The following is a 113,342-nucleotide window of genomic DNA, read 5'->3' as shown; positions in this document are numbered from 1 at the left end:
GAAAGACCGACGACAACGGAGGTAATGACATGGCGCAGAGTCAGTTCATGCTCTGCTGGGTGGTGGTGCTGTGCCTGGCGGCCGTCATGGCGTGGCGCGCGGTGCAGGAACAGCTGCCGGGCGGGCGGCGCTCCAGGCTGGTGCCGGCGGGCATCGGGCCTCCGCTGCGGGGGCCGGATCCGGAGGCCGTGGCGAGGCGCCGGGAACGGCTGCGGGGGCGGCTTCCGGAGTTCCTGGCACCCGAACTGCTGCTCCTGCCGGTCGGATTGGCCGCCGGTCAGGCCGCCAACTCGCCGGTGCCGCCGCTCGCGGCCGTGCTGGCCGTCCTGCCGCTGCGCGGGTGGCGGCTGCGGCGGCGCCTGACGGCGGAGGCCAGGCACAGAGCCGCGGCCGTGGTGGAGCTCTGCGCCGGGCTGGCGGGGGAGCTGCGCGGCGGGGTGACGCCGGAGCAGGCACTGCACCTGGTCACCGCGCGGCTCGCCGCCGACCCGGAGGGGCTGCGCCGGCTCGGTGAGGAACCGGTCGCCCGGCTCGCGGCGGGCCGCTACGGCGGGGACGTGCCCGCCGCGCTGCACCTGCTGGCCGAACTGCCGGGCGGCAGTGGGGCCGCGGCCATCGCGGCCTGCTGGCGAGTGGCCGCGGACAGCGGGGCGGGGCTGGCCGCCGCGCTGGAGCGGGTCGCGGAGGCGCTGCGCGGCGAGCGGGCGCTGGTGGAGGAGATCGCCGGGGAACTCGCCGGGCCCCGTACGACGATCGCCGTCCTGGCCGCGCTGCCGGGCATCGGACTGCTCCTCGGCGCGGCGCTCGGGGCGCGTCCGCTGAACGTCCTGCTGCACACGTCGGCCGGGCTGGGCTGCCTCGCGGCAGGGGCGGTCCTGGAGGGACTGGGCGTGCTCTGGACGGCGCGCATCGTCCGGACGGCGGCCCACGGGGGGCTGGAGGCGTCCCCGGGGCGGAGTGGGCGGCGTCGGGCGCCCGGCCGTGCGTCGCCTGCCTTGCGGCCGAGCGAGTGGAACTGCGGGCTTTCGCGGGTGCGTTCCCGGACGCTCGGTGCGGGTGCGGGTGCGGGTGCGGGTGCGGGTGCGGGGGTGAGGTGATGGGAGGCGGCGAGTGGGTGGCGGTCACCTTCCCGGTGGTTGCGGCCGCCGCTGCGTGGACGGCGGCACGTGGCCGGGCGAGGCGGCGTCGGACGCTTGCCTGGGGCAGGGGCGGAACGAGCGCAGATGGGCGAACAGGGCCGGCCGCCCCGGGTGTTGTGAGGCGACGGCGAGTGGTGACGGCGGTCGTCGCCGGGGCCGCGGCGACGGTGTTGCTCGGCGGTGGCACCGGCCTGGTCGTCGGAGTGCTGCTGGCGGTGGGCGTCCACCGGTGGTCCGCCCGGGGGCGGTCACCGGTGGACCGGCGGGCGGCCCGCGAGGAGGAGTTGCTGACCAGGCAACTCCCCCTGGGGGCTGAACTGTTGGCGGCCTGCCTCGGTTCGGCGGCGCTGCCCTCGGAGGCCGTGGCGGCGGTGGGCCGGAGCGTCGGCGCGCCGCTGGGGCCCCGGCTGGTGGTGATCGGGGCCGAACTGGCCCTGGGTGCACCGCCGGAGCTGTGCTGGAGCCGACTGGGGCGGCGACACCCGTCGCTGGAGCCGCTGGCGCGCTGTCTGGAACGGACCAGCCTCGGTGGCGTCCCCGCCGCGGGCGCGCTGGTCGGGCTGGCCCAAGGGCAGCGCACGGCGGCCGCCCGTGCGGCCCATGCCCGGGTCCGCCGGGCCGCGGTGCTCGCCACCGCGCCGCTGGGGCTCTGCTTCCTCCCGGCCTTCGTCCTGATCGGCGTGGTGCCGGTGGTCATCGGCCTCACCAGCCGTTTCGCCCAAGTGATGTGAACGGAGGCCGGTTTCGGCGGGACGGCCGCTCGCCGAACGCGGCTCGCCGCCGGCAGGGGATCTCAAGCGCCACATCAGACGGCACGTCAGACGACACATGTCAGACGGCACATCGAACGAACAGGAGAGATTCATGACCGCAACGATCGCGATCAGGACCGGTACCGGGCGTCCGCTCCGCCCGTCGGCGGTGGCCCGTCGTCGGAAGAGCCGCCGACGGGCCGGCCGGGTACGCCGGTTGGCTCGGCTGAGGGGCCGCTCGGATGCCGGGATGACCACGGCCGAGTACGCCGTCGGGACCTTGGGCGCGTGTGCCCTCGCAGCCACGCTGTACAAGGTGGTGACCAGCGAGGCCATCACGGGCGCGCTGACCGACATGCTGGTGCGGGCGCTCCATGCGACCTAGCCGGCCGGTGGAGCGCGGTGCCGGTCGGGCGTGGTCACTGCGCCCCGGGCGGCGCGGTGACGCGGGATACGTCACGGCGGAGACGGCGGTGGCGCTGCCCGCGCTCGTCCTGCTCGCGGCGATGCTGATCTGGGGCGTGCTCGCGGCGGCCGCACAGATCCGCTGCGTGGACGCCGCCCGGGTCGGCGCCAGGGCGGCCGCACGCGGGGAGGCCGACGCCGTGGAACTCGCCCGTGCGGCGGCCCCGCCGGGTGCGGAGGTCCGGGTGGCGCTGGCGGCCGACACGGTGCGGGTGGACGTGGACGCGCCCTGCGCGGGGCCGGGCCGGCTCGGCGGGCTGCTGGCCGTACGCCTCAGTGCGGCCGCCGTGGCGGCGCGGGAGGACGTCCTGGTGGCGACCGCGGCCGGAGGTGGTGGCCCATGGCCGTCCTGACCGGGGTGCGGGAAGCGGCGGCGCGGGTGGCGCGCACCCGTGCGGCCCGCGCGGTCGCGGTGGGCGGGCGAGGGCCGGACGCCGGCTCGGCGACGGTCTGGCTGCTCGCCCTGGCGATGCTGGGCACGGCGGTGTTCGCCGCGACGCTCGCGGTCGGCTCGGTGGTCGCCGCCCGGCACCGGGCCGAGTCGGCCGCCGACCTCGCGGCCCTCGCCGGGGCGGACCGGTTGCTGCTGGACCCGGACGGCGGCTGCGCCCGGGCTGCCGGGATCGCCGCCGCACAGGGTGCCGGGCTGCTGTCCTGCGCGGTGGACCGGTCGGCGGACGCGGTCGAGGTGGTGGCCGAGGTCGGGGTCCGCGGGCTTCCGGCGCGCCTACCGGTCGGCCCGGCGCGGGCGAGGGCCAGGGCCGGTCCGGTACGGGCCCCGGTCACCGACCCCGAGGACGTCCCGGCTGCCTGGCGGGGTGGCGACCCGCCGGGCGACGGGCCGGGCGGTGTCCAGGACAGGGCACGGAACGGCGAGCCGAGCAGAGAGGCAGTGGCCTCATGAACCGACCGGCGCTCCACCGTCCGGCTCCGGGGCCGCCCCCGGCCCCTCAGGTCCGCCAGGCCCGTCAGGCCCGTACGAGCGGCCCGGCTCGTCCGGCCCGTCCGTGGCCTCGGGCGCGCCGGCCAGCAGGACGTCCAGGAGCCGGACGGCCGCGGCCTTGTCCAGTGGGTCGTTCCCGTTGCCGCACTTGGGTGACTGGACGCAGGACGGGCAGCCGCGCTCGCACTCGCAGGAGGCGATCGCCGTCCGGGTGGCCGTCAGCCACTGGACCGCCCGCTGGAAGCCGCGCTCGGCGAAGCCGGCCCCGCCCGGGTGGCCGTCGTAGACGAAGACGGTCGGCAGCCCGGTGTCCGGGTGCAGCGGGACGGAGACGCCGCCGATGTCCCACCGGTCGCAGGTGGCGAACAGCGGCAGCAGGCCGATCGAGGCGTGCTCGGCGGCGTGGGCGGCGCCGGGCAGCTGGTCGGGCGGGATGTCCGCGTCGAGCAGCTGGTCCTCGGTGACGGTCCACCAGACCGCGCGGGTGCGCAGCGTGCGGGGCGGCAGGTCGAGCTTGGTCTCGCCCATGATCTCCCCGGTGGAGATCCGCTTGCGGAGGTAGCCGACCACCTGGTTGACCACCTCCACCGAGCCGAAGCTGAGCCGGCCCTCGCCCCAGTCCACGGTGGTGTCGGTGTCGAGGACGGAGATGGAGGTGATGTCACGGGCGGCCGTGGTGTACGGCGGGTCGGCCGGTTCGACCAGGGCGACGGAGTTCTCCAGGTCGAACTCCCGGACCAGGTAGGTGCGGCCCTGGTGCAGGTGGACGGCTCCGGTGTGGACGGTGGTGTGCGCGGCCGCGGCGTCCACCGTGCCCAGCAGCCGACCGGTGTCGGCCTCGACGATCTGGACCGGGTCACCGCCGCTGCCGCGCAGGTCCACCGCGTCGGCCGCCCGTTCGCGACGGGTCCAGTACCAGGAGCCGTCGCTGCGCCGGCGCAGCAGGCCCCGCCGCTCCAGGACCGGCAGCAGTGGCGCGGTGGAGGGCCCGAAGAGTTCCAGATCGTCCTCGGTGAGGGGGAGTTCGGCGGCGGCCGCGCACAGGTGCGGGGCGAGCACGTGCGGGTTGTCGGGGTCGAGCACGGTGGCCTCGACGGGGGCCGCGAACAGCGCCTCCGGATGGTGCACCAGGTAGGTGTCCAGCGGGTCGTCCCGGGCGATCAGGACGGCCAGCGCGCCCTGGGCCTCCCGGCCGGCCCGGCCCGCCTGCTGCCAGAGCGAGGCCCGGGTGCCGGGGTAGCCGGCCATCAGGACGGCGTCGAGGCCGGAGATGTCGACGCCGAGTTCGAGAGCGGAGGTGGAAGCGAGGCCGAGCAGTCGGCCGGAGTGCAAGTCGCGCTCCAGGGCCCGGCGTTCGTCGGCGAGGTAGCCGCCGCGGTAGGCGGCCACCCGTCCGGCGAGCGGGCGGCCGAGCTGGTCCTGGGTCTGGAGCGCGACGAGCTCGGCGGCACGGCGGGAGCGGACGAAGACCACCGTGCGGGTCTCCCGCTCGACCAGGTCGGTCAGCAGGTGCGCGGCCTCGGCGGTCGCGGTACGGCGCACGGGCGCGCCGTGCTCGCCGACGTTCTCGGTCAGCGGCGGCTCCCAGAGGCCGAAGACCATCGGTCCGCGCGGCGAGGCGTCCTCGGTGACGGCCACGGCGGGCAGGCCGGTCAGGCGCCGGGCGGTCGCGGCCGGGTCGGCGGTGGTCGCGGAGGCCAGCAGGAAGGCGGGTGACGAACCGTAACGGGCGCAGACGCGGCGCAGCCGTCGCAGCACCTGGGCGACGTGCGAGCCGAACACGCCCCGGTAGCTGTGGCACTCGTCGACGACCACGTAGCGCAGTGCCTTCAGGAAGGAGGACCAACGGGCGTGGCCGGGCAGGATGCCCCGGTGCAGCATGTCCGGGTTGGTGAGCACGTAGGAGGCGTACTGGCGGACCCACTCGCGCTCCTCGGGCGGGGTGTCCCCGTCGTACAGGGCGGCGCGGACCCGCGGCGGGGCGAGTTCGGCGGCCCGACGGCGCTGGTCGGCGGCGAGTGCCTTGGTCGGGGCCAGGTAGAGCGCGGTGGCGCCGCGGCCGTTGCGGGCCTCGGTGCCGTCCAGCAGATCGCTGAGCACCGGGGCCAGGTAACCCAGCGACTTGCCCGAGGCGGTGCCTGTGGCGATCACCACAGTCTGGCCGCTTTTGGCCAGGTTCATCGCTTCTGCCTGGTGCGCCCACGGCTGTTCCACACCGGCGCTGAGCGCCGCGGCCACGACCTCGGGCCGGATCGAGTCGGGCCACGGTGAATAACGTGCAGGTCGGGCGGGAAGGTGCTCCGTATGGGTGAGCCGGTCGGACCGCCCCCGGCTGGTGGCCAGGGTCGTGAGCAGTGCCTCGGGCGGGCTGTGTCGGGGCGGCATGGGGACCCAGTGTGTCACCGGCGTGACGGAGAATCGTCGTAAGCCATCGTGCGGGCATGGTCGCAGGTGGTTGAATGTGGCGGTGACGGCCGTATGGCCGTGGGTCGCAGCGCTGAGGCTTGCCACGCGTTGGCTGGGCGCGCCCGGGCTCGCGACCATGCGGTGGCGGCCGTCCGGCCGAGGATCGCACATGACGTAGCAAGGCAAGGTGCTGGAGGTTCCGTGGACCTGTCCCTGTCGACCCGTTCAGTCGGCGATCGTACGGTCGTCGAGGTTGGCGGCGAGATCGATGTGTACACCGCCCCGAAGCTGCGGGAGCAGCTGGTCGAGCTCGTCAACGACGGCAAGTACCACCTCGTCGTCGACATGGAAGGCGTTGACTTCCTCGACTCGACCGGCCTGGGTGTGCTGGTGGGCGGTCTGAAGCGGGTGCGCGCTCACGAGGGCTCGCTGCGCCTCGTCTGCAACCAGGAGCGCATCCTGAAGATCTTCCGCATCACCGGCCTGACCAAGGTCTTCCCGATTCACACTTCGGTGGACGACGCGGTCGCCGCGACCGACTGACGCGGCCGGGCCGGCCCGCGCGGTCGGCCCTGCCCGTTCCTCGCGTTCCGGGTGCCCGGGCCCGTGTGGCCCGGTGCTTCCCCGGGCGCATCAGGGCCGGTTCCGCCGGCCCGCAGGGGCCGGACCTCCGGCCCCGGTCGGAGCACCCCGAGGGGGAGAGATGGCAACCGTCGAACTTCGATTCAGCGCGCTTCCCGAGCACGTGCGGACGGCCCGGTTGGTCGCCGCGGCCGTCGCCAGACGGGCCGGGGTCGACGAGTCGGTGCTCGACGAGGTACGGCTCGCGGTCGGCGAGGCGTGCTCCCGTGCGGTCGGACTGCACCAGCGCGGTGGCATCGGCGGCACGGTCCGGGTCGCGCTGACCGACCAGGAGAAGCGTTTCCTCATCGAGGTCGAGGACGAGGCCGGCCCTGCCGCCGTCCCGGCCTCAGGCGCCGCCGAGGGCGGCGAGCCGGACGAGGACACCCTGGGCCTCGCCGTGATCACCGGCCTGGTCGAGGACCTGGAGGTCACCAACGGCGCCGACGGTGGCCTGATCCGGATGAGTTGGCCGGTTTCGGTCGCCTCCGTCGCGGTCTGAGACGCCGCTTCCACTTCCACGCACGATCGGGGGCAGGGAGTCCTGCCCCCGATCGTGCACGGGCGCATTGTTGATGCCGGCTTGTCGGCCCAGGCCCTTCGCCGCTTCCGGCGCGAGCGGTCCGACTGCCGAACAGGGCTGATTGCCGGCCGGACCGCCCGCCGATCGACCCCTCGTCGTCACAGGCGGGCGGGCACGCGGCTCCGCATCCTGCGGCCGGTCGGCCGGCCCACGGCCTGGCTATGGCCAAGCCGCCGAGCCGGGGCGGCAGTGACGCAGCACGGCGGCGGGACGGCCGGCGGGTCAGCTGTGAGGGGGCGGACGGCGGAGGCGGGAAGCGGGGAACGGGCACCGGCCGTGTAGGTTCGACGACCGATGACGACCGAAACCGAAAGGCCTCTCCCGGTGAACAAGCGACTGCTGGCCGTACCCGCCCTCGGCGTGCTGCTCGCGTTCGGTGCCGTCGGCTGCGGCGGCGACGACAACAGCAAGCAGCTGGAGTCCTGGGCGTCGACCGTCTGCGGCGCGGCCAAGGACCCGATCGCCCAGGCGCAGACCGCGCTCGCCGACACCGGCCAGGTGAAGACCGGCGAGGCTCCTGCCGACCTCCAGAAGCGGCTCTCCACGGACATCGGGCGGCTGGCCAAGACCAACCAGGACATAGCCTCCGCCATCGACGGGGCCGGGGCGCCCAAGGTGAAGGACGGCGCGACCCTCCAGAAGGACACCGTCGACGAGCTGAAGAAGGCGGCCGACGGCTACGTGGAGGTCCAGAAGAAGCTGGACGCGCTGCCCAACAACGATCAGGCGAAGTTCGCCGACGGGCTGCGCAGCGTCGCCGACCAGGTGCAGCAGCTGGCCTCGCTCTCCACCCAGGCGCAGAGCAAGCTCCAGCACGGTGACCTCGGCGCGGCGATGGCCAAGCAGGAGGGCTGCAAGCCGTCCCCGACCACCGCCCCGACCACGGCCCCGACCGGTGGCGCGACCAGCGCCCCGGCTGCCGGCGCCACCGACACCCCGGGCGCCCCGGCCTCCACACCCGCGCCCGGCGCGACCGACGGCGCGACCACCGCGCCGGCCGCCCCGCCCGCCACTCCGGAGAGCCCCGCGCCCAGCACGAGCTGAGCCGGGCGGAACGCACGAATCCGGGCGGACCGCGCGCGATCCCCGTGAGCCCGTCCCAGACGCCGCCGCCGGCCAAGACCGGTGGCGGCGCCTGGGCCGGGCCGCGCGTTGTCCGGGAAGGCCTGCCTCGGCCGGGAAGGCCCGTGAGGTACCCCGACAAGCCCTCGTCGAAGCCCTCGTCGAAGCCGTCGCCGAATGACTCGGCGCCCGCGCCCGGACGGCGCGTGGAGACGTCCGGGGGCGCGCGGGGTGGTGAAGGCTTCCGTCCGGTGAGTGCGGGGCGCAGCGGCGGCCGGGGGCCGGTCGGCGGGGGACAATGGCGGGGTGATCAGTAGCCCCGTTCTCGACCCGACCCGCCTCGCCAAGTTCCGTGAGGCGCTGCTCGCCGCCTCGTTCACCGCCGACGGGTGCCTGGACCTGCTCGGGCCCACCGGCTATTCGGCGCTGGCCCGCAGCGAGGCGGTCCCGGCCCTGCGGGCGACCCGCGGTGGCAGCCCGCTGGAGACGCTGGTGCGGCTGTTCCTGCTCCAGCAGCCGGTCCCGTACCGGGCGGCCGCCGCCGCGCTGCCGGTGGAGGACTGCCTGGCGGACGGCTGGCTGCGTTCCGACGGCGATCTGGTGCGCGCCACCGTCGACGTCCGGCCGTACGCCAACGAGGTGGCCGGGATGCCCAGTTCGGATGCCTGGGTGGTCTCCGACCTGGGCTGCGCGGTGGGTGGCGCGGGTGGCATCGGCTCGGGCGAGACCGCGCACGGGGTGGCCCGCAAGGACCTGGTGCTGGGCGTCGGCGGTGCCTCCACCACGCTGGCCAACATCACCGTGCGCCGTCCCGTCCGGGCCGCGCTGGACCTCGGTTCGGGCTCCGGAGTGCAGGCGCTGCACGCGGCTCGGCACGCCGGGTCCGTCACCGCCACCGACCTCAACCCGCGCGCGCTGCGTTTCAGCGAGCTGACGGTGGCGCTGTCCGGTTTCGACAACGTCGAGGCGTCCGCCGGAAGTCTCTTCGAGCCGGTCGGGGAGCGGAAGTTCGACCTGATCGTCTCCAACCCGCCGTTCGTCATCTCGCCGACCGGCCGCTTCACCTACCGCGACGGCGGCATGGCCGGTGACGACCTGTGCCGCAGCCTGGTCCGTTCGGCCGCCGACCACCTGGAGCCCGGCGGCTACTGCCAGTTGCTCGCCAACTGGCAGCACGTCAGGGGCGAGGACTGGCACGAGCGGCTGGCCGGCTGGGTCGCGGGCACCGGGCTGGACGCCTGGATCGTCCAGCGCGAGGTCCAGGACGTGGCCCAGTACGCGGAGTTGTGGCTGCGCGACGGCGGTGACCACCGCGGCCCCGGCGGCGACTACCAGGCCCGGTACGGCGAGTGGCTGGACGCCTTCGAGACGGGCCGGGTCGAGGGCATCGGCATGGGCTGGATCACCCTGCGGGCGAGTGGCGCCGAGCATCCGACCGTCCGGGTGGAGGAGTGGCCGCACCCGGTGGAGCAGCCGCTCGGCCCGCACATCGAGGCCTGGTTCGACCGGCAGGACTTCCTGCGTTCGAACGACGACGCGGGCCTGCTCGCGGCCCGTTACGTGCTGGCCGACGAGGTGGTCCAGGAGCAGCTCGGCGCGCCGGGGGCGGAGGACCCGGAGCACGTGGTCCTGCGCCACAACCGCGGCATGCGGCGGGCCACCAAGGTGGACACGGTGGGCGCGGGCTTCGTCGGGGTCTGCGACGGGACGCTGTCGGCGGGCGAGATCGTGGACGCCATCGCCCAACTGCTCGGCGAGGACCGGGTGGTCCTGCGGGACCGGGTGCCGGAGTCGCTGCGGCTGCTGACCGAGCAGGGGTTCATCGAGCCGGTCCGCTGAGAGCCGGTCCGCTGAGAGCCGGTCCGCTGAGAGTCGGCCTGCCGAGAACCGGCCAACCGAAGGCTGGCCAACCGCGAACCGGCCAACCGAAGGCCGGCCAACCGCGAACCGGCCAACCGAAGGCCGGCCAACCGAGAACCGGCCAGCCGAAAGCCGGCCGACCGCGAACCAGGCCGGCCCCGGCGGCCCTGGTTCATTCGCCCGTACCCCCTGATTCGTCCCACCGCCGCCGGGCGGCCGCCTCCCGTTGGCCCTCCGCTGTGAAGCTCTGTCCACAGGCTGTGGACAGAGCTGAGGAGCCGGGGGCCAGGGGTGGACACGACGACGGCGATGGTGGGCGGGCTGGTGCTCGCCCTCTTCGGTGGCGTGCTGCTGCTCTGGTGCGCCGCCGAAGTGCGCCTGCGCCTGCGAGTGCGCCGCCGCGGACTGTCGGCGGTGGCCACCGTCATCGCCGAGGACGACGTGCACGGTCGGCTGGACAGCGCGCCGCTGCTCTCCTTCTCCGTGCCGCCCGCGGTGGGCGGCACCGGCGCGTGCGGGATCGCGGGCCTCGTGGTCGCCCGCCCGCGCGGACACACCCCGCTGCGCCGTCCGGATCGTTTCGCGCCCGGCGCCTCGGTGCGGATCTGTTACGACCCCCAGCGCCCGAGCCGGGTGGTGCTGGCGGCCGGGGAGATCAGCCGGGCGGCCCTCGTCGACCTGCTGTGGAGCGTCCTGGGCGCCGGCTGTCTGGCGGCGGGCGCCGGCCTCCTGGCCGCGGCCGGCGGCTGAGCCCCACGACCCACGGCGACGTGCCGTCGGCGGAAATCGCGCCATCCTGTGCCCGCCCGTCGAATTTCCGTTGACAGATCTCGAAATCCGTCATTCCATCCTCCGGAACCTGTCGAAGGCCCCCCTCCGCGGGGCACGAACCTCCGTCATCGGGTTACCGTTCGAGTGGCGTCGGTGAGCCCGGCAAGTGAAAAAGCGGGATCCGTCCGTTTGACAAGGGTGGCCGGGGTACGGTCACACTCCGCTGGTGGGGGTGTCGTGCCGCGACAGCCCTGGGACGGTGGAGGGGTCGGGCGGAGCGCAGCCCGTGCTGCCGGCGCCGACCAGCCACATAAGGACCGGGAGAGAAGAGCGAAGGTGTCCCCGAGCAGCGAGACCGCGCACGGACAGCGACTCGTCATTGTCGAGTCGCCGGCCAAGGCGAAGACGATCAAGGGCTACCTGGGCCCCGGCTACATCGTCGAGGCGAGCGTCGGGCACATCCGCGACCTGCCCAGCACCGCGGCCGAGGTGCCGGAGAAGTACACGGGCGAGGTGCGCCGTCTCGGGGTCGACGTCGACCACGACTTCGCGCCCATCTACGTGGTCAACGCGGACAAGAAGTCTCAGGTCAGCAAGCTGAAGTCGCTGCTCGCGGAGTCCGACGAGCTCTTCCTCGCCACCGATGAGGACCGCGAGGGCGAGGCCATCGCGTGGCACCTCCAGCAGGTGCTCAAGCCCAAGGTGCCGGTGCACCGGATGGTGTTCCACGAGATCACCAAGTCGGCGATCCAGGAGGCCGTGGCCAACCCGCGCGAGCTCAACCAGCGCCTGGTCGACGCCCAGGAGACCCGCCGGATCCTCGACCGCCTCTACGGCTTCGAGGTCTCGCCGGTGCTGTGGAAGAAGGTCATGCCGAAGCTGTCGGCGGGCCGTGTGCAGTCCGTCGCCACCCGCCTGGTGGTCGAGCGCGAGCGCGAGCGGATGGCCTTCCGCACCGCCTCGTACTGGGACCTGGTCGGTACCTTCGGCACCGGCAGGACCGCGGCCGACGCCGCCAGCCCGGAGACCTTCGGCGCCCGGCTGTTCTCCGTCGACGGCAAGCGGATCGCCAGCGGCCGTGACTTCGGCTCCGACGGCCGCCTGAAGGCGGGCAGCGCCAACACCCTGCACCTGGACGAGCAGGCGGTCCGTCAGCTGGCCGCCGCCCTGGAGCAGACGGCGTTCGGCGTCCGCAGCGTCGAGTCCAAGCCCTACCGCCGCTCGCCGTACGCGCCGTTCCGCACCACCACGCTCCAGCAGGAGGCCAGCCGCAAGCTGGGCTTCGGCGCCAAGCGGACCATGCAGGTGGCTCAGAAGCTGTACGAGAACGGCTTCATCACCTATATGCGTACCGACTCCACCACCCTGTCGGACACCGCGATCACCGCCGCCCGGGCCCAGGTCACCCAGCTGTACGGCGCCGACTACCTGCCGGCCGCCCCGCGCACCTACGCGAGCAAGGTCAAGAACGCGCAGGAGGCGCACGAGGCCGTCCGCCCGTCCGGCGACCGCTTCCGCACTCCCGCCGAGACCGGTCTGACCGGCGACGACTTCAAGCTGTACGAGCTGATCTGGATGCGCACCGTCGCCTCCCAGATGAAGGACGCGGTCGGCCAGTCCGTCACCGTCAAGGTCGGCGGCGCCTCCGCCGACGGCCGGGACGTGGAGTTCTCGGCCTCCGGCAAGATCATCACCTTCCACGGCTTCCTCAAGGCCTACGTCGAGGGCGCCGACGACCCGAACGCGGAGCTCGACGACCGCGAGCGCCGGCTGCCGCAGGTCGCCCAGGGCGACCCGCTGGCCGCCGAGCGGATCACCCCGGAGGGCCACGCCACCAAGCCGCCGGCCCGCTACACCGAGGCCTCGCTGGTCAAGGAGCTGGAGGACCGGGAGATCGGCCGCCCCTCCACCTACGCGTCGATCATCGACACGATCATCCAGCGCCGCTACGTATTCAAGAAGGGGACGGCGCTCGTCCCGTCCTTCCTCTCCTTCGCCGTGGTCAACCTGCTGGAGAAGCACTTCGGCCGGCTGGTCGACTACGACTTCACCGCCAAGATGGAGGACGACCTCGACCGGATCGCCGCCGGTGAGGCGAAGTCCGTGCCGTGGCTGAAGCGCTTCTACTTCGGCGAGGGCGAGGGCCACGTCGCGGGCGGCGCCGCCGAGGCCGGCAACGGCGACGGCGACCACCTGGGCGGTCTGAAGGAACTGGTCACCGACCTCGGCGCGATCGACGCCCGGGAGATCAGCTCGTTCAAGGTCAGCGACGACATCACCCTGCGGGTCGGCCGCTACGGCCCGTACGTCGAGCGCGCCTCGACCGTCGAGGGCGAGCCCGGCCAGCGTGCCGACATCCCGGACGAGCTGCCGCCGGACGAGCTGACCGTCGAGCTGGCGGAGGAGCTGCTGGCCAAGCCCAGCGGTGACTTCGAACTCGGCCCCGACCCGGTCAGCGGCAACATGCTGGTCGCCAAGGACGGCCGCTACGGCCCGTACGTGACCGAGATCCTGCCCGAGGGCACGCCGAAGACCGGCAAGAACGCGGTCAAGCCGCGTACCGCCTCGCTGTTCAAGACCATGTCGCTGGACACCGTCACGCTGGAGGACGCGCTGCGGCTGCTCTCGCTGCCGCGGGTGGTCGGCGCCGACGCCGAGGGCGCGGAGATCACCGCGCAGAACGGCCGCTACGGCCCGTACCTCAAGCGGGGCACCGACTCCCGTTCGCTCACCAGCGAGGACCAGCTCTTCACGATCACCCTCGACGAGGCGCTGGCGATCTACGCCCAGCCCAAGCAGCGCGGCCGGGCCGCCGCCGCCCCGCCGCTCAAGGAGCTGGGCAACGACCCGGTCAGCGAGCGTCCCGTGGTGGTCAAGGACGGCCGCTTCGGCCCGTACGTGACGGACGGCGAGACCAACGCCACACTGCGCAAGGACGACGAGGTCGAGACGATCACGCCGGAGCGCGGCTACGAGCTGCTCGCCGAGAAGCGGGCGCGTGGACCGGTGAAGAAGCTGGCGAAGAAGGCCCCGGCGAAGAAGGCCGCGGCCAAGAAGACCACCACCAAGACCGCGGCGACCAAGACCGCGGCCGCGAAGAAGACCGCGGCCAAGAAGACCACCACCAAGACGGCGGCGGCCAAGAAGACGGCGGCCAAGAAGACGGCGGCCAAGAAGACGGCGGCCAAGAAGACCGCCGCGAGCAAGACGACGGCGCCCGACGAGGGCTGATCCCCGGTCATCGCCGACGGGCCCGCGTCCCCGATCCCCGGGGGCGCGGGCCCGAAGTCCGTCGGGGGTGTGCGGGGAACGTCACAACCCGGTGATGAGCGCGATCCGGAAGCCCGTTCGCCTCAATCCGGCCAACCCCAGCCCGCTACGCTGACCGTATGACGAGCGAGGAGCAGCCCACCCCCAGCGCCGCCCCGGCCGCCAGAGCCCGGGCGTCCGACCTGCCCGAGGTCTCGCCCGCCGGCACGCCGGCGGACCGGGCCAGGGCGCTGCTGCGGACACGCCCCTACCGGCGCCTGTGGACCACCCAGCTGATCGGCGGCACCGCCGACCGGCTCGGCCTGCTGGTGCTGCTCGCGCTCACCGTGATCGCCGCCGCGCAGGACGACCGGTTCGGCAGCCTGCCGCGCAGCCTCGCCTTCGCCCTCGCCGCGGTCCTCGCCGTCCGGGTGCTGGCCACCGGGCTGGTCGGGGTCGCGCTGCTCGGCCCGGTGCACCAACTGGTCGCCGGCCGGCTGGACCGGCGCTGGACGCTGTTCGGGGCCGACGTGCTGCGCGCCCTGCTGATCGGCCTCGCGCCCTGGTGGAGCGTCTGGCTGGGTTCCGCGGCGAAGCCCTCGGGGGCCGCCACCTACGCCCTGCTCGCCACCGTGTTCGTGACCGGCGCCGCCGAACGGGTCTGGGAGATCACCAAGACGGCCGCCGTTCCCGGCCTGCTGCCGTCGGCCGATCCGTACCTGCCGACCGCCGAGCAGCGTCCCGCCGCCGCCAACCTGGAGAGCGTCCGGGGCATCGACCGCTTCACCGGCTGGGTGACCGTGCCGCTCGGCGCCGTCGGCCTGGTGGTCCTCACCCTGCTCAACAACATCGGCGCGGCGCTCGGCTCCGACTGGCTGCGCTCTCACCAGCTCACCTTCGCGGCGCTCGGCGCGGCCGGGCTGTTCGCCGCCTCGGCGGTCCGCGGCTACTTCCAGCAGCTGCCCGGCGGGCCGGTGAAGGTCGCCCCGGTCTCGCCGCTCCAGGGCCTGCGCGCCCCGACCGACGCCGCCCCCGGCCCCGCGCTGAGCAAGGGCCGTACGGGCAGCGCCCCGTACTTCACCTTCGCCGTCGCGGCCGGCTACGCCGCGATGGCGGGCGTCGCCGCGCTCGCGCTGCTCACCGCCGCCGAGCACCGCGCCGGGCCGATCGGCTTCGGCCTGCTGGTGCTCGCCGCCGCCGGGGCGCCCGCCCTGGGCGCCAGGCTCACCAGGGCCACGCTGCCCTCGCTGTCCCGCCGCCGGCTGCTCGCGCTGGCGTTGCTCACCCAGGGCGTCGCGCTGATCCTGGCCGGGCTGGTGCTGGACTTCGTGCTGGTCCTGCTGCTCACCGTGCTGGCCGCGCTGGCCGCCGGGATCGTGGTCTCGGCCGGGCGTACCCTGCTCGCCCAGGAGGTCGAGGAGGCCCGGCTGCCGAAGGTCACCGAGCACCTGTTCGCGGTGCTGCGGGTCGTGGTCGCCGCCGCGCTGGTCGCCGTCCCGCTGATCGCCGCCGGGTACGGGGACGTCGAGTACGGCACCGTCGAGCCCGGTTCCTTCACGTTCATCCACGGCGGTGCGGCCCTGGCCGTGGCCACCGCAGGACTGCTCACGCTGGTGCTCGCCGCCGTCGTGCTGCTGCGCACCGACGACCGGCGCGGCACCTCGCCGTTCGTCCGGGACCTGGTCGACGCGGTGCGCGGCCCGGGCGGCCCGGTGCCGCACCGCGGCACGGGCACCGGCTTCTTCATCGCCCTGGAGGGCGGCGACGGCGCCGGCAAGTCCACCCAGGCCCAGGCGCTCGCCGAGTGGATCCGCGGCAAGGGGCACGAGGTGGTGCTCACCCGCGAGCCCGGCGGCAGCCCGGTCGGCCAGCGGCTGCGCGGCCTGGTCCTGGACGTCGGCAACACCGGCCTGTCGCACCGGGCCGAGGCACTGATCTACGCCGCCGACCGTGCCGAGCACGTCGAGAACGTCATCCGTCCCGCCCTCGCCCGCGGCGCCGTGGTGATCACCGACCGGTACATGGACTCCTCCGTCGCCTACCAGGGCGCCGGGCGCGACCTGGCCGCGACCGAGGTCGCCCGGATCTCCCGCTGGGCCACCGGCGGACTGCTGCCCGACCTGACCGTCGTCCTGGACGTCGACCCGACCAGGGCCCGGGAGCGCTTCACCGAGGCGCTGGACCGGCTGGAGTCCGAGCCGACCGAGTTCCACCAGCGGGTCCGGGCGGGCTTCCTCGCCCTCGCCGCCGCGGACCCGGAGCGCTACCTGGTCGTGGACGGCAGCCAGGCCCCCGGCTTCGTCACCACCGCCATCCGGCACCGGCTCGACCGCGAGCTGCCGCTCTCCGAGCAGGAGCGGGCCGCCCGCGCCGAGCAGGAGCGGCTGGCCAGGGAGGAGGCCGAGCGCCGCGCCGCCGAAGCGGCCCGCAAGAAGGCCGAGGAGGAGGCCGCCGAGCGCAAGCGGCAGGAGGTGCTCGCGCAGCTGCGGGCCGAGCAGGCGGAGAAGGAGCGGCTGGCCGAGGAGGAGGCTGAGCGGGCCGCCGCCGAGGCCCGGCGCAAGGCCGAGGAGGAGGCGCGCCGCCGGGCGGAGGAGGAGGCCAGGCGCCGCGCCGAGGAAGAAGCCAAGCTCCGCGCGGCGGAGGAGGCCAGGCTGGCGGCGGAGGCCGCGGAGCGCAAGCGGATCGCGGCGGAGGCGGCCGCTCAGGCGGAGCTCCAGCGGCAGCGTGAGCTGGCCCGCGAGGAGCAGCGCCGCCGGGCGGAGGAGGCTCTCCAGCGGGCCGAGGAGGCGCGGCTGGCGCAGGCCGCCGCGCTCGCGGCCGCGGCTGCCGCCGCGGAGACGGCGGAGGGCCGGGCCGAGGGGCGGCCGGGGCCGGATTCGGATTCCGGCTCGGGCTCGGGTGCCAGGGCGGCTGCGGGAGATGCCGTGACCACGGAGCTGCGGGCGATCCGGGATGTTCCGGAGGACGCTTCGCAGGATTCCTCGCGGGGTTCCTCGCAGGGGGCGCCGCAGGGCTCGGCGCAGGCCGCGTCGGGCGGGCTCGGGGACGAGGCGACGCGCGAGCTGTCGCCGCGGGACCGGCAGGCCGCGGTCCGGGCGGCGGAGGCCGTCGAGGCGCGCAAGGCCGCCGAGGCGCGCCGGGCCGCGGGCGGGGCGTTCGGTGGGGCGTCCGGTGGGGTGTCCGCTGGGGTGGACGAGACCGCCAAGCTGCCTGTGGTGCCGGCTTCGGCGGTGGACGAGACGGCCGTGCTGCCGAGGATTCCGGCGGAGGCCGACCGGACCGAGGTGCTGCTGCGGATCGAGCCGGGTCGTTCCGAGGGACGCCCCGAGGGCCGTTCCGAGGGCCGTCCCGGTGGTCGGCCGGCCCAGGGGCCGCGGCGGACGGAGCCGGTGGACGGCACCCGCGAGCTGCCGGTGGTCGGCGCGGAGCCGGCTGCCGCCCCGCAGCCGAAGCCGCAGTCGGGCGCCGAGCGGCCGAGGCCGGACTGGGCCGAGGAGACGCCGCTGGACGACCTGCCGAGCCTCACCGACACCCTGCTCGGCTCGCACGACGAGTGGTCGCGCTGGGAGCGTGGCGGCCCGGGCCAGGAGGGCCCGTACGCCGGCCCGCAGCCCGGTGCGGAGCGGCCCGAGGGCCGTGACGGGGGAGACCAGGGCAAGGACGACGGCAAGGGCAAGGGCCGTCGCTGGGGCCGTAGGGGCTGAGCCGCAGGGGCTGATCGGACACGTGTGCGCGGCGCCGTCGGGGCAGGTCCCCGGCGGCGCCGTGGCGTTCCGTCGGGCGGTGGTCGGGCGGTGGTCGGGGGAGCAGTCGGGCAGCGGGCCGCCACCCGCGGGGCCGGCCTTCCCGTCCGCCGTGACCCGGACGGAGCAGTGGGTGTCGGACCGGAGACGTATGCTCGACGGTGGGGAAGAGGCGCCATGGCGCTGCCGTACGGAGCTTGGGAGCAGCAGTGGCCGTCTGGGACGACCTGGTGGGCCAGGAGCGGGTGGTCGAGCAGCTGACCGCCGCCGCCCGGGCGGCCGGGGCGACGGTCGAGGCCGGTCGCGGAGCCGCTCCGATCGAGGGCGTGAACGCCTCCCTGATGACGCACGCCTGGCTGTTCACCGGACCGCCCGGCGCCGGGCAGGTCACCGCCGCGCGCTCCTTCGCCGCCGCCCTCCAGTGCACCAGCCCCGACCTCGCGCTCGGCGGCACGCCCGGCTGCGGGTTCTGCGACGGCTGCCACACCGTGCTGGCCGGCAGCCACGCCGACGTGAAGTACGTCCGCACCGACGGCCTCTCCATCGGCGTCGGCGACATGCGCGCCCTGGTGCTGCGCGCCTCCAGCTACCCGACCGGCGGCCGCTGGTCGGTGATCCTGGTGGACGCCGCCCACCGGCTCACCGAGGCCGCGGCGAACGCGCTGCTCAAGGGCGTGGAGGAGCCCTCCCCGCGCACCGTCTGGCTGCTCTGCGCCCCCTCCGTCCAGGACGTGCTGCCGACCATCCGCTCGCGCTGCCGCCTGCTGGTGCTGCGGACTCCCGCGGCCGAGGCGGTCGCCGACAACCTGGTCCGCCGCGACGGCGTCGACCCGGAGACCGCCAGGCTCGCCGCGCTCGCCGGGCAGGGCGACATCGAGCGCTCGCGCCGCCTAGCCGTCGACGAGCAGGCCAGGACGCGCCGGACCGACGTGCTGCGCATCCCGCTGGAGGTCGGCGACATCGGCGGCTGCCTGAGCGCCGCCCAGCGCCTGGTCGACACCGCCAAGGCCGATGCCGAGGCCCTCGCCGAGACCCAGGACGCCAAGGAGACGGACGACCTCAAGGCCGTCTACGGCGCCGCCGAGGGGACCAAGGCGCCGCGAGGCATGGCCGGGGCGGTCAAGGAACTGGAGAAGCGGCAGAAGAGCCGCGCCACCCGCACCCGCCGGGAGACCCTCGGCATCGCCCTGCTCGATCTGCTCGGCTTCTACCGGGACGTGCTGGCGATCCAGCTCGGCTCCACCGGCGCGCTCGCCAACGAGGACCAGCGGCAGGCGCTGAACCGGGTGGCCCAGGCAGGGCCGGCGGAGGGCACGCTGCGCCGGATCGAGGCGGTACTGGCCTGCCGCCGGGCGCTGGACCGCAACGTGGACCCGCTGCTCGCGGTCGAGGCGATGACGGTGGCACTGCGCGCGGGCTGAGCGGCTGGGTTGAGCGGCTGGGCCGAGGGGGTGGGCCGAGCACGCGGGCTTGGAGACTGCTCCACCGGGCGCCGCCCGTAGGCCTCCCGGAGTCCGGGCCGTCCCACCTTCGAGTGAACGAGCGACACTCACCGGGCACACCGTCGTGTGACCGTTCGCCGGTTGTGCACGCTGGGGCCGACCGCGCCCGCCGCCGGGGCGGTCGCCTCCCGCACGCGCCGGTCCAGGTTCGGCGCGGCCCCCTCCAGAGGTGGTGCGTCCCGTGGTTCGTTCGCTCCTCGTCATCCCCCTGCTGGCCGCCGCCCTCGGCGGGATCTGGCTGGCCAGGGGAGCCCGACAGCGCTGGCACGACCTGCGCGCCGCCGAGACCTACGAGCTGGCCGGCGACCGCTGGCCGATGCTGCTGCGGGCGGCCGGGGCGATGGTCTGCGGGGTGTGCGTCACCGCCCTGACGGTGCTCACCGCGCTCGGTGCCTTCGGTGGCCTCGGTAGGAGCGGCCAGGAGCCGGACCGGGCGGAGACCGTCGTGGACGCGGCGGGTACGGGGGCGGAGGCGGACGCCGGTTCGGGTACCGGGAGCGGCTCGGGGACGGCGGGCCGGCAGCAGCAGGCGGCGCCGCCCGCGGCCGCCGAGCCGCCGGCCGCCGCGGCTCCCGCTGCTGCGGCGGCTCCCGCCGTGGTCAGCCGCTTCGACAGCGTCGGCCACCCGGGCGGCGGCGAGCTGCTGCAGTCCGCCGTGTTCGGCCCCGACGGTCACCCCCGCAACGTCCGGGTCTGGCTCCCGCCGCAGTACGCCAAGGAGCCGAACGCCCGCTTCCCGGTCGTCGTGATGCAGGCGGCCGCGCCCCAGAAGACCGCCGACGCCGAGGTACCGGACGTCTTCGAGGGCATCGGCTCGGCCCTCCAGACCGGCAAGGCCCGCCCGTTCATCCTGGTCGCCCCCGAGGCGCCGAACGGCACCGGGCACCCCTGCGAGCTGGTCGCCGCCGCCCCGGCCGCCGTCGCCGACGACGCGACGCTGCGCACCACCATCGCGGCCTCCTTCCGCACCCTGCCGCCGGGCCCGGCCTCCTGGGGCACCCTCGGCGTCGAGGGCGGCGCGCCCTGCGCGGCCGCCGCCGGGCTGGCCAGGCCCGACCTGTACGGCGCGGCCGCGGCGGTCTCCGGCCGGTACGACGCCACCGCGCTCACCCAGACCGGCGCCGAGGCCCCGGCGGGCAGCTCGGCCAAGCTGCTGCTGGCCGCCGCCAGGTCCGACTCCGCGGGGCTGGACGCCGCCCGCAAGCTCCAGTCCGCCCTGAAGGCCGGCCCGGGGGCGGCGGCCAAGGCCGAGGTGCGGATCTCGGACAACGTGCAGGACTTCACCCCCGACCGGGAGCGGCTGCGGCTGGTCCGGCAGGCCGCGCAGTTCCTGGCCGAGGCGCTGGCCAGGGCGTCCTGAGCGCGGGTCCGGCGGCGCTAGGCTGCCCGGTACCCGGGGCGGGTACCGGGCAGCGGCGTTTCCTCCGGCGTGCTCGTCCGAGCCTGCTCGTCCGGCCGTGCTCGTCCGGCCGTGCTCGTCCGGTCGTGCGCGTCCGGCCTGGCTCGGAAGCGTGTCTCCCGGTGTGTTCCACGTGCTGGTCGATTGCGGAGAGGTGGCGGATGAGGGCCTTCGGGCGGGCACAGGCACTGGCTGCGGCGCTGGTCGTCCTCGGTCTGGCGGCGGGCGGATGCAGCACGGACCCGTCCGGGCCTCCGGCGGCCTCCGCCACGGACCCGGCCGGCTCCGGCAGGCCCTCGGCCCCGGCCGCCGGAGGGACCCCGTCGGCCGGATCCGCCCCGACGTCCGGGGCGACCCCGCTGGAGCCGCTGCCGGCCGCCGTCCCGGCCCCGCTCGCGCCGTACTACGCGCAGGGGCTGGCCTGGCAGCGGTGCGACAGCGGGTTCGAGTGCACGACGTTCCGGGTGCCGCTGGACTACGACCACCCCGGGGACGGCGACCTCACCCTGGCGGCCGCCCGCGCGGTGGCCGAACCGGAGGGCTCGGACGCCGGTTCCCTGTCCGGTTCCCCGTCCGCCGCCGCCTCACCGGGCGCGAAGCTCGGCTCCCTGCTGCTCAACCCGGGCGGGCCCGGCGGCTCGGCGATCGAGTACCTGGAGGCCGCGGCCCGGACGTACGACCGCGGGGTGCGCGCCCGGTACGACCTGGTCGGCCTCGACCCGCGCGGAGTCGGCCGCAGCAACCCCGTCAGCTGCCTGAGCGGCGACCGGATGGACGCCTACACCGCCGTCGACCTGAACCCGGGCGACCAGCACGGGATCGACGCGCTGATCGCCGCCGACCGGGAGTTCGCCGAGGGCTGCCGGCAGCAGGCCGGGGCGGCGCTCGGGCACCTCAGCACCGTCGAGGGCGCCCGGGACATGGACGTGCTGCGCGCCCTGCTCGGCGACGAGAAGCTGAACTTCGTCGGCAAGTCCTACGGCACCTTCCTCGGCGCCACCTACGCCGGGCTCTTCCCGAGCCGGGCCGGACGGCTGGTGCTGGACGGCGCGATGGATCCGGCGCTCGACTCCGTCACCGGCAACCGCGCCCAGGCGGGCGGCTTCGAGACCGCCTGGGCCGCCTTCGCCAAGGACTGCGCCAAGCGCGAGGACTGCCCGCTCGGCCGCACCGAACAGGAGGCCGGCGAGCAGCTCACCGCCCTGCTCGCGGGCGTCCACGCCGGCTCGCTGCCCACCACGGGCAACGGCCGCCGGCTCACCGGGGCCCAGGCGACCACCGGCGTCATCGAGGCCATGTACGCGGACTTCCTCTGGCCCCAGCTGCGCGCCGCGCTCGCCGGCGCCAAGGCCGGCGACGGCACCGGCCTGCTGAAGCTCTCCGACGACTACTACGGGCGCGAGGCCGACGGCTCGTACCCCAACCTGATGTTCGCCAACACCGCGGTGAACTGCCTCGACCTGCCGGCCCCGTTCGGCGGTCCTGAGGACGTCCAGCGGGCGGTGCCGGAGTTCGAACGGGTCTCGCCGCACTTCGGGCGCGACATGGCCTGGATGGCGCTGGCCTGCACCTACTGGCCGGTCCGTGCCACCGGCGCGGCGCACACCATCCGGGCCGCCGGCGCCGCCCCGGTCGTCGTCATCGGCACCACCCGCGACCCGGCCACCCCGTACGCCTGGGCCCAGTCGCTGGCCGGCCAGCTGGAGTCCGGCCGTCTGCTCACCTTCGACGGTGACGGCCACACCGCGTACGGCAGGCACAGCACCTGCGTGGACACCGCGGTGAACCGCTTCCTGCTGACCGGGGAGGCCCCGGAACAGGGCAAGCGCTGCGAGCGGTAGGACCCGGCCGGCGCCGGCCGTCCGACAGGTGATTTCTACTTCAACCGATCAGCGGTACGACGTTACGATGAGCGCCCCCTGCCACCCTCCCCCCGCACCGGAGCTCATCGTGCTCGGAGTCAACGACCTGGCGACGTACGTCCTCGGCGCCCTCGTCATCATCCTGCTGCCCGGCCCCAACTCCCTGTACGTGCTGTCCGTCGCGGCCCGCAAGGGCATCCGCACCGGCTACCGGGCCGCGGCCGGCGTCTTCATCGGCGACCTCACCCTGATCAGCCTCACCTCGCTGGGCGCGGCCTCCCTGCTCAAGGCCAACCCGGCCGTCTTCGCCGTGGTCAAGTTCGGCGGCGCCGCCTACCTGCTCTGGATCGGCTACGGCATGCTCCGCGCCGCCCGCCAGCTCTGGCGCGAACGCCGGGCCGTCGCCGACCCCACCGCCGAACCGGCCCCCGAGTCCACCGAGAACCCCTTCCGGCGCGCCCTGGTGATCAGCCTCCTCAACCCGAAGGCCATCCTCTTCCTCCTCTCCTTCTTCACCCAGTTCGTCGACCCCTCCTACGGACAGCCCGCCCTCTCCTTCGCCCTCCTCGGCGGCATCCTCCAGACCTTCAGCTTCCTCTACCTCTCCCTCCTGATCTTCGCGGGCACCACCCTCGCCACCGCCTTCCGCCGCCGCAAGCGCCTCTCCGCCTCCCTCACCAGCGGCGTCGCCGTCCTCTTCGCCGGCTTCGCCGCCAAGCTCGCCGTCTCCTCCGCCTGACCACCGCGGCCCCGGCATCCCGTTACGGATCACCTGCGAACCTGTGTAGACTGGCCCGCGTTGCCGGCACACACGGCAACGGTGCCGCCTTAGCTCAGTTGGCCAGAGCAACGCACTCGTAATGCGTAGGTCGCGGGTTCGAATCCCGCAGGCGGCTCTGTAGAAGCCCCAGGACTCACTCGCCGTGACCTGGGGCTTTTGCGTTTTCTTGACCCATGGGCAGGCGTCGGCGGCGCGATACAAGATCGCTTGCGTGAGCGCGGATGTTGATTTCGAGTTGCCCCTTGGCCTTTTTGGCCTCGGACTTCGCCTTCTCCGTGGCCTTCCGTGCCAGATAGGGGGGCAGGCAGGTGAACCGGATTCACGGATCAGATGTCCTTAGGACGCGGCCTTCGTGGGCCACGATCGCAGCGGCAATGCCTGGGCGTTCCTCCACAGCCTGCTGTGCCACATCTACTCCTCCAAGCACGCCATGACATCGACTGCGGATCGCTTGGCCCCACGCGTAGTGGTGGCCGACCTGGGAAACCATCGACGCATGAGCGAAGAACCGACTTCTTGGGCCAGAACGTTGGTGAGGAGCGAGCTTGCCGAGCCACTGCCCCGCCGCTGGGCGCACACCCAAGGCGTGGCAGACCGAGCCGGCCGACTCGAAGGAGTTCTCGGTCAGAAGGCCAGGCTTCTCATCTGTGCCGCTCTGCTGCACGATGTCGGCTACGCGCCGCGGCTGGCGGCAACAGGTTTCCACCCGCTCGACGGCGCCCGGTTCCTCCGTGATGTCCATGGGGCCGATGACCAGCTCACGCGGTTGGTGGCGAACCACTCGTTCGCCCTGCTCGAAGCCGAGGAACTCGGCCTCCGGGAGGTACTGGAGGCCGAGTTCCCGCTGTTGGAGGACCAGCGCCTGGTTGACGCCCTGGTGTGGTGCGACATGACGACGACGCCCGACGGTGGCCCGACCACGGCTGGGGCACGCGTGGCTGAGACCCTCGGTCGTTACGGGGCGGAGAGCGTGGTGGGGCGGTTCAATCGTCGGGCGTCGCCGCAGATCTTCGCGGCCGTTGAACGAGTGGAGGCGGCGCTGGCGGCTCAGCCCAAGTAGGGGTAGGTGCCGGCGAGGTAGTCGCCGATCTGCTGGCGCATGCTGGGGTGGATGTCGTACTGGTCGAGGTCGGCGGGCTGGATGAAGCGGACGCCGTCGGCCTCGTCGTTGATCGTGGGTTCGCCGCCGATAGGGCAGCCGATGTAGGTGTTCTCGTACTGCTGGCGGATCTCGCCGTCGGTGTAGGCGACGATGTGGTTCGGGTTGGTGTAGACGCCGAGGAAGCCGGTGATCTCGGCTTCGACGCCGGTCTCCTCCAGGCACTCGCGCACGGCGCACTCGGCGGCGGTCTCGCCGATGTCCTGGGCGCCGCCGGGAAGCGCCCACTGGCCGGTGTCGCGGCGGCGCTGGAGCAGGATGGCTCCGGAGTCGTCGACGACGAGCAGATTGCTGGCAGGGATGAGGGTGTTGGCCTTGGGGGCGTTGGGGTCGTAGTAGTACTCAGTCCTGCCCATGTGCGGTGGCCCCCTCATGGTCGGGCGTCCAGGGCCGTGCGCAGGCCCAGACTGCTTCGAAGCTCTGAGCGTAGTTGTAGAACCAGCCGGTGGCGTCCACGCGCTTGAGGTGGAGCAGGGGGTTGGCGCTGGCCGGCTGCCCGAAGATGTGCGGGTTGACCAGCAGGTTGTCGTCGTAGCGGAAGAGGGAGTTGTAGAGCGTGGTGTCGTGGAGCCTCACCTCACAGCCCTCCTCTGGGGGCAGAGGGCGGTAGTAGGTGAGGGAGGCGCGGATCTTGGCGGCGAGGGTGTCGCCGATTCCCTCCTCACGGCCTCTGACTGCGGCGGCGTGCCCGCTCGGGTCGCCGAAGCACAGTCGGACCTGGACGCCGTCGGCCGCTCGTTCGGCGAGCATCTTGGCGACGTGCGGGTTGGACTGGGCGAAGAACGTCCCGGAGAAGACGAGCACGTCGATCTGCTGCCGGGCCTCTTTCAGCAGGGCCAGCCAGGTCTCACGGGGCACGCTGGCCCGGTTCTGGTAGGTGCCGACGAGCTCGGTGCCTGACCCGCCGGTCCGTCGGCCTGTGCCGGGCTGCGGGTCCGGCCAGAGGAAGGTCTCCTCAATACGCAGGAACCGAGCAGCGCGGAAGCGGTGCCTCGGGTCGGGCATGCGCCCGCCGAGCCAGCGGCCAACGGTCTTGGGGTCCACTTCGCAGGCTGGGCTTTACCCCGAGATGTGGACACTTCTGAGAAGCGGATCTTCGGGTCCGTGGAGAGGATGTCCTCATGGGTACTGCGAGGTACTCGGGGGAGTTCAAGCGGGACGCGGTGGCGCTGGTGGAGTCCAGCGGGCGGCGCATCCCGTCGGTGGCACGCGAGCTGGGCGTCAACCCGGAGTCGCTGCGCCAGTGGATCGCACGGTCACGCGCCGAGTCGGCTTCGGGTGCGGGCGGTGAGGGCCCGTTGACGCCGGCCGAGCGCGAGGAACTGCGCCGGCTGCGCAAGCAGGTCCGTGAGCTGGAGCTGGAGAAGGAGATCCTGCGGAAGGCAGCGCAGTATTTTGCCAAGGAGATGGGCCGATGACCGGCCGCTGGCGGTTCATCTCCGACCACCGTGACCTGTACGGAGTACAGCGGCTGTGCCGGGTGCTGAGCGTGTCGGCATCAGGTTTTTACCGATGGACTGCCGCGGCGGCCGTCCGGGCGGCCCGGACGGCCGCCGACGAGGACCTCGGCGCGCGCATCGAGGAGATCCATGAGGAGTCCAACGGCGCCTACGGCGTCCCTCGGATCACCCGGGAGCTGCGGGAACGCCACGGTGTGGTGAACCACAAGCGCGTCGCCCGCCTGATGCGTGAGCGCGGGATCGCCGGCCGGCACCTGCGCCGCACGGTCCGCACGACGGTCGCGGACCGGAGCGTGCCGCCGGCACCGGACCTGGTCGGGCGCGACTTCGCGGCTGCGGCGCCTGACGTGCGCTGGTGCGGCGACATCACGTATCTGCCGGTCGGAGGGTCGTGGATGTACCTGGCGACGGTGATCGACATGCACTCGCGACGGGTCGTCGGCTGGTCGCTCGCCGAGCACATGCGCGCCGACCTGGTCGTCGACGCCGTTCAGGCCGCCGTCGACGCGAGGGGCGGCCACGTGCACGGAGTGGTCTTCCACTCCGATCGCGGAGCGCAGTACACATCCGCGGTGTTCGCCGAGGTCTGCCGGGCGCACGGGATACGGCGCTCGATGGGCCGCGTCGGCTCCAGCTACGACAACGCCCTCGCGGAGTCCTTCTTCGCCACGCTCAAGCGTGAACTGCTCTACAGCTCACGCTGGATGACCCGACCCCAGGCCCGCACCGCAGTCTTCTCCTGGATGGCCTGGTACAACCGCAGACGACGCCACTCCGCCCTCGGCTACCAAAGCCCCGTCGACTACGAACGACAACACGCCACCAGCGCGGATAACCTGGACCTGGTGGCATAGCAGGCGAGTGTCCACGAAATAGGGCAAAGCCCGCACCTACCGCCGCTTTGAACTGGAAGACGGCGTGCCCACGGACGTCTACAGCCTGGATGAGGCCGTGGCCGAGGGTTATCTGGTCGCCCCGTGCACCGTTGAAGTCCCGTTGAAGTTCCAGCGCGGCGGCATCAAGTACGACGACCTGTCCGACGAGGACAAGGAGAAGTGGGACGAGACGGAGTGGAGCGAGGACGGCGACGTCCCTGACGAGATCACGACCGACGAGCTCAACAAGTACCTCTTCAACGATGACACCGTCGACAAGGCCCTTCAGGTGCTGATGACCCACGGCCTCAAGGTCGATAGCGGTGACACTCTCGGCAAGACCATCATCTTTGCTGCCAACAACACGCACGCCGAGTTCATTGCCGAGCGCTTCGACAAGAACTACCCCCACCTCAAGGGCGCCTTCGCGCAGGTCATCACCTATCGCAAGGAGTACGCGCAGAGCCTGATCGACGACTTCTCCGACTCATCAAAGTTCCCCCAGATAGCCATCTCCGTCGACATGCTGGACACCGGCATCGACGTTCCCGAGGTGGTTAACCTGGTCTTCTTCAAGCTGGTGCGCTCCAAGACCAAGTTCTGGCAGATGATCGGCCGCGGCACCCGCCTCGCACCCGACCTCTTCGGCCCCAACAGGAGCAAGGACGGCTTCCTGGTCTTCGACCTGTGCCAGAACATCGAGTTTTTCAACCAGAACCTGATGCGCGCCGAAGGCAAGCTCTCCCCCTCGCTCAGCCAGCGGATCTTCGAACGCCGAGCCGACCTGCTCCTCGCCCTCGACGGTGCATCGGAGTCTGGCCAGGGCTCGGGCGCAGGGTCGGCCGTGCGCCCGGAGTCCGACGGCACGGTCACTGAGGTCGGCCTGCGTTGGGACCTCGCCACCCGGCTGCACGACGAGGTCACGGCAATGAACCCGGAGAACTTCCTGGTACGCCCGCAGCGCGAGGTCCTCGACACCTTTACCGACTTCGACGCGTGGCTCAGTTTCACGCCGGACGCCCATGGCCAGGTCGTCGACCACCTGGCCGGGCTCCCGACCGGCTTCCGGGACAAGGACGACGCCGGCGAGGAGGCCAAGCGCTTTGACCTGCTCGCGCTTCGCCTCCAGCTCGCCGTCGTGAACGGTGATCCGGGCTTCACCCGCCTGCGGGACCAGGTCCAGGAGATCGCCTCAACCCTTCTCAACCAGCTGACCATTCCTGCGATCAAGGTTCAGCAGCTCCTGCTCGACGAGGTCGCGGGCGACGAGTGGTGGCAGGACGTCACCCTGCCCATGCTGGAGACCATGCGGCGCCGCCTGCGTGGTCTCGTCCGCCTGATGGACAAGACCAAGCGCAACATCGTCTACACCGACTTCGAGGACGAGCTCGGCGAGTTGACCGCCGCCTCCCTGAACGGCATGGAGGTCGGGACCGACCTCACTCGCTTCGAGCAGAAGGTCCGCATCTACCTCAACACGCACCAGGAGCAGCTCGCGGTCCAGAAGATTCGCCGCAACAAGCAGATCACTGCCCTGGACCTGTCGGAACTGGAGCAGATCTTTGTTGAGGCCGGCCTCGCGACCATCGCTGACATTGACCACGTGACGGACGTGAATGGTGGCCTCGGGCTGTTCCTGCGCTCGCTGACCGGTCTGGAGCGGGACGCCGCGGCCCTGGCCTTCGACTCTTTCCAGCAGGGTAAGACCCTCACCGCCAACCAGCTCCGTTTCGTCAACGAGCTGATCGACTACCTGGCCCGCAACGGCACGATCGACGTCGCCGCGCTTTACGAGTCTCCGTTCACGATGATTGCCCCGACCGGCCCAGAATCGCTCTTCCACGGGGACGACGTGGATGCCATGGTGACCGTCCTTCACGCGATCCGTTCTACCGCCCTCGCCGCAGACAACGCGGCCTGACATTCTCGAAGGTGAGCGCAATGGCGCCGCAGCAGAAGGACCAGCAGGAAGACTGTCCCGGCACTGGGCAGCAAGGCCGCATGGACGAAAGCGCTGCGGGTGACGAGTGGTACGCCATCTGCCCGGTATGCGGGACGCGCTGGATGGGCGGCAGCGTCATCATCGAGCCGCACAAGGAGTGGCGCCCGCACTGAACCAGAACGAGCCGGGGCACCGACTTGCGTGAGCGATGCGTGAGCGGACGGGGCAGCACGTACCGGTTCAGGCAGGATCATGGATCACGATGCAACGTTCTGACCTGCGGGTTCATCACCAAGTGATCGATGGTGGCAGCGGCCGGCGTGATCACTGCCGGGCTCGTGACGCTCAGGGCGCGGGTTCGGATCCCGCAGGCGGCTCCATGGGGAAACCCCAGGTCGGGGATCCGACCTGGGGTTTCTCGTTGTGGCGGCCGTGGAGCGGGTGGGCGTGGTCAGGAGGTGGGGAGGACGGAGACGTTGCCGACGTCGGAGTGCAGGCGCAGGTGGTTGGTTGCGGAGGAGTCGTTGGTGACGCGGATGGTGCGGTCGCCGACGTCGGAGGAGGCGTCGACGGCGTAGCGGCCGTTCGGGACGCGGAGGGTGACGTCGCCCGCGGAGCTGGTGGCTTTCACGTTGCCCGGCGCCGCGGCGAAGGACAGGTTGATGTTGCCGCCGTCGGTGCTCGCCGTCAGGGCGCCCGAGACGCCGTCGGCCTTGATGTCGCCTGCCTCGCTGTGCAGGTCGCCGCCGCCCGTCGTGCCGGTCAGGGTGACGTCGCCGGCCGAGGCGCGGAGGTTGACCTTGGCGCCCTTGGGCACCTCGACGGCGTAGTCCACCGAGCAGGTCGTGTTCGCGCCCAGGACGGAACCGCAGCCGCCGGCCGACAGGGTGAGCGTGCCGCCGTTCTGGTTCCTGGTGACGGCCGGCTGCTTCGACCGGTAGCGCACCGTTTCGGTGACCTTGGTGGTGCCGCCGGCGGCGGGACGGGTGACGATGTTCCCGTGGTTGGTGGTCACCACCAGTTCGGTGACCTGCTCGGCGAAGTCGAACTCCGCCACGTGGGCGGGCCCGTCGCCGACGCCGCCCAGGTCGCCGACCCCGCAGCCGGCCATCCCGCCGAGCGTGATCACCACGACGGCGGAGGCGACGGCGGCGTTCCGGACGCGCTGCGGCCGGATCACCCCCGGCCACCCGTGGGCGTCGGCTCCGCGAGTGTCCGGCCGTAGCGGTCGGTGTCGTGGAAGAAGTCGGGCACGGTCCGGAGTTCTCCGGCGGCGTCGACCGCGTCGTAGACGTGCTTGGCGACCACCAGGTCGAGCACGCCGAGGCCGAACGGGGAGAACACCACGGGTCGGTCCGTGGGCGGAGCGATCCGTCCGCCGAGCACGTCGTCGAGTGTGCCCGCGACGAACTCCCGGTTGCCGAGGGCCTGTTCGGCCAGGTGCGGGGAGGTGCCGGCCTTGAGGCAGTGCTCGACGTCGTCGACCACGTTCCAGGCCGAGAGGATCACCTCGGTCGACAGGTCGCGCAGCGACAGGTGCAGCACCAGGGGGTTGTGGTCGAACCAGGCCGGGTCGTGCACGTGCGGCTCGCCCGCGACGGTGGCGAAGACCACCAGGTCGCTGGTCCGGATCAGGTCCTCGGCCGTGGCGTGCACCGTGACGTCCGAGGACTGCGACCGGCGGAGGTAGTCGGAGAAACCCGCGGCGTGCTCGGAGGACAGGTCGTGCACGCCGATCTCGTCGAAGTCGAACCCGGCCGCCGCGAGGTAGGTGTGCACGTAGCGGGCGATGAGCCCGGCCCCGACGAACCCGAGACGGCGCGGCGTGGTGCCGCGTGCCTCGCCGAGCGCACGGGCGGCCAGGGCGGCCGATGCGGCGGTCCTGGCCGCGCTGATGATCGAACTCTCCAGCAGGGCGAACGGGTAGCCGGTCTCGGCGTCGTTCAGCACCAGGACCGCGGAGGCGCGCGGTATGCCGGAGGCCACGTTCTCCGGGAAACTGGCGATCCACTTCAGGCCGTGCACGCCCACCTCCCCGCCCACCGAGGCCGGCAGGGCGATGATCCGGGACGACGGCCGGTCGGGGAAGCGCAGGAAGTAGGAGTCGGGGTTGACGGTCTCACCGCCGCCGTGCAGCCGGTACGCCTTCTCGACCGCCGCGATGACGGCCTGCTCCCGGCCGGCCACGGCCTGGTGCACCTGGGCGCCGGAGATCACGGCGAACGTCGGAATGCGGGACATGGTCACTTCTCCACGGGCTAAGGGTCGGGTGGTCAGCGGGTGTGTCAGAGGGAGAGGCCGCCGTGGACCTCGAACACCGAGCCGGTCACGTAGGCCGCACGGTCGGAGGCCAGGAAGCCGACCAGTTCGGCGACCTCCTCGGGACGGCCCAGCCGGCGCAGCGGCACGTTCTGCAGGATCCGTCCGATCGCGGCTTCGGAGGCACCGCCCACCATGTCGGTGTCGATCAGGCCCGGCGCGACGGCGTTGGCCCGCACGCCGCGCGGACCGAGTTCCTTCGCCAGGCTCTTGGTGAAGGCGATGATCCCGGCCTTGGAGGCGGCGTAGTTGGCCTGCCCGGCGTTGCCTGAGATTCCGGAGACCGAGGAGAGGTTGACCACGCACCCGCGGCCGCGCTTGGCCATGCCGGGCGCCACTGCCCGGCACAGGTGGTAGACCCCGTCCAGGTTGACGCTCAGCACCTGCTGCCAGTCCTCGTCGCGCATCAGCACCAGCGGACGGTCCCGGGTGATGCCGGCCGAGGTCACCACGGTGTCCACCGGCCCCAGTTCGCGTTCCGTCTCGCGCACCCAGTCGCGTACGGCGGCACCGTCCGAGGCGTCGCAGCGGGTCGCGAGGACCCGGACGCCCAGCTCCGCCGTCTCCTTCAGCAGCGACTCGGCCGCGGCCTCGTCGGACCGGTAGCAGAAGGCCACGTCGTGACCGTCCCGGGCCAGCCGCAGCACGACCGCCCGCCCGATGCCCCGCGAACCACCGCTCACCATCGCGGTCATGACGCCACCTCGAAGAGTCGCAGTACCGCGACGGCGACGGTGCCGTCCCGGTCCACCGCCGAGACCAGGGCCACCCGGCCGGCGGCGGTCGGGTCGGCCCCGGCGATCACGAGCAGCGCCGCGATCTGCAGGGTCGCGGACGCGGCGCCGGTGTCACCGAGCAGCGCCATCGACGGGACCCGGTCCAGTGCTTCCGACGGCACCAGTGAGGCCAGCGCGGCGCGCTCCGCCTCGCCCTCCGGGGTCGGCGCGGCCGTGGGGACGGCGGCCCACACCTCCTCCGGCGCGACGCCCGCCCGGTCGAGGGCGCGGCGGGCGCAGGAGGCGACGGCGGCCTGCGGGTCGTCGTCCACGTCGATGCCGGTGGAGACGGCCAGCACCGCGGCGAGCGGCGGCAGTTGGCCTGCTCCGGCCGGTTCCAGCAGCAGCAGCCCACAGCCCTCGCCGAGCAGCGGGGCGGGCTCTCCGGGAACGCCGGCGGCCTGTTCCAGCCAGGCCTGGGTGGGGGCGAACTCCTCGGCGGAGCCGACCAGGCAGTTGTCGGCGCGGCCCTGGTCGAGCAGGCGGCGCGCGTAGTTGAGGGCGAGCAGGCCGCTCACCCGTCCGCCGCCGACCGTGGCGTTGGGGCCGCGGAGGTCGTGTCGGATCGCGGCGGCCCCGGCGGAGTGGTTCATCACGCAGCCGGGGATCAGGCCGACCTCGACGTAGAAGGGCCGGGCGTTGGTCAGCGAGCCCCGGATGACCGCGGCCATGGTCTCCTTGCCGCCCATGGTGGTCCCCATGACGAGGCCGGTGCGCTCGTCGGTGTGCGGCACGGGCCCGTGGTCGGGGTCGGCCAGCAGCTGGTCCGTGGCGAGCAGGGCCATGACGGCCAGCCGGTCGAGGGTGTAGCTGTACTCCCGGCCGAGCAGGCCGGGACGGTCGAGGTCGGGCACCAGACAGGCGTCGGGGCGGGGCAGCCGCGGGCCGTCGGGCTCGGTGCGGGCCGCGGCCAGCCCCGAGCGCACGCCGTCGGCGAAGTCCCGCCGGGAGAGGCCGTGCGCGGAGACCGCCGACCAGCCGGTGATGACGAGGCCGTCGGCCGGCAGGGAGGCTGCTACCGGGGGCGCGGACATCAGACACGCTCCTTGAGGGAACCGAGGATCAGGACGGCGTTGTTGCCGCCGAAGGCGCTGGAGTTGTTCTGGACGATCTGCACATCAGCCGTGACCGCGTGGTTGGGGACGCAGTCCACCGGGCACTGCGGGTCGGTCTCCTGGTGGTTGATGGTCGGCGGGATGAACCCGTTGCGGATCGACAGGGCGCAGGCGGCGGCGGCCAGCGCGCTCGCGGCGCCCATCGAGTGGCCCAGCATCGACTTCAACCCGACGGTGCGGGGCGGGCGTTCGCCGTAGACGTCGACGATGGCGCCGGCCTCGGCGGCGTCGTTGGCGCGGGTGCCGGTGGCGTGCGCCGAGATGTAGTCCACCTCGTCCTTCTTGACGCCCGCGTCGGCCAGGGCGAGTTCCATGGCGCGGGCGACGCCGTCCCGGCTGGGCGCGGTGGGGTGCTGGGCGTCGCAGGAGAGGCCGTAGCCCAGGACCTCGGCGTAGATGCGGGCGCCACGGGCGAGGGCGGATTCCAGGGACTCCAGCACCAGGACGCCGCCGCCCTCGCCGGTGAGGATGCCCTTGCGGTTCACGTCGAACGGCCGCACCACGTCGGGGGTGATGGCGCCGAGCCGCTGGAAGGTGGCGAACGTCTTGCGGCACACGGCGTCGGCGCCCCCGCACAGCGCGAGGTCGGCCTCGCCGGACCGGATGACGTCCAGGCCGTAGCCGATGGAGTAGTTGCCGGCCGCGCAGGCGGTGGTGAGCGTGACCGCCTCCGCGTCGCGGAGCCGCAGTTCGCGGGCGACGGCGGTGGACAGCCGTCCCGAGCCCAGGCGCCGGGCCAGCACCGGGTCCAGCGCGTCGGGGCCGCCGTCCGCCAGCTCCTGCTCGACCAGGAGGCCGAGGTCGTGGGACTCGCCGTCGGTGGTGCCGATGCTGATCAGCACGTGCCGGTCCGCGAGCTCCTCGTCCGTCAGCCCGGCGTCCTCGACGGCCTGACGGGCCGCGGCGACGGCGAAGTGCCCGGCGCGACCGGTGTAGTCGAGCGGCATGTTGCGGATCCAGCGGGCCGGCTCGAAGTCCTCGACCTCGGCGGCGTTCTTCCGCAGGAATCCGGTGGTGTCGATCCGGGTGAGCGGGCGGGCTCCGGAGCGGCCCTCCCGCAGCGCCACGGCGTACTCGTCGGCACCGGTGCCGATGCTGGTGATGACGCCGATGCCGGTGACGACGACGGTGCGGCGGGCCTGGGCCGCCGGCTGCGGAGCAACGGACACGGGACTCCCTACCATCCCGCCGCGCGCGCGGTGACCCGGTGGATCGCCCCGACGTTGACCATCTCCGGCAGCTCCTCCATGTCGATGACGATGGTGAACTCCATCTCGATCGCGCTGAGGATGTCGATGAGCTTCAGCGAGTCCACGCCCAGTTCGTCGACCAGGTGCGTCGAGTCGCCGAGGGCGGAGGACTCGACACCGATCTGCTTCGCGACGATTTCCCTGATCCGGTCGTAGTGCTCTGGCGTAACGGTGGACATGGTTCTCCTTCGGGCTCGACTTCGGGCTCGACGTTCAGGCTCCGGTGGTTCCGGACGCCAACCTAGGGGGCGCCGATGATTGGCAACTGACATCCCGCTGACGCTGGTTCGCCTCCGGCGCGGCTCACCGACGGCGCCGGTTCAGCACCGCTGGCGCCGGTTCAGCACCGCCTGCGCCGGTTCACCATCGGCGGCGCCGGTTCACCACCGGCGCTCCGGTGCGCCACCGGCGCGGGATCACCGCTCGACGGCACGCCGGAAGCCGCGCAGCGCGGCGGGTACGACGGCCAGCAGCACGATCCCGAGGGAGACGGCGACCACGATCCCGGGGTGGGACGCCGGGAATCCGGCGGCCGTCGACCCGGTCGGCTGGTTGCCCCACAGGACGCGGCAGACGGTGATGACGGAACTGACGGGGTTCCACTCCGCTGCCGGACGGAGCCAGCCCGGCAGCCCGCCCACCGCGACGTAGGCGTTGGACAGGAAGGAGAGCACGACCAGGATCAGTGCCCCGGTGCCGTCGATCGCCTCCACGTTCCGCATGGTGGTGCCGAGCAGGATGCCGACCCACAGCATGACGAACGAGAAGGCGAGCAGGACCGCGAAGCCGGCCAGGATCCGGCCCGGCCCCCCGTGCGGGCGCCAGCCGAGCAGGAGACCGAGGCCGGAGACGGCCACCAGCCCGACCACCGCGGTGACCATGTCCGACAGGGCCCGGCCGACCAGCACGCTGCTGGCCGATATCGGCAGCGAGCGGTAGCGGTCGACCAGTCCGTCGCGCAGGTCGATGGCCACGCCCAGGGCGGTGGGCCCGACGCCGGCCAGGGCGACCTGGGCGGCGATCCCGGCCATGATGTAGTCCTCGTAGGAGGAGACCCCGGGAATGGCGATCGAGCCGCGGAACAGGTAGCCGATGGCGATCAGCATGACGGCCGGGGTCATGGTGATCAGCAGCAGCCTGCCCGGCGACCGGCGCAGGTGGCGAAGGTGACGGCCGGTCAGGACCGTGGTGTCGGCCAGGTAGGCTCCCAGCGCCGTCATGGCTGATCGGTTCCTTCCGTGGAGGTGGCCCCGGTCGGGGCGGCGGCGCCGGTGAGGGCGAAGAACACGTCGTCGAGCGAGGGCCTGCGGACCTGGAAGTCCGCGGCGGTGATGCCGCGGTCCCGTAGTTCGGAGGCGGCCAGCGCGACGTCGTCCAGCCCGTGTTCGAGCGGGACGGTGACCCGGCAGCCGTCCTCGTGGGTGGTCGGGGCGCGGCCGCCGAGCGCGGCGAGCGCGGCCGCCGCGGCCTGGAGCTGTCCCGGCTGGGCCACGGTCACCTCCAGGCTGTCGGTGCCGACCTTGCGCTTCAGCTCGTCGGGGCTGCCCTCGGCGACGACCCGGCCGGCGTCGATGACCACGACGCGGTCGGCCAGCTCGTCCGCCTCCTCCAGGTACTGGGTGGTCAGCAGGACGGTGACGCCGCCGGAGACCAGGTCGCGCACCACCTGCCACAGCACGTTCCGGCTGACCGGGTCGAGACCGGTGGTCGGCTCGTCCAGGAACAGCACCTCGGGCTCTCCGACGACGCAGGCCGCCAGGTCGAGACGGCGGCGCATGCCGCCGGAGTAGGTGCCCACCGTCCGGTCGGCGGCGTCCAGCAGCCCGAAGCGGTCCAGCAGTTCCTGGGCGCGCGCCGCCGCGCCGCGTCGGCCGAGCCGGAGCAGCCGGCCCAGCAGCACCAGGTTCTCCCGCCCGGTCAGCAGCGCGTCCACGGCGGCGTACTGACCGGCCAGGCCGATCCTGCGGCGCACCTCGCGGGGGTCGCGGGAGACGTCGTGGCCGGCCACCACGGCGCGGCCGCCGTCCGGCCGCAGGAGGGTGGCGAGGATCCGGACGGTGGTGGTCTTGCCGGCGCCGTTCGGGCCGAGCACGCCCAGAACCGACCCGGCCGGCACCTCCAGGTCGATGCCGTGCAGGGCGGTGTGGGTGGCGTAGCGCTTGCTCAGCCCCTCGGCGAGGATCGCCTTCTCGGCGGCCACCGGTCAGCCCCGGTTCCGCAGGCTCAGCGGCCGCATGTCGGTCCAGTGCTGCTCGATGTGGTCGACGGCGGAGGCGCGGTCGGTCTCGGCGAGCGCGACGGTCCAGCCGTCCGGCAGGTCCGCGAAGGCCGGCCACAGCGAGTGCTGGTCCTCCTCGTTGACCAGCACGAGGAAGCGGCCCTCGGGGTTGTCGAAGGGGTTGCTCATGGCATGTCTCCCAGGTCGTCGGAGGTCGTACGGGGGGCGGCTGTGGGGGAGTGCAGGGCGGCCAGCCGGTGTTCGAGCAGCCGGCCGATCGTGGCGGCCGGGCCGGGGCCCAGCATGTCCGCGTGGGCGCAGGGCACCGGGAGGACGTCGACACCGCCGGCCACGTACGGCTCCCAGGTCTTGGCGCGGACCAGCATGTCCTGCCCGTCCAGGGATCCGGTGGCGACCAGCAGGGTCATCCCGCCGTCGAAGGTCTCCGGGGTGTGGGCGCGGAACAGGTCGACGTTGCCGCGCATGACCGTGAGCAACCGGGTCAGGGCGGCTTCGTCGAAGGCCGCGAGCGGGCCGCCGGCCCCGGCGAGCAGGGCCGCGACGGCCGTGACGGTCGGCCGGGGCAGGGCGTCGGCGCCGAGGCCCGCCTCGGTGAGGAAGTCCCTGAGGAAGTCCTCGTCGGTGGGCCGCGCCCCGGGGGCGGAGTCCGGGTAGGCGTCGAGGTTGGCGAGGAACGCGACCTCCTCGCCCTCGGCGCGCAGCCGGACGGCCATCGCCTGCGCCACGATGCCGCCGTAGGACCAGCCGAGCAGGTGGTAGGGGCCGCTGGGCCGGACGGTGCGGATCCGGGCGACGTAGTCCTCGGCGACCGCGGCCAGGTCGGCCGGCGGGGTCTGCTCGCGGGCGAGGCCGGGCGCCTGGAGGGCGTGGACCGGCTGCGCCGGGTCGAGGTGACGGGCGAGTTCGGCGAAGGGCAGGCCGAAGCCCAGGCCGCCGTGCACGCAGAACAGCGGTGCCCGGGTTCCACCGGACCGGATCGGCAGCAGGGGGGCGAGCAGGTCGAGCGGGCCGTCGGCCGCGTCCGGCCGGCCCGGTGCGTCCGGCAGGCCGGACCCGTCGGGGCGGCCCGCCACGGCCAGTTCCGCCAGGGTGCGGTACTGGAAGACGGCGGCCAGGTCCAGCCGCAGCCCGGCCTGTCCGGCGGCGTTCACCAGGCGGATGGCCTTGAGGCTGTCGCCGCCGAGCGCGAAGAACCCGTCGTCGGGGCCGACCGCCTTACGGCCCAGCACCTCGGCCGCCGCCGCGCAGATCACCCGCTCGGCCGGTGTGCGGGGCAGCGCGGGGGCCGCGCCCGCCGACGCCGGGGCGGGCAGCGCCGCGGTGTCCAGCTTTCCGTTGGGCGTCAGCGGCAGCTCCGTGAGCAGCACGAACGCGCCGGGTACCGCGTGCGCGGGCAGCGTCCGGCCCAGGTCCCGCCGGAGGTCCGCCGGTTCCGGACGGGCGCCGTCGGGTGCCGGCACCAGGTAGGCGACCAGCAGCCGGTCCCCGGAGCCGTCGTCCCTGGCGGTGACCGCGGCCCGGGCGACCGACGGGTGCGCGGCCAGGGCCCGTTCGACCTCACCGGTCTCGATGCGGTAGCCGCGGACCTTCACCTGGTGGTCGCTGCGGCCGGTGAACTCCAGGCGGCCGTCCACCTCCCAGCGCACCAGGTCGCCCGTGCGGTACATCCGGGTCCCGGGCGGACCGAACGGGTCCGCGACGAAGTGCCCGGCGGTCAGCCCCGGGCGGCCGAGGTAGCCGCGGGCCAGTCCGGGACCGGCCACGTGGAGTTCACCGACGGCGCCGTACGGAACCGGCCGCAGCGCCTCGTCCAGGACGTACACGGCGGTGCCGCCGATCGGCCGCCCGATGGGGACGGACCCGGCGTCCGGCGGGAGGGTGTGCACCTGGTGGACGGTGGCGATGACGGCGGCCTCGGTCGGCCCGTAGGCGTCCACCACCGCCGTCCCCGGCAGCGCCCGGCGCAGTCTGCGCACGTGCTCCGCGGAGACGGCCTCGCCGCCGGTGAGCAGCAGCCGCAGCGGTGCGAGGCAGGCCGGGTCGAGGTCCGTGATGACGTTGACCAGCCGGGGGGTGAGCAGGGCGACGGTGACGCCGTTGTCCCGCAGCAGGGTGCCGAGCCGTTCGGGGTCGGCCGGCCCCGGCGGGTTCACCGCCAGTCCCGCGCCGTGCGCGAGGGGGGTCCACACCTCGAACACCGAGGCGTCGAAGGCCGGCGAGGCGTTCCACAGGAAGGTGTCCGTGCGGGCGAAGCCCAGGCCGGGCATGCCGTGCACCAGCCGGGCGACGGCCCGGTGGGAGACGGCGACGCCCTTGGGGGTGCCGGTCGAGCCGGACGTGTAGATGACGTAGAGCAGGTCGTCCGGATCGGGCCCGCCGTCCGGCGTGACCTCGGGGCGGCCGTCGATCTCCCGGCGGGTCCGCGGGTCGTCCAGGCAGACGGTCGCGCAGCCGCCGTCCGGGTCCGCGCCCGCCGCCGCCCCGGCCAGGGACCGCTGGGTGAGCAGCACCCGGGCGCCGCTGTCGGTGACCATGTGCCGCAGCCGGGCGGCCGGGTAGGCCGGGTCGAGCGGCAGGTAGGCGGCGCCGAGCCGGGCGGTCGCCAGCATCGCGACGACCGCGTCCCGCCCGCGTTCCAGGCAGAGCGCCACGACGTCACCCCGGCCGACGCCGTGGGCGGCGAGATGGCGGGCGGTCCGGTTGGCCGCGGCGTCGAGCCGGCGGTAGGTCAGCGCGTCGTCGAGGCGGGCCCCGGCTTCGGTGGCGAACCGCAGGGCGATCGCGTCGGGCGCGGCGGCCAGGTGCGCGTCGAACAGGGCGGTGACCGTGGTGCGGGGCGGTTCCACCGGTCCTTCGCCCAGGTCGCGCAGGTCGCGCCGGGTCTCGGGGGTGAGGACCTCCAGGCGGGAGAGCGGGCGGGTGGGCGCGTCGGTGGCCGAGGCCAGCAGTCGCAGCAGCGCGGAGGCGAGGCGCCGCACGGTGCGCTCCTCGAACAGGTCGCTCGCGTACTCGACCGCCAGGTCGATCCGGTCGGCCGCCGGGTCCGCGGTCAGCTGGACGAACAGGTCCCACTTGGCGGTGCCGCCCGCGGCCGGCACCGGCTCCATCGCCAGTTCCGTGCCGGTGTCGGGAACCGGGTCGGCGTCCCGGCAGTCCAGGATCACCTGGAACAGCGGGTTGCGGGACAGTGACCGTTCCGGCTTGAGGGCCTCCACCAGGCGCTCGAACGGCAGGTCCTGGTTCTCGTAGGCGGCCAGGTCGAACTCCCGGACTCTGGAGACGAGTTCGGAGAAGGAGGGATCGCCGGAGGTGTCGGTGCGCAGCACCAGGGTGTTGACGAACATGCCGACCAGGCCGTGCAGCCGGGCGTCGCCGCGTCCCGCCACGGGGCTGCCGACGGGGATGTCGGTGCCGGCGCCGTAACGGGTGAGCAGGGCCGCGAGCCCGGCCTGCGCCACCATGAAGAGGCTGGCCCCGGAGTCGCGGGCGAGGGCCCGCAGCGCGCGGACCAGCGGGGCGGGGACGGGCAGGTGCACCGTGCCGCCCCGGTGGCTGGCGAGGGCTCGCCGGGGCCGGTCGAAGGGCAGCTCGATCTCGACCGGCAGGTCGTCCAGTGCCCGCCTCCAGTAAGCGAGTTGACGGGACAGCTCGCTGTGCGGGTCCTGCTCCGAGCCGAGCAGCCGGCGCTGCCACAGCGTGAAGTCGGGGTACTGGACCGGCAGCGGGGCGAAGGCGGGGGCCTGTCCGGTGAGCCGGGACCGGTACGCCTCGGCCAGGTCGCTCGACAGCGGCCCGAGGGACCAGCCGTCGGCCGCGATGTGGTGCAGTACCAGGACGAACACGTGGTCGTCCGGTGCCAGGGTGAACAGCGTGGCCCGCAGCGGCGGCCGGGCGGCGAGGTCGAAGCCGCGGGCGGCCTCGGCGGCGAGCGCGTCCGGCAGTTCCTTCTCGGTGCAGTCCACCAGGGACAGCGGCGGATCGGCCGCCTCCGGGGCGAGCACGACCTGCTCGGCGCCGGTGCCGTCGCCGCCGACGGCCGGGAAGACGGTGCGCAGGGACTCGTGGCGGGTGACCAGGTCGCGCAGCGCCGCGTGCAGCGCGCCGGCGTCCAGTGCCCCGCGCATCCGCACCGCGAACGGGACGGAGTAGAGCCCGTCGGGCACCCCGAGCCGCTCCAGGAACCACAACCGCTCCTGGGCGTGGGAGAGCGGGATCGAGGCCGGCCGCTCCAGCGCGGCGAGTTCGGGGAGCTTCCGGAGCTCCTCGCCGGACGGGTCCTGGCGGGCGGCGAGCAGGGCGGCCAGGGCGGCGGCGCTGGGGGCCTCGAACACCTCCCGCACCGACAGCGCGCCGCCGAGCCTGGCCCGCACCAGGTTGGCCGCCCGCGCGGCCAGCAGTGAGTGCCCGCCCAGGGCGAAGAAGTCGTCGTCGGCGCCGACCCGGTCGAGGCCGAGCACCTCGCCGAGGATCGCGCACAGCTCCCGCTCCTCGGCGGTCTCCGGCAGCCGTCCGGCGGCGGTGTGCCCGGGGGCGGGCAGCGCCCGGACGTCCACCTTGCCGTTCGGGGTGACCGGCAGCGTCGCGAGCACGACCAGGGCGGCGGGCACCATGTGGGCCGGCAGGGCCGCGGTGGCGTGCGCCCGCAGCGCGTCCGGGTCGAGGACGGTGTCGCCGCGCGGCACCACGTAGCCGACCAGGCGGCGGTCCCCGGGCCGGTCCTCCCGGACCGTCACCGCGGTCTGCGCGACGGACGGGTGGCTCCCGAGCACGGCCTCGATCTCGCCCGGCTCGATGCGGAAGCCCCGGAGCTTGACCTGCTGGTCGGCGCGACCGACGTAGTCCAGGGCGCCGTCCTCCAGCCGGCGCACCACGTCGCCGGTGCGGTACATCCGGGTGCCGGGCGGCCCGAACGGGCAGGCGGTGAACCGGGCCGCGGTCAGGCCGGGACGGTCGTGGTAGCCGCGGGCCAGCCCGGGGCCGGCCACGTACAGCTCGCCGGCCACACCGGCCGGCACCGGCCGCAGGGCCGAGTCGAGGACGAACAGCCGGAAGGCCGAGACCGCTGTGCCGATCGGCGGCCTGCCCGCTCCGTGCAGCGGTTCGCTGACGCTCGCGCAGACCGAGGTCTCGCTCGGCCCGTAGGCGTTGCGCAGTTCGACGCGGGCCGACCAGTGTTCGGCCAGCGCGGACGGCAGCGCCTCACCGGCCGTCGACAGGCGCAGGTCGGAGGGAAGTCCGGCGTCCTCGGGCAGACCGGCCAGGACGGCGGGCGGCAGCACCGCGTGGTTGATCCGGTGCGCGACGACCAGGCGGGCCAGCGCGTCGCCCGACATCCGGCTCTCCGCGGTGGCCAGCACCAGGGCACCGCCGGTGTAGAGCGAGGCGCACAGCTCCCACACCGTGGCGTCGAAGCTGAACGACGCGAACTGCAGGGCCCTGGCTCCGGGCCCCGCACCCAGCCGCGCGGCGTGGTGGGCGGCCAGGTTGACGGCGCCCTCGTGCGGGACCACGACGCCCTTGGGGCGGCCGGTCGATCCGGAGGTGTAGACGACGTAGGCGGGGCTGCCGGGGACCGCGACGGGCGGGTGCACGGGGATCTCCGGGCCCTGAGGCAGCCGGGGGTCCAGCAGGTCGAGGTCGACCCGCGGCGCGGCGCAGTTGTCCGGCAGTCGGGTCGCGGAGGTGGTGACCACCAGGGCGGGGGCCGCGTCGTCGAGCATGTAGGCGATCCGCTCGGGCGGATAGGCCAGGTCGACGGGCAGGTACGCGGCCCCGGTCTTGAGCACCGCGAGCAGCGCGACGATCATGTCGGCGCCGCGCGGCAGGGCCAGGGCCACGAAGGTGCCGGGGCCCGCGCCGGACGCCGCCAGCTGTCCGGCCAGCCGGTCCGACGCGGTGTCGAGCTGCCGGTAGTCCAGGGTCCGCGCCGCGGCCGGGTCCTCCGGCCGGTCCTCGTCCGGGACGATCAGGGCGGGTGCCCGCGGGGCCCGGTCCGCGTGCCACCGGAACAGCTCGTGCAGGGTGGTGCCGCGGGTGCGGTCGTCGCGCAGGTCGACGCCGGCGCCGGACCCCTCCGGGGCCTCACCGCTCCCGCCGATCCTGGCCAGCAGGGTGTCGGGGGCGGCGGCCGTCCGCTCCAGGGCTTCGACGAGCAGGTCCAGCACCCGGGCGGCCGTGCGGGCGCCGTCGCCGTCGAACGCGCTGGGCGCGTGGGCGAGGGAGAAGTCGAGCCCGTCGCCCGGCGTCACGGTCAGGCCCAGCGCGAAGTGCGTGGCGGTGCGCACCCGGATGTCGGCGAGTACGAGGCCGCCGTCGGCGGACGGCACGGCCGCGGCCATGGGGTAGCTCTGGAAGGCGATCGCGGTGTCGAACAGTTCGCCGCGCAGGCCGGCCGCGGCCTGGACCTCGGCGAGCGGCAGATGGGTGTGCGGCAGCAGGTCCACCTGCTGCCGGGCCAGGGCCCGGATCAGCTCGGCGACGGTGTGGTCGGGGCGCACCTCGGCACGCACCGGCACCGTGTTGGCGAACAGCCCGATCATCGTCTCGACGCCCGGCAGTCCGGCCGGCCGGCCGGAGGTCACCGTACCGAAGACCACGTCCCGGCGGCCGGACAGGTATCCGAGCGCCACCGCCCAGCAGGCCTGCACGGCCGAGTTGAGGGTGACGCCCTCGGCCGCGCACCAGGACGAGAGCGCCCGGGTCGGCTCGGGGGAGAGGGAGGCCGAGCGGACCTCGGGCAGCGCGCCGTCGTCCTGTCCGACGGGGTGCGGCGCGAGGCGCAGCGGGCCCTCAAGACCGGCCAGGGTCCCGGCCCAGGCGGCGCGGGCGGCCTCCCGGTCCTGCCCGGCCAGCCAGCGCAGGTACGTCCGGTAGGGGACGGGCTCGGGCAGCGGCCCGGACAGCGCCTCGGGCCCGGCGAGGCCCGCCAGGGTGAGCAGCTCCCGGGCGGCGAGCGGCATCGACCAGCCGTCCAGCAGCAGGTGGTGCACCGACCACAGCAGCCGGTAGCGGCGCCTGCCGAGGCGGATCGCGGTGAATCGCATCAGCGGGGGCCGGGACGGGTCGAAGCGCCGCAGCCGGTCCTCGTCGGCGATCCGGTCGGACGCGGCCCGGCGCCGCCGGTACGGAAGGTCCGTCAGATCGACCTCGTGCCAGGGCACCCGGACCGAGTCCTGGTCCAGGACCACCTGCACCGTCTCGCCGTTGCGGCGGGGCCGGAAGCAGCTCCGCAGGTGCGGGTGGCGGCCCAGCAGCTCCGCCGCCGCCGCCCGGAGGCGGTCGGTGGGCAGCTCCCCCTCGACCCGCACCGACAGCTGGAGGATGTAGGGGTCGGGGCCGCTTCCCTCGGCGGCGAGGTAGTGCAGCCCCTGCTGGAGCGGGGAGAGCGGCAGCGCTTCGACGATCCTCGGCGTCCCGGTCACAGCATGTCCTCGCTCAAGTCGATCTCCATAAAAGCCAGTTCGTCCTCGTCCAGGGCCAGCAGGGGCTCCTCCGCAGCGCCGGTCCGGTCCGGCCGGGGCGCGTCGGCGACCTCGGCCAGGGCCGCGACGGTCCGGCCGGTGAAGACGTCCCGCACTTCGAGCGCCAGCCCTTCGAGATGCGCCCGGCTGACCACCTGGATGGCCCGGATGCTGTCGCCCCCGAGGGCGAAGAAGTCGTCGGTCGCACTCACCCGCTCCACGCCCAGCACCTCGGCGAAGACCGCGCACAGGGTCTCCTCGCGCTCGGTCCGGGGCGCGCGCGGCGCGGCGGGCCCGTTCGGGGTGCCCGGGGCCGCTGTGGGCGCCGGTGCCGGTGCCGCGCCGGCCTTCGGCCGCAGCGGCGAGCCCATCCGGGCCAGCGTGGTGTCGGGGGCGGTGGCGGCGATGTGCAGCAGCGCGGTGAACCGTTCGGTGATCGCGGCCACCCGGTCGCGCCGGAAGGCGGCGGGCAGGTAGTCCAGTCGCAGTCGCAGCCGGTCGCCGTCCGGCAGTACCGCCATGCTCAGGGGGTGGTGCCGGGCGTCGCGGGCCTCGGCGCGCACCACCCGCACCGGTTCCGCGCCGGCCCCGCCGTCGCCGGCCGCGGTCGCGCCGGATCCGATCGGGAAGTTCTCGAACAGCAGCACGGTGTCGAAGGCCTCTCCGACGAGTCCGGCGGCCCGGTGGATCTCGGCCAGTCCGAGGTGCTCGTGCGGCAGGAGTTCGGCACGCTCGTCCTGGAGGGTGCGCAGCAGGCCGCCGAGCGTGGCGTCGGGGTGCAGCCGGACGCGGACCGGCACCGTGGTGAGGAACATGCCCACCATCGACTCGATCCCGGGCACCTCCGCGGGCCGGCCGGCCGTGATCGCGCCGAACACCACGTCCTGGGATCCGGTCAGTTCACCGAGCAGCAGTGCCCAGCATCCCTGCACCACGGTGTTGACGGTGAGGCCGGCGCTGCGGGAGGCGGCGAGGAGCCGGTCGGTGAGCTCCTGGTCGAGGTCGAGGTGCAGCGACTCCGGGAGGGACACCGCCGCTCCGGTCGCGGCCGGGGCGACCAGGGTCGGGCCGGGCAGCTCGGCGAGCGCCCGCCGCCAGGCCTCACGTGCCGCACCGCGGTCACGCGCGGCGAGCCAGGCGTAGTAGGAGCGGTGCGGGGCGGGCGCCGGCAGCTCGACGGGCGCCCCGGCCCCGCCGTCGCCGGGGCGCTCGCCGTCGCCGGTGTACTCGCCGTCGCCGGTGTGCTCGGTGCCCTCGGTGTACTCGGCGAGCAGTGCGAGCAGTTCCCCGACCAGGATCGGCATCGACCAGCCGTCGACCAGCAGGTGGTGACTGGTCCACAGGAACCGGTACCGCCGCGGCCCGGTCTTCAGCAGGGTGAAGCGCAGCAGCGGGGGTGCGGCCAGGTCGAACCTGCGGGTGCGCTCCTGGTCGGTCAGGCGCTCGGCCTCGGCCGCCCGCTCCGACTCCGGAAGATGCGTCAGATCGACTTCCCGCCAGGGGAGTTCGGCATCGGACGGGATCAGCTGGACGGGGTCGCCGGAGGCGCGGTGGAGGAAGCAGGCCCGCAGCGCCGGGTGGCGCCGCAGCAGCGTCTGCCCCGCGGCCCGCAGCGCGGCGGGATCCAGTCCGCCCTCCAGGTCCGCGGCGATCTGCAGGGTGTAGACGTCGACGCCGTCCCGCTCGGCCTCGTGGTGGAACAGCAGTCCCCGCTGTAGCGGCGTGAGCGGCAGCACGTCCGAGAGCGCCTGCCCCGGAGCGAGCGCGGGGCTCGCCCCGGCCAGTCCGGCCTCGTACCGCTCGATCTCCTCCTGCTCCAGGGCGACCAGCGGGAAGTCGGACGGGGTGGCGCCGCCCGCGCCCGGCGCCATGGCGTACTCGGCCAGGGCGCGCAGCGCCCGGAACCAGTCGTCGGCCAGTTCGGCGACGGACTCCCGGTCGAGGATCCCGCCGGCGAAGGTCCAGTTGGCGACCAGGTGCGGGCCGTCGGCCCGGTCCTCGGTCGCCGGGGTGAGCGCGAGGACGTGTTCCAGCGGCATCGCCGGCTGCGTGCCGGTGCCGACGATGCCGCCACCGGTGACCGGTGACCAGAGCACGTCCTCCCTGGCGTCGAACCGGCCCATGTAGTTGAAGCCGAGCTGCGGCCTGGGGTACCCGGCGAGCAGCCGCGCGGCCTGCGGGTTGAGGTGGCGCAGCAGGCCGTGGCCGATTCCGTGCTCGGGCACCTCCCGCACCTGCTCCTTGACCAGCTTGACCGCCCGGCCGAGTGCCTCGTGGGGCCGGGGCCCCGGATCGATCCGCACCGGGTGGATGCTGGTGAACCACCCGACGGTGCGGGACAGGTCCAGGCCGTCCGCGATCTCCTCGCGGCCGTGGCCCTCCAGTTCGATCAGCGTTCCGCTCGTCCCGTCGCCGCAGCGCCGCTGCCGCCACTGCGCGACGGCGACCGCCAGGGCGGCCAGCAGCACGTCGTTGACCTCGGCCCGCAGGGCCGCGGGAACGGTGCTCAGCAGCAGTCCGGTGACCTCGGGCGGGAGTTCGGTGCGCAGGGTGTCGGCGGTGGCCCTGACGTCCCGCGCCGGGTCCAGCCGGCGGGGGCCGAGCAGCGGATCGGATCCGGTCAGGATCCGTTGCCACAGCGCCAGTTCGGGTCCGCGCGACTCGGTGCGGGCCCGTTCGGTCAGCAGCCTGGTCCAGGCCCGGAAGGACGTGCCGACCGGCTGGGGTTCGGGTGTGCGGCCCTCCGCGAGGGCGGCGCAGGCGGCCGCCAGGTCGGTCAGCAGGATCCGCCAGGACACCCCGTCGACCACCAGGTGGTGCGCGACCAGGAGCAGGATCCGCTCCCCAGGCTCCGCCGCGGGGGCGGGGAGCAGGACGGTACGGATCATCCGGGCCGCCGCCGGGTCGAGCCGGCGGCCGGCGGCCGTGGCCTGCCGGTCGATCAGCCGGAGCAGCTCCTGCCGGTCCGGGGACGGTTGCTCGTCCGGCAGCGTGAGGACCAGGCCGTCGTCGGCGGGAACCGCGCCGCGCGGGAGCACCTCCGTCTGCCACAGGCCGGGGGCCGGCTCGGTCAGCCGGGTCCTGAGGGCGTCGTGATGGTCGATCAGGGCCCGCAGCGCGGTGGCCAGCCGTCCGGCGTCGAGATCGGCGGGGACCCGGACGGCGATGTGCTGGCTGAAGCCGGCGGCGGGGCCGGTCGTCGAGCCGGTGTCCTCCTGGAGGCGGGCGGCGATGGGGGTGAGGTCGAGGACGCCCACCGGGTCGACCTGCCCGTCCTCCTGCCCGGCCCGCCCGGTGGCCGGCCGGGCGATCCCGGCGAGGACGCGGACCGTACGCCCCGTGAAGACGTCGCGGGTGCTGAGCACCAGGCCCGCGCGGCGTGCCGCGCCGACCACCTCGATGGCGCGGATGCTGTCGCCGCCGAGGGTGAAGAAGTCGTCGTCCGCGCCGACTCCGGGGAGGCCGAGGATCTCGGCGAACACCGCGCCCAGCGTCTGCTCCGGGTCGGTCCGCGGACCGCGCACCGGACCGGCGGGGCCGCCCGCGACGGAGCCGGCCGCACCCGGGCCGCTCACGGCCGGGCTGCCCGAGCCGGTGCCGCTCACTCCCGTGCTGCCGGCACCGGGCGCGGGCAGCGCCTTGCGGTCGACCTTGCCGTTCGCGGTCAGCGGCAGCGCGTCCAGGACCACCCACCACCCCGGCACCATCCAGCCCGGCAGGACCGCGCCGACCCGGTCCCGCAGCAGGGTCGCGTCGACGCCGCCCGAGGCGGCCACGTAGCCGGCCAGTCCGGAGCCGTGCGCGACCACCACGGCGTCCAGGACACCCGGCACCGCGCGCACGGCCGCCTCGATCTCACCCAGCTCGACGCGCCGGCCGCGGACCTTCACCTGGAAGTCGCGCCGTTCGACGAACTCCAGCTGTCCGTCCGGGCGCAGCACCACCCGGTCGCCGGTGCGGTACATCCTGCTGCCGCCACCGGCGAACGGGTCGGCCGGGAACACGGACGCGGTCCGGACCGGGTCGCCCACGTAGCCGCGGCCCACCCCGACGCCGCCCACCCACAGTTCTCCGGGCACCCCGGCGGGCATCGGGCGCAGCCCGTCCCCGAGCACGTACAGGCGGGTGCCACGCACCGGCCGCCCGATCGGCACCCGCCCGGCGGCCGCGTCCTCCGGGGTGACGCAGGCGTGCGTCACGTCGTCGGAGCACTCCGTCGGCCCGTAGGCGTTGACCATGCCGATTCCCGGGAAGCGGGCGTACCAGCGGGCGCACAGGTCGGCCGGCAGCGCCTCCCCGGTGACCATCAGCCGGCGCAGGCCGGGAAGCCGGGGGGCGGCCGCGCGGGCGTCCCACAGGTCGAGCGCGGCGCGCAGCAGGGAGGGCACCACCTCCAGCACGGCGGCGTTCTCGTCGACCGCCAGGGCGAACAGGGCGTCGGGGTCGGCGGCCGTCTCCGGGTCGGCGACCAGGGTGCGCCCGCCCACCAGCAGCGGTGCCAGCAGCTGCCAGACGTGCACGTCGAAGGTGAGCGGGGCGTTCGCGACGACCGCCTCGCCCGGGCGCAGCGCCAGGTCGTCCACCTTGGCCCACAGGTGGTTCAGCATGCCGTCCCGGTGCACCATCGCACCCTTGGGCCGGCCGGTGGAGCCCGAGGTGAACATCACGTAGGCGAGGTCCTGGCCCGATCCGGCGGCCGGGAGCGCGGCCTGGTCCTCCGGTGCCCGGTCGTCCGACGGCAGTTCGAGCGGCAGGACCCGGACGTCCCCGGCCAGCACGCCGGCCTCGCCGCCCTGCTCGTCGAACCCGCCGCCGACGAGCAGCACCCGGACGCCGGCGTCGCGCAGCAACGAGGCGGTGCGCGCGGCGGGCGCGGCGGTCTCCAGCGGCAGCCAGGCGGCGCCCACCGCCTGGCAGCCGAGGATCGCCGCGACGTAGCCCGCGCCGGGACGGGTCAGCACGCCGACCACCGTGTCCGGGCCGCAGCCGGCGGCCCGCAGCCGCGCGCCGACTCCGTCGACACGGCGCAGCAGTTCGGCGTGGGTCAGCCGGCGGGCGCCGTCGACCACCGCGACCGCGTCCGGCGTACGCGCGGACGCGGCCCGTACCAGCGCCACCGTGTCGCTCGCCGCCTCGCCCGGCAGCGCCGCGTCGGCGGCGGGACCGGTGAGCACCCCGATCGACTCCCCGGGCAGGGCCACGTCCAGGCGGTCGACGACCGTGTCCGGCGGGCAGCTCGCGAAGGCGCCGAGGAAGGCCCGGAACCGGGCCGCGTGCGCGGCCAGCTCCTGACCGTCGTACAGCTCGCTGTTGCCGTCCAGGTGCAGCTCCAGGGAGCCGTCGCCGGTGTTGAGGACGGTCAGGATCAGGTCGTTGACGATGCCGGTGGACAGGTTCACCACCTGGCCCCGGCACGGGCCGAACTCCAGGACCGGGTCCTGGTCCAGGACGTTGACGAAGGGCCCGAACGGGCGCCGGTCGTCGGTGCGCAGGCCGAGGTCGCGGCGGATCTGCTCGCCCCGGTAGCGCTGGTGCCGCAGCGCGTTGGCGATCTCGACCCACGCGGCCCGCAGCAGCCGGTCGCGGGTCGCGCCGTGGCGGACCGGCACGGCCAGCGGGAGGTAGTTGGCGACCATCCCGGGGACGCCGCGGGCCGCCGCACCGACCCGGGCGGTGACCGGCAGGGTGAGCAGCGGCTCCTCCAGGCCGGTGATCCGTTGCACGTAGGCGGCCATCGCCGCGGCCACCAGGGCGGCCGGGGTGGCTCCGGCCGCGCCGGCGGCGGCGCGCAGCCGGTCCGCGTCGGCGGCGTCCAGCACCTCGGTGCGGCGCAGCGCGACGAGACCGGGGGCGGGTTCGCGGGTGGAGAGCGAGGACGGCTCGGGCGATCCGGCGGTGAGCCGGGCGGTCCAGTAGGCGCGGTCCTTGGCGAGGCGGGGCGAGTCCGGGTAGGCGCTCTCCGCGTCCAGCAGCAGCCGGAACGGCGGCGGTGCCGACGGGGCGAGGCCCGCCTCGTCGCCGCCGGCCGCGAGGTGGCTGTAGATCGCCGCGAGCCGCGGGTGGACCAGGTTGCGGCTGTACCCGTCGGACAGGATGTGGTGCATGCACAGGTAGAGCCGGTGGCGCTCGGGGCCGAGGCGGAGCAGCGCGGTGCGCATCAGCGGCGGCTCGGCGGCCTTCATCGGCAGATCCAGGTCGCCGAGCATCCACGCCTCGGAGGCGGCCTCCGGGTCCGCCTCGGTGCTGAGGTCGACGAGCGGGAGGGGGCTGTCGGCCACCGGGGCGACGGACTGGCGGGCCACCCCGTCGTGCTCGGTGAAACGCACCCGCAGGCCCTCGGCCTCCACCGACAGCCGTCGCAGGGCGCGTCCCAGCAGCTCCTGGTCGAGGGGGCCGCGCAGGTCGACGTAGTCGCCCATGGCGTAGCCGAGCGGCCCGGTCGCGAACTGCTCGTCGTACCAGATCTCGGACTGCGCCGCGGTGAGCGGCAGGTTGCCGCCGGGGGACACGCTCATCGCGCTGCCTGCCCTTCGTTCCGCTCCTCGTCGCCGGCCAGCGCCGTGTCGCCGAAGGTGCCACGGACCCAGTCGTCGTCGTAGAGGGTGTCGAGATAGCGCTCGCCCAGGTCGGGGGCGATGGTGACGGCCGTGGTGCGGCGGTCGGCGCAGTTCTCCTGGAGCCAGGCGAGTGCGCCGCCGACCGCGGTCCCGGTCGATCCGCCGAAGTGGTAGCCGTGCGCGGCCAGCCGGCGGCAGATCCGCACCGTGTCCGCCTCGTCGACGTGGACGACGGAGTCGACGAAGGACTCGTCCAGGAGCCCCGGCCTGATGCTGGTGCCGAGGCCGGGGATGTGCCGCGGGCCTGGGGTCCCGCCGAAGGTGACGGAGCCGACCGCGTCGACGGCGACCACCCGCACGTCGGGCCGGTGCTCGCGGAAGTAGCGGGCGCAGCCCATCAGGGTGCCGGTGGTGCCGGCGCCGATCACCAGGACGTCGAGCCGGGGGAAGCGGGTGGCGATGGCGGGCGCGGTGGTGCGGTAGTGGGCCATCCAGTTGCCCGGTGCCTCGTACTGGTTGAGCCACACCACCTTCTCGTCGGCGGCGCACATCTCCTGTACGTAGCGGATCCGGGCGCCGAGGTAGCCCTCGGTGGGGTGTGCCTCGGTGATGACGTGGACGTCGGCGCCGAAGGCCTGCATGGTGTGGCGGGTGGCCTCGTTGCAGCGGGAGTCCGTCACGCACACGAAGCGGTAACCGCGGTTGGCAGCGAGCATGCTGAGCGCGACGCCCATGTTCCCCGAGGAGGACTCGACCAGGGTCGAGCCGGGGCCGAGCACCCCCGCCGCCTCGGCCTGGGCCACGATCTCGCGGGCGGCCTTCAGCTTGATCGATCCGGCGAAGTTGAACCCCTCCACCTTGAGGTAGAGGTGTCGGGCGAAGATCGGATGCAGATCGACGAACAGATCGCTGACGTCGAATTCGTGCGGCGCAGATATGACAGGCATGGCAAGCTCCCGGCCGTCGGCGGTACGTCGTGACGTCGACAGCTACGAGGTTCCACGGCAGCTCTGACCGGGCGCTGACACCATGCTGACGTGACGTCGCCAGGGCCTCCCGAGCGGCCCGGACGTTCCACCCGCGGCCTCGGTTCACCGGCCGGCCCGGCCCCGCGGACGCCCGCCGGCCCCGCGGACGCCCGCCGGCCCCGCGCACGGGAACGGTGCCCCCCACCGAGTGCCCGACGTGTTCCTCGACGGCTCACGTCGGCACGGGTGACGGGCACCGTCCCGGCTTGGGGTGACGCCTGGTCAGTGCGCCTCGGAGTGCTGCGGAAGGCCGGGGCCGGGAGCCCCGTCCGGCTCGGTGTCCGGCCGTCCCAGCAGCTCCGCCGCGGCCGAGTCGAGCTGGCTGGCCACCCATTCCCCCAGCGTCACCTGGGAGCGCTCGGCCGCTCGCTGCCACTGGCCCAGGCGATCGCGGTCGACCACCATCCGGGGCAGGGAGGCCGTCTCGCGCGGTTCGGGATCGGCCTGGCGACCGCTCCTGATCTCCGAACGCAGCCGGTTCCTCGACCACTGGTGGTACTCGGCGAGGGCCATCCAGAGGTCCTGCTCGCCGTCGGTGAGGGCGGCCACCTCGGCGTGGTGGCCGAAACTGAGTCCTTCCCTGCGCCGTGGCGGCTCGAATCGCCGCGCCACCCAGACGTAGTTGCGGATGGTCTGGTAATCCAGCCCCGCCGCCTCCATGGCCCACCGGTAACGGTCGGGGAAACGGTTGCGGCCGAAGAGCACCCAGTCGCCCAGACACCAGGCGGAGGAATCGGCCATGCGTGCGAGGCCGACTCCGGCCCGTTCCCAGTCCTCGAACGACACCGAACCGGGTACCCGCAGCCCCACCTTCGTCATCAGGATCCGAGAGCCCGCGTTCCACTTCTCGATTGCAGTCAATTCCGCTTCCCCCGTCAGTCGCGTGCCCGGCTCTCCACCAGGCAATTTTCCGCCACCGCGCGTTCCCGTTTCACCGTTGCGCGGTGGAATGCCCGCATTCCAAGATCCATGATCTTGGAATCATCATGGTATTCGGTGCGGACCGGCCAATGCCGTTCGACCGGTGCCGGTGAAGTCGTCCGCCGCCCGTGAATACTCGCCGGTAGACATGTCCAAAAGTGGCCATACGCTCCTATACATTTCTTTGCGGCCGCGGCGACGGCCGCCCCGCCCTGTCCCGCCGGCGGGACAAGGCACCCCCTAAGACGCATCGGTGCACCGCGGAAATCGCGCTGGTGCCTTGGCGTCCCATCTGATTTCGGATGTAATGTTCGAGCGCCAGGCCACCCATTGATTCGGCTCCTCCTTGGACGCCGCTGGGACACGGGGGAATTCCATGTACATAACAATGCTGGGACCGCTGCGTGCTGTAAGCGGAATCGAATCCGCCGCTTTGGATGCCAAGAAGGTCCGGATGGCGCTGGCCGTCCTGGCTCTGCGTGCGGGCCAGGTGGTCAGTTTCGACGAACTCATCGACGAACTGTGGGGGGAGACCCTGCTCAAGAACACGCGGAACTCACTCCAGGGCATCGTGGCCCGGATGAGAAGATCGCTCGGGCGCATCGGACTGGACGCCACCGACCAGGGCGTCGTCCGCACCGTCGGCAACGGCTACGTGCTGGACATGCCCGCGGACCGGCTCGACGCCGACCGCTTCCTGCAGCAGGCGAGGGAGGGCCGCAGCCTGATCGGGCTGTCGCCGCACAAGGCCGCCGAGCTGCTCCGTGGCGCGCTCGCCATGTGGTACGGCCCGGCGCTGGTGGACGTCGGCGACGGGCAGCGCTGTCGTGCCGCCGCACTCCGCCTCGACGAGCAGCGCAGGCTCGTCCAGGAGGATCTGATCTCCGCCCAGCTGGAGGCCGGCGAGGCCGGGGCGGTCGTGCCCGAGCTGAAGCAGCTGCACGCCGAACACCCCGAACGGGAGCGGTTCAGCGAGCAGTTGATGCTCGCGCTGTACCGGACGGGCCGGCAGTCCGAGGCGATCGACACCTTCCACCGCACCCGCAAGCAGCTCGACGACGAGATGGGGCTGCTGCCCAGCCGCCAACTTCAGCGGCTCTACCAGGCGATCATCAGTCAGGACGCGTCGCTCTCGCGCTGACCGCACGTGGGGCGGGTACCGGACCAGGTCCGGTACCCGCCCCACGCGACGTCTCACACCGATTCCCCCGCGGCCGCCCGGGCGGGGACGCCGACCGGCTCGCCCTCCCGCACGGCCGGGCCGGCCGGCGCCTCGGACCGGGTCTCCAGCCGGGACGGCCACCAGACCCAGCGGCCCAGCAGGGCGATCACCGAGGGCAGGACCACGATCCGGATCAGCGTCGCGTCCAGCAGTACGGCGCAGGCCATGCCCACGCCCAGCTGCTTCATCTCGATGAAGGTCAGCGAGGCGAACAGGGCGAACACCGAGATCATCACCAGGGCGGCGCCGGTGACCACGCCGGCGGAGCGGGTGATGCCCTGCTCGACGGCCGCGCGGACGGACAGCCCGGAGGCGGCTGCCTCGCGGATCCGGCTGACGACGAACACGTGGTAGTCCATCGACAGCCCGAGCAGGATGACGAACAGGGTGAGCGGCAGCCACGCCACCACCTTGCCCGTGGACTGGAAGTGCAGCAGCCCGTCGGCCCAGGTGTGCTGGAAGACCAGCTCCAGCACCCCGAACGAGGCCGCCGCGGAGAACACGTTGAGCACGACCGTCACCAGCGCCAGCACGATCGACCGGAACGCCAGGGCCGTGACCACGAAGGTCAGGGCCAGCGCGAAGCCCAGCACCCACGGCATCTTGTCCACCACCTGGGCCCGGTAGTCCACGTCGTAGGCCACGTCACTGCCGCCGACCGCCCACTTCACACCGGGCACCTGCCCGACCGTGGCGGGCACGAGGTCGTCGCGCAGCCGGCTGAGGGACTCCCTGGCCTCCGCGGAACCGCTGCTGAGGCGGGTCCCGATGCCGACGGAGGCGTACCGGCCGTCGTGCGAGGTGATGATCTCGGGGGCGGGGGTGGCGGTGAACAGCGGGTCCTGGCCGGCGCGTTGCACCAGCGCGTCGAGCGCGGTGCGGAGTTGCCCGGCGCCGGCCTCCGGCACCTGGGCCACGACCAGCTGGGTGTCGGACTGGATCGGGAAGAACCGCGTCAGCCTGGCCTCGGCCTGCATGGCGGGCATGCTCCGGGGCAGGTCGTCCACGCCGGTGGCCTTCAGCTTCAGGTTGAGGGCGGGGGCCGCCAGCGCCAGCAGCGCCACGGCGGACAGCACCAGGCTGATCCCCGGGTGCCGCAGCGCCGGCCGGAGCAGCGCCGACCACACCCTGCTGCGGTCCCCGCGGCCCTGGAGCCGCCAGATCAGCGGCACCCGCGGCCGCTCCAGCGCCCTGCCGAACAGCATCAACAGGGCCGGCAGCACGGTGAGCGAGGCGGACATCGCGATGGCCACCACCAGGATGCTGCCGGTCGCCATCGCCGTGAAGGCCAGGTTCCCGCCCAGGTAGAGCGCCCCCATGGAGAGGATCACGACGGTGCCGGAGACCACCACGGAGTGCCCGGAGGTGGCGGCGGCCAGCTCCACGGCGTCGACCTTGTCCAGGCCCCGGGCACGCTCCTCGCGGAAGCGCTTGAGGTAGAACAGCGAGTAGTCCACCCCCACGGCCATGCCCATCAGCACGATGAGCTCGCTCACCGCTCCCGGGTCGGGGACGAGCTGCGAGGCGGCGCCCCACAGGCCGAGTCCGGCCAGCACCGAGGACAGGCCGAGCACCACGGGGACGCCGGCCGCGACCATGGCCCCGCAGATGAACATCATCACCAGCAGGGTGATCGGCAGGCTCAGCAGGGTCGCGCGTCCCACCTCCTCGCCCAGCATCGTGTTGAGGGCGGCCCGGATGGTGTCGGGACCGACCAGCTCGACCCGCACCCCGGGATGTCCCTGCTGCGCGCTCTGCACCGCGTCGACCAGCGGCTGCACCCGGTCCGGAGCGGTGTCCTGGTCGCCGGTCATGACCACCGGGACCAGCAGCGCCTGTCCGTTCGACGACAGCACCTGCTCGCCCGTCGAGGCCACGTCGGGCAGGCCCTTGAGCCGGCCCGCCGCGTCCGTGGCGGCACGCTCGGCGGCCTGCCGGTCGAGGTCGCCGTGGAGGGCGGTCACCAGCAGTGCCTCGGTCGGCGGCTGGGTGAGGCCACCGCTCTTGGCGATCGCGGTGGCCTGCGCGGACTGCCCGATCGAGAGGTCCGTGTTGGTGGCGACCTTCGTCCCGGTGGCGCCGCCGACGGCCAGCGCGATCCCCACGAAGACGACCCAGATGACCAGTGCCCACCACGGGTGGGTCGCGCTCCACCGCGCCGTCCTCGTCACCACATTCCGGTTTCCCACGATTTTCCCCTCGTATTCTCGCGGGCTTCCGCGAAGAGACCTGCATCCGGGCGGTGGATCGGCGAAGACGAGTCCGGGTGTTCACAGCGCCGGCCGGCCGGCATCCCGGCACCCGCCTTCGGACCACCACGCTATCGACGGACCGTCAGGTCGCCACGGGGGAAAGTTCCCTGATGGAGGTGGAGTTTTCTCCCCTGTCGCCGCGGACCGGGAGCTGCCGGGCTCGGGCCGCGATGGTGCGCAGGGCCGCGTGCGCGGTGACGGAGCGGGACGGGCGGACGGCGTCCCGCGGGCGGGACGCACGGGCGCGCTCCTCGTCGTCGAGGAGCGCGCCGAGAGCGGACGGGGCGGGTCCCGGCGCCGTGCCCAGGGGCACCGTCCACACCTCCGCGTCCTCGGGGGAAGGCGGCGTCAGCACGCTTCGGCGCGCCCTACCCGGCCGGTGTGCAGGCCCTGGAACAGGTTGAGCCGCTGGATGGTGCCGGTGCCCTCCATGAACTCCACGCCCCGGGCGTCGCGGGCGTACTTGTCCAGCAGCGGATGCTCCAGGCGGGCCGCCGGACCGAAGAACGAGAGCGCCGACAGGGTGGCGTCCTCCGCGAGTTCGCAGGCCCGGGCCTTCGCGGCCGAGGCGAGGTGGCCGTCCGCCGGGCGCCGGTCCACGACGATGGCGGCGCGGTGGGTGAGCAGCCGGGTCGCGTGGATCCGCCGGCCCAGCTCCTCGAACAGCGCCAGCTCGTCCCCCCGCAACTCCCTCCGGTGCTCGGCCACGTAGTCGTGCGCGGCGCCCGCGATGCCGAGGGCGATGGCGGCCACGCTGGGCCGGAGCCGGTTGAAGACCGCGAGGACGCCCCACATGCCGCGGCGGGTCGGCGGCAGATGACTGCCCAGCACGCGGTCCGCCGGGACGTGCACGCCGTCCAGCGCGACCGCCCCGATCCGGACGCCGCGCAGGCCGAGGGTCGGCAGCGGTTCGGCCGTCCAGCCGGGGTCGGCGGTGTCCACCAGGACGGCGGTCACCCCGAGCCGGTCGGCGCCGGCGACCCGGGCGAAGACCGCCGCGACGGACGCCCGGGAGGCGTTGCCGACATAGCGCTTGGCGCCGTCGAGCCGGAGGGAGCCGTCGCCCAGCGGGGTGAGCGCGGTGCTCATCTCGCCGATGGCCGAGCCGCGTTCGGGTTCGGTGAGGGCGAAGCAGGTCCAGGTCGGCCCCTGGGTGAGCCGGTCGCGGAACCAGTCCTGCTGGTCCGGGCTGCCCAGCACGTCCACCAGCACGCCGGCCATCGACGGGCCGGGTGACGCGAGCATCAGGGCGGCGTCACCGCGGGCGAGTTCCTCGACCAGCACCGCCCGTTCCAGGGTGTCGCCGGAGTCCGCCGACCTGATCCGGGCGGCCAGGTGGCCGACACCCGGCAGGTGGAGCAGGTCGTGGACGGCCTCCGGGTCGCGGTCCAGCCTCAGCGCCGCCGCCCGCAGGTCCACGGCCCAGCCGCGCGCGCGCCGGCGCAGCTCCTCCAGGTGCGCGGGGAGGTGGGTCATGATTCCTCCGGGTACGTGGTGGAACGGGGTTCCCGGTGGACGTCCGCCAGGAGTTCCGAGAGATGGGCGTCCCAACCGGGGCCGGGGACGGTGAAGCCGTGCGCGCCGAGAAGACGCAGCAGAGCCCGGTCGGCCAGGGTGATCCGGTCGTGCAGACGCCCCAGCGAGGCGGCGTCCGGCGGGGCGTCGGACTCGGCGAGCACGCACTCCGCCTCCAACTGCTCCATCAGCACGTCGGCCAGGGCCCCCTTGACCATCTGTTTCATCAGGAGCGGGGTGCCCTCGGTGCGGCGCTCCGCGAGCCGGGCGACGGCGGTGTCCCTGAGGCCCTCCGACACGCCCAGCCGCACCCACACCAGCCCGGCCTGCCACGCCGCCGAAGCCCTGGCCCCGGGACCGTCCGCGGATCCGGCCGCCGCGGCGACGAAGCCGGGAGCGTCGGGGCCCCCCGGCAGCGGAACGGCGTCGGCCGGGACGAGGGCGTGGCCGCCGGGGCCCCGGGGCGGGGCGTCCGGGGACAGGGCCGCGTCCAGCTCGCGCACGGCCTCGACGATGCCGTCGCGGCGGGCACGGGCGCGGCACTCCCGCCAGCAGCGTTCGAGGTCGACCGTCGCCGTCATCGGAACCCACCCTCCCCGGCCGGCAGTTCCAGGGTGCAGTGGGCCAGGCGGTCCAGTCCGTGATCGTGGTCGGCGAGCACCGCCCGCCCGCCCCGTGCCCCCCGCAGCGCCGCCCAGACCCCGGTGCACGGCAGCCCCGGCTCCGCGTCGCGGCGCGGAGCGGCGGACGGCGGGATCCCCGGACCGGCGGCCAGTCCGGTGCCCGCCGCGAACAGGGCGGCCCCGGAGAGGTCCGCGCGCAGCGCGGGCAGCACCTGACCGGCGGGGCCCTGCCCCATCCCGGCGACGGGCGAGGTCCCGCCGTCCCAGGCGAGCAGCAGTGCCACGGCCGAGTCGTGCTCGGCGGCGTACTGACCGGACGCGGGTCCGGGGTACGGCTGCGAGCTCTGGTCGACGACGACCAGCAGCAGCCGGCTCCAGTCCGAGCGGCGGGCGTACTCGACGGCGATCCGCAGCGCCGTGAACGGGCTCAGCACCCCCTGGTCCGAGACCGCGAAGCAGAGCGGTTCGCCCGGCAGCCGGTGCTGCAGCAGCGACGCGGTGAGCGTGGTGTGCTCGAAGTCCGGGGTCGTGTAGGCGAGTACGGCCACCTGCGGTGCCTCGTCCGGAGCGAGCGGACCGAGCGCGTCGAGGGCCCCTGCGGCCAGCTGGGGCGTCGGCCGCAGCGGGGAGTCAGTGAACCCCTCGGACAGCACCCGCGTGCCGTACAGGTCGGCGATCTGCCGGTGCACCTCCCGGACCGCGGGGCGCGGCGCGGCGCCCGGGCCCCCCTGGTCGGCGGGTCGGTGCCAGCCCGCCCTGAGCAGGCGGGGGACCGTGCCCGCGACCGCGTCGGCGGCGGCGGGCACGGTGCGGGAGAGCGGCGCGGCGGCGCGGAACATGCTACGAGCCCGCCTCGTTGACGACGAAGTCCACCAGGGTGCCCACCGTCGCGAAGTCACCCATGTCCAGGCTCTCCACGTCGAACTGGAGGTCGAGTTCGTCCTCGATGACGATGAGCATCTCCAGGGCGCTGCTGGAGTCCAGGCCGAGGTCGTCGAAGATCCGGGCCTCCTCGCCGACCTCCGCGGTGTCCTGGTTGAGCACCTGGGCCAGGGCCTCGCGCACGGCGGCGAGGCAGGCCGCCCGCTTCTCGGGGGCGGTCACGGTGGCGATGTCGTTGGTCATTGGTTCCTCTCCGGGGTGGGTCCCGCGGTGTCCGCGGGCAGGTGGAGGTGCTGGCGTCCGAGCATCGACTCGGTGTCGTCGCGTTCCCGGACCAGGTGCGGCCGCCCGTCGAGCATCAGGACCTCGGCCGGGTAGCCGTGGCTGAGGAAGTACACGGGGGAGGCGCTCGGCCCGTACGCGCCGGACCGCTCCACGCCCAGCAGGTCGCCGGGGCGCAGCTCGGGCAGCGACACCTTCTTGCCCAGCAGGTCGTTGGGCGTGCACAGCGGTCCGGTGATGTTCCACGGGCCGCTGTCGGGTTCGTCGAGCCGCTGGAGCGCCGTGATGGGGAAGTTGCGCTTGACGAACGAGCCGATGCCGACCGCCGCCATGTGGTGGTTGGTGCCGCCGTCGGCGACCGCGAAGCGCTCGCCCATGGAGCTCTTGGTGTAGCGGACCCGGACCACGTACGTTCCGTGCACCGCGACGAGGTAGCGGCCCAGCTCCATGATCAGCCGGGCGCCGGGGTGCCGGTCGGCGAAGTCGGCGACCAGGGGGTTGAGCAGTTCGCCCAGCACCGCCGGGTCGGGGTCCTGCTCGTTGTCGAAGTAGGCCACCCCCAGGCCCCCGCCGATGTCCACCAGCTCCAGCGGGAAGCCCAGCTTCGCGGACAGCAGCTCGGCCAGTTCGAAGATGCGGCGGGCGTTGTCCGCGACGACGGCGGGGTCCAGGATGCGGGTGCCGAGGTAGACCTGCACGCCGTGCACCCGGACCGCGCCGCAGCGGTCCAGCACCGCCTGCGCGGAGAGCAGCTGCTCCTCGTCGATGCCGAACTGCCGGGGCTTCCCGCCCATGGTCAGGCCCGAGCCCTTGACGGTGAACTCCGGGTTGACCCGCAGCACCACGGGGGCCAGGACACCGCGTTCCAGGGCCAGTTCGTCGATCAGCTCCAGCTCGTCGAGCGACTCGCAGACGATGGCGGCGACGCCCTCGTCCAGGCAGGCGGCGAGCTCCTCGCGGCTCTTGCCGGGGCCGAGGAAGAGGATGTCCCGCGGCTGGACGCCGGCCCGGAGCGCGGTGACCAGTTCGGCCATCGAGGACACCTCGGCGCGGGCGCCGGCGGAGTGCAGCAGCGCGCAGACGGAGATGTTCGGGTTGGCCTTGAGGGAGTAGAAGACCTCCAGCGCCGGATGGAGCAGCGACTTCAGCTCCCGGAACCGGTCCGCGATGCCGTCGCCGTCGTAGAGGTACAGCGGGGTGCCGAACTCCTCGGCCAGGGCGGTGATCCCCACGCCCTGCACAGTGAACTCCCGGCTCATGCCGGACTCCCTTCCTCGGTGTGCAGCAGCCCCGCCAGCCGGCGGGACACTTCCTCGTCGAGGACCGCGGCCGCGGCGTCGTCGGCGGCGACCACCACGCCGTACAGACGCCCCTCGAACGGCCCCTCGCCACCCGTCGCGGCGGCGGCGTTGACCGTGGCGAAGTTGTTGACGAACAGGCCGGTGCCGCCGCGCTCCGCCAGCAGCAGGCCGTCGAGCGCGTCCCGCAGCGCGGCGAACGACACCGGCCGGGCCGAGCGCAGCGGGTACTGGCGGGCGACGGCGATGCCGTCCGGTGCCATCAGCCCCTCGGTCAGCACGGCCTGGTAGGTCGACATGTTGTGGCGCGCGTTGATCTCGACCACGGGGTAGAGGCCGCCGTCCGGATCGACCATGGCGTCGATGCCGACGACACCGAACCAGCCGTCGGCGGCCAGCTTCCCGCCCAGCAGCGCCGCCGCCTCCCGCACCTCGCCGTCCTGCGCGGCGGTGAGCCGGGCCGGCATCCGGTGGCCCTTGTGCACGCCGCGCTCGGTCAGCGCCTCCTTGACGAAGTCGAACCGCACCGAGCCGTCGCGGCCCACGGTGAACTGGTAGTTGAGGTCGGCCTCCTTGGCGACCCACTCCTCCAGCACCAGGGCGAGCCGGTCGCTGCCGGCCCGCGCGGCCTGCCCCGCGGCCATGCGCCGCAGCCGCTCCAGCCGCCGCGGGTCGTCGAGCACCACGATGCCCTTGCCGGACACCCCGTAGGCGTCCTTGACCGCGACCTTGCGGCCCTCGGCCAGCCGTCCGCCGGCCCAGTCCACCGCCGCCGCCAGCTCCGCCGTCGTCTCGCAGGTGCGGCCGGGCGCCTGCCGGAGCCCCAGCTCGTCGGCCAGCCGCCGGCTGTAGACCTTGCTGTTCACGCGCTTGCACAGGGCGGCGGGCGGCGCGGCGAGCCGCAGCGAGGTGCGCGCGGCGAACCGCTCCTCGGCGTCGGACACGCCGTGTGCGACGACCTGGACGCCGAGCGGCGCCAGCCGCTGCCGCAGCGCGTCGAGCAGGACGTCGTCGTCGAGGGCGTCCTCGGTGACCGTGCGCAGCGGGTCCTGCCGGGCCGGGACGTGCACGGTGGGCGTGCTGATGCCGAGCCCGCGCAACTGGTCGAGGTAGTCCGGATCGGGCGCCGCCTTCAGCACGACGTGGTCCCGCTCGCCGCCCAGCAGCAGGGCGAACTCGTCCATCCGGTTCACCACCGCGCTCCCGGCGTGGGAGGCGACCCGGGGCAGTGCGGGCTCGCCCTCGGCCCAGCTGTTCTCGACCTCGAAGTTGCCGAGGAACAGCAGTGGTGTGTCCGCGGAGCCGGTGACCGCCCGCCCGAGTCGGGAGCGGAAGCCGCTGTCGGTCTCGTCCAAGGCTCGACCTTGCCTTTCTTGCGTCGGTGGACGGCTGTCGGTGCAGGAGGACTGCCGGTGCAGGGGGACTGTCGGTACGGGAGGCCGGCGTTCTCAGTGTTCGAGGACCATGGCCGCGAAGGTCGCTCCCAGGCCCACGCTGGTCATCACGTAGCGGTCGCCGGTGGCCAGCAGGCCGTCCCGGGTGGCCTGGTGCAGGTTGACGAAGGGGTCCGCGCAGAAGCAGTGCCCGGTCCGGGCGACCAGGTCGAGGTACACCCGGGCCATCGGAATGCCGAGCATCCGGCACACCGCGGCCCACGAGAGCCGGTTGACGTTGTGCGGCAGCACCAGCGCCACCTCGTCCAGCGTGCATCCGGCCTCGTCCAGGGCGGCGCGCACCACCTCGCACAGCGCCGAGGGGTACAGCGCCTGGAACTCCTTCGCGGCCTCCGGATCCTCCATCAGGAACTGGTCGTGGAAACGGCTGTGGGTGCGGGCCGCGTAGCCGAGCAGGCGGTCGCCGGTGCCGCCCGCGCTCAGCAGCACCGCGGCGGTGGCCTCTCCCATCACCGTGACGCCGGGGATGGACTGCGACTGCCTGGACCCGACCTTCTCGCCGGCCAGGACCAGCGCGAGGGCGTCCGGGTCGCCGTCCGCCGCCAGCAGCGTCCCGGCCATGTCGAGCGCGAGCAGGCCGGACGCGCAGGCGTGCTGGGAGACCACGAAGCCGGTGGCGTGCCGCAGCCCCAGCTCCTCCAGCAGCGGGGCCATCGAGGTGTGCGGGTAGGGCATCGGGGACGGCATCGTCCTGGCCTGCAGCACGTAGCGGACGTCGGACTCCCGGCCGCGCAGCTCCGCGAGGGCCGCCACGGCCTGTCGCAGCAGGTGCGTCTCGGCCTCGCCGGGCTCGCGGCAGATCTCCGCGAGGCCGTAGTACCGCTCGTACTGCCGCAGTTGGTTGTCGGCCAGGCCGACGTCCTGCTGCAGCCGTGCGAGCGGCACTGTCCTGGGGCGGTGGCTGGCAACCGCCGATATCGCCGTCATGGGAACACGTTCCACCGGCCTGCTGACACCTCGCTGATCCCGCGCTGATCCCGCGCTGACCGCCCGCCGCGGGTGCTTGCCACCGGTCGGGGCGGCACCTGAGGATGTGCGCCGTGACAGCCTTCCCGAACGTCGAAGAGTTCGCCGCGGCCACGGGCCGGCACCTGGGTCTGAGCGACTGGATCCCGATCACCCAGGACCTGGTCGACCGGTACGCCTCCCTCGTCGGCGACGAGCAGTGGATCCACACCGACCCCGAGCGCGCCGCAGAGGGCCCCTACGGGGGGACGGTCGCCCACGGCTACCTGACGCTGAGTCTGCTGTCCGCCATGACGGACGGCATCCTGACCATCGGCGGGACCCGGCACATCCTCAACGTGGGTCTGGACTCCGTGCGCTTCCAGCGGCCGGTGCGCGTCGGGCGGCGGGTCAGGGCGGGCGCCACGCTGCTGACGGCCAGGCAACTGCCGTCCGGCTGCCTGTTCGGGCTCCGCATGGAGGTCGAGGTGGAGGGCGAGTCCGGTGTCGCCTGTGTGGCCGAAACCCGTTCACTGGCCGTCCCCTGGCAATAAAGTGGATATTCCTCCCCTGCGGCGGGCGGTGACCGTTCCGAATAATGGAGGGCAGCGCATCAACCAGGGATGCGGAACCCCAGGGGGGCACCCGATGGACACCAGGCAGCAGGGCGTATCGATGACCGGACACACGCCACCACCGGCGCTCCCGAGCGGCGCCGTCACCGGCCTGCGGCGCTCCCTCGTGCTGTTCGGCCTCTCCCTGCGGGCCCTGGTGCTCGGCCTGTGGCTGACGAGCCTGTACATCTTCCTGCCCGCCGGCCTGGGCGTGTCGCTGCTGCCGGGCACCCAGCGCGCCGTCCGCCGACTGGTCGACCGGCAGCGGGAGTTGGCGGCGCAGTGGTCCGGGGTGCCGGTGCCCGCGCGCTATCCGCCGCTCCCGGACACCCGGCAGGGCCAGGCGCTGCACGCCCTCCTCGTCGCGCGGGACAACCAGGTGTGGCGGGACTGGCGGTTCGTCGTCATCGACCCGCTGGTCGGCGGCGTGATCGCGTTCGTTCCGGCGGCACTGCTGCTCAGCAGCGCGTGGGGGCTGGTGACGGCCGTGTTCGGCGCCCAGCTGCCGAGCGACTGGGGCAGCATCTGGTACATGTTCATCCCGGTCGACGGTCCCGTCACCGCGGTGCTCGCCGGACTGCTGGCCATCGTGGTCGCCCTGTTCGCGCTGTGGGACGCCCCGCGCACCGCGCCGCGCCACGCCCGCTACCTGGTCCGGATGCTGGCGCCGCGGGCGGACGAGGCGATGGCCGAGCGCATCGAGCACCTGACCACCACGCGCTCCGACGCGATGGACACCCAGATGGCCGAGATCCGCCGCATCGAGCGGGATCTGCACGACGGGGCCCAGGCCCGCCTGGTCGCGATGGGCATGACCCTCAACGCGGCCGAACGACTGCTCAAGACCAACCCGGACGCGGTGGCGGCGCTGCTCGCCGAGGCCCGCGAGTCCTCGACCAAGGCCCTGGACGAACTGCGGGACCTGGTCCGCGGCATCCACCCGCCGGTGCTGGCCGACCGCGGCCTGGGCGACGCGATCCGCTCCCTCGCCCTGCTCTGCCCGCTGTCCACGGAGGTCGGCATCGACCTGACCGGCCGGCCGGAGCCGCCCGTCGAGTCGGCCGCCTACTTCGCCGTCTCGGAGATCCTCACCAACGCCGCCAAGCACTCCGGTGCCGAGCGCGCCTGGATCGACGTCCGGCACGAGGGCGGCATGCTCCGGATCGACATCACCGACGACGGCCGCGGCGGCGCCGACCCGGACCGGGGGACCGGGCTGCGGGGGATCGAACGCCGGCTGGCGGCCTTCGACGGCATCCTGGCCGTCAGCAGCCCGCCGGAAGGACCCACCCTGATCACCATGGAGCTGCCGTGCGCATTGTCCTCGCCGAAGACCACTTCCTCCTGAGGAACGGGCTGGTGCAACTGCTCACCGCCTACGGGCACGAGGTGGTCGAGGCGGTCGACAACGGTCCCATGCTGCTGCGCGCGCTCACCGAGCAGCGCCCGGACGTCGCGGTGGTGGACGTCCGGCTGCCGCCCGGCCTCAGCGACGAGGGACTGCGCGCGGCGGTGGAGGCCCGCACCCGGATCCCCGACCTGCCGGTGCTGCTGCTGTCGCAGTACGTCGAGCCGCTCTACGCCCACGAGCTGCTGGCCACCGGCTCGGCGGGCGTGGGGTACCTGCTCAAGAGCCGGGTCACCAACGGCGACCAGTTCGTCGACGCCGTCGAGCGGGTGGCCGCGGGCGGCACCGCGATGGACCCGGAGGTCATCCAGCAGCTGCTCACCCGCAAGGTCCGCGACGAGCGGCTGACCGCGCTCTCCGCGCGTGAGCGGGAGGTGCTGGAGTGCCTGGCCCAGGGCCGCTCGAACGCCGGTACGGCGGAGGAGCTCTACATCTCGGAGAAGGCGGTGGCCAAGCACATCGGCAACATCTTCGCCAAGCTCGGCCTGCCGCAGTCGGAGACCGACAACCGCCGCGTGCTGGCCGTCCTCGCCTACCTGGACCACTGAGTCCGGGGCCCGGTGACCTGATTCCCGGGTGACCGCCTCCGGCGCCGCCCCGCACGCGGCGGCGACGGCGGCCGGCGGCCGTTCCCTCCCGAGGCCCGGCCCGGATCGCCTCCGGTCCGGGCCCTTCGCGTGGGCGGGGGCTGCCGGTCCCGGGCCGGTGGGCGGGAGGGGAAACTCTGTCCTTGGTCCAACGGGATATCTGCCGAACGGCAGATGGCAGGAGGCCGTGGATCGGTGAGGCTTCGGGTGGGTCCGAGAGACGGGCCCGATTCGAGCCTCCCGGAGGATGCGGTGGTTCAGCGTGCGAAGTCCGGATACGGGGTGGTCGGTCTCGTGGCGGTAGGCCTCGTGGTGCTGGCGGGGTGTGCCGATGCCGCGGACGCGACGCCCGAGGACAGGACCTTCACCTTCGCCGGGCAGCGCCTGGACGTCAGGTCGCACGGTGCTCCGGCCGACCTCGTGGCGGCCGACCGCACGGACGTCAAGGTCACCCGCTGGTTCGACACGAGCGGCAAGATCGGCAGCGCCAAGGAGTCCTGGACGCTCGACGCCGGGGTGCTCGAACTCCGTGCGGGGTGCTCCGGGCTGGCCGACTGCGACACGAAGTACCGGGTCGAGGTGCCCAAGGGCGTCGCGGTGCTGCGGGACGGGCGCGAGACGGAGCTCAGGGGGTGAAGGCGACGAGTCCTGTCGGGGAGGGGGAGTCCATGCTCGAACTGGTGGATGTCACCAAGGTCTACAAGGGCGGCAAGCGGGCCGTCGACGGCGTGACGATGCGGCTCGGGCCGGGGATGGTGGGGCTGCTGGGGCCGAACGGCGCGGGGAAGTCGTCGTTGATGCGGATCGTGTCGACGGTGACCAGGCCCACGGGTGGGCAGGTCCGGTACGAGGGTGTCGACGTGGTGGCCGAACCGGACCGGTTGCGCCGGGAACTCGGTTACCTGCCACAGGACTTCGGGGTCTACCCGAACCTGACCTCGCGGGAGTTCCTGGCGTACCTGGCGGCGGCCAAGGGGCTCGGTGCCCGCTCCGCCAGGGCCAGGATCGACGAGCTGATCCAGCTGGTCAACCTGACCGAGGCGGTCAAGCGCCCGCTCGGCACGTACTCGGGCGGCATGCTCCGGCGGGTCGGCATCGCGCAGGCGCTGCTGGCCGACCCCAGGGTGATCGTGGTCGACGAGCCGACCGCCGGCCTGGACCCGGAGGAGCGGGTGCGCTTCCGCAACCTGCTCGGCGAACTCGCGGCCGAGCGGGTCGTGATGCTGTCGACCCACATCGTCTCCGACGTGGAGTCGGTCGCCTCCGACATCGCGGTGGTCGCCCGGGGCCGGCTGCTGCGCCGGGGCTCGCCCGACGAGCTGCTCCGGGAGATCGACGGGCAGGTGTGGGAGGCCGTGGTCGCCCCGGCGGACCTCCTGGAGGTACAGGCCCGCCACGTGGTCAGCCGGATGGTGCGGACGGGCAGCGGCGTGCGGCTGCGGGTGATCGCCGCCGGGCGGCCGTGGGCCGACGCGGTCCCGGTGGCGCCCGACCTGGAGGACGCCTACCTGGGCGTCATCCACCGCTCGGGGGAGCGGGGCCGGGCCGAGCGGCGGGCGGTGGGCCGGTGACCGGGGGACTCGCGGTCAGGGGGCTGGCAATCAGGGGGCCGGCGGTCGGGGGGCTGGCGGTCGGCGACTTCCGGGACCGGGTGCGCCGGCCGGTGTACGCGGTGACGCTGCTCGCCGCGGTCGGTCTCGGCTACCTGGCCGTGCCGAACGCGGACGGCCAGTGGACGATCATGGACGTCGGCGGCAACCGGGGCGTCTACAACAGCGCCTACGTCGGCACGGTCACCGCCCTGGCCGGTGCGCTCTGGCTCACCTTCGGCGGCTTCTACGTGGTCCGCAGCGGCATCGCGCGGGACGAGCGGAGCGGGGTCGGGCAGATCCTCGCCGCGACCCCGCTGCCCACCTACCGCTACCTCCTGGGCAAGTACCTGAGCAACCTGCTGGTGCTCGCCTCGATGGTGGGCGTGCTGGCCGTCACCGCACTGCTGATGCAACTCGCCCGCGGTGAGGACCGCTCGGTCGACCCGGTGGCCCTGGTGGAGCCGTTCCTGCTGTTCTCGCTGCCGCCGGTGGCGCTCACCGCGGCGGCGGCGCTCCTGTTCGAGACGGTGCCGTTGCTGCGGGGCGGCCTGGGGAACGTCGTGTGGTTCGTGGTGGCCCTGGCCGTCTCGATCGGCGGGCAGTCGGCTTCCGCGCCGTTGGACGGTCTCGGCGTGCACGGGGTCGCGCGGTCGCTGGGCGCGGCGCTGGAGGCCCGGCACGGGACGGACGGCCAGGGGGAGTTCAGCCTCGGGCTGACCAAGGTCGACAGACCGCTGGGCACCTTCCTCTGGGACGGCTTCGACGCGTCCTCCGGGTTCGTCCTCGGCCGGCTGGCCATGGTGTCGGCGGCGTTCGTGGTGGCGCTGCTGCCGGCCCTCTGGTTCGGCAGGTTCGATCCCGCGCGGGGTTCCGGTGGCGCGGCCGCGGAGGCGGCCTCCCGGGCGGCGGCCTCCCCGGTGGTGGACGTGCCGGCGGCTGCGACCGGGCCCGCCGGGACGCGATGGGCGATCGCCCCGGGCGGCCTGCCGCGGACCGAGCCGCGGCGGGCCGGAGCGTTCGGCCGGCTGCTCGCGGGCGAGGTCCGCATCCTCCTCCGGGGCATCTCCCCCTGGTGGTGGCTGGTCGCCGCCGGGCTGACCGTGGCCGGGTTCGCGCTGCCGGTGGACGTGGTCACCGGTCTGCTGCTGCCCCTGGTGTGGCTGTGGCCGGTGCTGGTCTGGTCCCGGCTCGGCAGCCGACAGGTCGAGAACGGCCTGGAGGTGCTGCTCGGCGCCTACCCGTCGGCCCGCCGCCGGCTGCTGGCCGAGTGGGCGTCCGGGCTGGTGCTCAGCGCGGTGACGGGCGTCGCCCCGCTGGTCCGCATGCTGGTGGCGGGTGACGGTGCGGGGACGGCCGGCTGGGTCGGCGGCGCGCTGTTCGTCCCGTCGCTGGCCATGGTGCTCGGCGTGGTGAGCCGCTCCCACCGGCTCTTCCAGGCGGTCTACCTGCCGCTCTGGTGGCTGCTCGTGAACAACGTCGCCGCGCTCGACTTCATGGGTGCCGTCCGCGTGAACGGCAGCCCGGCCGGGCCCGGCCCGCTGCTGGTCGGGGCGCTGTCCGCGGCGATGCTCGCGGTGGTGTTCGTGGTCGGAGCCGCCCGACGGAACGTCAAGGGCTGACCGAGCCGGGAGTCAGGTGCCGGCACTCAGGAGCCGGCAGCCAGGAGCCCGGGCCGTCGGTGGACGGCCCGGGCTCTCCTCGGATGTCAGGGAGTTACTCGTCGTCGCCGAGGTCGCCGAGGTCGCCCGCGAGGTCGCCGTCCGGGGTGCCGCTGATCACGTACCCCTGCCGGCGGGCCTCGTAGCAGGCCACCGTCGCGGCCGCCGAGACGTTCAGCGAGCCGACCCGGCCCAGCTGCGGCACGAACACCACCTGGTCGCAGAGCGCCAGGGCCTCGGGGGTGATCCCGCGGTCCTCGTGCCCGAGCATGAAGGCCACCGCCGGGGTCAGTTCGGCGGCGAACATCGGCACCGCCTCGTCCGCCAGCTCCAGACCGACGACCTTGAAACCGTCCGCCTTGGCCGCCGCCACCGCCTCGGCGACGGTCGGGAAGTGCTCCACCTTCAGGTACTTGTCGGTACCCATCGCGGCCTTCTGGGCGCCGGACGAGCGCACCGACGGGGTGTCCCCGACCAGGTACAGCTTCTCGGCGCCCATCGCCGCACCGGTGCGGACCACCGAGCCGACGTTGAACGGCGACTGGAGGTTCTCCAGGATCATCGCGAGCCGGAACTCGTTGCTGCGCCGCCACGAGCGGTGCAGACGCTTCAGTTCGGTCCCGCGCAGTTGCTTCACGTCGTCGTACCTCGTCCACTCTCGGAGCCCTCGCCCGCCTCGGGGCGGGGCCGCGCTTCCAGAATCCGGAACCCGTTGACCGACGTGACCCGGGTGGTCGGGTAGCCCTGCTCGTTCAGCCACGCCTGGAGCGAGTCCGATCCCAGGTGCTTCTGCACGACCAGGAACGCCGAACCGTCCGGGGTCAGCCTGCCGAGCCAGTGCGTGAGCAGTCGGCGCAGCGCGGCCTTGCCGATCCGGATCGGCGGGTTGGAGTAGATCGTGGCGAAGCGGACGTCCGCGGGGACGTCGTCGGGCAGGGCGGCCTGCACGTTGCCCAGCCCCAGCGCCTCGGCGTTCAGCCGGACCAGCTCCAGGGCGCGCTCGTTGACGTCCACCCCCCAGACCGGGAGGCGACGGCGGCGGCTGGCCCAGGTCAGCGCGATCGGTCCGTAGCCGCAGCCGATGTCCAGGATCGGGCCGCGCACCCGCGGCGGCGGGGCGTGCTCCAGCAGGATCCGGGTGCCAGGGTCGAGCCGGCTCCGGGAGAACACCCCGGTGTCGGTGGTCAGTTCCAGGGTGAGGTCCGGCAGGGAGACCGTGATCGGCCGGCGTTCGCTGGCGACCTCGGGTGCACCGGTGAAGTAGTGCGAGCCGGACATGATTTCCCCGTCGTTCGTATGGGCCTCGGGGCCACCGGGTGGGTGTGGGTTAGCCCTTTGTACGGCACCGATCGTACCCCCGGTGGCCCGGACGGCGTTCCCGACGGCGTTCCGGACGGAGTTCCGGGAGGCGTGCCCGGCGGCGCTCCCACGGGTGCTCCCACGGGTGCTCCGGCGGGTGCTCCGGACCGGCCGGACCGGTCGGAGCGTCCGGTCCGCCCGGTTCCCCGGTCACCCGGTGCCGGGGCTCTTGCGGGTGGCCACGTTGATGCGGTTCCAGGCGTTGATGGTGAAGCAGACCGAGATCAGCTGTGCCAGCTCGGCCTCCGCGAAGTGCGCGGCGGCCCGGGCGTACACGGCGTCCGAGACGCCGCCGCCGATCCGGGTGACCTCCTCGGCCAGCGCCAGGGCGGCCCGCTCGCGCTCGCTGTACACGCCGGCCGGGGCCTCCTGCCAGACCGGCAGCAGGTACATCCGCTCGTCGGTCTCGCCGGCCTTGCGGGCGTCCCTGGCGTGCATGTCCAGGCAGTAGGCGCAGCCGTTCAGCTGGGAGGTGCGCATCTGGACCAGCTCGACCAGAGCCGGGTCCAGGCCCTCGCGGGCGGCGGCGTCCAGGGCGATCATCGCGCGGAACGCCTTGGGGGCGGTGCGGGCGTAGTCGAGACGGGCGGGGGTTCCGGTGATCTCGTTCGTCGTCATGGCTACGACCCTAGGAGCGGAATGCACCCGGCCCCTGGGTCATTCAGGGTCCTGTTTCGCGGGTCAATCGAGCCGCGCGGCCGGGGCGGGACGGGGGCGCGGGCAACACGCCGGACCGGGCCCGGCACGTCGCGTCCGGGCTCCGGGCGGCGGATACTGCCAATACCGCCAGCCGGGCCCGTGAAGGCCTCCGAACAGTGAGGACGGATGCCATGCCGCAGGAACAGCACGAGGAATACCTGATCGAGGAGACCGCCGAGACCGTCGAGTCCGACGAGAAGGCGCCCGAGGGCGACACCTACGACGAGGTGGCCGAACGCCGGGCCGTCGGCGCCGACCCGGCGACCAACGTCGCGGACGTCGTGGAACAGACCCGGCCGGTCCGCAACGACGAGGACGAGTACCGGGAGTAGGAGCCCCCGCCGGTCACAGGGCCCGGCGGCGTTGCAGCCAGGCCATGGCCGCCCAGCCCGGCAGCACCGGCAGGATCAGCGTCAGCAGGCGGTACAGCGCCACCGCGGCCACCGCGCCGCCCTGCTCCATCGACGCGGTCTGCCCGAGCAGGGTGATGAGCATCCCGTCCACCGCGCCGGCCCCGCCCGGGGTCGGCGCCGCGCTGCCCACGGCGTTGCCCACCAGGAACACCACCGCGACCGAGGCGAAGGACGGCTCCCGGCCGATCGCCCGGACACAGCAGTACAGGCAGGCGATCAGGCAGATGGACACCAGCAGCTGCCCGGCCACCCCCACCGCCAGCCGGGTCGGGTTGCGCAGCAGGTCCAGCAGCCGTGGCAGCACCTCCGCCGTCAGCGGCCGCAGCCGCGTCGCCAGCCACCGCCGGGCCACCGGGATCGCCGACACCAGCGCCAGCAGCGCCGCCGCCCCCGCCAGCCCGCCGACCACCGCGGGCAGCGCGTCCAGCTCGGAGCCGCCCGGCGTGAAGTCCAGCAGGTAGACGAAGGCCCCCAGTTGCAGCAGGTGCAGCACCAGCCCGATCAGGTTCCCCGCGCCGACGCTGGACAGCGCCTGCGCGGTGGGGATCCCGGCCCGCTGCAACAGCCTGGTGTTCAGCGCGATCCCGCCGACGCCACCCGGTGACACCAGCTTCACGAACGACCCGGCCACCTGCGCCAGCACCGCGTTGCGGAAGTCCAGCCGCTCCGGCACGAAGCCGACGAAGCCCATCGCCGCCGCGACGTGGCTCGACGCCGCCGCGACCAGTGCGAGCAGCAGCCACCAGGGATCGGCGTCCGTCAGGGTGGAGATCGGGTTGTCCTCCGCCGCGAACAGCTGCGGGATCAGCAGCCACCCGGCCACCACCCCGCCCACGACGACCAGCAGTGTCCGCGGTCGCATCCGCTCCAGCCGCACCGGGCGGCCCACCACCTGGGGGCGGGCGCGCAGGACCTCCGTGCGGATCTCGTCGAGCAGGCCGCCCGGGGTGGGGGCGTCGCCGTCGGGTTCCGGCACAGCGGTCTTACCGGTCGTACTGGTCGCAGGGGCTGCGGTGGAGGCCGGGGCGGGGACGCGCTTCGCGTGCTGCTTGAGGGCGCGGCAGGTGGTGTGGGCGAGGGCGATGGGCTGGAGCAGGGGGAGGGCGGCGCCGACGGGGTCGGGGCCGAGGACGGCGACGGCGGTGCGGACCGAGCGGGCGGCGCCGGCCCGGAGGGCGAGGGTGGTGAGCAGCTGGGCGAGGTCGCAGCGCAGGACGAGTTCGGTGGCGGCGATGTCCCCGTCGGCGAAGCCGACCAGGTGCACCGCGCCCGAGTCGTCGATCAGCAGCGAGGAGGGGACGAGCGCGCGGTGGGCGATCTCGCGGCGCTGGAGCAGCGAGAGCTGCCGCCAGGCGTCGGCGAGCAGCTCGTCGGTGATCTCCTCGTCGGCGAGTTCGTCCAGGCTGCGTCCGGCCAGCCGCTCGTACGCGATCAGGGCGGTGTCCTGGCCGAGGCCGGCGGTGGCGGCGATGTGCCGGGTGCGGACGCCGGCCGCGAGGGCCGCGTAGGTGACCAGGGCCTCGTGTTCCAGCCCGGTGCGCGGGGAGCGCAGGACGCGCGGGTCGGGGGCGGTGTGCAGGCGCAGCCGGCGCCAGGCGCGCTGGACGGCGGCGGCGGTGACGGCCTGCCGGTCGAGGAGCTGGACGTCGAGGTCGGGGCGGCCGTCGGCCTGCCGGACCCGGTAGCGGTCGGGGGCGGCCGGCTGGGCCTCGACCGGGCGCAGTCCGCAGTCGCGCAGGGTGCGCAGGACCTCGCCGGGCCGGGGCCGCGGGTCGGGGGTGCCGACCGCGTACAGGGTGCCGTGGGCGCCGGTCCAGCCGATCAGCAGCCCGAGCAGGAGCGCCGTGGGGGTGGCGTACCCGCCGGCCAGTCCGGCGAGGCCGTACAGGGCGAGGACGCTCCAGGGCAGGCGGCGTTCCCGGCTGCCGGAGGCCGTCATGAAGGCGAGGACGGGTGCGAGGTAGCCGTAGACGGGCTCGGTGTGTCCGAGCACGTCGCCGGGCAGCGGCTGGGTGAGCGAGGTGAGCAGCGAGACCGGGGCGAGGCCGTCGGCCCACAGGTCCAGGCCGAGCGTGGCGCCGTACGCGAGGACGGCGGCGAGCAGCCCGTCGGAGACCTGCTGGAGGGCGCGCCGACGGTCCGGGCCCAGCATCCGGCGGATCGCGAGGCCGACCGGCAACAGCAGTACGGCGGCGGTGGTGAGCCCGCCGGCCAGGCTCGCCAGCGGGCGCGGCACCAGCCCGGCGGCCTCGGCGACGTCGGCGGCGATGCCGCTGGTGGTCGCGCGGGCGTAGTCGGCGAGCAGCAGGGTGAGGGCGATGGCGAACAGGCCGCCGAGCAGCCGGATCAGCGCGACCGGCTGCCGGACCCGGTCGGTGGCGGGCAGCGGGCGGGCCCGGAACCGGCCGGGGCCGCTCTGCTCGGGTATCCGGGCGACGGCGGCCGTTCCGCCGCCGCGGCCGTTGTTGCCGCCGCCCCGCACGCCGCTGTCGGTGTCACCGGCCCGCCCGACGCCGTCGTCCTCCCGCGTCTCCGTGCCGCGTTCCCGCTGCCCGGGCGCACCGGTGGGGTCGCTCCCGCCGGTGTCGCCGTTCGTTCTCCCCGTCACGATCGCCACGGATGGCATGCTCCCATGCCACCGGTGGCCGCGGAGCGGGGATTCGGCAGTGCCAGCGGGACGGGGCTCAGGCCTGCCGCGTCGGCAGGACGACCAGGTGGCGCAGGTTGACGTGCCGGGGGCGGCTGACGGTGTACGCGATGAGGTCGGCGACGTCCTCCGCTCCGAGCGCCGGGATGGCGTCGAACATGCCGCCGAGCTGTTCGCGCAGCACCGGGTTGTCGATGTGCCCGCCGAGTTCGGTGTCGGTCAGTCCGGGCTCGATCGCGCTGACCCGGACGTCGCGCGGGCCGAGCTCGCTGCGCAGGGCGGCGGACAGCTGGGTCAGCGCGGCCTTGGTGGCGCCGTACACCGCGTAGTCGGGGAACACCACGTGCGAGGCGATCGAGGAGACGTTGACCAGGTCGGCGGTACGACCTTCGGCGGCGGCCGCGGTGAGGTCGGCGCTGAAGGCGCGGACGATCCGCAGTGCGCCGGTGAGGTTGGTGTCCACCATGCGGGTCCACTCGTCGATCCGGCCCTCCGCGAGGGGGTTGGGCAGCATCACCCCGGCGTTGTTGACCACGAGGTCGACCGGGCCGTAGGCGTCGTGGACGGTCTTCGCGGCGGCGTCCACCGAGGTCTGGTCGGTGATGTCGGCGGTGACGGCGAGCGCCTGCCCGCCGGCGGCGGCGATCCCCGCGGCGAGGGCGTCCAGCCGCTCGGTGCGACGGGCGAGCAGGGCGACCCGGGCGCCGGAGGCGGCGAGCAGCCGGGCGGTGGCGGCGCCCATGCCGCTGGCGGCTCCGGTGACGACGGCGGTGCGGGCGGCGAGGGACGGGTGGGTCATCGGGGGCTCCCGGGGGTTCGGTGGGGTGGCACCGACCACTGTGCTCGGGCCGCGACCGGCTGCCCAGGGCTCCGCGTCTCCCGGGAACGCCCTACCCGGGACGGCCTTTCCCGGGTGCGGCAGTACCACCCTCGGGCAGCCCGTCCGGGGCTACCCTGCCGGGCATGGAGAACACCCTGGGGGACTTCCTCCGTTCACGCCGGGCCCGGATCCTGCCGGAGGAGGTGGGCCTGCCCGCGCACGGCCGCCGCCGGGTGCAGGGCCTGCGCCGGGAGGAGGTGGCGCAGCTCGCGGGCGTCAGCGTGGACTACTACGTCCGGCTGGAGCAGGGCCGGGGCGGCAGCGCCTCGGACGCCGTGCTGGACGCGGTGGCCCGGGTGCTGCGGCTGGACGGGGTGGAGGCCGCGCACCTGCGCTCGCTGGTCCGTCCGCCCAGGGCTTCGGCGTCCGCGCCGGCCTCCGCCGCCCGGGGACGGGGGCGCGGACGGGGGCGGCAGCCGGTCCGCCCGGGGACGCGGCTGCTGCTGGACCTGATGACCGAGGTGCCCGCCTTCGTGCTGGGCCGCCGGATGGACGTGCTGGCCTGGAACGCGCTGGGCGACGCGGTGAACGGTTTCTCCGCGCGTTCCGCCGTCGGCCCGGACGGCGTGCCCAACCAGGCCAGGCACGCCTTCCTCGACCCGGCGGCCAGGGAGTACTACCGGCAGTGGGACGCGGTCGCCGCCGAGACCGTCTCCTTCCTGCGCCGGGACGCCGGACTGCACCCGGACGATCCGGCGCTGGGAGCCCTGGTGGGAGAACTGTCGCTGCGCAGTGACGAGTTCGTCCGGCTCTGGGCGGACCACCTGGTGCGGGAGAAGACCCACGGGGTCAAGCTGGTGAACCACCCGCTGGTCGGCGAACTCGACTTCGGCTACGAGACCCTGGGCGTCAACGGCTCGCCGGACCAGCTGCTGGTCGTCTACACCGCCCCGGCGGGCTCGCCCACCGCCCAGAAGCTGGCCCTGCTGGCGAGTTGGACGGCGCCGGGGGCGGATGCGGGGCGGTCGGACGCGGGGCGGTCGGACGTGGGACGGGGGGAAGCCGGCGGGGCGGAGGCGGCGGGGGCCCAAGCGTCCTGAGCAGGCGCTCCGCGCCGGGGCGGCATAGCCTTTCAGGCATGAGCGCCTGCGAAGACCTCGCTCTGGCCCCTCAGGACATCGAGCCCCTCCCGCCCGCCGACGGCTGCGCCGACTGCCTGGCGCAGGGCCGCCGGGACTGGGTGCACCTGCGGATCTGCCTGGACTGCGGCCACATCGGCTGCTGCGACTTCTCGCCGCAGCGGCACGCCACCGCGCACTTCCACAACACCTCCCATCCGGTGATCCGTTCGTACGAGCAGGGGGAGGACTGGCGCTGGTGCTTCGTCCACGAGGTCATGGGCTGAGGCGAGTCCGGAGCCGGGGTGGGCCCGGGTCGGGGGCGGGCCTGGGCCGGGGGGCGGAGCCGGGGTGAGTCGCCTCCCTGGGATGGCGCGGGCCCGAAACCCGGATAAAATCCGGACATAACGCCCGTGCGGCCCCTCCGGTCGGCATCCGTCCGGCCGGTGGCCGACGAAGGGAGGCCGACGATGACCAAGCACGTTCCCAGCGGTGCCGCCAAGCTCCGCCAGGGTGCCCAGGAACTGCTGGAACGCCGGGGCATGGCGAGCCCGCCCGCCCGGCTCGCGCCGACGCCGGGTGCCGGGGCGGCGTCCCGTGCCGCCGCCGGGTACGGCGCCGACGAGACGTTCCGGCACGGCGGAAGGGACGCGCCGGGCACGACGATGCACGCCGCACCGGCGATGCACGCCGAGCTCAAGGGGCACAGGCACCGCGGCGCGGAGAAGCACTCCGCCCACTGAACCGCGCCGCTGCGCCGCTCAGCCGGTCCGCGGGACAAGGGGGCAGGGGGCAGGGGGCAGGGGCGGGCGTCGGACGGCCGTGGGCGCCCGCCCCTGACGTGTGATCAGGGATCTTCTCGGGGATGGCTCGGGGGCGTTGGGGGGAGTTCCCGGATGTCGCGGACCGGTGTCCTGCCGAAGACTCTCTCCCATCAGAGCCACCGCCGGCCGGGCGGGCCGCCGGCCGTGGCGGCCCGGTGCCCGCCGGGCGGGCCACCGTTGGGGAGAGTCCGCATGAACACCCGTACCCGCACTGCCCGTTGGCCCGTCCTGGCGGTGGCCGGCGCGCTGCTCGCCGCCGCCACCGTCGGCGCCGCGACCCCGGCCCTGGCCGCCGGTGCGCCCCCGGCCGGTGCCGTGGCCGCCCCAGCCCCAGCCCCCGGCCTCGCCCCCGTCTCCGCCCCGGGCCCGGCCCCCGCGGCGGCCAGGCCGGGCCCGCCGGACCGGGAGTCGCTGGCCCGGACCCTCGGCGCGCTGCCCGCCGACGTCACCGGCGCACTGGTCAGGGTCGACGGCCCGGGCGCGCGGTGGCGCGGCACGTCGGGGGAGGACGTGCCGGCGAACGCCCGGTTCCGGATCGGCAGCGTCACCAAGGTGTTCACCGCGACCGTGCTGCTCCAGCTCGCCGCCGAGGGCAAGGTCGACCTGGACGGCACCGTCCAGCAGTACCTGCCGGAACTGCTCCCGGACGGCTACCCGCCGGTCACCGTGCGGCAGTTGCTCAACCACACCAGCGGCCTGCCCGGAGGCGGCGGCATGACCTCGGGGGACGGCAGCACGGCGTGGTTCGCCGCGCACAGGGCCACCTACTTCAGCCCGCAGCAGGTGGTGGAGGACATGCTCACCCAGCCGATGAACTTCGCGCCCGGCACCGCGCAGCAGTACAACGGCAACGGCTACTTCGTCGCCGCGCTGGTGATCGAGAAGGTCACCGGCGACGACTACGCGGACCAGGTGCGCCGGCGCATCACCGGCCCGCTCGGCCTGCGCGCCACCTACGTCCCGGCCGCCGACGACCTGACCGTCCGCGGCCCGCACGCCACCGGCTACGTGGACGTCCGGAACGCCGACGGCGGCACCACCCGGGTGGACGTCACCGAACAGAGCCCGTACCCGTGGGCCGAGGGCGGCATGATCTCCTCCGCCGCCGACCTGGAACGCTTCTTCGAGGCGCTCTACCGCGGCCGGCTGCTGCCGCCCGCCCAGCAGGCCGAGGTGTTCGCCGTCCCCGACCTGCCGAACGACCACAACAAGAACTGCGAGATCGGCCCGACCGCGGGGCACGCCTGCTACAGCACCGCCGGTCTGCTGCGCACCGTCCTGCCGAACGGCACCGAGGTCTGGGGCAAGAACGGCTCCAGGCCCGGCTTCACCAGCGCTGTCTTCGCCACCCGCGACTTCTCCCGCAGCGTGGCCATCGGGCTCAACCCGACCGGCATCAGCGGCGAGGAGTTCCCCACCCTGTGGAAGCTGGTGACCGCCGGCTTCGGCTCCGGCCAGGTGTACGGACAGCACTGAGCCCGACGGCACCGCGGGCGGCCGGCACCGTGGGAGGCCGGCACCCGGCGGCCGGCACCGAACCGCTCCCGGAGGGCCGTTGTCAGTCCCGTGCGCTACGTTCGTCGCGTTCACCAGGGCACACGGCAGGACGACGGGGGCGGGCGCACCATGGCCGACGTGATCACGGAGGAGCCGGTCGAGCTCCAGCTGGAGCGGTACCGCACCGAACTGACCGGCTACTGCTACCGCATGCTCGGCTCCGTCTTCGAGGCCGAGGACGCGGTGCAGGAGACGATGGTCCGCGCCTGGCGCGGGCACCGGGGCTTCGAGGGGCGGGCCGCGCTGCGCTCCTGGCTGTACCGGATAGCCACCAACGTCTGCCTGGACGCGCTGAACGGCCGCAACAGCCGGGCCCGTCCGATGGACCTGGCCGGCCCGGTCACGGTGGCCACCGCGCACGGCACCCAGTTGCCCGAGGTGACGTGGATCGGTCCCGCGCCGGACGGCCGGGTGCTGTCCGAGACGGGGGATCCGGCCGAGGTGGCCGCCCAGCGCGAGTCGGTGAAGCTGGCCTTCGTGGCCGTGCTCCAGCGCCTCGCGCCCCGGCAGCGGGCGGTGCTGGTCCTGCGCGAGGTGCTCGGCTGGAAGGCCGCCGAGGTGGCCGAGCTGCTCGGCGTCACGGTGGCCTCGGTCAACAGCGCGCTCCAGCGCGCCCGGGCGGTGCTCGCCACCGACGCCTCGGCCGCCCGCCCCGCCCCCGCGCTGGACGCGGACCACCGTGCGCTGCTGGACCGCTACGTCCGCGCCTTCGAGGCGTACGACATGGACGGCCTCGCCGCGCTGCTGCACGAGGACGTCACGCTCAACATGCCGCCGTTCGCGATGTGGCTGCGCGGGCGGGGCGAGATCCGGGAGTGGATGCTGGGTCCCGGGCACGGCTGCCGGGGCTCCCGGCTGCTCCCGGTGACGGCCAACGGTGGCCGGGCCTTCGGCCAGTACCGGCCGAGCCCGGGCGGCGGGCACGAGCCGTGGGCGCTGATCGTGCCGGAGGTGTCAGGGGGCCGGATCACCGGCTTCACCAACTTCCTGGACACCGACGCGCTCTTCCCGCTCTTCGGTCTCCCGCCCCGGCTCGACGCCGGGCCCGGTGTCGAGCCGGGGCGGGAGACCGCCGTGGGGCCCGGCGCCGAGTAGCTCCGCGAGGTCCGGGGGATCGGCGGGGCCCGGCAGCAGCGCCGCGAGGCCGCTGAACGCCAGCAGGTCGCGCAGCGGGCCGCCGGCGTTCAGCAGCACCACGGCCACCCCGCGCCGGGCGGCGGCCAGCCGCAACCGGGCGAGGGCGTCGACGACGGCCAGGTCGGGGGCGGTCAGCGCACCCAGGTCGCAGGTCAGGACGGGACTGCCCGGTGTGGTCTCCATGGTGTCCATGCCGGATAGGACCGCCGGGTCGCCCGCGACTCATCGGTCGGGTGGCAGAGTGGGGCCGACCGGACCGACCCCGCCCCAGGAGGAGCACCGTGACGGCTGAGCCCTTGAAGTCCCGTGAGGAATGGCTGGCCTCCCTGCCCCGGATCTACGCGGCGGCGGGCTGCCTGCTGCGGGACCAGTCGGGCCGGATCCTGATCGTGAAGGCCGGGTACCGCGAGCACTGGCAGTTCCCCGGCGGCACGATCGACCTCGGCGAGGGCCCGGTCGAGTGCGCCGAGCGGGAGTTGGAGGAGGAGACCGGCATCGTCCAGGAGGCGGGCGAGCTGCTGGCCATCTCCTGGACCCATGCCTCGGCCGAACTCGACCACCCCGCCCAGCACTTCATGTTCGACTTCGGCACCGTCCCGGACGGCACCCCCGTGGCCGTCCCGGCCGGTGAGCTGGACGACCACCGCTGGGCCGCCGTCGAGGAGGCGCTGGACCTGCTCGGACCGGCCCGTTCGGCCCGGCTGCGGGCGGCGCTGGAGGCGGCCGTCGACGGCCGGGTCCGGATCGTCACCACCCGCGTCTCCGGGTTCTGAGCGGACGGGCCCTGCCCCGGGCGCGAGTCCCGTCCGGGAGGCCGGTCCGCGAGCCTCCCGTCCGGGGCAGGGCGCCCGGCCTCACTGCTGAGGCCCGGACTCCTCGTTCCGCGCGGCGATGATGGCGGCGATCGCCTCCGAGACGAAGGTCTCCGTCTCGGACTTGTCCACCCGCAGCCCGGCGAGCACGCCCTGGCCGTTCTCCAGTTCCAGGAGCGCGAGCAGGATGTGTTCGGTGCCGACGTAGTTGTGCCCGAGCTTGAGCGCCTCCCGGAAGGTCAGCTCGATCACCTTCTTGCCCTCGGCGTCGTACGGGATCAGCGCGGGCACTACCTGCTCGACGGCGGTCGGCAGGGCGGCGGTGGCCGCCGTCCGGACGGCCTCCGGGGTGATGCCCTGGGCGGCGAGCGCCTTGATCGCGATGCCCTCGGGCTCGGCGAGCAGGCCGAGCAGCAGGTGCACCGCGGTGATCTCGGCGTTGGCGGCCTTCCGGGCCTCCTCCTGCGAGGCCACCACGACCTTGCGGGCCCGGGGCGTGAACCGGCTGAATCCCTGGCTCGGGTCGAGGTCGTTCGGGGCGCCCGGGTCCTTGGGGACGAAGCGCTTCTGGGCGGCCTGCTTGCTGACGCCCATGCTGCGGCCGATGTCGGTCCAGGAGGCGCCGGAGCGGCGGGCCTGGTCGACGAAGTGGCCGATGAGGTGGTCGGCGAGGTCGCCGAGGTGGTCGGCGGCGATGACCGCGTCGGAGAGCTGGTCGAGCGCGTCGGGGTGGACCTTCTTGATCGCGGCGATCAGGTCGTCGAGGCGCAGCGGAGTGCTGGTCGGAACAACGGGATTCTCCATGCGTCAACCGTAGGTTGTCGACCCGATGGTCGTCAACCATCGGTTGACGATGATCGTGGAGGTTTCTCGGGCCCGCGCTACGCGGCCGGCAGCAGCCGCTCCCGGACGGCGGCGATCCGTGCGGGCGTCACACCGGCCGCGAGCAGGTAGCCGGCCGGGTCGAAGCCGTCGAGCGCGGCCGCCAGCGCGGCCTCGGCGGTGGTCCCGGCCTCGGCGAGCACCGCGTCGATCCGGCGGTACGGGTCCGGCAGGCCGAGCATCCCGTACAGCGGGCGGACGTTGGGGCCGCTCAGCAGGTAGTCCTCGGTGATCGCGGTCCGGTCGACCCCGGCCAGGGCGAGCAGCAGCAGGGTGGCCAGGCCGGTGCGGTCACGGCCGGCGCCGCAGTGCACCACCACGCCGCCGGGGCGGGCGCCGGCGATCGCGGAGACCAGCGCGGCGGCGGCGTGCGGGCAGTGGTCCAGGTACGGGCGGAGCGCGAGCGGGGTGCCGTCCAGCCGCCCGTGGGCCTCCCACCAGGCGGGGCCGGCCAGTTCGTCCAGCGGGACGCGGACCAGGTCGACGTCCTCGGGGAGCGGGAGGAGCGGTTTGTACTCCTCGGCGTTGCGCAGGTCGACCACGGTGCGGACGCCGTGGTCGAGGAGGGTGTCCCAGCCCTCGGCGGTGAGGCGGTCCAGGTTGTCCGCCCGGACCATCGCGCCGCGGGCGGTGAGCCGGCCGGACGCGGTGGGCAGCCCGCCCAGGTCGCGGACGTTCAGGCAGCCGTCCCAGACGAGCGTGCGGTCCTCGGTCCTGATCGGCGCGTGCGTCGTCCGGTTCATGGGGCTCCCCGTTTTCTCGCCGGGGGTCCCGTTACCCCCTCGTTATAACGACTCCCGGGGGATCCGGATGGTTCCTCGCTGTTCGAGTCCCCGGAACCGGCTGTTCGGGAAAGGGGCGGGCCGGGCGCCCGGGACGGACCGTGTGCTCAGGCGGTGGTCGGGGCCTCGGCCTCGGCGCGGACCAGCCGCACGATCGGGTCGGTCGCGGTCTGTCCGAGCAGCGAGCCGGCCACGATCGCGCCGATCAGGAAGACCGTGGACAGCCAGGCCATGGTCGACACCGGAAGGGTGAAGGCGCCGGTCACCCGGGCCGCGCACTCGGCCAGCAGCACGGTGCCCCAGATGCCGGAGAACAGGCGCTCGTGGCGGCGGAAGGCCCGCGACCCGGCCGCCCGGCCCTCTGCCAGCCGCTGCCAGGCGGCGGCGCGCTCCCGCCTGCCCCTGGTGATGAAGGGCATCAGTATCGGGGTCATCACCGGCCGGCCGATCAGCGCGGAGACCAGGATCGCCAGCGCCACGGTGCCGCTCAGCCCGCCGTCCTTGGCGATCATCAGCCGGGCGTCGCCGGTGACGAAGGTCAGGGCCAGGCCCGCCAGGTTGACGGTCAGCATCAGCGCGGCCCACAGGTTGAGCACGCGTTCGCGCAGCAGGCCGAGGACGGTCCTGGCGGCCGGGAAGGCACTGCTCCAGGCCAGCGCGGCGAACTCGCTCAGACCGAGGGCCGAGTGCAGCAGGAAGTAGCCGGCGAGCGGGGCGGCCACGTCGAGGGCGAGCGGGCGGAGCCCGGAGACCAGCGGGTTCGGCGCCTCGGCGCCGGTGGCCGCCGGGGCGACCGGAGCGGGAGCGGTGACGGTGCGGGCGGCGGCACTGACGGTCTGGCTCACGGTGGGTTCCTCCTCGGCTGGTGGCCGCGGGCCGCTGCCCGCGTCGTGCCTCCAGTCTTTCCGTCCGACCCTCCGTCAGAGCAGTGCCGTCCGTTGCGTCATCCGCGTGACAGCTGTCATGGTGCGCGCCGTGACACCCCCTGTGACCTGCGGTTTCCTGGGGCGTGTCAGAAACGCCCTAGCCCTCGACGGGGAAGGTCCACAGCTCGCGGCCCAGGGTGTCCAGGCAGCGGACGGTGCCGAAGCGCTCGTCCCCGGCGGACAGGAAGCCCCGCGCGGTGCCCGCCAGGACGATCCGGGCGACACCGTCGCCGCTGGTCCAGGCGCCGGTCAGCACCAGTGCCCGGCCGGCCAGTTCGGCGCGCTGCACCCGGGCCACCGAGGCGGTCAGCAGTGCGGCGTTGACCGCCTCCAGCTCGGCGGGGGAGAGGTAGGTCCCGCCGGTGGACGTACGGTCCGCCTCGGCCCGGCGCCGCAGTTCCGGCAGGCCGTAGTGGCGCACGGCGGCGACGGCGTCGTCCAGCGGGAGCCGCCAGCGCGGCCCGGGCAGCACCTCCCACCAGACGTCCTCGCCGACCGGCAGCACCTCGCCGATCCGGGCCCGCCAGGTCTCGACGCCGTACCGGGTGCGCGGGTCGGGCCGATGGCCGGGGAGGGCCGCGGCGGTCCAGTCGGTGCGGCGGACCAGGCTGAGGCCGAAGGTGAAGGGCACCCGGTCGGCGGCGGGGCGCTCGACCAGGCCGAGCAGCAGCCAGTGGGTCTCGTCCGGCAGGCTGAAGGTCCGGCGCCACCCGGTGAGGCCCAGGGTGCGCAGGGCGGGTGCGAGGTGCTCGCGCAGGCCCTTCGCGTGGAGCTCGTGGGCGTTCGTCATCACGGTCTTTCCTGCTGGTCGGGCTGCCGGGGGGTGGTGCTTCCCGCCGGATCGGAGCGGCCCGGAACGGCCCGGACGGACCTGGGGAGGGAGCGCGCGACCGGGCCCGCACGGGTCGTGCGGGCGCCCGTGAAGGGGCCCGCGAACGGCGGGGTCACGGCGGCGGGCCGGGTGCGTCGGCGGATCCGGCATCCGGGCGCGTCGGCGGCCCGGACTGCTTCGCCTACCGACAACGTAGGCCGGACGGGCCCCTCAGGACCGTGGGCGAACGGCAGCAGTCCTCGGGACCTTGGCCCCGGCCGGACCGGTCGTTCGGCCGGGACCGAGGCGTTCGCCCGCATGGCGCATCATGTGGCGGGTGCAGAGTGCAGAGCGCCCCGGAGCGGGCACCGGCGGCCCCGTCGGCCGGTCCGGACCAGTACCACCCGCCGGCCCGTCGCCCGGCCCGGATCCCGCTCCCCCCGACCTGACCGAGGCGGTGCGCGCCGCGCAGGGCGGGGACGAGGAGGCGTTCCGGCTGCTGTTCCGGACCGTCCAGCCGGGTCTGCTGCGCTACCTGCGGGTGCTGGTCGGCGGCCGGCCGGAGGACGCGCAGGACGCCGAGGACATCGCCTCGGAGACCTGGCTCCAGATCGCCCGCGACCTGCGCGGCTTCTCCGGCGACGGGGACGGCTTCCGCGGCTGGGCCGCCACCGTCGCCCGCCACCGGGCCCTCGACCACCTGCGCGCCCGGCGTCGCCGTCCGGTCGCCGACCTGCCCTTCGAGCAGCTGGCCGGGCTGGCGGCGGGGGACGACACCGCGAGGGCCGCGCTGGCCACGGTCGGCACCGCCGACGCGCTGGCGCTGATCTCCCGGCTGCCGCGCGACCAGGCCGAGGCGGTGCTGCTGCGGGTGGTCATGGAACTGGACGCGGAGAGCGCCGCCCGGGTGCTCGGCAAGCGGGCCGGCAGTGTCCGGATGGCCGCCCACCGGGGCCTGCGGCGGCTGGCGAAGCTGGTGGAGCCGCTCGCCGCGGGGAGCGGCATCCCGGCCGTCAGGGGCGACGGAGCGGCCTCCGGGGGCCCGGCGACCGCGGCCGGTGCGCCCCCCGGAACGGCCGGTGCGGCCCCCGGAACGGGCGGTGCGGCCCCCGGAACGGGCGGTGGCGAGGCCGCCGGGCGACCCGCGGGGAAACCCGCGAAAAAAAGTTCTCCGCAGGGTGTGACAGAACGCCGGGCCGCGACGCTGAAGGACATGAGATGAGCACCAACCGATCCCGTCGGATCGACCGTGATGCCGCCGAGCAGCTGCTCGGTGGCGCCGTGGGCGGCCCGTCGGCCGGGCAGGACGCCTCGCTCACCGGACCGGACGGCGGTCCCGGGCAGCTCGCCCGGGTGCTCGCCGCGGCCGCCGCCCCCGCGGCGGCCGGCGAACTGGCCGGGGAGGAGGCCGCCCTGGCCGCGTTCCGGGAGGCGAGTCTCGCGCCCGACCCGACAGTGACCCCCGTCCGGAGACGATCGATGGCAACCGCCGCGCTGGCCAGGGCCTTCAGCACGAAGGCCACTGCCGTCGTGCTCGGCGCCACCGCGCTGTGCGGCGTCGCCGTCGCCGCCGGCACCGGCAACCTGCCGTCCGCGCTGGGCGGTGGCCCGGCCGAGGCGGAGCACACGCTCGGCGGCCGGGGTGCGACCGCCGACCCGGGGCCGGGCGCCCCGGCCGACGGCTCGTCGGCCGGCGTGACCCCGTCCGGTGCCGTGGCGTCCGGTTCCGCCCGTCCGTCCGGCAGTGCCTCCGCCGGACCGCAGGCGGTCGTCCCGTCCGACCCCGCGACGCCCGGCACCCCCTCGACCGAGGGGCGCGGAGCCCGCCCGGCGGTCCCGGCCGTCCCGTCCGCGCTGGCCGGCCTCTGCACCGGCTTCGCCGACCGTACGGCCAAGGGCGAGCGCCCCGGCCGGCTGGCCGGCGACCCACTGTTCGGCCCGCTGGTCGCGGCGGCCGGCGGCGCGGACCGGGTGGCGGCCTACTGCGAGGCCGCGGCCGAGGAGGGGGACGGCGACCACCAGGGCGCCGGCACCTCGTCGCGCGAACCCGGGCGCACCGGTACCGGCAACGGCAACGGCACCGTCCCGGGAACCGGTACCGGTCCGGGCTCGAACGCCGGGGCCGGCAAGGGGAACACCGACGGCGGCCGGGCCGGCGGCAGCGGCAACAGCAACGGCAGTGGCAACCAGAACGGCGACCAGGGCGGCAACGCCGTCGGCGGCGGCAACGGTCAGGACTCCGGCGGCAACGGTTCCAGACCGGGCAAGTCCGGCGTGACCGTCCCGCCCCCGCGGACCGGCCCCGCCCCGCCGGACGTCCACCCGGGCAGGACCGGCCGGACCGAGGGCGAGCAGTCGTCCGGGAGGTAGCCCCCAGAACTCCGGGTGGGCGGCGAGCGACTCCCCCCGGGCTCGCCGCCCACCCGGAACAGCACCATCGCGGTACCCCGTGGGACCGGTCGGACCGACAGGACCGGCAAGGCCCCGCGGGCGCAGTACCACCCGAAGACCCCGGGTGGGCGGTGGGCGCCCCCGTGCCCTCCGCCCACCCGGCCGGCTCCGGCCGGACCGGCAGGCGCACCCCGGACGCGCCGCCGGCCCGGCCGGCCCGGAAACGTGGGGGCCCCCCCCCCCCCCGCCCGGGGGGGCCCCCCCCCCGGCCCGGGGGCGGGGGGGGGCGGGGCCCCGCCCCCCCCCCCCCCCCCCCCCCCCCCCCCCCGGCGGGGGGGGGGGGGGGGCGGGGGCCCCCCCGGGCCCCCCCCCCGCCCGGGCGGCCCCCCCCCCGGGCGCCCCCCCCCCCCGCGGGCGGGGGGGCCCCCACCCCCGTGCCGGCGGCCGGGGGACCGCTGCCCGGTCCCCCGACCGCCACCCTCCGCCCCTGGTCGGCCCGTTCGGCCGTGCGGCTATCGTGCACAGGTGCACGAGGCGGCCCGGAACCCCGGGCAGGGCACGTGAGGGGAGCTCCAGGTGATCGGACGGGCGCTGAACGGGCGTTACGAACTCGTCGGCATGCTCGGCGTCGGCGGCATGGCCACCGTCTGGCGCGGCGTGGACCGGGTGCTGGGGCGTCAGGTGGCCGTCAAGGTCCTCAACGGCGGCCTCGCCGACGACCCCCGCTTCGCCGAGCGCTTCAGCCGCGAGGCCCAGCACGCGGCCATGCTGGTGCACCCGGGGATCGTCATGGTCTTCGACTCGGGGGTGGACCAGGGCACACCGTTCATCGTCATGGAGCTGGTCAACGGCCGGTCGCTGGCCGCTCTGCTGGCGGAGCAGCGGGCGCTGCCGGTGGAGCGCGCCGTCGGCATCGCGGCGGCGGTCTGCGAGGCGCTGGCGGTCGCGCACGCGGCCGGTCTGGTGCACCGGGACATCAAGCCGGGCAACATCATGATCACCGACGACGGCGGGGTGAAGGTCGTCGACTTCGGCATCGCCAGGGCCGGCTCCTCCAGCAACCTGACCCAGACCGCGAGCGTGCTCGGTACGGCCGCCTACCTCTCGCCCGAACAGGCCACCGCCTCGGCGCTGGACGGGCGGACGGACCTGTACGCGGTCGGCTGCGTGCTGACCGAGATGCTCACCGGCGCGACTCCGTTCACCGCCGAGACCCCGGTGGCGATCGCCTTCAAGCACGTCAGCGAACAGCCGCTGCCGCCGTCCGCCCGGCGTCCCGGCCTGCCGCCCGCCCTGGACGCGGCGGTGCTGCGGCTGCTGGCCAAGAACCCGGCCGACCGTCCGGCCGACGCCGCCGCCGCCCGGTCCGAACTCCTCGGCACCGTCCCGGGGTTGGCGGTCGGCAACCCGACCGTCGACCTGCTCACGGGCGCCGGGGCCGCCACGCGGTTCCTTCCGCCGGTGCCGTTCTCCCCGCCGCCGAACCAGCAGCACACCACCGTGCTGCCGCCCCAACCCCCGGCCGCCACCTCGGTGATGGCGCCGATCCCCGTTCCGGCGGCCGCGCCCCCGCTCCCGCCCGCTCCCGCCCGGAGCCGCCGGAAGCCGCTGGTGCTCGGGGCGTTGGGCGTGGTCGGCCTGGCAGGCGTCACCGCGCTGGCCGTCACCGCCTTCGGCGGACCGGCCGGTGACGCGCCCGCCGCCAAGCCGGCCGCGGCCACCGCCCCGGCCGCGAGCCCCACCGCCACCACCACGGCCCCGAAGCCGACCGCCACGCCGAAGCCGACCGCCACCTCCTCCGTCCCGGCCGCGACCCCCACCACTCCCTCGGCAGCCCCGACGTCCGCCCTGCCCCTCCCGCGCAACCAGCCCGCCGCGCTCCAGGTCCAGTCCTTCCGCCAGGCCGTCGCCCAGGCCGAGGTCGGCAGGGAGCGCGACAAGCAGACGGACCTGCTGAGGATCCTCGACGCCACCGCGGCGCGCCTCAACGAGGGCAGCCCGGACGACGCCGCCCAGGAGCTCAAGTCCGCCCAGAAGGTGGTCAGGGACATGGGCAAGAAGCACGCCGTCGACGTCCCGACGTACGCCAACTGGAACGCCCGGCTCTCGGCCCTGTTCGCCACCCTCCACACCGCCGCCGATCTCCAGGACGACTGACGGTCCGCCAGAATGGACCCATGCTGACGATCGGTTCCCTCGTCCTCGGTGTCTCCGACATGCCCCGCGCCGTCGCCTTCTGGACGGCCGCCCTCGACTACGTCCCGCGCGACGGCCTGGTCGGGGCCGGCTGGACGGTCCTCGTCCCGGCCGGCCCTGGCCACGGCGTGCAACTCGCCCTCGGGCTCAGCGAGTCCCCGGTCCAGGAGGAGCCGCGCGTCCACCTGGACCTCTACGCCGGGGACGCCCAGGAGCAGGCCGCCGAGGTCGGGCGTCTCGTCGCCCTCGGTGCCGAACGGGTGGACTGGAAGCGCTACCCGGAGGACCCCGACTTCGTGGTCCTCGCCGACCCCAACACCTCTAACTCCCACTTCTGCGCCTACCGCAGAAGTCCTGCATAAGCCCCGCCCAGGCGAACCCGGACGGGGCAGAGGGTCTAGCCGATCAGCTTACGGAGGGCCGGTGCACAGTCGTCACAGCCCCATACGGTCCACCCGGCCCCGGTCTGCTGCTCCACGTGGCCAATGGCGGTCACGCGGCAGGTGCCGGAGCACCGGGCGCAGATGTGGGTGACACCGGGTTCGGGGGTCTCTTCCTGGTCGGTGGTGTCGGTCATCACGCCACCGCCCCGGTAAGTACCCGGTCGGCGGTTGTCGCGTCGTCCAGCCAGTGAAGCGGGTCGGGAAGATCGAGCTGTGCCGCGAACGCTGCCGTGCGTCGTTCGGTCTTCACCCACTCCTCCATCTGTTCTGCTGCCTGCTTCTTGAGTACGGCTGCCTTCTCGCCGTCGGGGATCTGCTCCCAGGCTTCGAGGTAGAGCGGGACCACCCTTGTGGGCTCCGGGAGGGGCATGGAGCGGATCAGCAGATGAGCGGGGAACGGTCGGCGCCACCCGCAGATGGCGGGGGCTTCCTGGGGCGCCTGGGCGTTGGGGGCGCGGTGCTCTCCCCGTGCCGGCAGCAGCAAGCGCAGCGCCCAAAGGGCAGCCAGAACGATAAGCTGGGTCATGTCTTAGCTCCGAGAAAGCTAGGGCCATCCCCGGGACCGTTGGCGCGGTCGCCGGGGTTTTGTTGCATTGAAAGTACCTTGCTTGTATAGGTACGTCCACCCATGAGCAGGCTCATGCATGGGTATGGCTCGACGGACAGGCTTGTCTAGGCTTCTTCCTATGACCCTCTCCGTGATCGACTATGAGTCCCCCGATCCGCCCTATAGGCAGATCGCAGCGGACCTGATCAGGGATATCGAGAACGGCTCGCTTGCAGTCGGGCGCCCGATCCCGTCCGAATCTGATCTTGTCCAGCGGTACGGCGTCGCCAGGAACACGGCCCGGAACGCAATCGCCTATCTCAGGAGTGAGGGGTACGCCTTCACGGTGCCCCGGCGCGGCAGCTACGTGAAGGACCGCACGAAGTAACCCCGCCCAGGCGGACCTGGACGGGGCTTTCTCGCCCTCAGGCCGGTTCGATCCGGCCAACCGGGTGGTAGGTCACGGTGACGTCCGCCCATTCCTGGCGTCCGCCCGGTTCGTACGTCCACTTGCCCCGCTGCATCGCGACCGCCTGGCCGTGGCGGAGAAGGATCTCACCGAAGTCGGCCATCACGGACGGGACGTCCAGCGTCCACCAGCGTCGTGCGGCTTCCGAAATCAGGTGCGCGGCCAGTCGTTCGAACGAATGCGTGGCAGCGAACCCGTGGACGTCGGAGCCGCCGGAAATAACCCCGGGAATACCGGGCTGCCCCCGGAACGTGTACTCGGCGCGCCACGTTTTGCCCTCTGGGTTGAAGCCGCCGCCGGAGGTCTCGCCCATCACGCGTTACGCCGATCCGGCGCCGGCTGCGCCATGTACAGAAGCGGCTGACGGAGTCCACCGTCCAGGACGCCCAGGGCGACCCGGAGGCGCGTCAACATGTACGAGTCTACGAGGTCGTTCAGCTCATCGAGCGACGCCCACCGGTGCCCGCTGAACGCCTTGAACCCGGCGACCGGGACGCCCTGTTCGGCCAACAGCTTCATCTCCAGAAGAGACGCGTCCCCGCCGTCACAGACGATGCTGAACCCTTCGACGTCGCCCGTCGCCGGGTTGGCCGGGACCTGGTCGACGCCCAGGTGATGCGTGGGCAGCCGACGCAGACCGGTCTGTTCGGCGAGTTCTCGCGCTGCACCGTCCGCTACTTGTTCGCCAGGGCGGACGAGTCCCCCCGGCAGCAGGAAGCCCGGCCGGTCCGTGGGTTCCATGAGCAAGACCCGCCCATGCACGTTCCTGATCAGAACCTCAGCTCTGACCCAACGCTCCGGGCGCCGAATATCCTTGCTGTTCAAGGGAGTTACCGTCCAATGGTGGGCACGATGGGCCCCGCCCCGGGGGAGACAGGAGAGGAAACAGCCCCGGGGCGGGAGTTTGAAATGCCGGCCCCCGGCCAAACGTTGTGTCAGAACATCCGGCGGGGACCGGCGCCCCGGCAATCGTGCCGGGAGTCGAAGGGGGCTACTCCGGGTGGTCCCTGTGCGGAACAACTCCCACGTCAAGCCGCTGGGCAAGCTCCGCCGCTTCCTGACTGGGCGGTCCGACCAGGGTCACCGGGCACTCCCAGACGTCGTTCACCGTTCCCGGCTCCCGAAGGTAGGCGTAGTGGCCCGTCGTGCGGTGAACGATGCCGATCCGCCCGCCGGCGCGGGAGTCCCGTGCGACGGAGCCGAGTGAAGCAACGTTCAACTGGGGTTTCACCTCCGGCTCAGAAGTCCTGTTCCGTGCTTCTCGGCGGAGCACGACCACGCGGCGCTCTGCTCCCTTCGGACTCGTCCTCGCCATGCGCCTCTCCTCGATGTGGATGATGAGCCCCCCGCCCGGTCGTCCGCGTCCGTCCCTTGGCACGTCACCGGGACGGGGGGTTGTGCTTCCCGGCGGCAAGCAGGATCCCGTCGGGGGTCTTCAGGTGGTGGCCCCGCCCGTCCACGACGGGGGTTGGTTGCGCGTACGGACGGGACCGTTCCCGTACCAAACCCTTCCGCCCACTTTTTTCAGCCCCGGGGCGGGGTACGGGAGTTGAAGCCGTCCCGGCCGGACGTCACGTGACTGATAGTCCGGGCGGGACGGGGGTCTGTAGGTGTTACTCGGGGGCCGATGGCAGTCCCAGACGGCGCCGATCGAGTTCCGCCCGAAGCTCCACGTGCCGGGGGGTCACGTGGGCGCGCTCGTCACGGATGATCCGGCGACGCCGTTGGCTGAACATCGTTACCGGCCAGGCGAATTGAAGGTGGAGCCCCCAGAACATCTGAACCGTGACTACCGGGTGGGTGACCCGGTGGAGCCACAGTCGGCTCCAGGACCGGACTGTCACACCACGACGCGGGCGGCGTTCGCCTCGCTGCGGCGCTTCGTGCCGCACACCTGAACGCGGTCGTCCTCCGGGTGCAACTCCACGTACTCCGGCGGCAGCAAGAAGCCGAAGTGACCCGACGCGCACGACCACTCGGCGAACCTGTCCGGGCCCGGCTCGTTGGCGACGATCACCTCGCCGTCCCTCGGGCACACGTCGGGCTCGGACTCCAAGTCCGTATCGGCCAGGGGCGGGGAGCCGGCGGACGCCGACTGGGGGTGCGTCGGGGTTGCGGGGGTGCGTCTACGTGGCGCCATGGGGGGGCTCCGTTCCGTAGTGCCTTGGCTACCAGGAGCGCCCACTTTCCTCTAGCCTCCTTCGGTACGCAACGTCCCGAATCCGCTTGCTAAGTAGAAAAATTGGCCCATGAACAAGTCCAAGCTAGACCCCGGAGCGTCACCCGCATCTGAGTTTGGCGCCTTCCTTCGCAGCAAGCGCGAGGAACGGGGCTGGCGACAGCAGGACGTCGCACAGATGATCGGCTGCACGCCTACCCACATCTCTCAGATGGAAAATGGTCACAGGCGCGCAACTCCACCTGTTGCACGGGAACTTGACAAAGCATTTGCTATGGGGCCGATCTTTACGAACAAGGCCCGCGAAGGCGACTCCGCCACGCTTCTCGAAGGCTTTGCTGCCTACGTAGCCGAGGAAGCGAAGGCCACAGAGCTTCGCGTGTTCACCCTGGGCATCATCCCCGGCGTCCTACAGACGCTCGACTACGCAAGGGAGATCGCAGCCGGAGCGGTTCGACGCGGCAGCATCACTGCCGAGAGGGCCGACAGGCGGGTTGCCGTTCTCGCACGCAGGCAAGAGAAACTGCGACGCGACCCACCGCCAGTGATCCATGCAGTCCTGGATGAGAGCTGCATCCAGCGACCGATCGGCGGCGCCAGCGTCATGGCTGGTCAGCTGGATGCCCTGATTGAGTTCGCCGCCATGCCGCACACCATGCTTCAGGTTGCCCCGTTGACCCTTGGTGCTGATCGGGCGTTCGATCTCCCGGTCTACATCCTGACCTTCCCGAACCGCGCGCTCATGTGCTACGCCGAGAGTTCACGGCAAGGCAACTTGGAGCGGGACAGTGCGGCCGTGCTACCTATCCTCGGGACCTACTATCAGCTCCAGGCCATGGCACGTTCACAGGCGGACTCTGTGGCTCTGATCAGGGAACGAAGGAAGGAACTGCCGTGACCGCCGTGTGGTTCAAGTCGTCATACAGCAGCAACGGCGGAGAATGCGTCGAAGTGTCGTTCAGTGGCCTCACCGGCACCGTCCCCGTCCGAGACTCCAAGGACCCCGAGGGGCCCGCGCTGATCTTCCCAGCCGCCGCGTGGGCTTCGTTCGTCGCCGCCGTCAGCTCCGGCGAGTTCGGCGATATCTGACCCGGCCCGGAACGCAGAAAGACCCCAGCGGGATGGTCCGCTGGGGTCTCTTGCTTGCATGGGCTACTCAGTAGTGCGAGGGACAGCCGCAGATCACGCTGACTTCGTCCGGGCGGGGATCGGTCCTCAGCTCGGCGCGGAACAGCGCGACGTAGACCGGCCAGAGTGGATGGACTTCGATCTCGTCTGACCGCTGGTCTCCCAACATGCATGCCAGATCACGGAGTTCATCGCTCGGACTGTTCACGGCGGTATGCCTCCATCGCTGTCCGGGCGGCAGCCTGAGCCACCGCGATGGGATCGGCTTCGACGGCGGTCTCGCTGACCCGTTCATGTGCCGACAGCGCGGCATCGAGCTGCCCCAGGAACCGCAGCAGCGGGTGCGAGACCGGCACGCCAGAGGAGCCGGCCACCATGACGCCTTCGGCGGCGATCTGCGCGGCTACGGCATCCCAAATGGCCCGGAGTGCCGGGTAGCGCTCCCCGGTCGGTCCTGTGGGTGCTGGGCGGCTTCTGGTGACCGCCTCTGTGGCCTTGCGGGCCCGCGAGGCTGCCCGCCGGTGTGCGTCCGTGCAGTACCGGGTGCGCGGGTCGGCGGTGACAGGAATCTCGGCGCCGCACGGCGAGTGCGCGCACCTTCGTTTCATCTCTTCCCCTTTCGAGTTGGCGGACAGTCCGTGGGGGCCTGGGCGGGACGGACGCGTACGGCGAGCTGGGACCGGGAACGCCAGCGGGCACGCGCCGGGAACTTTCACCGCGCTCTCCCTCTGCCCAGCGGCCGGTGCGCCGGATGTCAGGCGCAGATGATCACCGTGCCCGGCTTCGGTGTCCGGCGCCGGTGGAGTCTCGCCCCTTCGAGCACGGGCAAGCCGTCGGTCCGGCCCGTGTCCCGCCAGCACGCGAGGCAAGACGTGTGTACGTTGTGACGCTCACGCCTGCCGCCGTCGCGGATCGGCGTCGTCCACGCCAGGACGACGGCAGCCACGTGTCCTGTGCCGGTGCAGTGCTGGCAGGGCACTGGCACGTTCCTGAGTCCGATCTCGGCCAGGCGCGCGGCGATCTCGATCAGCAGTGGCTCACGGTGCGGCGGTCGGCCGTGCCAGCGCCACAGGGCGGCGAGATGGGCCGCCCCCTTCCTCAGCATCCCCATACCCGGGACACCCCCCTACCTCCGGTGGTCGTGATCACTTCTGGGCCTGTGCCCGCTGTCGCTGGCTGCGGAGCTGTTGGGCTTCGTCGTCCGTGAGCTTCGGCGCGGACACCGTGAAGCGCTTGCTCGGGTCGGCCTGGTGGTCGGCCATCTCCTGAACGTGCTGCGCAGCCTGGGCGGCCATCATCTCCGGGGAGTTCAGGTAGGACTCCGGCTGGTCGGCGAGCAACCGAAGGTCCGGGGTCTTGGCCGGGAGCGTGGCGCTCACGATCTGCACCGACCCGGCTTCCTGCACCCAGACGCCGGCAACGCGGGCGAGCGCGCGGAACAGCGCCCGGTCCTGCAAGAACGCCTCCGGGGCGGTGCGGGAAACCGTGATCGAGATACCGCTGTGCAGTCCGACGAAGATTCGCGAACTGTCAGCCACCACAGCCGTATTGGCGGGAAGGAACTGGGTGACGACCGGTACCAGTCCGTAGATCGCTTCCTTCCACTGCGCGGCGGGTATCTCGGCACGGAGCGCTTCGGCGGCCACCGGGTCGACCCATAGGACCGTGGCCTCAGCACCGGTGGCTTCCATGCGCTTGATAGCCGCGCTGATCTCAGTGACGGACGGAGCCGCGTTATTCGTAACTCCCTGAGGCAGTAGCCCAGTTACACGGCGCGGGTCGTTCGGGTCGGCCGGTCCGGCGCCGTTGAACAGGCCCTTGTCGATGCCCCGCGCCATGGCGAGCGCAAGGGACTGGTTGATCCCGGCAACGAGATCCGGACGGGCGTCCTGAAGGACTTCGGACGACGCCTTCTCCAGCGCGCCGAACTTGGTTGCCCAGCACGTGCGGGAGGGCAGGTCCGTGTCCGATTCCGGGATCGGCGTGTTGGCGTCCACGTATCCGCCGTCGGCGGTCTTGGTCGCCGGGAGCATCATCGAAGCCTCGTGCATGGGCAGCTTGTTCGACGCCGGGATGTTCGCCAGGAAACGGGACTTCGGGCCGATCAGGTTTACCCACAGTGCGGCCGGTTCCGTAGCCGTCCACTGAGAGCCGTTCGGAATGGCACGCCGGTTCACAGGAAGGAATCCGTCCGCCGTTCGGATAGGTACGTCGGTCATGCGGGACTCCCTCTCGATCGGATGGGCAGCGTCCAGGGAACGGGCGCTTGTGGTCGTCGTCGGGTAGGCCGGATTGGTGACCGGGCCGAGTTCGTAGACGGTCATCGACGTGATCACGCGGACCGGAAGACCCGTCTCGGGGTCGTCATCGCTGGCCCGCTCCTGCCCGCCCGGGTCGACCCGGAAAGTGAACGAGCTGCCGACCACGTCGCCCCGCCGGATCAACTCAGCGACGTCTTGGCCGGCTTGTGTGTTCGGGACGTCGATCTCATAGCGAATCCCCGACGCGTCCGCAGTGAGCCGGAGTGTTCCCGAACTGCGCCGGCCAAGGACGTAGTCAACGTTGTGGTTGAACGTAGCGAGTACATCGCTTCGGTCCGTCGCCGGAGTCCACGCGGCCGGGGCGATCCGCTCCCGGAACCCGCCCAGATCGTGGCTCAGCTCATTGAAGCGAACGGCATACCCACTGATCGTGTTGACGCCCCCAGAACTCCGGATCGAAACGCCGAACGGCGCCGTCCTCTTCTGGATGCCCGTATCGCGCATCAGCGCAGATGACATGGAACCCCCTTCCGGGTTCTTGGCTCTCTCAAAGGGGCTAGAGCGCAAGGACTTCCCGGACCCGAGGATGATGCGCAGATGGTTTGGCGCCGTTTCCTGATTGCTTAAGAGTTTTCTATGACGTACTGGAAAACTCGTCAAAACATCACTACACCATCGGCCCCGCCCGATCCGGCCGCTGATGGGCCAGGCGCCCCGTGCGAGCGCCGACCTGGAAGGACCCAGACGCCCGCCTGCGGGCATGAAGAAGCCCCGGCAGGCTCAGGGCCTACCGGGGCCGCGTGGGGCTGTCAGGCGGCCACGGGGGCCGCCGTTCGGATCTTGCTGTGGGCTGCCGGGCGGTCTCCCCGGACGTCGGACTCCGCCTGTCGGGAGATGGCGTCAAGCTCTTCGGCGACCAGGTCCAGTTCGCCGGACATGCTGAAGTCGACGCGCCGGGTATCAAGCTTTCGCCACCCGCCCCGCGTGCCCTTTCGTACGTCGAGCCGAACCCCTGCGTCGACCAACATGCCCCGTCGCTGGGTGGTGTCCGCCTCCTTCCATTCGTCCGCGTAGGTGCGTCCCGTGGCTGTGACGATTCGTTGCGGCTCCGTCTTCTCCCGGGACTCCAGCTCGATCAGCCGACTGTCGAGGGCGTCACGGCGCTTTTCCCACATCGCAAGCGCTGACTTTGACTTCTGCTTCCCCTTCTCTTCCAAGTGGGATTCGTACTCCGCCATGGTGGAATTTATCTCGGGCTGGGGGTCATAGCCCGGAATCTCGACTGTGCGAGTCACCGGGATAGGGCCAGCCAGGCGCAGGAATTCGGAAGTGACGAAATCGTCCACCCAGTCGTGCCGAATATAGGCAGGCTGCTCGCATTTCACGCCGCGCGCGTGGTGGCCGCACCCGTAGGTCGGGTGCTGTGCCGTGCTGCTCTCCTGTCGGTTGAAGTACATGCGGCCCCCGCAGCCGGCGCAGTGAACTACAGCCAGCAGCAAGGCATTTGAATCTGTTCGCTCGCTGGGGTACTGCGTCGATCGCGAGTCGAGAACCGCGCCGACCTGATCAAACTCTTCGCGAGTCATGATCGGGTTCAGGGCGGCCATAACCGGATTCCCCTGACCGTCCCGGACGGGCTTCCCCTTGTGCATCTTCCAGCCGAGAAGTGTTTCATTGCGGAGTATTCGAGTAATGACGCCCGGAGTCCACTTGAACCGGTCCCGTGTGAGTCCCTTTACTCCTCCGGTCTTTCCGCCCGTTTCGCGACCGTTCTTGACGGCCCAGTGATCGCGCGGCGTGGGCACGTTATCCGCGTTGAGGCCGATGGCGATTGCGGAAACGGTCCGGCCTTCCAGCAGTTCACGGATAATGCGCTCGATCACCTTGACCGCGTCGGGGTCCGGGACGAGCGTCCATCCCTTGCCGCCGAACTCCTCAGGCATGGGGGCGGGCATGTAGCCGTACGGCGGACGGCCACCACCGCGCCAACGGAGCGGCATGGCCCGCAACGCGGCCTGGGCGCCGCTCACGCGGTCGCTGATGCTCTGGGCCTCGAACTGTGCGGCGAACGCCAGCATGAACAACTGGAGCTCCGCCATGGGGTCCATGGCGTTGCGGAAGTCGAAGACCTGCCGCCCCCCGCCCAGCCCCTCGGCGAAGACGAGCACCTTCCGCTGCTTCCGCGCCCAGTTGGCGAGCGCGTACATGTCCTGCATCGACCGGATCGCGCGGTCGAAGCGCCAGAAGACAAGCGCGTCGTAGGCATCCGGGTCGCTCAGCCAGCGGAGAAGCTGGGGGCGCTCCCACGGGCTGGTCTTGGATGCGCTGACGTCAAGGTCGACGGCTTCTCGTAGGGCGTCGCCCTGGCCGAAGTCGATACGAAGCTCACCGGCTACGTGGTCGGCCGCGTCGCGCTGCCGCTCAGGGCTGGTGGTCTCGTCGGTCAGCACCGAGAGGCGAACGCACCGGACGCCCCGAAGGGTCTCGGTGAATACCGTCCCAGCCAGAAGATTTTTGGTCTCTTTGGTCACAGCGGGCTTGGAGCGCACCGACTTCCCGCGACCCGCAGACGTGCTCCTGACCAGCGTTGCCGTACCCATCCCGCTGCCACTCCAGAACTACTAGTTCAGAGTGTTGGGAGACACCGAGGGCAACCGGTTCTGCGTGATCGACGCCGGCCGCTCCTGAGCCCACAGCGTTGTCCACAGCCTGTGGACAACGCTGTGGGTCTACCGCAGCGCGGGGGAAGCCGGCCGGGCCGACGTCCCCCGCGAGACGCTGCCCGGGGGCCGGGAGCGGTGGCCGGACTCGCCGGACACCGGACTCAGCCCTTCCCCCGGATCCGTCGCTCCACGTTCCCGCGGACCGCCCGCGAGGCGGTCCCGGCCGCCGCCGCGAGGAACACGAAGTTGTACCCGATCTGCAGCACCACCACGAGCCTGGCCGTCTGGCCCGCCGGGGTGATGTCGCCGTACCCCACCGTCGCCAGCGTGACGACCGTGAAGTACAGCGCGTCCAGCCGCGTCTCCAGCCCGGCGAACTCCGGCTTGTGCGAGCCGAGCACGTAGTACGTCGTCGAGAAGACGGTCAGCGCCAGGCAGATCAGGAAGGCGAGCCAGACCACCGGCCGCTTCGCCGTTCCCCTCAGCACCCCGACGATCTTGGCCAGCAGCAGGCAGGTCAGCCCGACCAGCGCACCCGCGAACACCAGCCAGCTCAGCAGCGGCCGGCGGTCGCCCAGCCACTCCAGCGGCAGTGTGAAGTACCCGGTCATCAGCAGCGTGGACGCGCACAGCAGCCAGCACCAGGCCCGCAGGTCGACGGGCGGCGGCAGCGGGTTCTCGGACATCCCGCCCAGCTTCTCCGCAGGCGCTCGCGGCCGCCCCTCGGGCTGCTCCGCTCAGGCCAGCCCCCGCTGGATGGCCAGCACCGCGAGCCGCACCCGGTTCGGGCTGCCCGTCTTGGTCATCAGGTTCGACACGTGGGTCTTCACCGTGGTCACCCCCAGGTGCATCCGTCCGGCGATCTCGGCGTTCGACAGCCCGTCCGCGAGGTGCCGCAGCACCTCGCCCTCCCGCTCGGTGACATGGACCGGCACACCCCGCCGCTCCGCTCCCGCCCAGTCCTCCGCCGCCCGCGCCACCACCCGCCGCAGCACCGCCGGGCTGTACGGGCTCTCGCCCGCCGCCGCCCGCCGTACGGCGTCCAGCACCGCGCCCGGCTCGACGTCCTTGGCGAGGAAGCCGCAGGCGCCGGCCGCCAGGGCCGGGTAGAGCCGGTCGTCGTCGTCGAAGGTGGTCAGCACCACGACCCGGGCGGAGGGAAGGCGGGACAGCAGCAGCGCGGTGGCCTCGATGCCGTCCATCCCCGGCATGTGCAGGTCCATCAGCACCACGTCCGGCCGCAGCCGCGGGGAGAGCTCGACCGCCCGGGCGCCGTCCGCCGCCTCCCCGGCCACCGTCAGGTCGTCCGTGGACTCGACCAGCATCCGCACCCCGGCCCGGACGAGCTGCTGGTCGTCGACGATCAGCACCCTGGTCATGCCGCCACCCCCAGCGGCCAGGAGGCGGCCAGCCGCCAGCCGTCCGGCACCGGACCGGCCTCGATCGTGCCGCCGACCAGGGCGACCCGCTCCCGCATCCCGAGCAGCCCGTGCCCGCCGCCGCCCACCGGGGCCGGGCCGCCCGCCCCCTGGGTGTTCTCCAGTTCCAGTTCCACGTTCCCGTCCTCCGTCGTCGCCCGCAGCCGGACCCGCGCCCCCGGGCCGGCGTGCTTCACCACGTTGGCCAGCCCCTCCTGGACCAGCCGCAGCACCGTCAGCCCGCCGATCGCGTCCAGTTCGGCGAGCCGGCCGCCGATCACCGCGTCGACCCGCAGCCCGGCCGCCCGCGAGCGCTCCACCACTCCGGCCACGGCGGCCGGCAGGTCGGCGGTCTCGGCGAGCAGCGGGGCCAGCTGCCCGGCGTCGGGCTCGCGCAGGGCGGTGAGCAGCCGGCGCAGGTCGGCGAGGGCGGCGGTGGCCCCGGCGTGCACGTCGTCCAGGACGGCGGTGAGCCTGGGGTCGGCGTCCGGCAGGACGTGCCGGGCGACGCCCACCCGCAGCACGGTGGAGGCCAGGTGGTGGGCGACCATGTCGTGCAGCTCGCGGGCGATCGCGGCGCGCTCGCCCATCCGGGCGCCCCACTCGGCGAGGTCGCGGCTGCGCTCGGCCTCCCCGGCCCGTTCCTCGGCCGCCCGCCGCACCCGTTCGGCGGCCCTGATGTAGGCGGCCAGCAGCACCGGCACGCCGCCGAACAGCGCTGTCCGGTAGAGCGCGGCGGGCAGTGCGGCGGGCAGTGCGGCGGGCAGCGCGGCGGGCAGTGCGGCGGGTGCTGACGGCCAGGTGTGCGCGAGTTCCGCGCAGAGCAGGACGGCCCACAGCCACACCACCCGGCGACCCCACCGCCGTACGGCCAGCTCGAAGAAGGCCGCCGCCACGCCGACCTTCACCTCCACCTGCACGGCGTGCGCCACGGCGGGCACGGTCAGCGCGCACTGCCCGAGTGCCACCGCGAGCGGCAGGCGCCCGCCGAGCGCCGCGAGCAGCAGCGAGCCCGCGGCGACCGCCCAGTCGGCCGTCGTCAGCGCGTCCGGACGGCCCGCCAGCAGCAGGTACCCCAGCCCGGAGGCGATCAGCGCGGGCCGCAGCAGCCGCGGGCCCCTCCACGTCGTTCCCCACACTCCGTCGACCCTAGAAGGCGTGGGGCCCCGGGTGATCGTCCTTCAGGGCGAGACCGCGGCTCCTCCTTCAGGCCGCCCGGGCTCCCGGCCCCGCCCCGGCTCGTCCAGCAGCTCCAGCACCGCCAGGACGGCGACCAGTCCGAGCGCCAGACAGAGCGTCACCAGCACCGTCGGGTGGCTCCACAGCACGAAGGCCAGCGCCGCGAGCGCGACGGCCAGCCAGCCGAGTGCGGCCTTCCAGCGGTGGACGAACCGGCCGACCGGCCCGGGCCGCAGCCCGGCCCGTCCGGCCACCCGCCGCACCGAGCCCAGCCCGGCGCGCCAGCCGCCCCGGACGGTGCGCGCCCACCGTCCGCCGCCGATGGCCCAGGCGCCGAGCGCGACCAGCAGGCCGAGCGTGACCGTCACCCGGACGGCCGAGCGCAGGTAGCGCACCAGGGTGTCGTACACCGCCTCGGCCGCCGCCTGGTCGACGTCGGCCGGGAGCCTGTCCAGGTAGACGGCCCGGAACACGCTCAGCCCGATGCCCAGCAGCAGGGCCCCGCCGGCCATGCCGAGGGCCGTCGCCACCACCGCCCGGCGGCGCCGCGCCGCCAGCAGCACCCCGCCGAGTGCGCAGGCGCCGGCCAGCACCGGCACCCAGAAGCCGGCCAGGTCCAGGACCCGCAGGGCGGTGCGGACCTCGGGGAGGGCGTCGGACCGCACCAGCGGGTACGAGGTGTGGATCTCCGGGATGCGGGAGGCCAGCGGCAGGCCCTGGTCCACCAGGGCGGTCTTCACCCGGGCGATCACCGGGGCGAGGTCGAGCACCACGGTGTCGTCGTGGACCTCGACGGCGCCGCCGCCCTGCCCGGTGACCATCTTCTCGACCGCGGCGTGGGCGTCCCGGTTGACGTCCGTCCAGACGGTGACGAAGGCCTCGCTGTCCACGAACCGCGCGACCTGGGTGTGGACGAATCCGCCGAGCCCGCTGTCCAGGGCCTGGCCGATGCCGCCCAGCAGGGCGCCGAGCCTGGGCTTGTCGTCCGGGGCGATGCCGTCGAGCAGCGAGTCGAGCGGGAGCTTCTTCATGATCTCGGCCGTCACCCGGTCGGTGACGGCCGCCTTGACCCGCGGGTCCCTCGCCAGCGGGACCATCGTGGCCAGGTAGCGGTCGGTGTCGCTGATCTCGGACCTCGCCCAGAGCGCGAGGGCGCTGAGCGGGGTGAGCACGCAGGCCAGCACGATCAGCAGGGCGGCGAGGAAGGAGCGTGTCCGGTGCCGCGGCGGGCGTGGCACCGGCCCGGTGGCCAACTGTCGGCGAGCTGCGCCTCCTGGGCCTCGACGGCGCTCAGCCGGGCCCGCAGCTCGGCCAGTTCGTCGCCGGGCTGGTCGGTCGGCATGCCGGGACTCCGTTCCTCCGTGGGTGCATACCAGGAGATAACGGATCAGATCGGGCGGCCAGTCGACGGTCGGGCGGGGCCGGTCGGGCGTCAGGGCGGGGGTCGGCACACCGGAGCGGTCCCGGCCGGGCCCGGAACAGCGGAAAGCCCCCGGTGGCTCACCGGGGGCTTTCCGAAGGAGGAGACGGAGGCTCAGGCGGTCGTCTCGGGCCGCTTGGTCTCGGTGGCCTTGGTCACGTTGGTCGGCGTGACGGCCGGACGGTCGGCGCTCTGCTGGGGAGCGGCGGTGCTCTGCGCGGTGCCGGCGGCAGCGGCGTCCGCCGGGGTGTCGTCCTCGCGCATGGCCTTGGTCTCGGCCTTCAGGATGCGCATGGACTTGCCCAGGCCGCGGGCCATCTCGGGCAGCTTCTTCGATCCGAACAGCAGGACGACGACCGCCAGCACCACGAGAATGTGCCAGGGCTCAAGACCGTTCCGCAGCATCCCTGGCCACCGGTCCCTTCTTGTTTAGGGTCATGGCGGGCGCTACCGCCCGTGCTGGCCAGTATGCCTGGCCCTGACGGCGAACGGATACACCAGCTGGGAAACGCTGGCCAAAAACCAGGTGCCGTTCGAGCGGATCGCGAGGACGGAACGAGTGCCACGGGGCCCACCTGGCCGAATACGGGTGCCGAAGTCCACCCCCTCGTCCGTACCGGCGCGATCAGTGGACGAACGGCACCGCACGCCTGGACCGGGTGAAGGCTCACCGCGACCGCTGCGACCGCCGCGACCGCTGCGACCGCCGCGACCGCCGCGACCGCCGCGAGCTGCCCGTGCAAGGTCGGCTCGGCCGTCCGGGGCGAGCACCGGTCCAGGCGCTACCTTCCCCGCACGAACGAATCGATGATCGGGACGCCCGAAGAGCAGGGCCTCGCGGAGACCGAGGACGACTGGCCCGGCCGCCTCGCGGACGAGTCGGAGGCCGAGGGGCTCGACGGCTGGGTCGGCCTTGAAGGGATGGCCTTCCAGGTTCGCGAGCACGGCCGCTGACCGTGCCGGAACGGCGGAGAGCCCTCGCCCGGGGTGGGCGGGGGCTCTCGATGACTCGCGTGGATCGGTGCCGGACGGGTCAGACGGTGGCGGGCTCGGGCTCGGGCGCGGGGGCGGCGGCCGGGAGGTGGCGCATCAGGCGGTAGGCCAGGACGGCGGCGCCCAGGGCGAAGACCAGCCCGACCGCGGCGGCGACGTGGAGGCCGTCGGTGAAGGCGGCGCGGGCGGTCTCCAGCAGGTCGGTGCCGAGCCGGCCGGGCAGGTGGGCGGCGACGGTGACCGCGCCGCCGAGGGTGTCCTGGGCGGTCCTGGCGGCCTCGCCCTCGACGCCCGCGGGGAGGGCGCCGTCCAGCTGGTGGCGGTAGACCGCGGCGCCGGCCGCGCCGAGCAGCGCGATGCCGAGCGAGCTGCCGAGCTCGACGGCGGTCTCCGAGGTGGCGGAGGCGGCGCCGGTCTGCTCGGCGGGGGCGGCGGAGACGACCATCTCGGCGGTCATCGTCATGGTGCCGACCGTCCCGGCGGCGAGCACGCCGGCCGCGGTGAGGATGAACGCGAGCGGGGAGTGCGCGCCGACCCGGGTCATCATCGCGAAGCCCGCCGAGCCGACCAGGAACCCGCCGCCCATCAGCACCGCGGGGCGGACCTTCCCGGCCAGCGCCGAGCTGATCCCGACGGCCGCGCCGACGCCCACGCTCGGCACCAGCGACCAGAGCGAGGCGGTCAGCGGGCTCATGCCCTTGACCAGCTGGAGGTACTGCGAGGTGAAGAGGGTGAAGCCCATCATCGCGAACATCGCGATGGTGTTGACGCTGATCGCGCCGGTGAAGGTGCGGATCCGGAACAGGCTCAGGTCGAGCAGCGGGTTCGCGGCGGTGCGCTGGCGCCGGACGAAGGCGGCGGCCGGCAGCAGTCCGGCGGGGACGGCGAGCCCGGGCAGTAGGCTCCAGCCCTCGATGGCGATCGTCTTGACGCCGTAGACCAGCGGCAGGATCGCGGCCAGCGAGAGCACCGCGCCGAGCAGGTCGAAGCGGCCCTTGGGGCCGGTGCGGGCGGCGGAGCGGTACTCGGGGAGCAGGACGGGCGCGGTCAGCAGCACCAGGGCCATCACCGGGACGGCGAGCAGGAAGGCCGAGCCCCACCAGTAGTGCTCCAGCAGCAGTCCGCCGGCGACCGGGCCGAGGGTGGCCCCGGCGGTGAGGACGCCGCCCCAGGCACCGAGCGCGATCTGCCGCTGCCTGGGGTCGTCGAACAGGGTGCGGATCAGCGCGAGGGTCGAGGGCATCACGGTGGCCCCGGCGGCGCCGAGCAGCGCGCGGGCCGCGATCAGCTGGCCGGCGTCCTGCGACCAGGCGGCCAGCAGTGAGGCGCCCGCGAAGCCGGCGGCGCCGATCATCAGCAGCTTGCGGCGGCCGATCCGGTCGCCCAGCGCGCCCATCGTGATCAGCAGCCCGGCCAGCAGGAACGAGTACATGTCCATGATCCACAGCTGCTGGGTGCCGCTCGGCGCCAGCGTGGTGGAGATGTACGGGACGGCGAAGAAGAGCACGCCCATGTCCATGGTGAGGACGAGGGTCGGGAGCAGGAGGACGGCCAGGCCGATCCATTCGCGACGGCCTGCGCGGCCGGTGGTTGCGGTCATGGGAAGACGGTACGGGCGTGTCAGACGCTTGTATAGTACGGATGTGTAAATCAAGCGTGCAAGACATCCGTGCAAGACATTCGTCCAGGTCTTCCGTAGGATCGGGGCATGGGAAACCGCGAAGACCTGATGGCCGGCGCCAAGCGCTGCCTGTACGAGAAGGGCTACGGGCGCACCACCGCCCGCGACATCGCGACCGCCTCCGGTGTCAGCCTGGCCGCGATCGGCTACCACTTCGGCTCGAAGGATGCGCTGCTCAACGCGGCGATGATCGAGGCGATCGGGGAGATGGGGGAGGCCCTGGGCGCGGTGGTGATCGCCGCCAACCGGGTGTCGGACGACCCGGAGGTGCGATTCGCGGCCGTCTGGGACGGCCTGCGGGACGTCTTCGCCGAGCACCGCGGGCTCTGGGCGGCCCAGTTCGAGGCGCTCGCCCAGGCCGGGCACGCGCCCGAACTCGCGCAGGCCTTCGCGGCGGCACAGAAGGAGGGGCGGCTCGGGCTGGCCGCGGTGTTCCAGGGGCTGCCCGAGGTGCCGGACACCGAGGAGGAGGTCGTCCGCGGCTCGTTCTACCAGACCCTGCTGGCCGGCTACAGCGCCCAGTGGCTGGCCGCGCCCGAACTCGCTCCCAGCGGAACGGACTTCCTGCGCGGGCTGCGGCTGGTCAGCGACAGTGTGCTCGGCCCCGCGGAGCCCCCGCCCGCTACGCGGTGACGGCGGTCAGCAGCACCACCGAGTCGACGTGGGCCAGCAGTCCGTGCCGCTCCTGCGGGACGGGCTCCAGGCGGCCGGCCGGCAGCTCCAGCCGCCGGCCGGCGATGGTCAGCGAGACCCGGCCGCGCAGCACCAGGACGCTGCCCGCGGTGGGCGGGTTGTGCTCGTCCAGCGCGGTGCCCGCGGTCAGCGCGATCACGGTCTGCCGCAGGACGCCGTCGTGCAGGACCAGGTGGGCGCTGCGCCCGTGCGGGCTCTCGGCCGCCAGGGCGGCGTGCTCCACGGCGAGCTGTTCGAGATCGGGCATCCGCGCCTCCTCCTCGCTGCTCCGGGAACGTGCTCCGGGAAGGTGCTCAGGGAACGTGCCCGGGGTGCTCGCTCCGGGCGCCGGTTCCGGGCACTCCGTGTGCCCAGGGTCGCGGACGGCCGGGCGCCCCGCACCCGGAGGCCCCGCACCCCGGGGCCCTGGAACCGTCCGGTCCTGGCGGCCCGACGTGCAGCCCCCGCCGACTGCCCGCATCGTGGAGGCATGGCGACCAACCAGAGAATCTTCAGCGGGTTCCAGGTCAACCGCTCGGTGCTGACCGGCGGCGCGGTGCTCACCGCGATCGGCACGGTGCTCAGTGCGGCCGGGGCGACGATGGTCTGCGCGGCGCTGGTCACCGCGGGCCGCAGCTGGGTGCGCGGCCTGGAGACCCAGCCGACCGCCCTCGCTCACCGGGCCCTGCACGAGGCGCGGGTGGCGTCCACGGCCGGCTGGGACGCGTGGCGTGCCGAGCACGGCTCGCCCAACTGAGCCGGAACCCTCCCGCGGTCACGGGCGCGGCGGGCCGCCCGGAGGCGACCCGCCGTACCGGTCCGGCCGCTCGGTCACCGTGACCGCTGCGACCAACGTGACCGTTCGACCACCGTGACCGCTGCGACCGTTCGACCGCTGCGACCGTTCGACCACTGCGACCGTTCGACCGCTGTGGCCCGAACGGCCCTACAGCCCGAGCGACTTGGCGATGATGCTGCGCATGACCTCGCTGGTGCCGCCGTAGATCCGGAACACCCGGTTGTCGGTGTAGAGCCGGGCGATCGGGTACTCCAGGATGTAGCCGTAACCGCCGTGCAGCTGGAGGCACTTGTCGATCACGGTGGAGGCCGACTCGGTGCAGAACAGCTTCGCCGCGGCCGCGTCCGCGACGGTCAGCTCGCCGTTCTGGTACAGCTCCAGCGCCCGGTCCACCATCGACTGCTGCGCCACCACCTGGGCCTCGCAGTCGGCCAGGGTGAACTTGGTGTTCTGGAACTCGGCCACCGCCTTGCCGAACACCTTGCGGTCCTTGACGTACTGCACCGCGAACCGCACCGCCGCCGCGGCCGACGCGTACGCGCTGACGGCGATCCCCAGCCGCTCCTGCACCAGGTTGTGGGTCAGGTAGGAGAACGCCCTGCCCTCCTCGCCGAGCAGGTTCTCCACCGGCACCCGGACGTCGCTGAACGCCAGCTCGGCGGTGTCCGAGGTGCGCAGGCCGATCTTCTGGAGCTTGCGGCCGACGGTGTAGCCCTCGGAGGCGGTGTCCACGCAGAGGATGGACAGCCCGGCCCGGCGGTTCTCCGGGTCGTGCGGGGCGGTGCGGCAGACCACCAGGACGAGGTCGGCCAGCACGCCGCCGGTGATGAACGTCTTGGCGCCGTTCAGGACGTAGTGGGTGCCGTCCTCGGAGAGCCGCGCGGTGGTGGAGATGCCCGCGAGGTCGGAGCCGGCGCCGGGCTCGGTCATCGCGATCGCGGTCATGATGTCGCCGGAGACGAAGCCGGGCAGCCAGCGCCGCTTCTGCTCCTCGTTCGCGTACTCCAGCAGGTAGGGCAGCACCAGGCCGGTGTGCACGCCGGAGGAGCCGAAGCTCACGCCCGCCCTGGCGGTCTCCTCGGCGACCACCGCCTGGTACTTGAACCCGCTCTCGCCCGCGCCGCCGTACTCCTCGGGCACCTCGATGCCGTAGACGCCGAGCGCGCCGAGCTGCCGGTAGAAGTCGCGCGGCGGGTGGCCCTCGGCCTCCCAGCTCTCGTAGACCGGGACGACCTCGTTGGCGATGAAGTCCCGGATGGTCTCCCGGAAGGCCTCGTGGTCCTCGGTGAACACGGTGCGGCGCACGGCGGCGCTCCCTTCGACGGCACCGGCCGGGGCTGCCGGCCGGGGCGTAACGTGCCTGGTGATGGCCCCACAAGTTAATCCCCGGTAGCTTCGGCTGTCCAGAGTCGGCCGGGCGCGGAAAGGCGGTGGGGAGCACGGTCGGCGCGGGTACGAAGTGAATCCTTGCTAGCCTTCCGTCGATGCCGTCCCGGGTGCCGGCCCGGGTGCCGGCCCGGGTGCCGCCCCGATGCCGTCCCGGCGCCGGGACGGGGCCCGGCCGAAGGGGAGGGAGGCCCGCGATGGTGGTCCGACGGCCGCCCGGGCGGCGCGCCCAGATCCTGGCCGTGGCCGCCGACCGCTTCCACCGCAGCGGCTACCACCAGGTCTCGATGACCGAGGTCGCCGCCGGCGTCGGCATCACCGCGCCCGCGCTCTACCGGCACTTCCGCGGCAAGCCCGAACTGCTCGACCGCGCCGTCCGGTCGGGCCTGGACGCGCTCGCCGAAGGGCTGCGCCCGGCCCGTACCACCGCCGACCTCGGCGCCGCGCTGGCCGCCGTCGCGGTGGGCCACCGCCCGCTCGGCACCCTGGTGCAGCGCGACGCCCGGCTGCTGCCGCCGGCCCGGCGGGCGGCGCTGCGCCGCGAACTGCGCGCCGACCTCGCCCTGATGGTCGCGGTGCTGCGTGCGGAGCGGCCCGGACTCACCCCCGCCGACGCCGAGTTGCTCTGCTGGTCGGCCCTCTCGGCGTGCGCCGGGCTCTCCTACCAGTCGGCGGTGCCCCGGCCGCGCCGGGCCGAGGCGCTGCTGCGCGAGACGGTCGCGGCCGTCCTCGCGGTCTCCCTGGACGGAACGGCCGCGGGGCCGGCCGCCGTCCCGGTGCCGGCGCCCAGGCCGCGGGCGCGCCGGGAGGAACTGCTCACGGCGGCCGTCCGGCTGTTCCACCAGCGCGGCTTCGACAACGTCAGCACCGACCAGCTCGGCGCCGCCGTCGGCATCTCGGGGCCCAGCGTGTACCGGCACTTCGACAGCAAGGCCGAACTGCTCGCCGCCTCGCTGGTGCGCGGCCGGGAGCGACTCTGGCACGAGGTGGACGGCGCGATCGCCACCGCCGCCGGGCCCGGGGCGGCGCTCGCGGCCGGGCTGGGCGCGTACGTCGGCTTCGCGCTGCGCAACGGGGACTACCTGGGCGCGATGCTCAGCGAGACGGAGCGGCTGGCCCCGCCGGACCGCAGGGCCGCGGTGGACTTCCGGCGGGACTTCCTGCGCACCTGGGTCGGCCTGCTGCGGCAGGTGCGCCCGGAGTCCGACGCGGCGGCCGCCCGGATCCGGGTGCACGCGCTGTTCGCGCTGGTCAACGACGGGGTGCGGAACCGTCCGCACAGCGCTCGGCCGGACCTCGGGGACTGCCTGCTGCGGCTCGGCCGGGCGGTGCTGGGGCTCTCCTGAGAGGCCCCTTGCCGGGGCCGGGGGAGGACGTGCGGTCAGCTGCCCCCGCCGTTGCCGTTGTTCTGGTGGGACTCGACGCTCCCGGTGTTGCCGGTCACCGCGAGGCCGTTGTCCTGGTTGCCCGCACCCGCACCCGAACCGGTGGCCGCCTGCTGGGTGTTGACCACGTTGCCGTGGACGTTGCCGATGATGTTGCCGGAGCCGGAGTCGTTCACCGTGCTGCCGTTGGAACGGTCGGGCGCGCCGGCGCCGGCGCCGGCGCCGGCGTCGGCGTGCGCGGTGGCGGCACCGGCACCGAGGAGGAGGAACGCCCCGAGGGCGGTGACGGCGGCGGCTGCGCGAAAACGGGACACGCTGGTCTCCCTGACTGGAGGTGCGAAATGGTGGCGCCGTCCGGAGTGGCCGCTCCGGCGCACCGTGGCCTGACGTCGCCCGTCCAGCATCCACCGGCGCGGCGGACGAACTCCACCGGACGGGTGACAATTCCCCCGATGGTGGAAGACCGGTCGATCCGGGGTTGACGGTGCTCCGTCCTTGCGTCAGGAGCGCTCCGAGGACAAAGAAATGGTCGCCGGATAGTCGCACTGGCACACTGAGGACCCATGTCTGAAGGTGCCCAGCCCGAGCCCACCCCCGCCGAGGAGCTGCGGACGACCGAGGTCGATCTCGGCGGCCTGGTGAACGTCCTCGCCACCCACCTCTACTCCACCCCGCTGGTGGCCCTGCGCGAACTCGTCCAGAACGCGCACGACTCGCACACCCGCCGGCTCCTGGAGGACCCGGACGGCGACCACCGTCCGCTGATCCGGGTGCGCGCCGACGCCGCCCGGCGGACCGTCGCCATCGAGGACACCGGGGCCGGCCTGACCGAGCCCGAGATCCACTCCTACCTGGCCACCGTCGGCACCGGCTACACCAGGATGCTGCGCGACCTGACCGGCAACCAGGAGCTGATCGGGGCCTTCGGCCTGGGCTTCCTCTCCGCCTTCTCGATCGCCGACGAGGTCACCGTCACCACCACCTCGCACCGCGAGCCCCGGCTCGGCCACCGCTACCGCAGCCGCGGCGGCGAGCAGTACCGGGTCGATCCGGTGCCCGCCAGGCCCCGGCCCGGCACCGTGGTCGAACTGGCGCTCAAGGCCGAGCACCGCCACCTCGCCGACGAGGACCTGCTGCGCGACGTGCTCGGCCGGTACTGCGTGCTGCTGCCGATCCCGGTCCACGTCGGCGAGGACGAGCGGCCGGTCAACTCCGTCGAGGTGCCCTGGCGCACGGAGGCGGCGGGCGACCGGTACGCCGCCCGGATGCGCTTCGCCGCCGCCTTCGGCCGCCGCTTCGAGCCGCTCACCGCCTTCCCCGTCCACCCGGTCGAGGGCGTCACCGACGCGGTCGGCCTGCTCTGGGTCCAGGACGGCAGCACCTACGGCAGCAGCGACAACCGCGACCTCGCCGTCTACCTGCGCGGCATGCTGCTCGCCGAGGACGCCCGCGACCTGCTGCCCGGCTGGGCCGGGTTCATCGGCGGCGTGGTCGAGTCCAACCGGCTCACCCCCACCGCAAGCCGCGAGGACCTCCAGCGCGACGAGCACTACCACGCGCTCGGGAAGGCCCTCACCGACGCCATCGTGGACGGCCTGTACGAGACCGCCAGGCTGCGGCCCGCCGCCTGGCGCCGCATCCTCACCCGGCACGGCAGCGACCTGCTCGGCGCCGCGCTCTGCGACGAGCGGCTGTTCACCCTGCTCGCCGACGACGTCCCGGTGCCCACCTCGCAGGGCGACCTGACGGCCGGCGCGCTGCGGGCGGCGGGAGGCGGCGCGGTGCACGTCACGCTCGGCAGCGGCGGCGGCTTCGAGGAGATGCTGTACCGGGCGATGCAGGTGCCGATCGCGCGCGGCGACCGCTACGCCGTCCTGCCGTTCCTGCGCCGATACGCCCGGCTGCGCGGCTGCCGGCTGGTCGAGCTGGGCAGCGAGCAGGGCAACCGCGAGCTGTTCCGCGACCCGGAGCGCCCGCTGCCCGAGCACGAGTCGGCCTGGCTGGCCGGCGCCCTCGCCGACCCGGGCGAGCAGCTCGTCCCGGCCCGCTTCGACCCGCCGGGACTGCCGCTGGTGCTGGTGCCGGACCGCGAGGCCGAGCTGAAGGCCAGGATCGAGGACGACCAGGCGGACGCCCGGATACCGTCCGCCGCCCTGCGGCTGGCCCGCGCCTTCACCGCCCGCACCGACGGCGAGGTCAGGGCCAGGCTCTACCTCAACCTGGCCAGTCCCGCCGTCCAGGACCTGCTGGCCGCCTACCGCGACGGGCACACCGGCAGCGCGACCGCGGCCGGGCTGCTCCGCTCGCTCAAGGTGATCATGGCCGCGGCCTCGTCGGGCCCGTCCGGCGAGGGCGGTGACCTCACCGCCGCACTGGGCGGCATCGGTACCGCGGTCTCCGCCCTGACCGCCACCGTGCCGGCCGGTCTCCCCGCGGTCCCGGACAGCCCCGGCGCCCTCTCGGAGGAGCCGTGACGGACGGACCGCCAGTGGGGCGCGGCAGACGACCCATCAGCACGACGCAGGGGGAACAGGCATGACCACCGACATCTGGGCCTGGGTGCGGGACACCCACCGGCAGCTGGCCGAGGCCGGCCACCACCGGCTCGCCGACGCCGTCGTCGAGCTGCCCGAGCACGCCACCGAGGGGCGCAACGAGCAGCTGGACGCGCTCTACCCGGAGGCGGTCGCCGCCGCGCGGGCGCTCGGCCTGCCCTGGGTCGAGGTCTACCTGCGGCACTGGCGGATGCAGAACCTGCTGAACAAGCGCCAGCAGGGCGAGGCGGCGCTGCCCGAGGCGGTCGACCTGCTGGACTTCGCGCACCGGGAGGAGACGGCGGGCTGCCCGCAGTCCGTCTGCGTGGTGCAGGACTTCGCGATCTGCCACGCCCGGGTCGACGGGCCCGGGTACGTGGCCGAGCGGCTCGCCGTGGTCGGCGAGACGCTGGAGCGGATCGAGCTCGACCGGGCCTGCTACGACTGCCTCTCCCGCGAGTACTCGGACGCCCTGGAGGACGACGGCCGGGCAGCCGAGGCGCTGGACCACCTGGACTCCGCGGCCAACCGGATGCGGGCGGCCGGCCAGCAGGTCTCGCTCCGCTTCCACCAGGCCAGGGCCGGCACCCTGCACCTGCTGGGCCGGCACGAGGAGGTGCTGGAGCTGCTCGACACCGCCGAGCGGGCCGAGCAGGCACAGGGGCACCGGCTGGACGAGCGCGACCAGCGCTGGGGCGCGCTGCTGCGGGCCCGCGCGCTCGCCTCGCTCGGCCGCACCGAGGAGGCGCTCGCCCTGCTGCCGGAGCAGGCCGAGGCCGAGCGGCACGCCGACCTGCGCAGCGCCTGGACGCAGACGGTCGAGCTGCTGGTCGCGGCCGGCGCCCGGGAGAACGACGCCGGGCTGGGCGCCGTGCTGGCCGGCTGGGTCGGGTACCTGGACGGCGTCGGCTCGCACCGCCCCTGCGTGGACCTGCTGCTGGCGGCCGGCCGGCTCGCGGTCGCCCGCGGCGCCCGCACGGTCGCGCTGACGCTCGCCGCGACGGGGGAGCGCAAGCTCACCCGGCTGCGGCGCACCGACGGCGTGTCGGAGCGGGTCGCGGCCCTGCGCGCGGCCGCCGAGGCCCTGCCGGAGCCCGAGCTGCCCGTCCCGCCCGGCGAGCTGACGGCCCACCTGGCCGAGGCCGGGGTGGACTACGAGACGGGCGCCGACCTGCTCTCCGCCGCCCTGGACCGGTACCGGGGCGAGCAGGCCGGCGCCACCGGGCTGACGCTGCTCCTGGCCACCGTGCTGGGCGGTCTCGGGCACACCCGCGCCGGGGCCGACCTGCTGTGGCGGTGCCTGGAGGACGACCCGGAGGACCGCGAGCTGACCGGCGCGCTCGGCGAGATGCTGATCGACGCGGGGGACACCGAGGGCATCCGCCGTCTGGCCGACCGGGTGGCCGCCTCCGCCCCGGCCGACGGGCACTGGATACGCGCCCGCTGGGCCGCCGCCGAGGGCCGCTGGGCCGAGGTGCTGGAGCAGTGCCGGGCGATCCTGGCGCTGGACGACGAGGTGCTCAACACCCGCCGCCTCGCCGCCCGCGCCGCCACCGAGCTGGGCGACCACGCCACCGCGCAGCGGCTGTACCTGGAGCTGCTGGAGCGCGCGGCACCCGCCGAGGGCGCAGCTGGGGGCACCGCCGAGGAGGACGGCCACCGGACGGTCCGGGAGCCCGACCTGTGGCACCTGATCACCGCGGCCAGCGCCAACCGGGACTGGGCCGTGGTCCGCTCCACCGGTGCGCTGCTCGACATCGGGTTCGACGAGCCCGAGGGCCCGGTGGACGAGGAGTGGCAGCTGGTCACCGTCCGCGCCACCCGCACCAACGGGTCGACGGCGGACCTGCCCGCCCTCCGGACCGGCCCGGCCACCGCCCGCATCCTGCCGGTGCTCGGCGACGACCTGACGCTCAACCACGGCGACCTGGTGGTCTTCGCCCCGGCCCTGCTGGAGCACCCGCCGGCCGAGGACGCCCCGGAGGAGGAGCGGCGGCACTGGCGCCCGGTCTTCGAGTTCCTGACCCTGCTCGACCCGGCCGGGTACACCACGTACTGGATCGACGGCGGCTGGCCCGGCGACGAGCCCTGGTCGGCCCTGCGCGAGGAACTGCACGCGGCCGGGTACGCGGTCTGGGCGTACAGCAGGGAGCAGTACCGGATCACCGACCCGGCGGACGGCGGCGACACCCTGCCCGGGATCTACGCGGCCCTCGGCGTCCCGCCGACCGCCGCGGCCG

99 protein-coding genes and 1 tRNA gene (1 of these 100 cut by a window edge) are annotated in these 113,342 nt (G+C 73.6%); 48 read left to right on the top strand and 52 right to left on the bottom strand.

From position 1 onward, the window contains the following. Nucleotides 1-29 precede the first annotated feature (29 nt). The 5 genes from ACIQOW_RS06855 (at nt 30) to ACIQOW_RS06835 (ending at nt 3,260) form a co-directional block, all read left to right on the top strand. The gene (locus ACIQOW_RS06855) at nt 30-1,097 is read left to right on the top strand and encodes a type II secretion system F family protein (RefSeq protein ID WP_401080494.1); all 1,068 of its coding nucleotides are present in this window, start codon (nt 30-32) and stop codon (nt 1,095-1,097) included. A 173-nt stretch (nt 1,098-1,270) separates the two neighbouring features. Beyond that, nucleotides 1,271-1,870 carry a type II secretion protein F gene (locus ACIQOW_RS06850; RefSeq protein WP_401080492.1) on the top strand — a complete coding sequence of 200 codons (600 nt, stop codon included), beginning with the start codon at nt 1,271-1,273 and terminating at the stop codon, nt 1,868-1,870. Nucleotides 1,871-2,003: 133 nt separating this feature from the next. Continuing rightward, nucleotides 2,004-2,276 (top strand): DUF4244 domain-containing protein, encoded by a 273-nt coding sequence (locus ACIQOW_RS06845; RefSeq protein WP_401080490.1) that lies wholly within the window; start codon nt 2,004-2,006, stop codon nt 2,274-2,276. Further along, a complete protein-coding gene (locus ACIQOW_RS06840) occupies nt 2,266-2,709 on the top strand; it encodes a TadE family type IV pilus minor pilin (protein ID WP_401080487.1) in 444 nt (147 codons plus the stop codon). Before ACIQOW_RS06845 ends, ACIQOW_RS06840 begins: the two co-directional genes overlap by 11 nt. Further along, nucleotides 2,697-3,260, top strand: a complete 564-nt coding sequence (locus tag ACIQOW_RS06835) for an Rv3654c family TadE-like protein (RefSeq protein ID WP_401080485.1) — start codon at nt 2,697-2,699, stop codon at nt 3,258-3,260. The genes ACIQOW_RS06840 and ACIQOW_RS06835 overlap by 13 nt, the downstream gene beginning before the upstream one ends. Here ACIQOW_RS06835 and ACIQOW_RS06830 read toward each other — a convergent pair. After that, a complete protein-coding gene (locus tag ACIQOW_RS06830; RefSeq protein ID WP_401080483.1) occupies nt 3,255-5,684 on the bottom strand; it encodes a DEAD/DEAH box helicase in 2,430 nt (809 codons plus the stop codon). The genes ACIQOW_RS06835 and ACIQOW_RS06830 overlap by 6 nt on opposite strands. A gap of 222 nt (nt 5,685-5,906) precedes the next feature. Here ACIQOW_RS06830 and bldG point away from each other — a divergent pair, with 222 nt between their 5' ends. The 13 genes from bldG (at nt 5,907) to ACIQOW_RS06765 (ending at nt 24,198) form a co-directional block, all read left to right on the top strand. After that, nucleotides 5,907-6,248, top strand: a complete 342-nt coding sequence (bldG, locus tag ACIQOW_RS06825) for an anti-sigma factor antagonist BldG (protein WP_188301204.1) — start codon at nt 5,907-5,909, stop codon at nt 6,246-6,248. A 160-nt stretch (nt 6,249-6,408) separates the two neighbouring features. Next, nucleotides 6,409-6,828 carry an ATP-binding protein gene (locus tag ACIQOW_RS06820; RefSeq protein ID WP_401080480.1) on the top strand — a complete coding sequence of 140 codons (420 nt, stop codon included), beginning with the start codon at nt 6,409-6,411 and terminating at the stop codon, nt 6,826-6,828. Between the two features lie 405 nt (nt 6,829-7,233). Further along, nucleotides 7,234-7,953 carry a hypothetical protein gene (locus ACIQOW_RS06815; protein ID WP_401080478.1) on the top strand — a complete coding sequence of 240 codons (720 nt, stop codon included), beginning with the start codon at nt 7,234-7,236 and terminating at the stop codon, nt 7,951-7,953. Nucleotides 7,954-8,277: 324 nt separating this feature from the next. Next, nucleotides 8,278-9,810 (top strand): methyltransferase, encoded by a 1,533-nt coding sequence (locus ACIQOW_RS06810; RefSeq protein ID WP_401080476.1) that lies wholly within the window; start codon nt 8,278-8,280, stop codon nt 9,808-9,810. A gap of 312 nt (nt 9,811-10,122) precedes the next feature. Next, nucleotides 10,123-10,581 (top strand): DUF3592 domain-containing protein, encoded by a 459-nt coding sequence (locus ACIQOW_RS06805; protein WP_401080474.1) that lies wholly within the window; start codon nt 10,123-10,125, stop codon nt 10,579-10,581. Nucleotides 10,582-10,938: 357 nt separating this feature from the next. Beyond that, nucleotides 10,939-13,833, top strand: coding sequence for a type I DNA topoisomerase (topA, locus tag ACIQOW_RS06800; RefSeq protein WP_401080472.1), 2,895 nt, complete (start codon nt 10,939-10,941; stop codon nt 13,831-13,833). A gap of 158 nt (nt 13,834-13,991) precedes the next feature. Further along, a complete protein-coding gene (gene tmk, locus ACIQOW_RS06795; RefSeq protein ID WP_401080470.1) occupies nt 13,992-17,555 on the top strand; it encodes a dTMP kinase in 3,564 nt (1,187 codons plus the stop codon). A 248-nt stretch (nt 17,556-17,803) separates the two neighbouring features. Next, nucleotides 17,804-19,015 (top strand): DNA polymerase III subunit delta', encoded by a 1,212-nt coding sequence (locus ACIQOW_RS06790; protein ID WP_401081341.1) that lies wholly within the window; start codon nt 17,804-17,806, stop codon nt 19,013-19,015. 262 nt (nt 19,016-19,277) lie between these two features. Next, on the top strand, nt 19,278-20,456 hold the full coding sequence (locus tag ACIQOW_RS06785; RefSeq protein WP_401080468.1) for a hypothetical protein: 1,179 nt from the start codon (nt 19,278-19,280) through the stop codon (nt 20,454-20,456). Between the two features lie 200 nt (nt 20,457-20,656). Then, nucleotides 20,657-22,336 carry an alpha/beta hydrolase gene (locus tag ACIQOW_RS06780; RefSeq protein WP_401080466.1) on the top strand — a complete coding sequence of 560 codons (1,680 nt, stop codon included), beginning with the start codon at nt 20,657-20,659 and terminating at the stop codon, nt 22,334-22,336. A gap of 109 nt (nt 22,337-22,445) precedes the next feature. Further along, on the top strand, nt 22,446-23,096 hold the full coding sequence (leuE, locus tag ACIQOW_RS06775; protein WP_401080464.1) for a leucine efflux protein LeuE: 651 nt from the start codon (nt 22,446-22,448) through the stop codon (nt 23,094-23,096). A gap of 83 nt (nt 23,097-23,179) precedes the next feature. Further along, a tRNA-Thr gene (locus ACIQOW_RS06770) sits at nt 23,180-23,253 on the top strand. A 381-nt stretch (nt 23,254-23,634) separates the two neighbouring features. Continuing rightward, the gene (locus ACIQOW_RS06765; protein ID WP_401081338.1) at nt 23,635-24,198 is read left to right on the top strand and encodes an HD domain-containing protein; all 564 of its coding nucleotides are present in this window, start codon (nt 23,635-23,637) and stop codon (nt 24,196-24,198) included. Here the strand turns inward: ACIQOW_RS06765 and ACIQOW_RS06760 are convergent. After that, a complete protein-coding gene (locus ACIQOW_RS06760; protein WP_401080462.1) occupies nt 24,186-24,653 on the bottom strand; it encodes an NUDIX hydrolase in 468 nt (155 codons plus the stop codon). The two genes, ACIQOW_RS06765 and ACIQOW_RS06760, sit on opposite strands and share 13 nt — an antisense overlap. Continuing rightward, nucleotides 24,640-25,341, bottom strand: coding sequence for an XRE family transcriptional regulator (locus ACIQOW_RS06755; RefSeq protein WP_401080460.1), 702 nt, complete (start codon nt 25,339-25,341; stop codon nt 24,640-24,642). The genes ACIQOW_RS06760 and ACIQOW_RS06755 overlap by 14 nt, the downstream gene beginning before the upstream one ends. A gap of 77 nt (nt 25,342-25,418) precedes the next feature. Between ACIQOW_RS06755 and ACIQOW_RS06750 the strand changes: the two genes are divergently transcribed. The 3 genes from ACIQOW_RS06750 (at nt 25,419) to ACIQOW_RS06740 (ending at nt 28,747) form a co-directional block, all read left to right on the top strand. Further along, nucleotides 25,419-26,611, top strand: a protein-coding gene (locus ACIQOW_RS06750) for an IS3 family transposase (RefSeq protein WP_401080458.1) whose coding sequence is annotated in 2 segments (ribosomal slippage) — nt 25,419-25,653 and nt 25,653-26,611 — 1,194 coding nt in all. Because the reading frame shifts where the segments join, the coding sequence is not laid out codon by codon here. A 64-nt stretch (nt 26,612-26,675) separates the two neighbouring features. Then, the gene (locus ACIQOW_RS06745; RefSeq protein ID WP_401080456.1) at nt 26,676-28,553 is read left to right on the top strand and encodes a type I restriction-modification enzyme R subunit C-terminal domain-containing protein; all 1,878 of its coding nucleotides are present in this window, start codon (nt 26,676-26,678) and stop codon (nt 28,551-28,553) included. A gap of 20 nt (nt 28,554-28,573) precedes the next feature. Further along, nucleotides 28,574-28,747 (top strand): hypothetical protein, encoded by a 174-nt coding sequence (locus ACIQOW_RS06740; RefSeq protein WP_401080454.1) that lies wholly within the window; start codon nt 28,574-28,576, stop codon nt 28,745-28,747. A gap of 278 nt (nt 28,748-29,025) precedes the next feature. Here ACIQOW_RS06740 and ACIQOW_RS06735 read toward each other — a convergent pair whose 3' ends face one another. The 13 genes from ACIQOW_RS06735 to ACIQOW_RS06675 all read right to left on the bottom strand — a co-directional run bounded on the left by ACIQOW_RS06735 (nt 29,026) and on the right by ACIQOW_RS06675 (nt 52,179). After that, entirely contained in the window at nt 29,026-29,754 is a 729-nt protein-coding gene (locus ACIQOW_RS06735) for a DUF4097 family beta strand repeat-containing protein (RefSeq protein WP_401080452.1), read from the bottom strand. After that, nucleotides 29,751-30,815 (bottom strand): 2,3-diaminopropionate biosynthesis protein SbnB, encoded by a 1,065-nt coding sequence (sbnB, locus tag ACIQOW_RS06730; protein ID WP_401080450.1) that lies wholly within the window; start codon nt 30,813-30,815, stop codon nt 29,751-29,753. The genes ACIQOW_RS06735 and sbnB overlap by 4 nt, the downstream gene beginning before the upstream one ends. Before the next feature lie 44 nt (nt 30,816-30,859). Further along, nucleotides 30,860-31,588, bottom strand: a complete 729-nt coding sequence (gene fabG, locus ACIQOW_RS06725) for a 3-oxoacyl-ACP reductase FabG (RefSeq protein ID WP_401080448.1) — start codon at nt 31,586-31,588, stop codon at nt 30,860-30,862. Further along, nucleotides 31,585-32,703 carry a beta-ketoacyl synthase N-terminal-like domain-containing protein gene (locus tag ACIQOW_RS06720; protein ID WP_401080446.1) on the bottom strand — a complete coding sequence of 373 codons (1,119 nt, stop codon included), beginning with the start codon at nt 32,701-32,703 and terminating at the stop codon, nt 31,585-31,587. Before ACIQOW_RS06720 ends, fabG begins: the two co-directional genes overlap by 4 nt. Further along, nucleotides 32,703-33,968, bottom strand: a complete 1,266-nt coding sequence (locus tag ACIQOW_RS06715; protein ID WP_401080444.1) for a beta-ketoacyl-[acyl-carrier-protein] synthase family protein — start codon at nt 33,966-33,968, stop codon at nt 32,703-32,705. Before ACIQOW_RS06715 ends, ACIQOW_RS06720 begins: the two co-directional genes overlap by 1 nt. Further along, nucleotides 33,962-34,213 (bottom strand): acyl carrier protein, encoded by a 252-nt coding sequence (locus tag ACIQOW_RS06710; protein ID WP_188299926.1) that lies wholly within the window; start codon nt 34,211-34,213, stop codon nt 33,962-33,964. The genes ACIQOW_RS06715 and ACIQOW_RS06710 overlap by 7 nt, the downstream gene beginning before the upstream one ends. A 237-nt stretch (nt 34,214-34,450) precedes the next feature. After that, nucleotides 34,451-35,254 carry an ABC transporter permease gene (locus tag ACIQOW_RS06705; protein WP_401080441.1) on the bottom strand — a complete coding sequence of 268 codons (804 nt, stop codon included), beginning with the start codon at nt 35,252-35,254 and terminating at the stop codon, nt 34,451-34,453. Beyond that, complete coding sequence (locus tag ACIQOW_RS06700; protein ID WP_401080439.1) at nt 35,251-36,234, bottom strand: ATP-binding cassette domain-containing protein; 984 nt, start codon at nt 36,232-36,234, stop codon at nt 35,251-35,253. The genes ACIQOW_RS06705 and ACIQOW_RS06700 overlap by 4 nt, the downstream gene beginning before the upstream one ends. Nucleotides 36,235-36,237: 3 nt before the next feature. Next, nucleotides 36,238-36,441: an MbtH family protein gene (locus ACIQOW_RS06695; RefSeq protein WP_401080437.1), complete on the bottom strand. Its 204-nt coding sequence runs from the start codon at nt 36,439-36,441 to the stop codon at nt 36,238-36,240. Then, complete coding sequence (locus tag ACIQOW_RS06690; protein WP_401080435.1) at nt 36,438-43,694, bottom strand: amino acid adenylation domain-containing protein; 7,257 nt, start codon at nt 43,692-43,694, stop codon at nt 36,438-36,440. Before ACIQOW_RS06690 ends, ACIQOW_RS06695 begins: the two co-directional genes overlap by 4 nt. Beyond that, nucleotides 43,691-50,248 (bottom strand): amino acid adenylation domain-containing protein, encoded by a 6,558-nt coding sequence (locus ACIQOW_RS06685; RefSeq protein ID WP_401080433.1) that lies wholly within the window; start codon nt 50,246-50,248, stop codon nt 43,691-43,693. Before ACIQOW_RS06685 ends, ACIQOW_RS06690 begins: the two co-directional genes overlap by 4 nt. Beyond that, nucleotides 50,245-51,237: a 2,3-diaminopropionate biosynthesis protein SbnA gene (gene sbnA, locus ACIQOW_RS06680; RefSeq protein WP_401080431.1), complete on the bottom strand. Its 993-nt coding sequence runs from the start codon at nt 51,235-51,237 to the stop codon at nt 50,245-50,247. The genes ACIQOW_RS06685 and sbnA overlap by 4 nt, the downstream gene beginning before the upstream one ends. Before the next feature lie 303 nt (nt 51,238-51,540). Then, nucleotides 51,541-52,179: an LmbU family transcriptional regulator gene (locus ACIQOW_RS06675; RefSeq protein WP_401080429.1), complete on the bottom strand. Its 639-nt coding sequence runs from the start codon at nt 52,177-52,179 to the stop codon at nt 51,541-51,543. A gap of 493 nt (nt 52,180-52,672) precedes the next feature. Between ACIQOW_RS06675 and ACIQOW_RS06670 the strand changes: the two genes are divergently transcribed. Continuing rightward, nucleotides 52,673-53,380: a BTAD domain-containing putative transcriptional regulator gene (locus tag ACIQOW_RS06670; RefSeq protein WP_401080427.1), complete on the top strand. Its 708-nt coding sequence runs from the start codon at nt 52,673-52,675 to the stop codon at nt 53,378-53,380. Nucleotides 53,381-53,433: 53 nt separating this feature from the next. On the opposite strand, the gene ACIQOW_RS06665 is transcribed toward ACIQOW_RS06670, so the two are convergent. From ACIQOW_RS06665 to ACIQOW_RS06625, 9 genes are all read right to left on the bottom strand, one after another. Next, nucleotides 53,434-55,650 (bottom strand): MMPL family transporter, encoded by a 2,217-nt coding sequence (locus ACIQOW_RS06665; RefSeq protein WP_401080425.1) that lies wholly within the window; start codon nt 55,648-55,650, stop codon nt 53,434-53,436. A gap of 145 nt (nt 55,651-55,795) precedes the next feature. After that, entirely contained in the window at nt 55,796-56,068 is a 273-nt protein-coding gene (locus ACIQOW_RS06660; RefSeq protein WP_401080423.1) for a hypothetical protein, read from the bottom strand. Next, the gene (locus tag ACIQOW_RS06655; protein ID WP_401080421.1) at nt 56,062-57,189 is read right to left on the bottom strand and encodes an acyl-CoA dehydrogenase family protein; all 1,128 of its coding nucleotides are present in this window, start codon (nt 57,187-57,189) and stop codon (nt 56,062-56,064) included. Before ACIQOW_RS06655 ends, ACIQOW_RS06660 begins: the two co-directional genes overlap by 7 nt. Further along, nucleotides 57,186-57,809: a hypothetical protein gene (locus tag ACIQOW_RS06650; protein ID WP_401080419.1), complete on the bottom strand. Its 624-nt coding sequence runs from the start codon at nt 57,807-57,809 to the stop codon at nt 57,186-57,188. The genes ACIQOW_RS06655 and ACIQOW_RS06650 overlap by 4 nt, the downstream gene beginning before the upstream one ends. Then, complete coding sequence (locus tag ACIQOW_RS06645) at nt 57,806-58,690, bottom strand: hypothetical protein (protein WP_401080417.1); 885 nt, start codon at nt 58,688-58,690, stop codon at nt 57,806-57,808. The genes ACIQOW_RS06650 and ACIQOW_RS06645 overlap by 4 nt, the downstream gene beginning before the upstream one ends. Before the next feature lies 1 nt (nt 58,691). Next, a complete protein-coding gene (locus ACIQOW_RS06640; RefSeq protein ID WP_188300021.1) occupies nt 58,692-58,976 on the bottom strand; it encodes an acyl carrier protein in 285 nt (94 codons plus the stop codon). Further along, nucleotides 58,973-60,274: a type III PLP-dependent enzyme gene (locus tag ACIQOW_RS06635; RefSeq protein ID WP_401080414.1), complete on the bottom strand. Its 1,302-nt coding sequence runs from the start codon at nt 60,272-60,274 to the stop codon at nt 58,973-58,975. Before ACIQOW_RS06635 ends, ACIQOW_RS06640 begins: the two co-directional genes overlap by 4 nt. Continuing rightward, nucleotides 60,271-61,668: a hypothetical protein gene (locus tag ACIQOW_RS06630; protein WP_401080412.1), complete on the bottom strand. Its 1,398-nt coding sequence runs from the start codon at nt 61,666-61,668 to the stop codon at nt 60,271-60,273. Before ACIQOW_RS06630 ends, ACIQOW_RS06635 begins: the two co-directional genes overlap by 4 nt. 93 nt (nt 61,669-61,761) lie before the next feature. Next, on the bottom strand, nt 61,762-62,694 hold the full coding sequence (locus ACIQOW_RS06625; protein WP_401080410.1) for a 3-oxoacyl-[acyl-carrier-protein] synthase III C-terminal domain-containing protein: 933 nt from the start codon (nt 62,692-62,694) through the stop codon (nt 61,762-61,764). A gap of 113 nt (nt 62,695-62,807) precedes the next feature. Between ACIQOW_RS06625 and ACIQOW_RS06620 the strand changes: the two genes are divergently transcribed. The 6 genes from ACIQOW_RS06620 to ACIQOW_RS06595 all read left to right on the top strand — a co-directional run bounded on the left by ACIQOW_RS06620 (nt 62,808) and on the right by ACIQOW_RS06595 (nt 68,532). Continuing rightward, complete coding sequence (locus ACIQOW_RS06620; protein WP_401080408.1) at nt 62,808-63,266, top strand: MaoC family dehydratase; 459 nt, start codon at nt 62,808-62,810, stop codon at nt 63,264-63,266. Nucleotides 63,267-63,360: 94 nt separating this feature from the next. Further along, nucleotides 63,361-64,674: a sensor histidine kinase gene (locus tag ACIQOW_RS06615; RefSeq protein ID WP_401080406.1), complete on the top strand. Its 1,314-nt coding sequence runs from the start codon at nt 63,361-63,363 to the stop codon at nt 64,672-64,674. Next, nucleotides 64,638-65,282 carry a LuxR C-terminal-related transcriptional regulator gene (locus tag ACIQOW_RS06610; protein ID WP_188300015.1) on the top strand — a complete coding sequence of 215 codons (645 nt, stop codon included), beginning with the start codon at nt 64,638-64,640 and terminating at the stop codon, nt 65,280-65,282. Before ACIQOW_RS06615 ends, ACIQOW_RS06610 begins: the two co-directional genes overlap by 37 nt. Nucleotides 65,283-65,615: 333 nt before the next feature. Beyond that, a complete protein-coding gene (locus ACIQOW_RS06605) occupies nt 65,616-65,957 on the top strand; it encodes a hypothetical protein (protein WP_401080404.1) in 342 nt (113 codons plus the stop codon). A 32-nt stretch (nt 65,958-65,989) separates the two neighbouring features. Further along, the gene (locus tag ACIQOW_RS06600; protein WP_401080402.1) at nt 65,990-66,892 is read left to right on the top strand and encodes an ABC transporter ATP-binding protein; all 903 of its coding nucleotides are present in this window, start codon (nt 65,990-65,992) and stop codon (nt 66,890-66,892) included. Further along, nucleotides 66,889-68,532 carry a hypothetical protein gene (locus ACIQOW_RS06595; RefSeq protein ID WP_401080400.1) on the top strand — a complete coding sequence of 548 codons (1,644 nt, stop codon included), beginning with the start codon at nt 66,889-66,891 and terminating at the stop codon, nt 68,530-68,532. Before ACIQOW_RS06600 ends, ACIQOW_RS06595 begins: the two co-directional genes overlap by 4 nt. Before the next feature lie 94 nt (nt 68,533-68,626). Here the strand turns inward: ACIQOW_RS06595 and ACIQOW_RS06590 are convergent, their stop codons facing one another. The 3 genes from ACIQOW_RS06590 to ACIQOW_RS06580 all read right to left on the bottom strand — a co-directional run bounded on the left by ACIQOW_RS06590 (nt 68,627) and on the right by ACIQOW_RS06580 (nt 70,548). Continuing rightward, on the bottom strand, nt 68,627-69,208 hold the full coding sequence (locus ACIQOW_RS06590) for a TrmH family RNA methyltransferase (protein ID WP_401080398.1): 582 nt from the start codon (nt 69,206-69,208) through the stop codon (nt 68,627-68,629). Beyond that, nucleotides 69,205-69,849 (bottom strand): class I SAM-dependent methyltransferase, encoded by a 645-nt coding sequence (locus tag ACIQOW_RS06585; RefSeq protein WP_401080396.1) that lies wholly within the window; start codon nt 69,847-69,849, stop codon nt 69,205-69,207. Before ACIQOW_RS06585 ends, ACIQOW_RS06590 begins: the two co-directional genes overlap by 4 nt. Before the next feature lie 231 nt (nt 69,850-70,080). Further along, the gene (locus ACIQOW_RS06580; protein WP_401080394.1) at nt 70,081-70,548 is read right to left on the bottom strand and encodes a carboxymuconolactone decarboxylase family protein; all 468 of its coding nucleotides are present in this window, start codon (nt 70,546-70,548) and stop codon (nt 70,081-70,083) included. A 212-nt stretch (nt 70,549-70,760) separates the two neighbouring features. On the opposite strand from ACIQOW_RS06580, the gene ACIQOW_RS06575 reads away from it, so the two are divergent. Next, nucleotides 70,761-70,961, top strand: a complete 201-nt coding sequence (locus ACIQOW_RS06575) for a hypothetical protein (protein WP_401080392.1) — start codon at nt 70,761-70,763, stop codon at nt 70,959-70,961. A gap of 13 nt (nt 70,962-70,974) precedes the next feature. On the opposite strand, the gene ACIQOW_RS06570 is transcribed toward ACIQOW_RS06575, so the two are convergent. Continuing rightward, on the bottom strand, nt 70,975-73,659 hold the full coding sequence (locus tag ACIQOW_RS06570; protein WP_401080390.1) for a lysylphosphatidylglycerol synthase domain-containing protein: 2,685 nt from the start codon (nt 73,657-73,659) through the stop codon (nt 70,975-70,977). Between the two features lie 67 nt (nt 73,660-73,726). Further along, the gene (locus tag ACIQOW_RS06565; RefSeq protein WP_401080388.1) at nt 73,727-74,488 is read right to left on the bottom strand and encodes an SDR family oxidoreductase; all 762 of its coding nucleotides are present in this window, start codon (nt 74,486-74,488) and stop codon (nt 73,727-73,729) included. Nucleotides 74,489-74,652: 164 nt separating this feature from the next. Here ACIQOW_RS06565 and ACIQOW_RS06560 point away from each other — a divergent pair, with 164 nt between their 5' ends. The 6 genes from ACIQOW_RS06560 (at nt 74,653) to ACIQOW_RS06535 (ending at nt 79,918) form a co-directional block, all read left to right on the top strand. After that, nucleotides 74,653-75,609 carry a helix-turn-helix transcriptional regulator gene (locus tag ACIQOW_RS06560; protein WP_401080386.1) on the top strand — a complete coding sequence of 319 codons (957 nt, stop codon included), beginning with the start codon at nt 74,653-74,655 and terminating at the stop codon, nt 75,607-75,609. A 38-nt stretch (nt 75,610-75,647) separates the two neighbouring features. Then, nucleotides 75,648-75,914, top strand: coding sequence for a UBP-type zinc finger domain-containing protein (locus ACIQOW_RS06555; protein ID WP_401080384.1), 267 nt, complete (start codon nt 75,648-75,650; stop codon nt 75,912-75,914). Between the two features lie 183 nt (nt 75,915-76,097). After that, nucleotides 76,098-76,370 (top strand): hypothetical protein, encoded by a 273-nt coding sequence (locus tag ACIQOW_RS06550; protein ID WP_401080382.1) that lies wholly within the window; start codon nt 76,098-76,100, stop codon nt 76,368-76,370. Between the two features lie 273 nt (nt 76,371-76,643). Then, on the top strand, nt 76,644-77,927 hold the full coding sequence (locus ACIQOW_RS06545; protein WP_401080380.1) for a serine hydrolase domain-containing protein: 1,284 nt from the start codon (nt 76,644-76,646) through the stop codon (nt 77,925-77,927). Nucleotides 77,928-78,077: 150 nt separating this feature from the next. Continuing rightward, entirely contained in the window at nt 78,078-79,103 is a 1,026-nt protein-coding gene (locus ACIQOW_RS06540) for a sigma-70 family RNA polymerase sigma factor (protein WP_401080378.1), read from the top strand. A gap of 323 nt (nt 79,104-79,426) precedes the next feature. Then, a complete protein-coding gene (locus ACIQOW_RS06535) occupies nt 79,427-79,918 on the top strand; it encodes an NUDIX domain-containing protein (protein ID WP_401080376.1) in 492 nt (163 codons plus the stop codon). Nucleotides 79,919-79,999: 81 nt separating this feature from the next. Here ACIQOW_RS06535 and ACIQOW_RS06530 read toward each other — a convergent pair whose 3' ends face one another. The 4 genes from ACIQOW_RS06530 to ACIQOW_RS06515 all read right to left on the bottom strand — a co-directional run bounded on the left by ACIQOW_RS06530 (nt 80,000) and on the right by ACIQOW_RS06515 (nt 83,337). Further along, nucleotides 80,000-80,761: a Clp protease N-terminal domain-containing protein gene (locus tag ACIQOW_RS06530; protein ID WP_401080374.1), complete on the bottom strand. Its 762-nt coding sequence runs from the start codon at nt 80,759-80,761 to the stop codon at nt 80,000-80,002. 77 nt (nt 80,762-80,838) lie between these two features. Further along, entirely contained in the window at nt 80,839-81,582 is a 744-nt protein-coding gene (locus tag ACIQOW_RS06525; RefSeq protein ID WP_401080372.1) for a tyrosine-protein phosphatase, read from the bottom strand. A gap of 146 nt (nt 81,583-81,728) precedes the next feature. Continuing rightward, nucleotides 81,729-82,466, bottom strand: coding sequence for a VC0807 family protein (locus tag ACIQOW_RS06520; protein ID WP_401080370.1), 738 nt, complete (start codon nt 82,464-82,466; stop codon nt 81,729-81,731). Between the two features lie 178 nt (nt 82,467-82,644). Continuing rightward, nucleotides 82,645-83,337: a hypothetical protein gene (locus ACIQOW_RS06515; RefSeq protein WP_401080368.1), complete on the bottom strand. Its 693-nt coding sequence runs from the start codon at nt 83,335-83,337 to the stop codon at nt 82,645-82,647. A gap of 358 nt (nt 83,338-83,695) precedes the next feature. On the opposite strand from ACIQOW_RS06515, the gene ACIQOW_RS06510 reads away from it, so the two are divergent. From ACIQOW_RS06510 to ACIQOW_RS06495, 4 genes are all read left to right on the top strand, one after another. Next, entirely contained in the window at nt 83,696-84,580 is an 885-nt protein-coding gene (locus tag ACIQOW_RS06510; RefSeq protein ID WP_401080366.1) for an RNA polymerase sigma factor, read from the top strand. Beyond that, complete coding sequence (locus ACIQOW_RS06505) at nt 84,577-85,728, top strand: hypothetical protein (RefSeq protein ID WP_401080364.1); 1,152 nt, start codon at nt 84,577-84,579, stop codon at nt 85,726-85,728. Before ACIQOW_RS06510 ends, ACIQOW_RS06505 begins: the two co-directional genes overlap by 4 nt. Before the next feature lie 597 nt (nt 85,729-86,325). Beyond that, nucleotides 86,326-87,906 carry a protein kinase gene (locus ACIQOW_RS06500; RefSeq protein ID WP_401080362.1) on the top strand — a complete coding sequence of 527 codons (1,581 nt, stop codon included), beginning with the start codon at nt 86,326-86,328 and terminating at the stop codon, nt 87,904-87,906. 20 nt (nt 87,907-87,926) lie between these two features. Continuing rightward, nucleotides 87,927-88,307 carry a VOC family protein gene (locus tag ACIQOW_RS06495; RefSeq protein ID WP_401080360.1) on the top strand — a complete coding sequence of 127 codons (381 nt, stop codon included), beginning with the start codon at nt 87,927-87,929 and terminating at the stop codon, nt 88,305-88,307. Nucleotides 88,308-88,521: 214 nt separating this feature from the next. Here the strand turns inward: ACIQOW_RS06495 and ACIQOW_RS06490 are convergent, their stop codons facing one another. Further along, on the bottom strand, nt 88,522-88,914 hold the full coding sequence (locus ACIQOW_RS06490; RefSeq protein ID WP_401080358.1) for a hypothetical protein: 393 nt from the start codon (nt 88,912-88,914) through the stop codon (nt 88,522-88,524). Nucleotides 88,915-89,074: 160 nt separating this feature from the next. Here ACIQOW_RS06490 and ACIQOW_RS06485 point away from each other — a divergent pair, with 160 nt between their 5' ends. Continuing rightward, a complete protein-coding gene (locus ACIQOW_RS06485; RefSeq protein ID WP_401080356.1) occupies nt 89,075-89,323 on the top strand; it encodes a GntR family transcriptional regulator in 249 nt (82 codons plus the stop codon). Nucleotides 89,324-89,360: 37 nt separating this feature from the next. Here the strand turns inward: ACIQOW_RS06485 and ACIQOW_RS06480 are convergent, their stop codons facing one another. The 3 genes from ACIQOW_RS06480 to ACIQOW_RS06470 form a co-directional block, all read right to left on the bottom strand. Further along, nucleotides 89,361-89,717 carry a hypothetical protein gene (locus tag ACIQOW_RS06480; protein WP_401080354.1) on the bottom strand — a complete coding sequence of 119 codons (357 nt, stop codon included), beginning with the start codon at nt 89,715-89,717 and terminating at the stop codon, nt 89,361-89,363. Beyond that, nucleotides 89,717-90,229 (bottom strand): NUDIX domain-containing protein, encoded by a 513-nt coding sequence (locus ACIQOW_RS06475; protein ID WP_401080352.1) that lies wholly within the window; start codon nt 90,227-90,229, stop codon nt 89,717-89,719. Before ACIQOW_RS06475 ends, ACIQOW_RS06480 begins: the two co-directional genes overlap by 1 nt. A 1,015-nt stretch (nt 90,230-91,244) precedes the next feature. Next, the gene (locus ACIQOW_RS06470; RefSeq protein WP_401080350.1) at nt 91,245-91,421 is read right to left on the bottom strand and encodes a hypothetical protein; all 177 of its coding nucleotides are present in this window, start codon (nt 91,419-91,421) and stop codon (nt 91,245-91,247) included. Between the two features lie 232 nt (nt 91,422-91,653). Here ACIQOW_RS06470 and ACIQOW_RS06465 point away from each other — a divergent pair, with 232 nt between their 5' ends. Beyond that, nucleotides 91,654-92,481 (top strand): helix-turn-helix domain-containing protein, encoded by an 828-nt coding sequence (locus tag ACIQOW_RS06465; protein WP_401080349.1) that lies wholly within the window; start codon nt 91,654-91,656, stop codon nt 92,479-92,481. Beyond that, complete coding sequence (locus ACIQOW_RS06460; RefSeq protein ID WP_401080347.1) at nt 92,478-92,672, top strand: DUF397 domain-containing protein; 195 nt, start codon at nt 92,478-92,480, stop codon at nt 92,670-92,672. Before ACIQOW_RS06465 ends, ACIQOW_RS06460 begins: the two co-directional genes overlap by 4 nt. Before the next feature lie 67 nt (nt 92,673-92,739). Here the strand turns inward: ACIQOW_RS06460 and ACIQOW_RS06455 are convergent, their stop codons facing one another. The 10 genes from ACIQOW_RS06455 to tatA form a co-directional block, all read right to left on the bottom strand. Beyond that, the gene (locus ACIQOW_RS06455; protein ID WP_401080345.1) at nt 92,740-92,880 is read right to left on the bottom strand and encodes a hypothetical protein; all 141 of its coding nucleotides are present in this window, start codon (nt 92,878-92,880) and stop codon (nt 92,740-92,742) included. A 19-nt stretch (nt 92,881-92,899) separates the two neighbouring features. Continuing rightward, complete coding sequence (locus tag ACIQOW_RS06450) at nt 92,900-93,088, bottom strand: hypothetical protein (protein WP_401080343.1); 189 nt, start codon at nt 93,086-93,088, stop codon at nt 92,900-92,902. Between the two features lie 768 nt (nt 93,089-93,856). After that, nucleotides 93,857-95,491, bottom strand: a complete 1,635-nt coding sequence (locus ACIQOW_RS06445; protein WP_401080341.1) for an HK97 family phage prohead protease — start codon at nt 95,489-95,491, stop codon at nt 93,857-93,859. Between the two features lie 290 nt (nt 95,492-95,781). After that, nucleotides 95,782-97,503: a recombinase family protein gene (locus ACIQOW_RS06440; RefSeq protein WP_401080338.1), complete on the bottom strand. Its 1,722-nt coding sequence runs from the start codon at nt 97,501-97,503 to the stop codon at nt 95,782-95,784. A 293-nt stretch (nt 97,504-97,796) separates the two neighbouring features. After that, nucleotides 97,797-98,321 carry a potassium channel family protein gene (locus tag ACIQOW_RS06435; protein ID WP_401080336.1) on the bottom strand — a complete coding sequence of 175 codons (525 nt, stop codon included), beginning with the start codon at nt 98,319-98,321 and terminating at the stop codon, nt 97,797-97,799. Between the two features lie 51 nt (nt 98,322-98,372). After that, nucleotides 98,373-99,014: a response regulator gene (locus ACIQOW_RS06430; protein ID WP_401080334.1), complete on the bottom strand. Its 642-nt coding sequence runs from the start codon at nt 99,012-99,014 to the stop codon at nt 98,373-98,375. Then, complete coding sequence (locus tag ACIQOW_RS06425; protein WP_401080332.1) at nt 99,011-100,192, bottom strand: sensor histidine kinase; 1,182 nt, start codon at nt 100,190-100,192, stop codon at nt 99,011-99,013. The genes ACIQOW_RS06430 and ACIQOW_RS06425 overlap by 4 nt, the downstream gene beginning before the upstream one ends. 42 nt (nt 100,193-100,234) lie before the next feature. Further along, nucleotides 100,235-101,470, bottom strand: coding sequence for a hypothetical protein (locus tag ACIQOW_RS06420; protein WP_401080330.1), 1,236 nt, complete (start codon nt 101,468-101,470; stop codon nt 100,235-100,237). Continuing rightward, nucleotides 101,419-101,574 (bottom strand): hypothetical protein, encoded by a 156-nt coding sequence (locus tag ACIQOW_RS06415; RefSeq protein ID WP_401080328.1) that lies wholly within the window; start codon nt 101,572-101,574, stop codon nt 101,419-101,421. Before ACIQOW_RS06415 ends, ACIQOW_RS06420 begins: the two co-directional genes overlap by 52 nt. A 192-nt stretch (nt 101,575-101,766) precedes the next feature. Next, nucleotides 101,767-102,057 carry a Sec-independent protein translocase subunit TatA gene (gene tatA / locus ACIQOW_RS06410; RefSeq protein ID WP_401080326.1) on the bottom strand — a complete coding sequence of 97 codons (291 nt, stop codon included), beginning with the start codon at nt 102,055-102,057 and terminating at the stop codon, nt 101,767-101,769. A 402-nt stretch (nt 102,058-102,459) separates the two neighbouring features. On the opposite strand from tatA, the gene ACIQOW_RS06405 reads away from it, so the two are divergent. Beyond that, the gene (locus ACIQOW_RS06405) at nt 102,460-102,606 is read left to right on the top strand and encodes a hypothetical protein (protein ID WP_401080324.1); all 147 of its coding nucleotides are present in this window, start codon (nt 102,460-102,462) and stop codon (nt 102,604-102,606) included. A gap of 79 nt (nt 102,607-102,685) precedes the next feature. On the opposite strand, the gene ACIQOW_RS06400 is transcribed toward ACIQOW_RS06405, so the two are convergent. Then, nucleotides 102,686-104,245, bottom strand: a complete 1,560-nt coding sequence (locus tag ACIQOW_RS06400; RefSeq protein ID WP_401080322.1) for an MFS transporter — start codon at nt 104,243-104,245, stop codon at nt 102,686-102,688. A 108-nt stretch (nt 104,246-104,353) separates the two neighbouring features. Between ACIQOW_RS06400 and ACIQOW_RS06395 the strand changes: the two genes are divergently transcribed. Next, nucleotides 104,354-104,959, top strand: coding sequence for a TetR/AcrR family transcriptional regulator (locus ACIQOW_RS06395; RefSeq protein WP_401080320.1), 606 nt, complete (start codon nt 104,354-104,356; stop codon nt 104,957-104,959). On the opposite strand, the gene ACIQOW_RS06390 is transcribed toward ACIQOW_RS06395, so the two are convergent. Then, complete coding sequence (locus ACIQOW_RS06390; RefSeq protein WP_401080318.1) at nt 104,949-105,266, bottom strand: cupin; 318 nt, start codon at nt 105,264-105,266, stop codon at nt 104,949-104,951. The two genes, ACIQOW_RS06395 and ACIQOW_RS06390, sit on opposite strands and share 11 nt — an antisense overlap. Nucleotides 105,267-105,488: 222 nt before the next feature. Between ACIQOW_RS06390 and ACIQOW_RS06385 the strand changes: the two genes are divergently transcribed. Beyond that, entirely contained in the window at nt 105,489-105,755 is a 267-nt protein-coding gene (locus tag ACIQOW_RS06385) for a hypothetical protein (RefSeq protein ID WP_188299972.1), read from the top strand. Between the two features lie 189 nt (nt 105,756-105,944). Here the strand turns inward: ACIQOW_RS06385 and ACIQOW_RS06380 are convergent, their stop codons facing one another. Next, nucleotides 105,945-107,102, bottom strand: coding sequence for an acyl-CoA dehydrogenase family protein (locus ACIQOW_RS06380; RefSeq protein ID WP_188299971.1), 1,158 nt, complete (start codon nt 107,100-107,102; stop codon nt 105,945-105,947). A 278-nt stretch (nt 107,103-107,380) separates the two neighbouring features. Between ACIQOW_RS06380 and ACIQOW_RS06375 the strand changes: the two genes are divergently transcribed. Then, nucleotides 107,381-108,529 (top strand): TetR/AcrR family transcriptional regulator, encoded by a 1,149-nt coding sequence (locus ACIQOW_RS06375; RefSeq protein ID WP_401080315.1) that lies wholly within the window; start codon nt 107,381-107,383, stop codon nt 108,527-108,529. Nucleotides 108,530-108,564: 35 nt separating this feature from the next. Here ACIQOW_RS06375 and ACIQOW_RS06370 read toward each other — a convergent pair whose 3' ends face one another. After that, nucleotides 108,565-108,882: a hypothetical protein gene (locus tag ACIQOW_RS06370; protein ID WP_401080313.1), complete on the bottom strand. Its 318-nt coding sequence runs from the start codon at nt 108,880-108,882 to the stop codon at nt 108,565-108,567. A gap of 249 nt (nt 108,883-109,131) precedes the next feature. On the opposite strand from ACIQOW_RS06370, the gene ACIQOW_RS06365 reads away from it, so the two are divergent. Together ACIQOW_RS06365 and ACIQOW_RS06360 are read left to right on the top strand one after the other, a co-directional pair. Further along, nucleotides 109,132-111,042 (top strand): ATP-binding protein, encoded by a 1,911-nt coding sequence (locus ACIQOW_RS06365; RefSeq protein ID WP_401080311.1) that lies wholly within the window; start codon nt 109,132-109,134, stop codon nt 111,040-111,042. Between the two features lie 61 nt (nt 111,043-111,103). Next, nucleotides 111,104-113,342: the 5' portion of a hypothetical protein gene (locus ACIQOW_RS06360; RefSeq protein WP_401080309.1), read on the top strand. Its footprint extends 131 nt past the window's final position; only the first 2,239 of its 2,370 coding nucleotides appear in the window; the start codon lies at nt 111,104-111,106; its stop codon lies off the right edge, out of view.

The organism is Kitasatospora sp. NPDC091335 (assembly GCF_044757205.1).
Classification (GTDB): Bacteria; Actinomycetota; Actinomycetes; order Streptomycetales; family Streptomycetaceae; genus Kitasatospora.
The sequence above is the reverse complement of the archived record's forward strand: the minus strand, read 5'-3'. Positions and strand labels throughout refer to the sequence as shown.

What these genes read in the sequence shown, in the direction of transcription:
- ACIQOW_RS06430 (WP_401080334.1), bottom strand. Translation starts at nt 99,014, where the DNA reads ATGACCAGGGTGCTGATCGTCGACGACCAGCAGCTCGTCCGGGCCGGG.
- ACIQOW_RS06615 (WP_401080406.1), top strand. Translation starts at nt 63,361, where the DNA reads ATGGACACCAGGCAGCAGGGCGTATCGATGACCGGACACACGCCACCA.
- ACIQOW_RS06695 (WP_401080437.1), bottom strand. Translation starts at nt 36,441, where the DNA reads ATGAGCAACCCCTTCGACAACCCCGAGGGCCGCTTCCTCGTGCTGGTC.
- ACIQOW_RS06740 (WP_401080454.1), top strand. Translation starts at nt 28,574, where the DNA reads ATGGCGCCGCAGCAGAAGGACCAGCAGGAAGACTGTCCCGGCACTGGG.
- ACIQOW_RS06385 (WP_188299972.1), top strand. Translation starts at nt 105,489, where the DNA reads ATGGCGACCAACCAGAGAATCTTCAGCGGGTTCCAGGTCAACCGCTCG.
- ACIQOW_RS06835 (WP_401080485.1), top strand. Translation starts at nt 2,697, where the DNA reads ATGGCCGTCCTGACCGGGGTGCGGGAAGCGGCGGCGCGGGTGGCGCGC.
- fabG (WP_401080448.1), bottom strand. Translation starts at nt 31,588, where the DNA reads ATGACCGCGATGGTGAGCGGTGGTTCGCGGGGCATCGGGCGGGCGGTC.
- ACIQOW_RS06705 (WP_401080441.1), bottom strand. Translation starts at nt 35,254, where the DNA reads ATGACGGCGCTGGGAGCCTACCTGGCCGACACCACGGTCCTGACCGGC.
- ACIQOW_RS06495 (WP_401080360.1), top strand. Translation starts at nt 87,927, where the DNA reads ATGCTGACGATCGGTTCCCTCGTCCTCGGTGTCTCCGACATGCCCCGC.
- ACIQOW_RS06545 (WP_401080380.1), top strand. Translation starts at nt 76,644, where the DNA reads ATGAACACCCGTACCCGCACTGCCCGTTGGCCCGTCCTGGCGGTGGCC.
- ACIQOW_RS06565 (WP_401080388.1), bottom strand. Translation starts at nt 74,488, where the DNA reads ATGACCCACCCGTCCCTCGCCGCCCGCACCGCCGTCGTCACCGGAGCC.
- ACIQOW_RS06715 (WP_401080444.1), bottom strand. Translation starts at nt 33,968, where the DNA reads ATGGTAGGGAGTCCCGTGTCCGTTGCTCCGCAGCCGGCGGCCCAGGCC.
- sbnA (WP_401080431.1), bottom strand. Translation starts at nt 51,237, where the DNA reads ATGCCTGTCATATCTGCGCCGCACGAATTCGACGTCAGCGATCTGTTC.
- ACIQOW_RS06600 (WP_401080402.1), top strand. Translation starts at nt 65,990, where the DNA reads ATGCTCGAACTGGTGGATGTCACCAAGGTCTACAAGGGCGGCAAGCGG.
- ACIQOW_RS06655 (WP_401080421.1), bottom strand. Translation starts at nt 57,189, where the DNA reads ATGACCCACCTCCCCGCGCACCTGGAGGAGCTGCGCCGGCGCGCGCGC.
- ACIQOW_RS06445 (WP_401080341.1), bottom strand. Translation starts at nt 95,491, where the DNA reads ATGTCATCTGCGCTGATGCGCGATACGGGCATCCAGAAGAGGACGGCG.
- ACIQOW_RS06650 (WP_401080419.1), bottom strand. Translation starts at nt 57,809, where the DNA reads ATGACGGCGACGGTCGACCTCGAACGCTGCTGGCGGGAGTGCCGCGCC.
- sbnB (WP_401080450.1), bottom strand. Translation starts at nt 30,815, where the DNA reads ATGTCCCGCATTCCGACGTTCGCCGTGATCTCCGGCGCCCAGGTGCAC.
- ACIQOW_RS06580 (WP_401080394.1), bottom strand. Translation starts at nt 70,548, where the DNA reads ATGACGACGAACGAGATCACCGGAACCCCCGCCCGTCTCGACTACGCC.
- ACIQOW_RS06525 (WP_401080372.1), bottom strand. Translation starts at nt 81,582, where the DNA reads ATGAACCGGACGACGCACGCGCCGATCAGGACCGAGGACCGCACGCTC.
- ACIQOW_RS06760 (WP_401080462.1), bottom strand. Translation starts at nt 24,653, where the DNA reads ATGGGCAGGACTGAGTACTACTACGACCCCAACGCCCCCAAGGCCAAC.
- ACIQOW_RS06575 (WP_401080392.1), top strand. Translation starts at nt 70,761, where the DNA reads ATGCCGCAGGAACAGCACGAGGAATACCTGATCGAGGAGACCGCCGAG.
- ACIQOW_RS06550 (WP_401080382.1), top strand. Translation starts at nt 76,098, where the DNA reads ATGACCAAGCACGTTCCCAGCGGTGCCGCCAAGCTCCGCCAGGGTGCC.
- ACIQOW_RS06450 (WP_401080343.1), bottom strand. Translation starts at nt 93,088, where the DNA reads ATGGTGGCCGGCTCCTCTGGCGTGCCGGTCTCGCACCCGCTGCTGCGG.
- tatA (WP_401080326.1), bottom strand. Translation starts at nt 102,057, where the DNA reads ATGCTGCGGAACGGTCTTGAGCCCTGGCACATTCTCGTGGTGCTGGCG.
- ACIQOW_RS06560 (WP_401080386.1), top strand. Translation starts at nt 74,653, where the DNA reads ATGGAGAACACCCTGGGGGACTTCCTCCGTTCACGCCGGGCCCGGATC.
- ACIQOW_RS06530 (WP_401080374.1), bottom strand. Translation starts at nt 80,761, where the DNA reads ATGGAGAATCCCGTTGTTCCGACCAGCACTCCGCTGCGCCTCGACGAC.
- ACIQOW_RS06540 (WP_401080378.1), top strand. Translation starts at nt 78,078, where the DNA reads ATGGCCGACGTGATCACGGAGGAGCCGGTCGAGCTCCAGCTGGAGCGG.
- ACIQOW_RS06395 (WP_401080320.1), top strand. Translation starts at nt 104,354, where the DNA reads ATGGGAAACCGCGAAGACCTGATGGCCGGCGCCAAGCGCTGCCTGTAC.
- ACIQOW_RS06845 (WP_401080490.1), top strand. Translation starts at nt 2,004, where the DNA reads ATGACCGCAACGATCGCGATCAGGACCGGTACCGGGCGTCCGCTCCGC.
- ACIQOW_RS06415 (WP_401080328.1), bottom strand. Translation starts at nt 101,574, where the DNA reads ATGCCGACCGACCAGCCCGGCGACGAACTGGCCGAGCTGCGGGCCCGG.
- ACIQOW_RS06625 (WP_401080410.1), bottom strand. Translation starts at nt 62,694, where the DNA reads ATGACGGCGATATCGGCGGTTGCCAGCCACCGCCCCAGGACAGTGCCG.
- ACIQOW_RS06515 (WP_401080368.1), bottom strand. Translation starts at nt 83,337, where the DNA reads ATGACGAACGCCCACGAGCTCCACGCGAAGGGCCTGCGCGAGCACCTC.
- ACIQOW_RS06585 (WP_401080396.1), bottom strand. Translation starts at nt 69,849, where the DNA reads ATGTCCGGCTCGCACTACTTCACCGGTGCACCCGAGGTCGCCAGCGAA.
- ACIQOW_RS06490 (WP_401080358.1), bottom strand. Translation starts at nt 88,914, where the DNA reads ATGACCCAGCTTATCGTTCTGGCTGCCCTTTGGGCGCTGCGCTTGCTG.
- ACIQOW_RS06710 (WP_188299926.1), bottom strand. Translation starts at nt 34,213, where the DNA reads ATGTCCACCGTTACGCCAGAGCACTACGACCGGATCAGGGAAATCGTC.
- ACIQOW_RS06780 (WP_401080466.1), top strand. Translation starts at nt 20,657, where the DNA reads ATGAGGGCCTTCGGGCGGGCACAGGCACTGGCTGCGGCGCTGGTCGTC.
- ACIQOW_RS06855 (WP_401080494.1), top strand. Translation starts at nt 30, where the DNA reads ATGGCGCAGAGTCAGTTCATGCTCTGCTGGGTGGTGGTGCTGTGCCTG.
- tmk (WP_401080470.1), top strand. Translation starts at nt 13,992, where the DNA reads ATGACGAGCGAGGAGCAGCCCACCCCCAGCGCCGCCCCGGCCGCCAGA.
- ACIQOW_RS06765 (WP_401081338.1), top strand. Translation starts at nt 23,635, where the DNA reads ATGAGCGAAGAACCGACTTCTTGGGCCAGAACGTTGGTGAGGAGCGAG.
- ACIQOW_RS06365 (WP_401080311.1), top strand. Translation starts at nt 109,132, where the DNA reads ATGTCTGAAGGTGCCCAGCCCGAGCCCACCCCCGCCGAGGAGCTGCGG.
- ACIQOW_RS06390 (WP_401080318.1), bottom strand. Translation starts at nt 105,266, where the DNA reads ATGCCCGATCTCGAACAGCTCGCCGTGGAGCACGCCGCCCTGGCGGCC.
- ACIQOW_RS06465 (WP_401080349.1), top strand. Translation starts at nt 91,654, where the DNA reads ATGAACAAGTCCAAGCTAGACCCCGGAGCGTCACCCGCATCTGAGTTT.
- ACIQOW_RS06720 (WP_401080446.1), bottom strand. Translation starts at nt 32,703, where the DNA reads ATGTCCGCGCCCCCGGTAGCAGCCTCCCTGCCGGCCGACGGCCTCGTC.
- ACIQOW_RS06405 (WP_401080324.1), top strand. Translation starts at nt 102,460, where the DNA reads ATGATCGGGACGCCCGAAGAGCAGGGCCTCGCGGAGACCGAGGACGAC.
- ACIQOW_RS06640 (WP_188300021.1), bottom strand. Translation starts at nt 58,976, where the DNA reads ATGACCAACGACATCGCCACCGTGACCGCCCCCGAGAAGCGGGCGGCC.
- ACIQOW_RS06505 (WP_401080364.1), top strand. Translation starts at nt 84,577, where the DNA reads ATGAGCACCAACCGATCCCGTCGGATCGACCGTGATGCCGCCGAGCAG.
- ACIQOW_RS06840 (WP_401080487.1), top strand. Translation starts at nt 2,266, where the DNA reads ATGCGACCTAGCCGGCCGGTGGAGCGCGGTGCCGGTCGGGCGTGGTCA.
- ACIQOW_RS06480 (WP_401080354.1), bottom strand. Translation starts at nt 89,717, where the DNA reads ATGGGCGAGACCTCCGGCGGCGGCTTCAACCCAGAGGGCAAAACGTGG.
- ACIQOW_RS06830 (WP_401080483.1), bottom strand. Translation starts at nt 5,684, where the DNA reads ATGCCGCCCCGACACAGCCCGCCCGAGGCACTGCTCACGACCCTGGCC.
- ACIQOW_RS06685 (WP_401080433.1), bottom strand. Translation starts at nt 50,248, where the DNA reads ATGAGCGTGTCCCCCGGCGGCAACCTGCCGCTCACCGCGGCGCAGTCC.
- ACIQOW_RS06485 (WP_401080356.1), top strand. Translation starts at nt 89,075, where the DNA reads ATGACCCTCTCCGTGATCGACTATGAGTCCCCCGATCCGCCCTATAGG.
- ACIQOW_RS06820 (WP_401080480.1), top strand. Translation starts at nt 6,409, where the DNA reads ATGGCAACCGTCGAACTTCGATTCAGCGCGCTTCCCGAGCACGTGCGG.
- ACIQOW_RS06400 (WP_401080322.1), bottom strand. Translation starts at nt 104,245, where the DNA reads ATGACCGCAACCACCGGCCGCGCAGGCCGTCGCGAATGGATCGGCCTG.
- ACIQOW_RS06375 (WP_401080315.1), top strand. Translation starts at nt 107,381, where the DNA reads ATGGTGGTCCGACGGCCGCCCGGGCGGCGCGCCCAGATCCTGGCCGTG.
- ACIQOW_RS06455 (WP_401080345.1), bottom strand. Translation starts at nt 92,880, where the DNA reads ATGTTGGGAGACCAGCGGTCAGACGAGATCGAAGTCCATCCACTCTGG.
- ACIQOW_RS06635 (WP_401080414.1), bottom strand. Translation starts at nt 60,274, where the DNA reads ATGAGCCGGGAGTTCACTGTGCAGGGCGTGGGGATCACCGCCCTGGCC.
- ACIQOW_RS06435 (WP_401080336.1), bottom strand. Translation starts at nt 98,321, where the DNA reads ATGTCCGAGAACCCGCTGCCGCCGCCCGTCGACCTGCGGGCCTGGTGC.
- ACIQOW_RS06555 (WP_401080384.1), top strand. Translation starts at nt 75,648, where the DNA reads ATGAGCGCCTGCGAAGACCTCGCTCTGGCCCCTCAGGACATCGAGCCC.
- ACIQOW_RS06645 (WP_401080417.1), bottom strand. Translation starts at nt 58,690, where the DNA reads ATGTTCCGCGCCGCCGCGCCGCTCTCCCGCACCGTGCCCGCCGCCGCC.